Below are 112,506 nucleotides of genomic sequence, written 5' to 3'. Positions count from 1 at the left end.
CTGAGCACGAACGCGTACATCGTGCCGATGAACCCGATCAGGGCGCCCCGGCCGAGTGCGGGCCACAGCCGCACGCCGTGCAGCCGCAACTCCAGCACCACGTACAGCAGCGCGCCGGCCAGGAGGCCCGCGCCGACCCGCCAGCCGTGCGGATCGAGCCACCAGCGGGACGTGAAGCTCAGCAGGGCCAGCAGGCCCACGAGGGCCGCCGCGGGCATCCGTAGCAGGGCCAGGGAGTCCTTTCGGTCACCGAGGCCGACGATGGCGGCCAGCAACCCGGCGCCGACCATGCCGAGCGCCGACCATCGGGCCACGTCCGCGTCGACCTTTTGAGAGAACAGCAGCGCGCACAGGACGAGTGCCAGGCTCGGGAAGGCCAGCGGCAGCAACCGCCCGCGGACGGTGCCGAGCGCGAACCCGGTGGCGGCGCCGAACAGCGCCCCTCGGGGCAGCCAGTGGTTGTCGGCGAGGTCGGCGGCGATCCGCGCGTGATCCTTGCTGGCCTGCCTGGTGGCCTCCGCGGTGTCCGGTTCGGTCGGCGACAGGTGCAGCGCGGCGGGTGCGAAGGGCCACCGGCCCGCGCTGGGCCGGGCCGCGGTCGGCCACGTCATGCTCAGCCAGCACAGCTCCGTTTCGAAGTCGCCAGGCCGCGCGGTGTGCAGGTTGGCCAGCCACGGGTCGTCCTCCCACCCGTTGAGGTATCCCAGCCATTCCTCCCGTGCGGCGCGCCCCTGGTGAAGCCAGTGTTCCCCAACGGGTTCCATGCCGGGGCGTCCCGCCACCTTCACCTGGTCCGGCAACAGCTCGCAACTGTCCTTTTCGGGCAGGCGAAAGTACAAGCTCCACAGCAGGAACCGGAACCGGGCCGCCCTCGACCGGATGTCTTCGGGAATCGGCTCGCGGAGCCGGTACAGCCAGAGGGCGAAGCCGAGCAGGGCTGCCATCCGGCCGTCGACCGAGCGGGCCCTGTCATACGACCGCAGCCTGCTGGGATCGTCCAGGACGTATGCCAGGTCCCGATGGTCGATGAGGGTCGCGTTCTCGGTCAGGTCGATCAGCCGCCGGCCGGTCGCCGCATGCCCGGTCGTTGGCGGATCGGCCGGGAGTACGACGCGCAGATAGTGGTCGACGGCGCCCTCCGCCGTCAGGACCGTAGCCACAACGCCTCCGTCATGATCAGCCCGGACTGGCTGAGGGTGAGGCGTCCGCCCGTGTCCTCCTTCAGCAGCATGCCGGCGATGTCGCTGTACTCGTCCGCCGACAGTTCCGTGTCCCTGCCTTCCTGTTTGAGCTGGTTGACCAGGGCACGCGCCTTCGTCAGCGGCCGTCCGGTGAGGTATCGGACGGGCAGTTCGACGATGTGTTCCGGGCTGCCCGGCTTCGACCGGTGGGTCGCCGCCGCGGTCAGTTCGGGTTTCGGGCGCCGATCCTGCGGGTGCCGATGCTCGAACTCGGTCCGGATGCCCTCGGCCATCACCAGCAGGTAGGGCAGGACGGGCTTGTATCCGCCGGAGCAGTGCAGCACCACATGCCAGGTGCCGTGCGCGGCCTGCATGGCGGTTTCCGTGATCATCCCGCCGATGGCGCCCAGCGCACGCCAGGGGTGGTCCGTCCTGGGCCCTTCGCCCGTCTCGGTCAGGTCCAGGCCAGGCACCCGCAGCAGGTACACCCGGCCCGGTTCGATCGGCTGGGTGCGGGCGGCCAGCGGGTCGTTGACGTAGGTGATGGTGCCGTCCAGCGCATACCGGGTGGCTGCCAGGAACGCCGCACGCAGGCCCTCGGTGGTGTCGGTGGCGATCAGCACGTACGACTCTCCCGTGGGAGCGACATACTCCGGCTGGTTCTTGTACGCCTCCACCGAGGTCCACTCCGCGCACCACTCCGCGTCGGCGCGGCGCAGCCGGTCGCACACCTCCTCTCCCACCAGTGCCGCGACAGTCAGTGGACCGACGTTGCCTCCGGCACGATGCGCCAGTTCCACGTCCACGCGGCGGTCCTCGGTGTGGGAGGTCGCCGGATCGAGCGCCCGGCGTACCGTGCGCGGGGCTCCGTTCTCCTCGTTCAACAGCGACACGCCGACCGGGAGCACGTGCATCGTCAGCGTCACGGGTCGATTTCCTCCGCCTTGACGTGGCAGTAGCCGTAACCCGCCGAGGTCTTGCCGCCGATGCCGAGTTGGTCGGCGGCGTCCCGCAGCAGTTCCACCACGTCGTCCACATCGGACGGTGGACCGAGAAGCAGGGTGCGGAAGGCGCCGCCCTCCACGGCGAGGAACTGGACCGGCACCGGGTTGTGGTACTCGGCCGGCGGGGTGACCAGCGTCCGGTGGTCGTCGTTGGCCTCGTCGTAGTAGGGCTTCACGTGCGGGGTGAGGACGTCCACCACCACCCTTGGCCGGGGATCGGCGTCGGGGAGCGCGTCGAGGATGGTCACCGCTCCCCTGCCGTCCACGTCGGGTTCGCCGGGCCGCGGCGCGCCGAACAGCCGGCGCACCCGGTCCGCGTCGAGTACCGACCGGGCGTGTGCCGCGGCCAGGCCCTTCAGCCCGGAGGCCGGCCACATCGGGACGCCGTAGCTCGGGGAGAGGGTGAGGCTGGTGTCCTGCACCGAGTCCTCGCCGTGCCCGACCACCACCCTCCACTGCGGACGGATCAGCAGGGCGCGGGCGGCGTACCCCCTGCCCCTGCGGCGCAGCAGGCCGCGGGCGGCGGCGAGACGTCGCCTGTGGACGGCGGCGATCGCGGTGGCCGGCACGGCGTTCGCCGCGGCGGCCACCGCCCGCAGGTGCTTGGCCCGCAGGTCGGGGTCACGCGCCAGGGTCGAGCCGTCGCGGACCCCCAGCCAGACTCCCCGGAGCAGCAGGTGCGCGTTGATGTCCGGTGGCCACTCGGGCAGCCGGCTCAGTGGCCCGTAGCGGACCGCCGTCACGGCGCATCACCGCCGGCGTCGACCCGGCGCGGCGCGCTTTCCTCCTGGCGGGCCTTCTCTTCGGCCTGGAACCGTGCCTCGGCGAGTCGGGCAAGCCAGATCGCGAACTGCCGCGCCCTGGCCTCGGCGAGCCGGTACCGCTGGTCGCTGCCCGATGCGGTGAGCGCGTCGAGCAGGGCCAGGGCGTCTCCCCGACCGTCCCGGGTCCGAATGCCGGCGGACGCGGTGGCGTCGGCGAGGATGGCCCTGGCGGCCACCCGGTACCGGTTTCCCTCGTCGCCGTCAGCGCGGGACAACAGGTAGGCGCCGCTCGCGATCAGGCCGTGCGACCGGATCATCACCGGTAGCGAGCGCAGCACGGTGCGCAGGTCCTTGCCGATGCGGTCGGCGGGCAGGGCGTCCGCGGCCTTGGCGGCCAACTCCAGGTCGAGGCGTCGGGTCATTTCTGCCGTTTCTGTTGTGCCAGCAACCCGGGATTGGGTCGCGCGGCTCCGGTCGACGGTTGCGGATTCGGTGAGGTGTCGTCCCGCGACCGTGGCGCCGTGGCGGGGACCGGCTGCGGTGCGGCGGCGGTCGGCTGGTCGGCGGCGCTCACCGCGTGGTCCAGGTCGGCGCCGCGGTGCACCCGGCACCACAGCAACCCCTTACCGATCGTCTCGTTGCCGCCCAGTTGCAACGGCTTGCCGTCCAGCAGCTCGGACAGCCGGTCGAGCTGGCCCGCCGGCCCGGCCAGCAGGGCGGCCAACACGGTCTCGACCGGCAGATACTCCGAATAGAACGGACCGTTGGCGACGGCCTTGTCGTCGTCGAGCTGCACCCGGGCGACCACGTCGGTGCCGGTCTCGCCGAGATCCTTCAGCAGGTCGTCGCCGGCCAGGATGACGTCCTCGGCCAGCTTGGACCTGGTGTAGTCGAAGGCGGCGTCGGTGGGGCAGGCCAGCGACCCGAAAACCCGTCCGATACGGCCCATCGCGTCGTCGGCGGTCACGTTCTGCTGGAAGGCGCCAACCACCTGCGTCCCGGCCCAGTCGCCGGTGCCCAGCGCGGCGTCCCGGCGGGCCGGTGGCCGGAAGGCGTCGCCCCGCCGCGACCCGGCCAGGATCGCCTTGCGCCACAGGCGGTTCAGCGCCAGGTCGGAGGTCACCCAGGCGAAACCGCGCCGCAGCGCGGCCGCCGGGAACAGCAGCAGTTGCGCATCGCCGATCGACACCGTGCCCTTGACCAGCATCCGACTGCCGCTGCCGTCGTCGGCTTCACCGTCCGAGCCCGGGTATCCGGGTGGCGGCGAGCCGAACACCGCCTTCTGGTCGTCCACCGTCCATCCGTCGTCGCGGGCGGCCTGGCGGAGCGCGCCCTTGAGGCTCTGGCCCCAGATCACCGGAAGGTTCGTGCCCGCCTCCCGCTGGACGGGCAGGTCCACCGCGCCCAGTGCCTCACTTCCACCGGCGTGTACCGGGGTCTCCGCGAACAGCACCAACAATCGTCGTTCCACTACCATCTCCCGATCAGGCAGGTGCCGAAGCCCGCGCCGATGATGTCCTTGACCCGATCCCGTGTGGACTGTCCGGGCAGCAACCTGCCGTGGTGTTTCCGCGCCCAGGCGGCGGCATCGCCCGCGGGGTCGAACCTGAGGTAGAACACGCTGCCGGCGGGCACCGCCCACGCGAACAGGCGGGTCTTGCCGAAGTCCCGCCCGTGGCGCGGCGAAGCGTGCGCGATCGGCGCCGGGCCGCCCACGGCAAGGGCGCACAGCTCCGCGGTGGCGTCCGGCGGGGTCCAGAGCACGTCGTCGAGCAACGCCGGGGTGGCCAGGTAGACGGCGACCCGGCCGCCGGGGAAGTCACCCGGGTGCCTGGGCAGCGGATCGGCGGACTCGGCCACGGAGACGGTGGCCAGCCTGCCGCGTCCGCCGAGCGGGACGAGGGTGCGCTGGAGGGTGATCGGGTCGGGGTCCTCGCAGCCGACCAGGAACCGCATCTCGTCAAGCGGCCGCAGGTGGCTCATCGTGTAGAGCAGGCCGGAGTTGGCCGTGCCGACGAAATCGCCGTCCCAGTGCCGGGCCAGCCCGAGCCGGTGCTCCGGCCGCCACGGCGGCTCCGCGAACCGGCGCCGGTTGTTCGGCAACGGTTCGCCCGGTGCGAGCGAGTCGGCGGTGAGCCAGTCCGCCAGCCAACCGCCGGTGACCCACGCCTCCGCCCAGTCGCCGTCGCCGGTCAGCGCGTGGCTGAGGTGGTGGCTGTCGTCCAGATCGGACACCGCGTCGTCGCGGCGCTCTTCTACGCCGAGGCGGCGCCACGTGTCCCCGTCCCACACGATGTCTCGCGGGAGCGGAAACAGCGGCTCGCCGTCGACGTCCACGACGGGGCCGAGAATGCGGCCGGCGTTGCGACCGAGGACTGTGCGCACCACGCCGCCCAGGGTGGTCGGGGGTGGGGCGACGCTGCTGGCCCCGCTGGCGTCGCCGGCGAGGAACGAGCGCCCGTCGCGCACCATGACCGTGTCCAGCGGCTGCACGGCCAGCCAGGTGAGGTGTGTCGGTTTCTCGGCGGTCATCGGCACTCCCGGGCGAGGAAGCGGCCGACCAGGGCCGCGGGCACCGGGTTGAAGCCGTGGGTACCGCGCTCGTCCAGGCCCAGCGCGCAGAGGGCGTCGGCGACCTCGGCGGTGCCGCCCTGCCGGGCCACCAGCCGGTCCAGTTCGGCTCGCAGCAGCGACCACAGTTCCGGCGTCCGGCCGAGTTCGTCGAGATGCATCCGGTCCTGTTCCAGTCGGGCGGCCAGGCGGGCCGAGAAGGTGGCGGCCTGGCCGCGTGGCGCGACAACGTCCAGCAGGTCGGCGGCGGTCCGGCCCTTGCCGTCCTCGGGGGGCCACCAGGGCAGGATCGTGCGGGCACGTTCCCCGCCGCGGCGGCGGACCACCACGGTGAGCGCGTTCCGGTTGCGTCCGCCCCGGCCCTCGGCCTTCTTGGCGCGGTGCAGGGCGTCCTGCGCGGCCGCGATCGCCTCCTGCAGCGATCTGGTCATGTGGCTGAACAGGACCGCGGTGGACGCGGTGACGGTGCCGCCGCCGGGACCGGCCGCCGCCAGCGGACTGCCGGCGATCGCGTCGCGGGTGAGCAGGCGCAGCTCCTTGGCCAGCCGCAACGCCCGTGCGGCGGGTGCGAAGGCGACGAAGTCGTCGCCGCCGGCGTAGACGGACACGCCGAGATGGTCGGCGGAGTCGGCCAGCGCGCGCTGGGCGTGGCCGAGTTCCGCCAGCGCCTCCGCCGCACGCCGCTGGTCGGCCAGGCCGAGCCCGCTGATCGCGGTGCCCAGCCTGTCCAGGTCCTGGACCACGATCGCGTAGTAGGGCGTCAGCCGTGCATCGTCCACTGCGGACACGAGCTGCCGGGCCTGCTGGTGACCGCGGTCGATCAGCCCGCCGTCCAGGTCGTCGCCGTGCTCGGCGCGCAGCGCGTCCGGTTCCCAGGCGTCCGGGCTCACCGCTGTACCCAGCCGGTCGCTCAGCGCCCGCAGACCGTCGGGAATGGGTATACCGGGCGGGAGGCCCCGGTGCCGCCGACCGTCCCCGATCTGCCGGAGAATCTCGTCCAGCTCACCGACCGGCCGGGACAGTCGCGCGCGGAACTCCTCGTCGGCCGCGGCCCGGGTGAGCAGCGCCGCCCGGAACGCCGCACTGGCGACCACCGTGGTGGACGGGAAGTCGGCGTCGTCGTCGGCGCGACCGTGGTGACGCTTGGTCCACCCGGCCACGGACAGCTTCTCGGTGCGGTCCCGCCTGGCCGTCCTCCTCGGCACGCCCGCCGCGGCCGGCAGGGCGGGCGACTGGGTGCACAGCGCGGTCGGCCCCGGTGACACCGGGTCAAACACCCGGGCCCGCCGGCGCTCGCCCATCGCGGCACCGGCCCGCCGCCACAGCGCCCGGTACTCCGCGTCGTCACCGAACGATCCGGTGACGGACACCCAGGCGAGATCCGGAAACCCGGGCGTTGGGCGATCCGCGCCGAAGGCTCGTTCGACCAGGCCGCGCCAGGCCGACCGCGCGGCCTCCGCGGCCTGGCGTGCGAGGTCCGGTCCCGTGCCCGCCGGCGCCAGGAAGGCCAGCTTGTTCGTCACGTCCGCGGTCCCGCCAGCCGCCCGCGCGAGCGTGCCCGGCGTCGGGAACACCAGCCCGCACGGCCACGGGCGGTCGGCTAACGCGCTCTGCACGGCGTGCGCGGCCTGTGTCATCACATATCGCACCACCGAACTGGCGCCGGCGGCGTCCACCGTCTTCCTGGACTCGGCAACGAACCGCTGCACGCCGCCCACGGACACGAACACGAGATCAATCGGCAATGCGTCCCCCCGGACCGTAGCCGCGCCTATCCATGCCGTAGAGCCACCACTCACGGTGACCGATAACCTACGCTCAGCATTCCCTCGAACGGGCAGTATGTTACAACAGGTGGCCGATGCCTTCGATCGGCGCATCACGTCTCGTAGCGGACTGCGCGCCGAGGTTGGCGTCGGGTGGGCAGGCGGCGAGTACGGCGTCGCTGACGGCGCCCTGGTGATGGGCGCCCTCGTGGCCGTCGGTGAGTAGGTCGGTCAGGTAGACGAACACCAGCCGCCGGGTGGGATCGGTCCAGGCGAGGCAACAGTTGCTGCCGTTGTGGCCGAAGGTCAGCGGGCTGCTCAGGTTGCCCATCGGGCGGGGTTGTCCGAGCTCCTGCGCGGACCGGCAGTCGGCCATCGTGGGCGAGGATCCCGGGCGCACCTCCCCGTTCGCGCAGCCACGGTCCTGGAACTGCAGGTCGCTCAGCATGACGTCGGTGCCCGGGGCATCGTCCCGGTCACTCCACGGCAGGGTCACCGCCGAATCCGGCGGCGTGGGTGAGCTGGGTCTCCCCGCGTACCTGGGCGATGCCGAAATCCGCGAGCTTGGCCCCCTGGTCGTCGGGCAGCACCATGATGTTGCCCGGCTTGACGTCGCGGTGCACGATGCCCGCGTCGTGCGCCTGGCGCAGGGCGCCGAGAATCTCCAGGCCGAGCGCGGCCACCCGCCTCGGTGGCATGGGCCCGGTCCGCCTGACCAGTTCGCTCACCGACGGGGCCTCGACGAGCTCCATCACGATGTGCACGCGGCCGTCCTGCCACACGGCGTCGTACACCGTGACCACCGCGCGGTGGTTCAGCCGACCGCTGGCCCGCACCTCGCGGAGCATGCGCTGGGCGGCCTCCCCGCTCGCCTCCGGTGGCCCCGGCACCACCGGCAGTTCCTTCACCGCGACCGGCCGGCCGATCAGCCGGTCCTCGGCACGCCACACCACGCCCATGCCACCGCGGCCGATCTCCGCGAGGAGCACATAGCGGTCGGCGATCATCCGGTCTTCGGTTGGTGTTCCCGCAGCACTCACCATTCCGTTTTCCCCAGGGCACCGAACAGGCCCGGCCGGCACGCCGAATTTTCGTTCTCCTGAACAGGACGAACTCATATTCGGCGCCGAGCGGCGGGCAGGCGCACGCCGCCCGCCGCCGACGCCCGCCAAGATAGCCGAATTCACCCGCGGCAGCACGCCATCCTTTCCGGACGCGGCCAGCGCATTTCAGCGCGGCTGCACATTTCCGGATTTCAGGGGAAACGTCGGTTCTCGAATGACCCGGAGGGGCGGCTGGTGACGCGTCAGGCGGCCGACCAGGGGGATCCCGGCCGGCCGCGCCGAGCGCGCGGTGACGACCTCAGCCTGCGACCACCGCGACCCGGCCGACGGTGCTGCCGTCGGCGACCCGCTGGACGGCGTCGGCCGCGTCGACCAGCGGCAGCCGCTCGCTGATCAGCGGCTTGACCACGCCCTTCTCGGCCAGCGCGGTCAACTCGTCGTGCGCCTGGCGCACCGCCTTGGGGTCGTAGGTGTTGTACAGGCCCCAGTGCAGCCCGACGATCGAGTAGTTCTTGATCAGCGCGTGGTTCAGCCCCGGCGTGGGGATGCCGCCGCTGGCGAAGCCGACCACGAGCAGCCGGCCCTCGAACGCGATGCACTTGGTGGACCGGGTGTACGCGTCGCCGCCGACCGGGTCGTAGATCACGTCGGCGCCGCGCGCGCCGGTGACCTCCTTGACCACCGCGACGAAGTCCTGCTCGCGCCGGTCGACCACCACATCCGCGCCGAGCCGGCGGGCCACCTCGGCCTTGCCCGGGCCGCCGACCACGCCGATCACCCGGGCGCCGGCCGCCTTGCCCAACTGCACCGCGGCGCTGCCCACGCCCCCAGCGGCGGCGTGCACCAGCAGCGTCTCCCCCGGCCGCAGCGCGGCCCGGCGGTGCAGGCCGAACCAGCCGGTCTGGTAGCCGATGAACAGGGCGGCCGCCTCGGCGTCGTCCAGCGCGGGCGGCGCGGGGAAGGTGCGCGCCGCCTCCATCAGGGTCAGCTCGCCGAACGCGCCGGTCGGCAGCACAGGGGAGCCGATCACCCGCTCCCCCACGCTCAGACCGGACACGCCGTCGCCGAGCGCGACCACCTCACCGCACAACTCCACGCCCGGAGTGAACGGCAGCGGCGGCTTGATCTGGTACTGGCCCCGGCACAGCAACGCGTCCGGGAAGTTCACCGCGGCGGCCCGCAGCCGGACCAGCACCTCGCCCGGACCGGGCTGCGGGTCGGCCACCTCCTCCAGCCGCATCGCGTCCCGGGGCTCGCCGAGTTCGTGCACGCGCCACGCCTTCACGCCGCCTCCTGATCCATGATGCCGTACCGACTGGTCGGTCTGGCTACCGTACCGTGCCGCCCGCGCCCGGCGCGACCGCCGGTCAGGCCACCGGCCGCAGCGAGCTGAGCAGCAGCTCGGCGAAGTGGTCGCCGACCTGCTCGCCGGACATCGGCCCACCCCGGTGGTACCACGTGCCCAGGTGGTGCACCGAGCCGAAGAAGAAGTCGACCACCAGTTCGGCCGGCACGTCGTCGCGGAACAGCCCGGCGCGCTGGCCCTCCTGCACCATGGCCCGGAACTGCTCGTGGTAGCGGCGCCGCTCGGCGCGCACCGTCCGCTGCTTGTCCGCGCTGAGCTGGTGCATCGACCGAAAGAAGATCTTGGTGTCGTCCAGGTTGGCGATGCTGGTCACCACCACGTCCGCGGCCGCGGCGCGCAGCCGCTCGGGAAGCGTGCCCTCGCTGGCGGCGAACTTCTCCAGCCGCTCGGTCTGCATGCGCAGCACCCGGGCGTAGATCTCGTAGAGCAGGTCGTCCTTGGAGTCGAAGTAGTGGTACATCGCTCCCTTGGTGACCCCGGCGACGTCCACGATCTCCTGCACCGAGGTGTGCTCGAACCCCTTCTCGGCGAACAGCCGGGTGGCCACCGCGAGCAGCCGCTGCGGTACCGTCCCCTCGGCCGCGCGCCCACCGTTGGCCGCGTTGCCGGACGTCTCGCGCCCGCGCCGGGCCTTCGTGCGTACCGCCACCTCGACCTCCCCACATCCGCCCGCCGTCGGCGAGCACCTCCCTCCGAGCATACCGACCGGTAGGTCGCTTACCCGGCGCGAACACGGCGGCGTCCCCGGAATCCCGGCGGGTGAGACGTGCGGCGACTCTAGTAGCCGCCGCCGTGGGCGAGGATCCGGCGAGGATTGTCCACCAGCATCTGCCGGATCTGATCCTCCGTGACGCCCCGCTCCCGCAGCGCGGGCAGCACGTCCCGGGTGATGTGCAGGTAGTGCCAGTTCGGCAGGATGGCCGGCACGTCCTTCATCGGCAGCCAGTCGATGTAGCAGGAGGCGTCGTGGGAGAGCACCATCTTCTCCGCGTACCCGCGCTCGCACAGCGCGGCCACGGTCGCCACCCGCTCCTCGAAGGGCAGCAGGATGTCGATGCCGAAGCGGTCCATGCCGAGATAGGAGCCGCGGTCGGCGATCTTGGTGAGGTAGTCGAGGTCGGTGGTGTCCCCGGAGTGACCGATCACCACGCGGCTCAGGTCCACGCCCTCGGCGGCGAACACGTCCTGCTGCTCCAGGCCGCGCCCGCTGGGCGCGTGGGTGTGCGTCACGATCGGCACCCCGGTCTGCCGGTGCGCCTGGGCGACCGCGCGCAGCACCCGCTCCACGCCGGGGGTGATGCCCGGCTCGTCGGTGGCGCACTTGAGCACCCCGGCCCTGACCCCGGTGCCGGCGATGCCCTCGGTGATGTCGTTGACGAACATCTCCACCAGCGGCTCCGGGCCGTCCAGCAGCGTGCCGGGCCCGCGGAAGTGCAGGTAGTGCGGGACGTCGTGGTAGGTGTAGAGGCCGGTGGCCACGACGATGTTGAGGTCCACCTCGGCGGCGACCCGCTGGATGCGCGGGATGTAGCGGCCCAGGCCGATCACCGTCGGGTCGACGATGGTGCGGACGCCCTCGGCGGCCAGTTCCCGCAGCCGCCGCACCGCCTCCGGCACCTGCTCCTCCTCGCGGAACCCCTCGTGCTCGGGGTAGTTCGCCACGAACTCGGGGCTGAGCACGAACACGTGCTCGTGCATGAGCACCTGGCCGAGGTCGGCCTCGTCGATCGGGCCGCGGACGGTCTGCACCGTGGACACTGTCGATCCTCCTCATCAGCGCGCGACCGCGGCCGACGCCCCAGCGCGGTCAACACCGACCGGTCGGTATGTGGAGGTTAGGAGCGGGCGGTGCCGTGGTCAACCCTCGACGGACCGGTGAGCAAGCGCTTAGTCTGCCGAGGTGATCCAGAACCGGCGCGGGGTACACGGGCGGCCCCGGAACGCGCCAAGGCTTCGAAACAAGCACGACGGGCGCCGACCCTGCGGGAGGTTGACGTGACGCTGGGGACCGCGGTGGACCCGCTCGACGCGCTGGTCTCGCTGCTCGACCTGGAGCCGACCGGGCCGGACGGCTACCGCGGCCACAGCCCGCAGTACCCGATGCGCCGGGTATTCGGCGGCCAGGTCGCGGCGCAGGCCCTGGTCGCCGCCGGCCGCACGGTGGACGCGGAGCGGCCGGTGCACTCGCTGCACGCGTACTTCCTGGCGCCCGGCGACCCCTCGGTGCCGATCGACTACACCGTCCAGCGGCTGCGGGACGGTCGTTCGTTCAGCGCCCGGCAGGTGCTCGCCAGCCAGCGCGGCGAGACGATCTTCACGATGTCGGCGTCGTTCCAGCGTCCCGGTGAGGGGCCAGAGCACCGGCCGGAGATGCCGGACGCGCCCGACCCCGAGTCGCTGGCCCGGCTGTCCGATCGGGTGTCGCCCTACCCGGACCGCACGCCCGCGTGGTGGCGCCAGCCGAACGCCATCGACCTGCGGTTCACCGACAAGCCGCCGCTCCTCGGCGACACCGGCCCCCGCGAGCCCCGGCAGCGGGTGTGGCTGCGCGCCAACGGCACGCTGCCCGACGACCCGGCCCTGCACTCCTGCGTGCTGGCCTACGCGTCGGACATGTCACTGCTCGGGTCGATCCTGCTGCCGCACGGCGCGGAGTACCAGCCCGGTGAGATCGCCATGGCCAGCCTGGACCACGCCATGTGGTTCCACCGGCCGGTGCGCGCCGACCGGTGGCTGCTGTACGCCCAGGAGAGCCCGACCTCCTCCGGCGCCCGCGGGTTCACCCGGGCGGGGATCTTCACCCGGGACGGCGACCTGGCGGTATCCGTGGCTCAGGAGGGCATGGTCCGGGTCCGCCGGTCCGCACGACCCGCGAACCCGCCGCGCGACGGTCGCTGACGACCGCGGATCCACCGAGGTTCGCCGGCACGGAAGACCCGCCGCGCGGACCGGCAACGGTGCCCGGGGAGGCGGGGCCACCTCCCCGGGCGGGACGGCGCTCAGCTCAGCCGCTCGAACACCATGGCCATGCCCTGGCCGCCGCCGACGCACATCGTCTCCAGGCCGATCTGCTTGTCGTGGAACTGCAACGAGTTGATCAGCGTGGTGGTGATCCGGGCGCCGGTCATGCCGAACGGGTGGCCGACCGCGATGGCGCCGCCGTTGACGTTGAGCTTCTCCATGGGCACACCGAGGTCCTGCGCGGACGGCAGCACCTGCGCGGCGAACGCCTCGTTGATCTCCACGAGGTCGACGTCGTCGATGGTCATCCCGGCACGGGCCAGGGCCTGCTGGGAGGCTCCGACCGGGCCGAGGCCCATGATCTCCGGGGACAGACCGGTGACCCCGGTGGACACGATCCGGGCCAGCGGGGTGATGCCCAGCTCGCGCGCCTTGGTGTCGGACATGACCACCACCGCGGCGGCGCCGTCGTTGAGTGGGCAGCAGTTGCCCGCGGTGACCGTGCCGTCCGGCCGGAACACCGGCTGCAGCGCGGCCACCTTCTCCAGCGTGGTGCCCCGCCGGGGGCCGTCGTCCGCCTCGACCACGGTGCCGTCCGGCAGGGTGACCGGGGTGATCTCGCGCTTCCAGAACCCGCTGTCGATGGCCTGCTCGGCGAGGTTCTGCGAGCGCACGCCAAACTCGTCCTGCGCGGCCCTGCTGATGCCCTTGAGCTGGGCGACGTTCTCCGCGGTCTGCCCCATGGCGATGTAGACGTCCGGAAGGTTCCCGCTCTCCCGCGGGTCGGACCAGGTCTGCCCGCCCGCCGCGAACCGCTCGGTGCGCGCCCTGGCGTCGGCGAACACCGGGTTCTCGGTGTCCGGCAGCGAGTCGGAGTTGCCCCTGGCGTAGCGGCTGACCATCTCCACGCCGGCGCTGACGAACACGTCGCCCTCGCCAGCCTTGATGGCGTGGAAGGCCATCCGGGTGGTCTGCAGGCTGGACGAGCAGTACCGGGTGACGGTGGTGCCGGGCAGGTGGTCCATGCCCAGCAGCACCGCGACCACCCGCGCCATGTTGAAGCCCTGCTCTCCGCCGGGGAGACCGCAGCCCAGCATCAGGTCGTCGATCTGTGTCGGATCCAGTTCCGGCACCTTGTCCAGCGCCGCGCGCACGATGCGCGCGGTGAGGTCGTCCGGGCGCAGGTCCTTCAGGGATCCCTTGTTGGCCCGTCCGATCGGCGACCGGGCGGTGGCGACAATGACTGCCTCGGGCACTGGATCTCCTCCCCGTACGGCTGTGACTAAGCGCTTGCTAAGGCTGGTGACCGCGCGGTGTCATGTCAACACCGGGTAGCTGTGACGCTGGCGTCTCCTGCGGCACGGGCCGGGAGCCGATGAGGGAGGATGGTCGGCCATGACCACCACGCTGTCCGCCGACCTGTGGCCGGATGTGCAGCCCGAGGCGGCGCGCCGGCTGATGATGGCCGCGCTCGAGTCCTTCGCCGAGCGCGGCTACCACGCGACCACCACCCGGGACATCGCCACCGGCGCCGGCATGAGCCCGGCGGCGCTGTACGTCTACTTCCCGTCCAAGGTGGCGCTGCTGTTCACCATCAGCCGCAGCGGGCACGAGCAGACCCTCGCCATGATCCAGCAGGCGGTGGCCGGCGACGACGACCCGCCGAGCCGGATGCGCCGACTGGTCGAGGATTTCGTGGCCTGGCACGCCCGGCGGCACACGGTCGCCCGGGTGGTGCAGTACGAGCTGCACGCCCTGCCGGAGGAGGAGTACCGGGTCATCGCCGGGCTGCGCAGGAAGATCGAGCAGACCGTACGCAACGTGATCGTCGAGGGCGTGCAGGCCGGCGTGTTCACCGTGCCGGACGTGAAGACCGCGGCCCGCGCGGTGCTGTCCCTGGGCATCGACGTGGCCCGCTGGTACGACGAGCGGACGCGCAAGACGCCGAAGGCGCTGGGCGCCGAGTACGCCGAACTGACGCTGCGCATGCTGGGCGCCGCCGGCTGACCGGCCGGCGTCGTCACGCCGGCCCCGACGGGTGGCGGCGGGACTATCATGCCTGGTGAAGACGGTCGGATCGCACCGCAGCGGGAGCCGGCGAAAGGCGCGGGTCGGCGGCGCGGCGGCCGCGACGGAATGCGGGGCGTGACATGGTTGTCATCGACGCACTCATCGGCATTCTCGTTCTCGGCGTGGCCTGGCTGTCCCTCGGCGTCCGGGTCGTCAAGCAGTACGAGCGCGGCGTGGTGTTCCGCTTCGGCCGCGCCCTGGGCCACGTCCGCGGGCCGGGGCTGGCCTTCATCGCGCCGGTCGCCGACCGGCTGCAGAAGGTCAACATGCAGATCGTCACCATGCCGGTGCCCGCGCAGGAGGGCATCACCCGGGACAACGTGACCGTCCGGGTGGACGCGGTGGTCTACTTCAAGGTCATCGACCCGGTCCGGGCGGTGGTGGACGTGCAGGACTACCTGTTCGCCGTCGGGCAGGTCGCGCAGACCTCGCTGCGCTCGATCATCGGCAAGAGCGACCTGGACGACCTGCTGTCCAACCGGGAGCGGCTGAACCAGGGCCTCGAGGTGATGATCGACAGCCCGGCGCTGGGCTGGGGCATCCACATCGACCGGGTGGAGATCAAGGACGTGGCGCTGCCGGAGACGATGAAGCGGTCGATGTCCCGGCAGGCCGAGGCGGAGCGGGAGCGCCGCGCCCGGGTCATCACCGCCGACGGCGAGCTGCAGGCCTCGCAGAAGCTCGCCGACGCCGCCGCGGCCATGTCGAAGACACCCGCCGCGCTGCAACTCCGCCTGCTGCAGACCATGGTCGAGGTGGCCGCCGAGAAGAACTCGACCGTGGTGCTGCCCTTCCCGGTGGAGCTGCTGCGGTTCCTGGAGCAGTCGACGACGGTCACGGCCGGCCAGCGGCCGGCGGCCACCCCGGTGCCGGAACAGGCGGCGGCCGCTCCCGTCCCCGCGGAGCGGGCGCCGACCATGCCGCCGGCGCCCCGCGAGGCGCCGGCCGAGCAGCTCACCGCCGACCGGGCCACCGTGGACGACGAGCGTGCCGCCACCGGCCGGCCTCCCCAGGCGTCCTGAACCGACACCGCCCGGGAACGTCGAAAACTCCGTTGCCCGGCCGCTCGCCGAACCTCTAGCGTTCCCGGTACACGGGAAAGGAGGTGGTCCAGCGTTGAATATTCGTCGGACTCGTGAGGTGGCTGTCCGCTAGGACCGCCCTACGCTGCGTCGCGGCCGGCCCCGCGTGGGCGGGCGGGCCTTGCGAATACCAGGCAGCTACCCGGCCCCCGGAGTTCCGAGCCCAGTCCAGCTCGGACCCGCACGCCCCGGCGTCGCGGTGCACCGCTCCGGGGGTCGCTGCCTTTCCGGACAGATCAAGACACGACTGACACATGTCCCTCTCCTCACCTTTGTTTGGGTGGGGCCATCGTGATTCCGCCCTGAAGAGGTAGATCATCGCGGTGCGGAGTCTGCTCAGTGCACGGGCCCTGGGGCGGTGTGCCGCAGGATGGCGGGAACGACGAGGTCCCACGTCGAGCGAGGCGGCGGCTGCTGGTGGCCGGCACCGTCACAGGCGATCCGCCATCCCGGGAAGATCGTCGGCCGGGCCGGAGCTCGTCGACACCAGTGTCAGCGTGGCGACGTGGCCGGGATGCTCGATCGCGAGGGACAGCGCGATGCCGCCGCCCATCGACAGCCCGACCACGTGGGCGCGGCCGCCGGCCAGGACGTCGATCAGTCCAACGGCGTCATCGACCAGGTCGGGACCCGTATAGTCCGGCGCGTCGGGCGGGTAGGTGATCGACCGACCGGTGTCGCGGTGGTCGTAGCGGATGACGAACCGGCCGCCGTCTGCCAGGCGCCGGCAGAAGTCGGTATCCCACCAGTCCATCGACGCGGCGTGCCCCGGAGATGAGCAGCACCGCCGGCGCGTCCTCGTCGCCGAAGGTCTCCACGCACAGGTCAACCCCATTGGCCCGGACCAGCCGCTCATTACCCATGGTTCCCTCCGACGCCCGACGTGCATGCACCACCACAGACATACGGACCGATCCGGGCCGTGACACTCATCGGACCCGCACAACCTGATCACGATCGCGATCACCAACAACCCCCTTGGCCTGGCGGTTCGGCACCCACAGAACCCGAGGAGAGGGACATGTGTGCGGTACCGGGCCGACGACATGCGAATGGACCGCTCGGGTGGCCGGGCGCCGTCAACTTCCGCAATCGCGTGGCGAACCGCGAAGCAGGACCCGCGAGCGGATGACCTTTTCGGGTACAACCGGGCCCACGGCGGCACGCCGGAGGATGCCCCTGTGTAGCGTCCTGCACCGGGGGTGACAGGGGTGCCGCCGTATCAGCGTTTGGTCGTGTTTGTCGTCCTGGCACTGGTCGTGCCGGCCTCCGCATGTGGCTACGGCGTCAATCCATCCGTCAACTTCAAGCCGAGTTTCCTCCCTCTGGAGTTCAGCTTCGATTTCGAGGGAAACCTGACGGTCAGTTTCTCACCGAGCCTGGTGACACCGCTGGGTGTGATCTCCGCTTCGCAACCGACACCTCCTCCGGGCCCGAACGACAGCACTCTGGCGATACGCAAGCGCCACGGCAAACCTCAATCGCTGGCTCCCACCGAGGAGCCGCAGGAAACGGTCTACGGCTTCACTCTGCACGGCATTCAGACAAGCACCACGCCGCTCGCCGTCCAGGCTCAGGGCGGGGTCGTGCCAGAGGCCGCCGGCAACACGACAACGGTGCGGGTGGCCGAGGAGGTACGCGAACTGAAAGTGGTCGCGGCGCACCCGGAGCAGGTCCAACAACCCAGTGACGCGCCAACCACCCAGACGCGCGTGTCCGCGGTTCCGAACACGTCCTCGGCGAAGCCCTCCGCCAGCACATCCGGCGGCGCGGGCACCTCGCCCCTTCCCCCACCCAGCGGGACGACCGGACCGCGAACCACGGGGTCGGCACGCGTGCCACCCTCCGGCGCTGGCCACACCTAGCCCCAGCGACCGGCTCCGCACGGCTCGCGGCGCCGCGCGCCGCTCCGAGGGTCGCTGCATTTCCGTGGCGTTCACCGCCAGGTGATTACAGGTTCAACCAACCGGGTACGCGGTGGGTAGATCAGGTTCACGGCGCCCGGGAAGCGCCGCCGACCCGCCCGGCCCGGTGCCACCGAGCGCGCAGGAGCACCGGGCTGGGTGTCCAAGGTCACCGGCGCGGGTCGAACCCGTGCAGGCTCTCGACCACCCGATGCCGGCCCAGGTCCTGGAAGCGTTCCTCCGGCCGGCGCACACCGATCGTGTGCCAGCCGGCCTCGGCGGCGGCGTCCAACTCGGCCGGGATGTCGGAGAGGAACACCAGCCGCTCGCCGGGCAGCCCCACCGCCTCGGCGATCCGCCGGTACGAGGACGCCTCCCGTTTCCCGCCGGCGTTGGTCAGATCGAAGTGGCCGGAGAGCAGACCAGTCAGGTCGCCGTACGGGGTGTGCGCGAACCAGCCGCGCTGCGCCTCCACCGATCCGGACGAGTAGACGTAGACCGCGAGGCCACCGTCCACCCAGGACCGCAGCGCGCCGGGCACGTCCGGGTACAGGTGGGACACCAGTTCTCCGGACGCGTAGCCGGCCCGCCAGATCTCGCCCTGCGCGGTCTTCAGCGGCGCCGCCTTGACGTCCTCGTCGATCCAACGCCGCAGGATCTCGGCGACCTCGGTCTCGCCCGCGTCCGGCCGGCCCGCGAGGTCCCGGGTCTGCGCCAGTACCTCCGCGACCACCGCGGTGTCCCGGTGCTCGGCCAACCAGTCGCCGATCCGCTCGCGGGAGTACGGGAACAGCACCCGATGCACGTGGTCGGTGGCGGCGACGGTGCCCTCGATGTCGATGACGGCCGCGGAGATCACTGCCCGCCGGCCACCAACTCGTCCAGCGAGGGGAAGCGCGCGGAGATCCCGCTTCCGGTGAAGTTGCCGATCCAGCCGTCCTCCTCCTGGAAGAACCGGATCGCCGCGAACGCCGGCCGCTCCCCCATGTCGAACCAGTGCGTGGTGCCGGCGGGCACGGCCAGCAGGTCACCGGCCTCGCACACCACCGCGTAGACGCGGTCGCCCAAGTGCAGATAGAAGCAGCCGCTGCCCTCCACGAAGAAGCGCACCTCGTCCTCGTCGTGGGTGTGCTCGTCGAGGAACTTGGTGCGCGCCGCACGGGCCTTCTCCGGCCACCCCGGGTCCTCGTCGTCCGGGTGCAGGCGCACCACGTCCACCAGCCGGTAGTCGCCCTGCTTGCACAGCCGGTCCACGTCCTCCCGGTATGCCTCCAGGACCTCGTCCTCGCCGGCGTCGTCGGGCAGCGGGGCGTTGGCCTGCCAGCGCTCGAACCACATCCCGTGCGGGCCGAGTTCGTCGTTGATCTTCTCCGGGTCCGTGGTACGCAGCAGCACCCTGGCGTCGTCCTCGGCCATCACCTGCAGGATCGTCATGGCGGCGCTCCCCTTTCGGTTCAGCGGTGCACCAGCAGGTGTTGCTGGCACAGCAGTTCCAGGCATTCCAGCCGGTTGCGGGCGGTCTCCAGGTCCGGGCCCCAGGTGGTCGCCCCGTGGTGGGCGATCAGCAGCACCGGGACGTGCGGTTTGGTGGCGCCGGCGTAGAACCGCCGCACGTCGTCGCCGATCTTCGACACGTCCGCCCAGTTGGCGAACACCGGCACGGTGACCTGCTCCGGGTGCGGGCCGCCCAGGCCCTTGATGATCTCGTAGTGGGCGAACGACGCGCTGTCCAACCCGGCGATCGCCACCCGGCTGGACAGCGCGGTGCCGTGCGGGATGTGCGCGTGCACCACGGCGCCGCAGTCCGGGAAGGAGCGGTACAGCGCCAGGTGAATCGCGGTCTCGGCGGACGGCCGGGCGCCGCCCGCGTGCCGCACCTCGCCGGTGGCCACGTCGACGGCCACCATGTCCGCCGCGGACATCTCGCCCTTGCTACGGCCGCTCGGCGTCACCGCGGCCAGCCCGCCGGGCAGCCGCACGGACAGATTGCCCGAGGTGCCCTCCATCCACCCGCGCGCGTAGAGGGCGCGTGCGGTTCCGGCCAGCGCCTCGCCCGGCGCGGTCAGTTCCGGAGACAGGGCCAGGGACTCGGACACAGAACATCTCCCCTGCGGTCGCGTCGGCGGTGGGCGGCACACCGGCATCGCATCCTAGGGGCGCGGTCCTCGCGGCGGCCGCAACCATCAAGACCACCGCGGCGGCCCCAGCGCTGTCAACGCCGTCCAGCACATGGACCCGGGTCGGGTGGCGGGACGCCACCGGTCGCCGGATCGACCGCTGGTCGAGCCGCTGACCAGGTGGCGTAACACGCCGTTAACACATTCGGAATGGCAGCGAAATACGCCCCGGCGACGTTCGGCGTCGACCACCGGCGCCACGGGGGAGGTTGGATGACCGCCGTACGCATCCCGCACGACCGCCGGCCGCGTGCGGACCGCGCGCGGCAGGTGGCCGACGTGCTGCGTCAGCAGGTGGTGCGGGGCGCCTTCGGCACCGGCGCGCTGCCGGACGAGCGGCTGCTGGCCACCGAGTTCGCCGCGTCGCGTAACACCATCCGGGAGGCGCTGACCATCCTGCGCGCCGAGCGGCTGATCGAGCGGGTCCCCAGCGTCGGCACCCTGGTGGTCAACCAGAAGTACTGCCACGGCCTGGACCGGCTGATGGGCCTGGCCGAGATGCTGCACGAGCACGGCACGGTGACCAACGAGGTGCGGGTCGCGGGACTGCTCCGCCCGCCGCGGTCGGTGGCCAGTCGGCTGCGGGTGCCGGACGGCGGCTCGGTGATCTACGTGGAGCGGCTGCGCCGGCTGAACGGCAGCCCGCTCTCCCTCGACCTCACCTACCTGGTGCCCGACATCGGGCGGCCGCTGCTGGAGCAGGACCTCGAGCACCGGGACATCTTCGCGCTGATCGAGAACGTCTCCGGGCACCGGCTGGGCACCGCCGAGGTGACCGTGGAGGCGGTCAACGCCGACGCCCACTCGGCCGCCGTGCTGGACGTGCCCGAGGGCGCCGCGCTCCTGGTGGCCGAGCGGCTCAGCCGCCTGGACGACGGCCGGCCGGTCGACCTGGAGTTCATCCGCTTCCGGGGGGACCGGCTGACCATGCGCGCCCGGCTGTCCCGGGACGAGGAGGGCGCCCGGTGAGGTCGGCGCTCCTCGTCGCCCGCGTGCACGTGGACCTGCGGCGGCAGGCCAGCGCGCTGTGTAGGTAGCCGCGCTCGGCGGCGGCCCGCGCACCGCTGCTGAACGCTCCGCTCATCTCCTCGCCGAACCTCTTCCGTCTTCGGTGTCCCTGCCTGCCGTGCCCGGCCGGGCACGGCCCTCCCCGAGATCCCCGTCATGGAGGACCACCCATGCCTCTGGTGGACAACCGCGTCGACGTTCCGGTGACCGTCGACGAGTCCCGCTGCATCGAGGGCTGCCGGCTGTGCGTGGACATGTGCCCGCTCGACTCGCTGGCCATCCACCCCGAGACCAACAAGGCGTACATGCACGTGGACGAGTGCTGGTACTGCGGCCCGTGCGCCGCCCGCTGCCCCACCGGCGCGGTGACCGTCAACATGCCGTACCTGCTGCGGTGAGGCCCACCATGGAACACCGGAAAGCCTGGATCGTCGCCGTGGTCAGCGCGCTGGTCGCCGCGCTCGGCGGCTGCGGCGGCGGCGCGTCGGCCGGCGAGACCGTGCCGGTGGTGGTCGGCTACCAGTCCAGGACGATCAACACGGTGACCGCGGGGACCCTGCTCCGCTCGCTCGGCTACTTCGAGAAACGGCTGGCGGAGCTGGGCGCGCGCACCGGCAAGAAGTACACGGTGACCTGGCGGGACTACGACACCGGCGCGCCGATCACCGCGCAGATGATCGCCGGCAAGATCGACATCGGCTCGATGGGCGACTACCCGATGCTGATCAACGGGTCGCGCACGCAGAAGCTGTCCGACAACCGCACCGAGATGGTCTCGGTCACCGGCTACAACGCCCGCGGCGCGCTGAACATGGTGGTCGTCGCGCCGAACTCGACGGCGACCTCGCTGGTGGACCTCAAGGGTCAGAAGGTGTCCACCAGCGTCGGATCCGCCGCACACGGAACGTTGGTGCACGCGCTCAGCGACGCCGGGCTGAACCCGGTCACCGACGTGCGGACGGAGAACCAGCAGCCGTCCGTGGGCGCGTCCGCGCTGCAGGCGGGCGGCGTCGCCGCGCTGTCGCAGTTCGTCGCCTGGCCCGGCCAGCTCGTGTTCGCCGGGCAGGCGAAACCGCTCTACGACGGCGGCGCGCTGAACGTGCCCACGCTGCACGGCGTGGTGGTGCGCCGCGGCTTCGCCGCCGAGCAACCCGACGTGCTGGATGCGTTCCTGTCCGCCCAGCTCGACGCCACCCGCCATCTCTGGGCCCATCCCCTGGCCGCGGCCGAGTCGGTGGCCAGGGACACCGGGCTGCCGCCCGAGGTGGTCTACCTCTACAACGGCCGCAACGGGATGGTGACCTTCGACGCCACGGTCAAGTCAGAGCAGCGTGCCGCGCTTCGCGGGGACCTGCCGTTCCTGAAGTCGATCGGCAACCTGGACGACCTGGACGTCGGCTCGTTCGTCGACGACGGCGCGTTGCGGCGGGTGTACGGCGGCTCCTACGACGCCGACACGCGACGCACCGACAACCAGGCCCGGATCGGTGGGGCCGACCCGGTCTGCCAGCGCCCGGTCACCGATCCGGCCACCGCCGGGGAGACCTGGCTGGCCGGCGAGGAGGACACCCACCCCTCGGCCACGCCCACCTGCCTGCTGCGGTTCGTGAAGTCCGCGCAGGCCGGGGGGAAACGGATGCGTGCGGCGTACGTGCCGGACGCGCTGACCGGCACCCGGTGGTTCGCCGACCACGCCGTCCGGGTCACCGACCCGGCCGCCGGTCCGGACACGCACCTGCTGCCGTTCACCACCGAAGCCAACGCCCGGCGGTACCTCGCCGCGCATCCCGGCGCCACCGAACTCGACTACCCGACCGCGCTGGCCCAGGCCTGAGAGGTATCCGATGACACAGGTTTCCGTTGCCGAGCCGGCCGTGGCGGATCCACCCGCGCGGCCGGCGCCCCGGCCGCGACGGCGACCGAGCCGGCGGTGGCTGCTGCGGGCCGCGTCGCTGGTCGCGGCGCTGCTCACCTGGCAGGGGCTCACCGCCGCGCACGCCCGGCTGTGGGTGCGGTTCGACCAGTTGCCCACGGTGACCGACGTGGCCGAGGAGTTCGTCCACCAGCTCGGCACCGCGGTGTACTACCAGGACCTCGCCGACAGCCTGGGCCGCATCCTCGCCGGATTCGGCATCGCCGCGGTGCTCGGCGTCGGGTTGGGCGTGCTGCTGGCCCGCGCGCCGATCGCCGCCGACCTGCTGCAGCCGCTGTTCGAGGTGGTGCGGCCGATCCCGGCGATCGCCCTGGTGCCCATCGCGATCCTGCTGTTCCCCAGCAACGAGCAGGGCATCGTGTTCATCACCTTCGTCGCCGCGTTCTTCCCGATCCTGGTCAGCACCCGGCACGCGGTGCGCGCGCAGCCGACCATCTGGGAGGACGCGGTGCGCACCATGGGCGGCGGGCGGTGGCGGGTACTGCGCACCGTGGTGCTGCCCGGCGCCCTGCCCGGCGTGTTCGGCGGCCTGTCCGTCGGTATGGGCGTGGCGTGGATCTGCGTGATCTCCGCGGAGATGATCTCCGGGCAGTTTGGTGTCGGCTACCGCACCTGGCAGTCGTACACGGTGGTCAACTACCCGGGCGTAATCGTCGGCATGCTCACCATCGGCCTGCTCGGCTGGAGTACCTCGGCCGCGGTGGAGCTGCTCGGCCGGCGGATCACCCGCTGGTTGCCGAGGAGTGAGACGCGATGACGGTGACGAGCGAGCCGGTGGCCTCCGGGCTGCGGCTGGACGGCGTGCGCGCCGGCTACCACGACGCGGACGTGCTCAGCGGCCTGGACCTGGACGCCCGGCCGGGCGAGTTCCTGGTCCTCGCCGGCCCCTCCGGGTGCGGCAAGTCCACCCTGCTGCGCAGCGTCTCCGGACTGCATCCGGTGCGCTCCGGGCGGGTGCTGGTGGACGGGCAGCCGGTGCGGGGCACCTCGGCCGACCGGGCGCTGGTGTTCCAGGAGGACGGCCTGCTGCCGTGGCGGTCGGTGCTGCGCAACGTCGAGCTTCCGCTGGCCGTGCAGCGGATTCCCCGAGCCGAGCGGCGGGAACGGGCGGCGCACTGGATCGACCGGGTCGGGCTGGCCGGCTACGAGCGGTACCTGCCCCGGCAGCTGTCCGGGGGCATGCGGCAACGCGCCCAGCTGGCCAGGACGCTCGCCGCCAACCCGCGGATCATCCTGATGGACGAGCCGTTCGCCGCGCTGGACGTGCGGACCCGGGCGAGCATGCGTGCCCTGCTGGTCGACGTGTGGCGCGCCAACCCGACCACCGTGCTGTTCGTGACCCACGACGTGGACGAGGCACTCGCGCTGGCCGACCGAGTGGCGGTGCTCGACCGCGGCGGCCGGATCGCCGCCCTGGTCGACGTGCCGCACCCGCGGCCCGCCGATCCGTCCACTGCGGACAATGCCGCCGCGAAGGCGCGGCTGCTGGCCGCGCTGACCGAGGAAGGCGCCTGATGTTCGAGGCACCCGCGCCCGCCGAGCGGCTGGAGTTGGCCTGCGATGTGGTCGTGGTCGGCGGCGGCACCGCGGGCACCATGGCCGCGATCACCGCCGCCGAGCACGGATCGTCCGTGCTGCTGCTGGAGAAGGCACACGTCCGCCACTCCGGGGCGCTGGCCATGGGCATGGACGGGGTGAACAACGCGGTGATCCCCGGCAAGGCAACCCCGGAGGACTACGTCGCCGAGATCACCCGCGCCAACGACGGCGTGCTCAACCAGCGCACCGTCTACCAGACGGCCAGCCGGGGTTTCGACATGGTGCGTCGGCTGGAGCGCTACGGGGTGAAGTTCGAGAAGGACTCCTACGGCGAGTACGCCGTCCGCCGGGTGCACCGGTCGGGCAGCTACGTGCTGCCCATGCCGGAGGGCAAGGACGTCAAGAAGGTGCTGTACCGGGTGCTGCGGCAGCGCGCCATGCGGGAACGTATCCGAATCGAGAACCGGGTGATGCCGGTGCGGGTGCTCACCTCCGGCGGCCGCGCCTGCGGCGTGGCCGGGTTCAATACCCGCACCGGCGAGTTCGTCACCGTCTCCGCCGGAGCGGTGATCCTGGCCACCGGGGCCTGCGGCCGGCTCGGCCTGCCGGCCAGCGGCTACCTGTACGGCACCTACGAGAACCCGACCAACGCCGGCGACGGGCACGCCATGGCCTACCACGCCGGCGCCGAGCTGTCCGGCATCGAGTGCTACCAGATCAACCCGCTGATCAAGGACTACAACGGGCCGGCATGCGCGTACGTGGCCAACCCGTTCGGCGGGTACCAGGTGAACAGCCTCGGCGAGCGGTTCGTGGACTGTGACTACTGGTCCGGGCAGATGATGGCCGAGGTGGCCAGGGAGATCGCGTCCGCGCGCGGGCCGATCTATTTGAAGCTCACCCACCTGCCGGAGGAGACGATCAGCGCCCTGGAGGGCATCCTGCACACCACTGAGCGACCCACCCGGGGCACCTTCCACGCGAACCGCGGGCAGGACTACCGGAGCAGGGACGTGGAGATGCACCTCTCCGAGATCGGGCTGTGCGGCGGGCACTCGTCGTCCGGGGTGTGGGTGGACGAGCACGCGCGCACCACGGTGCCGGGCCTGTACGCGGCGGGCGACCTGGCCTGCGTGCCGCACAACTACATGATCGGCGCGTTCGTGTTCGGCGACCTGGCCGGCGCGCACGCCAGCGGCCACATCCGGGATCTGTCCACCGTGGACCTTCCCGAGGACCAGATCGAGGCCGCGCACGAGCTGATCTACCGGCCACTGTCCAACCCGGACGGTCCGCCGCAGCAGCAGGTGGAGTACAAGCTGCGCCGGTTCGTCAACGACTACATCGCCCCACCGAAGAGCGCCACCCGGCTGGCCATCGGCCTGGAGACCTTCACCCGGATGTCGGCGGAGATCGCCAAGATGGGCGGCCGCACCCCGCACGAGCTGATGCGCTGCGTGGAGGTGAGCTTCATCCGCGACTGCGCGGAGATGGCCGCGCGCGCGTCGCTGGCCCGCACGGAGAGCCGCTGGGGTCTCTACCACGAGCGGCTGGACCATCCGGACCGCGACAACGGCGCCTGGTTCGCGCACCTGAACCTGCGCCGCCGGGGTGACGGCGCGATGGAGTTCCTCACCCGGCCGGTCGCGCCCTACCTCGTGCCGGTGGACGGGTTTTCCCCCCGGGAGGGCGCCGGGGTGCGGGTGCTCGGCACCGTGTCCCCGCCCCCGGAACTGCGCCGTGCCACCGGGACGAACGCGCACGCCGCCGGCGACGGCGGCACCACCGGGGACAGCGGCCCGGCCCGCTCGCCGCGGATCGTGGAACTGCTCGCGCTCACCGAGGAGCAGCCGGCCCTGGAGCGGCTGCGGCCCTACCTGGCCGACCCCGACCCGGCGGTGCGACGCACCGCGGTGGCCACGCTCACCGAGACCACCCCGGCCGGGTTCGGGCCCGCGCTCGCCGACCTGCTCACCGACCGGGACGCGGGCGTGCGCGACGCCGCCGCGCGGGGCCTGCGCGAGCTGGCCGGAGTGCTGTCCGGGGACGACGACCTGCGCCGGCGCCTGACCGCCGCGGCGACCGGCGACGACCCGGGGGTGCGGGCCACGGTGGTGGACCTGCTGCGCGCGCTCGGGCTCGGCGACCGCGACGTGTTCACCACCGCACTGCGCGACGCCGCGGCCCCGGTCCGGCGCGAGGGGGTGCGCGGGCTGGTGTCACTGAACGCCGCCGAGGACATCGCAACGGCCGCCGGCGACGGCTCCCGCGAGGTGCTGGTCGCGGCGGCCGCCGGGCTGGGCACGGTCGGCGACCCGGCCGCCGCGCCGGTCCTGCTCGGCCTCGCCGGGGACGCCGACCCGCTGGTGCGCGCGGCGGCCCTGTCCGCGGCCGCCGGACTCGGGTGCCCGCCTGTGCTGGCCGAGCGGGCTCGCGCGGCGCTGGCCGAAACGCACTGGCAGGTCCGGGTGGGCGCGGCGGAGGCGCTGGCCGGCGCGGACCCGGACGTCGCGGTCGAGCCGCTGCTGCACGCCGCCCGCGACCCCCACCTGGACGTGCGCAGGGCGGCGGTGCGCTCGCTGGCCCGCTGGGCGGCCCGTCCCGAGGTGGCCACCGCGCTGCGGGCGGCGGTGGACGACTCCGACGCGGACGTGCGCGCCTACGCCCGGCAGGCGTTGCGCGACGCCAGCCCGGCGTCCTGAGCGGCGCTGACACGTCACTCCCAGGATGCGGAAGCGGCGCGCCCGCCGTTGACGGCGGGCCGGGGCACCAGGAACGCTCGCATGCCCTGAGCGCGCGGCGAAGTCCCGGCCGATCGTCTGTACCCGGATGGGGCGACCTTGTGGCACGATCCGGTTTCTGACCTGACGCCGGTCCCCCGGACCCCTGAGCTGGGCGAGAGGATCGCGCCAGAAGGGAGTCTGATGGTGGGTGGGCTCGTTGTTCCCGCGGCCGCGCGGCGCCGACCGAGGCGACCGGCCGCGTGCCGGATCACCGCGCGCGGCCTGAGCCGGGTCGAGGGCGCGGCGGTACCGCGCGCGGCGGGCGGCGTCCGCCCATGACAGCCAGGCGGCGACCGGCACTCGGATTACCGCCGGGCAAGCCCGACTGCCTAACCCGATCCGTCCTTTTCGGACGAGCCGGGACGGTGTCGCGCGGCCGGGTCACGCCTGCGGGCGAGAGTTTCCTCGGCACTCCGCTTCTCCCGCAGCCCCATTGCGGCACTCCCCCGCACCGGTGTGTTCCCGACAAGGAGGCACAATGGCACCCGCCCGAGGTCGCAGGCGCCGAGCGCTCCGCGCGCTGGCAACGTCGCTGCTGGCCGCGGCGACGATCGTCCCGCTGTCCGCACTCACCGCCCCCTCCGCCGCCGCATCCTCCCCTGCCGTCGCGACGACCCTGGCCGGGGTGCCGCTGCTGTCCGGCAGCTCAGCCAACCTGCCGTGCGGCACGTCCCGTGGCCCTGGCCAGGCGCACTGTCTCGGCAAGATGATGGTCTCCCCGCACGGGTCCGGTCCGCTGCTGGTCAGCACGCCCACCGGGTACGGCCCGGCGGAGATCCGCTCGGCATACAAGCTGTCCGGCGCCAGCTCCGGCGGCCGCACCGTGGCCATCGTGGACGCCTACGACGACCCGAACGCCGAGGCCGACCTCGCCGTGTACCGGAAGGCGCGCGGCCTGCCGCCGTGCACCACCGCCAACGGCTGCTTCCGCAAGGTCAACCAGAACGGCCAGGCGGCCCCGCTGCCGGCCGGCGACTACGGCTGGGCCATGGAGATCAGCCTCGACCTGGACGCGGTGTCCGCGACCTGCCCGGACTGCCACATCCTGCTGGTGGAGGCGAACTCGGCCGACTCCGATCCGCTGATGAAGGCGGTCGACACCGCGGCCGCCACCCCGGGCGTGGTGGCCATCTCCAACAGCTACGGCGGCAACGAGGACAACACGATCATCGGCCTGGACGCGCACCTCAACCACCCGGGGGTGGCGATCACCGCGTCGTCCGGTGACTCCGGCTACGGGGTGAGCTGGCCGGCGTCCTCGCGATACGTCACCGCGGTCGGCGGCACGTCGCTGTCCCAGTCGAGCGGCACCAGCCGGGGCTGGACGGAGACGGTGTGGTCCGGCACGGGAAGCGGATGCTCCGCGTACGAAGCGAAGCCATCCTGGCAGCACGACACCGGCTGCGCCAGGCGGACGGTCGCGGACGTGGCCGCGGTGGCCGACCCGAGGACGGGGCTCGGCGTGTACGACACCTACAACAACTGCGGCAGCAGCTCCTTCTGCGACCTGCTGATCCAGCTCGGCATCGCGCAGGGCGCCGACGGGTGGATCCAGGTCGGCGGGACCAGCCTGTCCAGCCCGGTGATCGCCAGCGTGTACGCGCTGGCCGGGAACACCGCCTCGATCACCGCGGCCTCCTACCCGTACCAGCACAGCACCGCGCTGTTCGACGTCACTTCCGGCGCCAACGGCCGGTGCTCGCCGGCGTACCTGTGCACCGCGGGTCCCGGCTACGACGGGCCGACCGGTCTCGGCACGCCGAACGGCACCGGGGCGTTCTAGCCCTGCCCCGTCGCCGGGGGATCTCCACTCCCCCGGCGACGGTCAGCCGGTGCGCAGCGTGCGCACCGCACGCTGCACCAGATGCTCCGCGTGCGGAAGGACGTGAGGACCGGCCGCGGCCACGGCCAGTGACGCGCCCACCCCGCTCCAGGCCACCGGGCCGAGCGGGGTGCAGCCGAAGAAATGGCTCACCCCGGGGGTCTGCACGATCGCGGCGAGCGCCGCCGCGGAACCCAGCGTGGTGAACACCACCAGCGGGCTGCGCTCCCGGCCCATCACGGTCTGCACCAGCTGGGCGCCGACCAGGCCGCACAGCGCCATGGTGCTGGTGCGCCGCTCGGTGCCCGGCGTGAACCGGCCGATCTGCCACGCGGTGGCCACGCCCAGCCCGGTGACGATGCCCCGGTCGCGGACCTTCCGCAGCAGCGGCGCCCCGAGTGCGGTGGCGCGCACCGCCTCGGCGCTGGGCCTCCGGTGACCGTCCGCGTCCACCGCCTCGTCGGACACCTCGCCGTCCCCGGGGGTGACCGCGACCGCCATCGCCGGGAACATGTCGGTGAGCAGGTTGACCAGCAGCAGCTGGCGGGCGGACAGCGGCGAGCTGCCCGCGATCAGCGTGCCCAGCAGGGTGAATCCCACCTCGCCGGCGTTGCCGCCGATCAGGATGCCCACCGCGTCGGAGACGCTGCGCCACAGCGCCCGCCCCTCGTCCAACGCCTCGACGAGGACGGACAGGTCGTCGCGGGTGAGCACGATGTCCGCGGCGTTGCGTGCCGCGACCGAGCCTCGGGCGGCGATCCCGACGCCCACGTCGGCGGCCCGGATCGCGGCGGCGTCGTTGGCGCCGTCGCCGACCATGGCCACGATCCGGCCGGCGTCCCGCAGCGCCTCGACCACCTGCAGCTTCTGCTCGGGCGCCACCCTGGCCACCACCGCGGCGTGCCGCAGCAGTTCGGCCCGGCCGGCGGCGTCGACCTCGGCCAGCTCGTCGCCGGTGACCACGACGGTGTCCGCGGGCCAACCGAGCGAGCGGGCGATGGCCAGCGCGGTGTGCGGGTGGTCGCCGGTGAGCATCACCGGCCGCACCCCGGTCCGCTGCAGGCCGTTGACCAGCGGTGCGGCCGTGTCCCGTGGGGTGTCGGCCAGGGCCACGAAGCCGAGCAGTTCCAGCCCGGCGGGGGTGCTGTGGTCCAGGTCGGTGGTCTCGCCTTCGGCCAGCGGGCGCTGGGCGACGGCGATCAGCCGCAGCCCCTCCCCGGCCATGGCGTCCGCGGTGCGCCGCACCCGGCTGGTGGCGCCCCGGCAGGCGGCGAGCACCACCTCGGGGGCGCCCTTGACCACCAGGATGCGGCCCTGGTCGGGGTCCGTACCGGTGGCGGCGGCGTAGCCGCGGGAGGCCTCGAAGGGTTGTCCGTTCAGCTGGGTCCAGCCGGGGTCGGGTGCGGCCGCGCGGAGGATCGCGTCGTCGGTGGCGTGCGCGTGCGTGGCGGCGTCCCCGGTGATCCGCGGGCAGGCCCGGGCGGCGGCGCGCAGCAGTCCGGCCGCGTCCGGGTCGTCGGCGCCGCGCCGCTCGCCGCCGGCGTCGACCACGCCGACCACGCGCAGCTCGTTCTCGGTGAGCGTCCCGGTCTTGTCGAAGCAGACGGTGTCCACCCGGCCGAGCGCCTCCAGGGCGCGGACCGCGCGGACCAGGATGCCGCGCCGGGCCAGCCGCCGCGCGGCCGCCATCTGCGCGGCCGTGGCCACCAGCGGCAGGCCCTCGGGCACCGCCGCGACCGCGACGGCGATGCCGCCCTGCAGCGCCTCCCGGATCGGCCGGCCGCGCAGCACGCTGAGCAGGGTGACCACGGCACCGCCGGCCAGGGTGAGCGGCAGCGCCTGCCGCGTCAGCTCCTGCAGCCGGGCCTGGATACCGGCGGGCGGCGGGGTGCGGGCCACCAGCGCGGCGGCCCGGCCGGCCTCGGTCTGCTCGCCGGTGCCGACCACCACCGCGCGGCCGTGGCCGGCGACCACCGTGGTGCCTTCGAACACCATGCACCGCCGGTCGGTCACCGCCGCGCCCGGCGCGGGCTCGATCTGCTTGAGCACCGGCAGCGACTCCCCGGTCAGCGACGACTCGTCGACCTCCAGCTCGGACACGCTGATCAGCCGGGCGTCCGCCGGGACGACGTCGCCCACCCGCAGGTCGATCACGTCACCGAGGGCCAGGCCGGCCGCGCCGACGATGCCGGTCGGGGCGCGCACCGCGGCGGCCATCCGGTGCTCCTCCTCCGGCGCCACGGCGACCCGGCGGGCCTTCTGCTGCTGGCCGGCGACCAGCCCGGCGAGGGCCTGCTCGGCGCGCAGCCGCTGGGCGCCGCCGACGAACGCGTTCACCATCATGGCGCCGGAGACGAGGATCGCGTCCATCACCGAGCCGAGCACGGCGGAGGCGGCCGCGCCCAGCGCGAGCACCGGGGTGAGCGGGTCGGCGAGTTCGGCCCGCACCGCGCGGCCCAGCTGCAGGCTGGTCCGGGCCGGCGCGAACACGGGCAGCTCGATCACCGCCTGCCGCGCCTCCCGCACGCGCCGGGACAGCCGGTCCCGCGGCGTCGGCGGCGGTTCCGGCTGAGGCGCGAGCCGCCGCACCGCCTCCTCGGCGGACAGCGCATGCCAGGCCACCCGCTGCCGAGGTCGCGGTGGCGCCGCGGCGGCCACCCGCCGGGCGGCGAGCGCGCCGACGCCGAACGAGCTGATCGTGGCGAGGTTGTGCGGGCTGACCAGGTCGCGCAGCCACGGCAGCCGCAACAGCCGACCGCGGGTGGGCCGGACGAGGAGGAACAGCCCCGCCATCGCGGCACCGGCCTCGGCGAGACCCTTGGCGTATGTCGCGGCGTGCCGGGCCTCCGGCACGGCGCTCAGCACCCGCCAGGCACCGCGCAGGCCACTGGCGGCCAGCAGGTCCGCGTCCCAGGCCACCGGGCAGCCTCGGTCGACGACGGCGAGCCCGAGATCGCTGGCAAGCAGGCCGTCCACCAGGTCGCCGCCGGCCGGGCCGGGGCGGCCGATGGTGAGCACCACCCGGCCGTCACCCTGCAGCCGGTGCACCGTGTCCCGCAGCCGTTCCGCCGAGTCGGCCACCTCGTCGACGAGCGCGGCCAGCTCCGGGCCGTTCCGGTCGCCGACCAGGACCACGCGCAGCTGCGCCCGGCGTGCCGCGTCCAGCACCGCATCGGCGAGCGGGTCAAGCTCCCAGCCGACGAGGACCCGGCCGATCGTGGTGCCGCCCATCCGGGCGGTGGCCCAGCGGACGCGCCCGGGGCCGGGCAGCCGGGTGAACCGCATCCGCGCGTCCTCCGGGCGTTGCCGGACGGAGAAGTCCTCCGGGGCCAGCGTGGCCATCGCCGCCTGCCACAGCCGTTCCCGGCTCCAGCCGTCGGCGTGCGGTTCGACGTCCAGCACGCTGCGGCGCTCGCTGCGCAGCGCGCTGGGATGCAGCACGACGGTGTCCGCCATCTCCAGCAGCCGCAACCGCTCGGCGTCGCGGACCAGGACGCGTCCCTCGGCGAGGCACCGGCCCAGCTCGGCGTGGAACGCCGCGGTGCCGTACCGGGCGGCTCGGGGTGAGCTGGCCAGCACCGCCTCAGCCGACTCCGTGAGATTGCGCCGGAAGAGCAGGGTGACCACCGCGGTGAGCAGTCCGCCGGTGGCGGCCTGGGTGCGGTAGGTGTCCGTGGCCGGGGCGCGGGGCGGCCGGGGCTGCCGCGGCCGCACGGGCACCACACCGCGCTCCGGCGCGCACAGTTCGTCGTGGGTGGCGTGGAAGGCGGCGACCCGGGTCACCGCCTCGGCCAACTGGTCCACGCGCAGCACGGTGTCCAGCAGCAGCGTGGTCGGCTGCTGGCCGAAGCCCTGCACGAAAGCGTTCGCCGTGGCCAGAATGACATCCGAGCCGCGCCGCCCCACGGCATGCCGCAGCGCGCCGCGCGCCACCGGGTGTTCCCGCAGCAGCATGTTCGCGGCCAGCGCCCACCGGGGCAGCAGCGGCACCGGCACCATCCGCGCCACCGTGGCCGCGGTGGTGCCCAGGGCGTCCAGCGCCAGGGCTGTCGCGGCGACCCGGACGTCGCCGAGGTCGCCGGGGTGGTCCGGGCGGTCGGTGTCCGGCGCCTCGAGGCGCAGCCCGTAGCGCTCCGCCGCCGCGGACAGTGCCGCCACGACCCGGTCGCCTGCCGCGTCTTCGACGGCCTGCACCACCAGCCGCTCCAGCCCGCCGTCCCAGTACGCGAGCACCACGTCGGGGTGTTCGGCGAGTTCCTCGGCGATCTTGAGAGCCTCGTGCTCCGCGACCACCCAGCCGTCCTTGCCCGGTTTGCTCAGCGGGGCGTGCACCTTGCGGCCGGAGCGCCACACGTCCGAACCCGGCCGCAGCGCCCCGCCCAGCACCTCGGTCACCCGCGCCGCGGACCTCACCCCGCCGGCGATCGCGGACCGCGCGGTGCGCACCGCGTCACCGGCCACCTCCGTGGCGAGCTCACGGGCGCCCCGCGCCGCGTTGCCGACATGGTCCGCGGCGCCTTCGGAGGCGCCGATGAGGAAACCGGCTCCGGCGATGGAAAGCTGTGCCAGGGAACGCAGGATCATCGATGCCACCTCGTCCGGGCCCGACGGTCAGGACGAAGTGGTCGTGGTGCCCCCGCTGGTCCGGCGTGTTCTGCCGCCCCGGCCGGACGTCCGTGCCGATGCGCGCGAGGTGGTGCCCCGGGAGGACCGTGCTGTGCCGCCCCGGGTGCTCCGGGCGGCCTCCCGGCGGGCGGGTTGCCGTGCCCGGCCAGCGCGGGCCGGCTGCCGCTCGCGGGAGTCGCCCTCCCGCCGCGGCTGGGTCAGCCAGGCCACCCCGGCCACCGCCGCGGCCACCGGCCACTCGATCAGCCCGATCACCCCGAGCGCGGCCGCACCCGCGTACACGGCGGCACGGCGCGCCTGCGGCGACACCGTGCCCACGGCGTCCAGCACGTTGCTGGTCGCGTTGCGCACCACCGCGGCGCCGGGCACCCGGCTGAGAGCCTCCGGCACCCGCTCGATCGCCTGGTTGACGGCCGCCACCGGACGTGGTGCCGCCTGGGACGAGGAACCCCTGTCAGCCACGCGTGCCTCCTGCCGTCGTAACCCTCCGCGCGCCGCGCCGCTCGGTCTTCTCGACCGCGGCGGACATGCGCGCCGGAGCAGGTGTGGCGACCTGCGAACAGGGGCGTACCCGGGAGGCGACGGTCTCACACCTGCCCGAGGAATCCCACGTTCCTCGGGCGGGGCGGTTTCAGTTCTGCTCGGCGACGTGCCGCAGAACCTGCTGGACCATCTTCACCGCGACCAGCACCGCGAGCATCTCAGGCGCCCCGGCGCCGGCGCGCTGCGCGGCACCGACCAGGACCGGTTCGGCAAGGTCCAGCGCGCGCCGAAGGCCGTGCGGGGTCAGTGCCGCACGGCAGCCGTCCGCGACGGCGACCGCGGTCGCGGTCACCGGGCCGGGCAGCATGCGGAACAGCCCGGCCACGGTGCCCGGCAGGTCGCGCACGTCCGGGCGCCATGCGCCGAATTGGCCACCGACCACCGAGAGACCTCCCTGTCGATACTCGCCGCCGGCACGGCCGTGCCCGGCGCACCGGCGTGCGGCATTCGGCTCGCTGATTTCGCGGTTACTTCGCATTCGCGCCGGGCCGTTCGGTGATCTTTCGTTATTCGGCCCGCGCGCCTGACTGACCACGACATCTCGATGGTCGGCGCCGACATCTGCGCAGGTCAACGAACGTCAGGTGAACTCGAGATGACACCGGCCGGTATCACCGTGCCATTCCGTACCAGCGTACACACCAGCCACATACGCCCGATCGCGGCGGACGAACGAAACCCGAACAGCCGCGCGGGCGGACCCGCACAGATGGCTCCCACGGTCACGAAGCTGACTGTCACCCCGGCGGCGTTCACGGTGCTGTCCCCCACGCTGGTCAACGCGCAGGCGCCGGCCGGGACGGCGGGCCCGGTGGCGGTCATGGTGACCACCCCAGGGGGACCAGCGCCGGCGCCACCTACACCTACGTACCGCCGCCCGGCGGCTGAGCGCGGACTCCGTACCCGGCGCCGATACCGTGCGCGGCCGCCAGCCCACTCGAAAAAGTCCACGCGATCGGGTGGTGAAAATAGCCCATCTGGTGGTAAAGGCCAATCGGCGGCCGTAGGCTAGGGCCGTAAGACCCTACCTCACAGGTCGGCGTGCCGTCCGGGGCATCGATTGGGGTGCGTCCAAGCCGGGGTGAGTTGGTGACCGGTCATGCGCACCCTGCGGCACAGATTGGGGGTGCGCGTGGCGGTCCGTTCCGGTGACGTGTCCTGCCACGGCGGTCCGCGAGACCACCCCGGCCGCACCGAACCGCGCGGGGGCGAGGGCCCACCCGACGCCGCCCTCACCGGCCACTCAAGGGCCCGGCTCAACGCCCTGGTCAGCGAGCTGGTTGACCGCGCGCGAGAGGTCATCGTCTCCGAGGAACGGCTTCAAGAGCTCCTTGACGCGGTGGTCAGCGTCACCGGCGACCTGAGCCTTCGGGAGGTCCTGCGGAGGATCGTCGACTCCTCGTGCGGCCTGGTCGGTGCCCGGTACGGAGCGCTGGGCGTGCTCGGCCCGGACCGTAGATTGGTCGACTTCGTCTTCACCGGCATCAACCCGGAGCAACGCAGGCGGATCGGGGAACTCCCCGCCGGCAGGGGAATTCTCGGGCTGCTGATCGACCATCCGCATCCGATTCGGCTGGCGAATCTGGCCGACCACCCGAGTTCCGCCGGCTTCCCGAAAAACCATCCTGCGATGGGATCTTTCCTCGGGGTACCGATCCGGGTCCGCGGCGAGGTGTTCGGCAATCTGTACCTCACCGAGAAAATCGGGGCCAGTGAGTTCACCGAGGAGGACGAGGAAATCGTGGTGGCGCTGGCCGCGGCGGCCGGCGCGGCGATCGAGAACGCCCGGCTGTACGAGCGGAGCCGGCAGCGCGAGCTGTGGCTGCGGGCGTCCAACGAGATCACCACGGCGCTGCTGGCCGGGCGGAGTGCCGCAGACGCGCTGCGGCTGATCGCCAGCCGCGCCCGCGCCATCGCCGGCGCTCCGGCGGCGTCCATCGCGCTGCCCAGCGCGGACGGCAGCCGGCTGGTGCTGGAGGTGGTGGACGGGCCGGGCGGCGAGGCGTTGGCGGGCCTCCAGGTCCCGATGGAGGGCACGGCCGGCGGCGCCACGTTCCGGTCCGGATCGCCGCGGATCGTCGACGACCTCGCGGCCACCCGCGGGCAGTGGCTGGGGCGGGAGGACGCGCCGTGGCCCACCGAGGCGGCCGCGCTCGGGCCGGCGGTGCTGGTGCCGCTGTCCGCCCGGGACAGCGCCCTCGGCGTGCTGCTGGTCGCCAGGCGGCGGGGCGACCCGCCGTTCGACACCTCGGTGGTGCAGATGATCTGCGCCTTCGCCGCGCATGCCGCGTTGGCCGTCCAGTTCACCCGCGCCGTCGAGGACCGACAACGGCTCGCGGTGTTCGAGGAGCGTGACCGGATCGCCCGCGACCTGCACAACCAGGTGATCCAGCAGCTGTTCGCGGTGGGGCTGGGCCTGCAGGGGCTGGCCAGGCTGGCTGCCGAGCCCGACGCGGCGGAGCGGCTGCAGGGATTCGTCAACGACGTGGACCGCACCATCCGGGAGATCCGCCGCAGCATCTTCTCGCTGCAGGCACCGGTGGACGAGCGCCGCAGCCTGCGGGTCGACGTGCTCACCGTGGTGGCCGAAGCGGTCGGCGCGCTCGGTTTCGAGCCCCGGCTGGGCATGGCGGGGCCGCTGGACTCCGCGGTGCCGGACGGCATCCGGGCCGACCTGCTCGCCGCGCTCCGCGAGGCCCTGTCCAACACCGCCCGGCACGCCGCGGCCCGCCAGGTGTCGGTGGAGGTCACCGCGGACGACGGCAAACTGCGCATGGTGGTCGCCGACGACGGCAAGGGCATCGCACCGACCCATCCGCGCGGCGGCGGGCTGACCAACCTCGCCGAGCGCGCCGCGCGATGGGACGGCGAACTGACCGTCGACTCGACACCCGGCCGCGGCACCACGGTGCACTGGCGCGTCCCGCTCCGCTGGCGCTAGGGCGCCCGCCGGGATCACCACGCCGGCTGCATCGCCGCGGTCAGGTGGTCCACGAACCAGTCCCTGGCGAGATCGGCCACGGCCTCCAGCGCACCCGGTTCCTCGAACAGGTGCGTGGCCCCCGGCACCACGGCGAGCCGGTTCTCGCAGTCCAGCCTGGCCTGGGCGTGCCGGTTGAGGTCCAGCACCAGCTCGTCGCGCCCGCCCACGATGAGCAGCGTCGGGGTGCGCACCGACGCCAGTCGGGGCCAGGCCAGGTCCGGCCGGCCGCCGCGGGAGACCACCGCGGCGACGTCCAGGTCCGGCTCGGCGCTCGCCCACAGCGCGGCCGCGGCGCCGGTGCTCGCGCCGAAGTAGCCGACCGGCATGTCCGGGCCGATCATCTCGCGCAGCCAGCGGGTCGCCGCGGCCAGCCGATCGCCGAGCAGGTCGATGTCGAAGACGTTCTCCCTGTCGGCCTCCTCCTCGGTGGTGAGCAGGTCGAACAGCAGTGTGCCCAAGCCGGCGTCGGTGAGCGCGTCGGCGACGAACCGGTTGCGGGGGCTGTACCGGCTGCTGCCGCTGCCGTGCGCGAACACCACCATCCCGGGCGAGCCGTAGGGCACGGTGAGGTGACCGCCGAGCCGGACCGGGCCGGCGCGCACCTCGACCTCCTGGTCGCTCACGGCGGCGTCGGCGGCGGCCGCGCGGCCCGCGTCCCCGGCTGGGCGGCCGAAGTCGGCCGCTTTGGTCAGCAGGTCGACCACCTGCTCGTCGGGGGTCTGGGTGAAGTCGCGGTACCACTCGCCGATCGCGAAGAACGGCTCCGGGGTGGCCAGGCACACCACGTCGTCGACGTCGCCGCGCAGCCGCTGCAGCGCGCTGCCCGGGGCCACCGGCACGGCGAGCACCACGCGGTGCGCGCCCTGCGCGCGAAGCACCCGGCAGGCCGCCCTGGCGGTCGAGCCGGTGGCGAGCCCGTCGTCGACCACCACCACGGTCCGGCCGGAGACCGCCACCCGGGGCCGGCCGTCGCGGAACCGCCGGGCACGCCGCTCCAGTTCGGCGCGCTCGCGCTCCTCCACCGCGGCGATGTCCGCCTCGCCGACCCCCGCCATCGTCACGACCTCGTCGTTGATGATGCGGACCCCACCCTCGCCGATGGCGCCGAGGCCGAGCTCCGGTTGGGTGGGCACGCCGAGCTTGCGCACCACGATCACATCCAGCGGCGCGTTCAGCGCCCTGGCCACCTCGAACGCCACGGCGACCCCGCCACGCGGCAGCCCGACCACCACCACGTTGGCGTCGCGCAGATGGCGCAGCCGGTCGGCGAGACGCCGCCCGGCATCCGCCCGGTCGGTGAACAACATGACTCGCCTCCGTTCCCGCCACTGGGATCGGCTGCAGCGTCGACCTCCGCGTACCCGCCAGCCGGGAGCCGGGCGACGTCGCCGCACCCGGTCCGCACCCCGGCGGTCAGCCCTGCGCCCCCGCCCCGACGATGGCGACCGGGCAGGGCATCCGGTGCAGCACCGCCTGCTCGACGGAGCCCAGCAGCGTTCCGGACACGCCACGCCGGCGGCTGCCGAGCACCAGCAGCCCGGCGCCCGCGGACCGCTCCACCAGCGAGCGGATCAGCCGACCCCGGGTCACCACGCGGCGCACCGCCACCCCGGGGTAGCGCCGCTCCCACACCGCGAGCTGCCGATCCAGCAGCCACTCCTCGTCCGCCTCGACGCCCTGCCGCATCGGCAGCGCGGCCAGCGGCCCGTCCGCGAGCAACCGGTGCCAGGAATGCACCGCGATCAGCGGGACACCGTGCGCGGCGGCGGCGTCGAAGGCGAACCCGACCGCGGCGCCGCTCGCCAGCGACCCGTCCACGCCCACCGCCACCGGCCCGTCCCGGTGGACGGCGCGGCCCGGCTGCCCCCGCACCACGACCACGGGGCAGTGACCCTGCGCGGTGAGCTTGGCGGCGGTGGCGTGCTCCCACAGCGCGGCCGGGCCGCCCCGGTCCGCCGCGCCGATCACCACCAGCCGGGCCGACCGGGACTCCTCGCGCAGCAACTCCACGACGGAGCCGACCCGAACGTCGCCCTCCACCCGCACCGCCGGCGCGGTGCCGCGGGCCAGCGCCACACCCTCGTCCACCCATCGTCTGGCCCGGCTGAGCAATGCGCGCCGGTAGCCGTACTCGGCCGCGTACCGCGCCCGGGACCGGCGGGTGGGCCAGGTGTGCGCGTGCACCACGCGCAGCGGGCAGTCCCGCCGCGCCGCCTCTCCCGCCGACCAGCGAACCGCGTGCCGCGCCGCCGCCGACCCGTCCACGCCAACCACGATCGGTGCCACCACCGATCTCAGTGTCATCCCGTCCTCCTTCTCGGCCGCAAGTCCGTGTGCCCACGATCCCGCCGGCAGGTTCCGGCCCCGAGACGGCGTCCCGCCGGGCGGCCCGGGTGGCGCCATGGTCACGGCGAGTGTCGTGACTCGCCTCGCTCAGCGGGTGCCCGCCGCCCGGGCGCCCCGCCCCGGTCCGGCCGCACCACGACCCCGGCCACCCCGGCCACGGTCTCCGTCAATGCCACCACGATCCGCTGCTCCGTGTCGTCGGCGAAGTGGCCGGAAACGGTGACCACGCCGTCGTCGACCTCGACCAACCACCGCCGCCGCCACCCGGCGTACTCGCAGAGCAGCCGGCGCACCCGCGCGCCGATCACGTCGTCGTCCCGCACCAGCGAACCGAGCACGTCGCCACGGCAGACCACGCCGAGCAGCAGGTCCCCGTCCACGATCGGTACCCACCGCGCGTCGCCGGCCAGCATGGCTTCCGCGATCGACACCACGTCGGCGTCGGCACCGAGCACCACGGTCGGCGCCGACATCACCTCCGCGACGGAGAGCGCGGCATCCGCCCGCACCCGGGTGGCCTCCGCGAGCAGGTCCGCCTCGGTGACCACGCCGACCAGCCGGTCCCGCTCGTCGACCACGGGTAGCGCCGCGCACCCGTTCTCGGTGAGCACCACGATGGCTTCACGCACCGCCGTACCGGGGTGCACGGTGGCCACGGGCCGGCTCATCACGTCGGTCGCTCGCATGCGGCACCCCCACCACTCGACGGCCGACGCTAAGCACACTCGTCGCCGAGTTACCAGGGCCGGAGTGCCCTAATCGGATGTTCCGGAGCGGGTGGTCACCGGTGCGCGTTCCGGAACGCGCTTCGGCCGGGGCTCGATCCGGCGCGGTCAGCTACTGTGCGCCAGCCCAGGGCGCAGATCGCCGCCGGATGACTGGTCCACGCCGCGCCGCCGGCCGCCCAGCCACGGCGGCAGCAGGGCGCGCAGGGCGCAGGCCACCACCACCGCGTCGGTCAGGCACTGCGTGCCGACCGCGGCCGCCGGGCCCAGCCGCCCGAGCGCCGCGCCGGCCATGGCGGCGGCGGTGAGTACCAGGCCGACGACCACGCTCTGCACGGCGACGCGCCGCGCCCGCCGCGCGGCCGCCGCCACCGTGGGCAGCGCGACCTGCCGGGCGTCCGCGACCAGCACGCCGCCCGGAAGTGGCACGTGCTCGGCCGCCCGCGCGTCCGCCTCGCCCGCCCCTGAGCGGACCAGCACCGGGCGGCTCGCGCGGAACCGGGACAGCCGCTCGAAGTCGGAGCCGTCCGGCACCAGCGCACCGAGCCGCGCCGCCCGGGAGGTCCCCGCGGTCAGCGCGATCCGCGCGGCTACCGTCAGCGGGGCGAGGGCCGCCGCGGCGACCACCGCCAGGGCGCGGTCCGGTTGGCCGGACGCCAGCCAGGTCGCGCCGGCGAGCATCGCCACCGCGAGCAGGAACCCGGGTGCCAGCCGGCCTGTCAGCCGTACCAGCGGGGCGGCGTCCACGGTGAGCCGTTCGGCCGCGCGGATCAGCCGCTGCTGCGCGCTGTCCGCGGCCCTGCGGGTGGCCCACATCTCGGTGGCCGGCCCGACGTTGACCGCGCCGCTGCCCACGGGTTCTCCGGCGCCGCGAAGCACCGGGGTGAGCCGGCCGCCCAGCGCGGACTCGTCGAAGTAGCCGGACTCCGCCAGCCGGCAATCCACCGCCACCGTCGCCCCGCACGGCACCACCAGCAGGTCGCCCGGCTCCACCACGTCCGAGGGCACGGTGCGCACACCGCCGAAAACGCTGCCCAGTTCCCTGCGGTGCGCCCACCTGGCCGCCCCGGACACCAGCCGCCGCAGGTCCTGCCTGGCCTGGTACATGCCGAGCCCGCGCACCAGCCTGGCGGCCGCGGCCAGCGCCCCGATCACCGCGGCGACCAGGTACTCGCCGAGATACAGCGCGGTTGCCGCGGCGAGCAGTGCCGGCAGGTCCGCCCCGAGCCTGCGGCAGCGCAGTTCGCCAACGCTGCGCCAGCCGGACGCGAGCACCGCCAGCACCCCGCCCGCGATCCACAGGTCGGTCGCGGCGACATGGTCGCGCCGCCACACCAAGCCGCCCACCACGACGATCAGCACGGCCATCACCGGTTGCGCCAGCCGACCGACGGGCACCCTCCGGCCGGCCCAGGGTCGGAGTGCCCAGCGGTTGCCGATCATCGTGCACCCCGCATCGATGTTGACTCGTCGTGCCGAGCGGCCACGCTCTACGACCATGACAGCGCGACCCCCGCCACCCGTGAAGTGACTTCCTTCCTTTGGCGCAGGCCCGAAGGTCTCATCGGGCGATCGATCCGCCGCGCGAGCGGCAGCGCCGAGCGCCCTCCGGGCCTGCCGTGGTTGGTCACGGGTACGTCATCGGGTGTCGCGACGGTTCAACTTCAATCAAGCCTGAAGCGATCGTCAATATCGACGGGTCGATGCGACGGTCGGCCGTGGCCTGTCCGGGGCGGGCGCGGCAAGATCGGATGCGCCCGGGGCGTGCCGGGGGCCGATCCGGTGACGTCCTAGGATGCTGTCCCGGCAGCGGAATGGGGCCGTCAGCGGGAGCCAGCGGAGGTGCGTACGTGGCCAGGCAGGTCAGCGTCCAACTCGTCGACGACATCGACGGCAGCCCGGCCGCGGAGACGGTGGACTTCGGCCTGGACGGCGTGCGATACACGATCGACCTGTCCCGGGAGAACGCCGCCCAGCTTCGCTCGGTGCTGGCGCCCTACCTGCGCAGGGCCCGCGCGCTGCAGGCATCCGCCGGCGGGGGGAAGCGCCGGCGCCGCAGGGCGGCCGCGGACAGCACGGCGCTGATCCGCGACCTGGCCGAGCGTGCCCGCAGCCAGCGGCGCACCGAGGACGCCACCGAGCCGCAACGCGACGGGCAGGCGGCGGGCGCGACCGGAGCGGCCGAGGAGATCACCGGCCCGGTGCTGCCCGAACCGGTCACCCCGGCGGAGCCGGACGCCAGGCCGGTCACGCCGCCGCTGGCCCCGGTGTTCCAGCCCCCGCAGCGCTGAACCCAGTGCCCCGGCCGGCTCAGGCGCCGTCCGCGCGCACGTGCACGGCCAGCGCGCACGCGTCGTCCGCCGGGTTGGCCCGCCGCAGGCGCGCCAGCAGGCCGGTCAGGTCGTCGGCGGTCTCCGCGCGCAGCCGCCGCAGGCTGCCACCCAGCCGGCTGATTCCGGTCAGCACGTCATCCCTGCGGTCCTCGACCATGCCGTCCGTGTAGAGCAGCAGCAGGTCGTCGGGCCGCAGCCGGACGCTGGTGCTGACGTACTGGGCCCGGTCGACCACGCCGAGCATCACGCCGGGCGGTCGGGGCAGCGACTCGGCCTTCTCCCCCCGGCTGAGCAGCGGAGCGAGGTGGCCGGCCTGCGCCCAGGTCAGGGTGCGGGACGCGGGCTCGTACCGGCAGACCACCGCGGTCGCCAGGCTGCCGTCGGACTTGGCGACCAGCAACTCGTTGAGCGCGGCCAGCACCAGTTCCGGCCGACCGGTGACCACCGCCGCGCCGGCGAGCGCGTTGCGCAGCTCGGCCATGGTCGCGGCGGCCGGCACACCGTGGCCGACCACGTCCCCGACGGCCAGCAGTACGCTGCCGTCCGGCAACTCCCGCGCGTGGTACCAGTCGCCGCCCACGTTGGCCACCTGCTCGGCGGTCAGGTAGCGCACCGCCACTCGCAGCCCGGGCAACGCGAAGGCGCCGCGCGGCAGCGGCAGCAGCGCGTGCTGCAGCGTGGTGGCCAGCCGGTGCCCCTCGGCGAGATCCCGGCTCTGCGCGGTGAGCTTGCGTTGCAGCGCGCTGAGCTGCTCCTGCGCCCGGTGCTCGGTGGTGACATCCTGCAGGATGCCGTGCACCGCCACCGGCCGGGAGGTCCCGTCCAGCACCGGCTCGACCACCACCCGCAGGTGCCGCACCCCGGTGCGGACCCGGATGCGGAACCGGGTCTCCACCCGGCGGCCGCGCTCCAGCAGCGCGTCCAGCACGTTGCTGAGTACCGGCAGGTCGTCCGGCAGCACCAGCGAGGTGAGCTCCTCCAGGGAGATGGGCCCGGACTCCACGTCCCGGTCGAAGATCCGGTACACCTGCTCGGACCAGGAGATCCGGTTGCCGATCAGGTCCCACTCCCCCCAGCCCAGGTTGGCCAGGCGCTGCACCAGGCTCAGCCGGCGCTCGTGCTGGCGCTGCTCCTCCTGCCGCGACCAGGCCACCAGCAGCCCGTCGCAGAACTTGCTGAGGCGCACGGTGAGCGCGGCGGAGCGGGGCTCGTCGGCGGCCGTGCCCGAGTACTCCACCGGGCCGATGTCGCGGCCCACCCCGGAGGCGAAGGTCGCCAGGCAGGCCCGCCACAGCCCGGCGGGCACCGTGCCCGGATACCGCTCCAGCATCCGCCGGCCGATCATGCCCTCGGCGGGCCGGCCGGCGAAGTCCACCGCGTCCCGGCTCACGGCGCGGACCTCGAAGTCGACCACGCTGCCCGCGGCGTCGCGCACCGGCGTGGCGAACGCGACCGACCCCGGCAGCCCGTCGAGCAGCAGTTGCACCCAGTCCAGCCAGCCGGGCAGGGGCGGCGCGGCGTCCGCGCCGACCACCGCGGGCAACCGCCGGCCGCAGGCTTGCCCCAGCTGGCTCAGGTATCGCCGCTCGCGCTCGTCGAAAGAGCGTTCCCGTTCCCACAGCAGCCCGGCGACACCGATCACCACGCCACGCAGCACGATCGGGATGGCGGCCCGGGACATCCAGTGATGCTCCGGCTCACCGATCAGCACGAACCGATCCTTGGCCTCGGCGTAGCGGGGCAGCCACAACGGCTGCCCGGTGCGGGCCGCCCACGACATCGCCGTGTTGACGTGCGCGGGGACCCGCTGCCATTCCATGGCGATCCGCGGCGGCATGCCCGCGGAGCCGACCAGCCGCAGGCTGCCGTCCGGTTCCAGGAGCGCGAGCAGCGCGGCGTCCGCGCCGGCGGCCAGCCGTGCCGCGTCCCGCAGCGCACCGGCCAGCTCGTCCGCGGTGGTCGCCGAGTCCAGCGCGGCCACCGCGACGTGGTAACCCGCCGCCTCCGGCGGCGCCGCGCCGGCGGTCGGGTCGCCGACCCCGGCGGCGAGTTCCGGCGGCGGCTCGCCCCGGGCGTCCCGGACATAGCGGTCCGGGTCGAACGCGAGGATGCTGTGCGGCGCGGCGGCGTCCCCCCACTCGGGCAGCTCCGGCGGTGCCGACGCGCCCAGCAGGGCCGCACTGACCTCCAGCAGGGACGCGGAGTTGTGCGCGGCGAGCTCCGCGAGGTGGGCCAGCGCCTCATCGGGTGTGCAGTCGAACTCCGCGGCGAGCATGCCCTTGGCCTGCTCGACCACCGCCTGGGTGCGCAGCGCGTGCCGCAGCTCCTCCACCTCGGTGCGCAACCGGCTCACCGTCGCGGCGAGGGCCATGACCTCCTGCTGCGCGGACCCCGTTTCGCCCGGTGAATGGGCACCGGTTGCGGTCACACGTCGACCCTCTCACGTCCCAGCGACTCCGAACAGAGCAACGGAAAGGTCCTTTCGGCTTATCGCCCACGGCGTGGCGGCCACCGTCCCCACCGGCCACCAACAGGGTTTGCCACGGCGCGTGCGGGCAACCCCGATCAGGGAAGCCGCTGCACCGCGGCCCGGGAGCCGGAAAGGTCTCTCGGTGGCGAGAGCAGGTGAGGAGAAGGTGAGTGCCGAGGAGCGCGATCCGCACCGCCACTGGGTGGAGCGCAAGATCACCCAGGCCGCGGGCGGAATCCGCGAAGGATGCTACGAGGACACCATCACCGTCCTCGCGCAGCTCGCGGTCGCACCGGACACCGCGGCCGGTTCGGCGGCCCGGTCCGCGACCGAGCTGCTGGTGCGCGCCGCCGCCGACATGCTCCGCGCGCTGGCCGAGCGGGACGGGCGGGAACGCTCCTTCGCCGTCCGGCTGACCGACGACGAGGCGGACGTCTCCATCGACGAGGTGGATCCGCCGGTGCGGGCCACGATCAGGGCCCTGCTGGCCGAGGCCAACGGCGACCGCGAGTCCGCCGACATCCAGCTCGACCTGGCGTTTCTCGAACCCGACGACGCGGTGGCGACCACCGTCGCGCTGCAGGCACTGGTCTGGGCGGTGGGTCTGGCCAACACCTGCGAGGAGCAGGGCGTCGGCTTCCCGGCCTGGTTGCGCGGGTCCACGGCGCAACCCTGACAGGCTGCTGCGGACCGCGGTCGCGGCGCGCGGCCACGCAACAGGCGCTGGCGCGAGGAGATTCGGCGTGGCGCGGGCGATCGAAGCCGCCCGCCGCGGGTACCCGGGAGAGCGGACGTGCGTTGTTCACAGGTTCGGTGGAGCAGGCGATGACAGACACGGCGCAGACGACCACAGCGGAGACGACGGCGACGGAGGCCACGGCGGAACGCGACGCCACCCAGCGGAGCACCGGTGAGCTGGTGGGCCAGCTCTCCGAGCAGGTCAGCCGGCTGGTTCGGGACGAGGCGCGGCTGGCGTGGCGGGAGGTGCAGCGCAAGGGTGCCCGCGCGGGCCGGGGGGCCAGCCTGTTCGGCGCCGCCGGCGTGCTCGCGCTGTACGGCGGTGGCGCGTTGGTGGCCGGCCTGATCCTGGTGCTGGCCCTGGTGCTGCCGGCGTGGGTGGCGGCCCTCGTGCTGGGCGGCGCGATCCTGCTGGTCGCGGGGATCACCGCGCTGGCGGGCCGGGCACAGATGCGCCGGGCGGCGCCGCCCGTGCCGCGTCAGGCCGTGGCCAGCGTCCGGGAGGACATGGAAGTGATCCGGCAGCACGTGCGGCACGAGCGCGCCGCCGGGGAGGGGGCACGGCGATGACGACGCACGACACCCGTTCCGGCCAGTGGACGCTGCCCGGCGGCGCCGAGCCGACCGACGACGACCTGCGCAGGGACATCGAACTCACCAGGGAGGAGCTCGGCGCCACCGTGGAGGAGTTGGCGCATCGGGCCAACGTCAAGGACCGGGCCCAGCAGGCGGCCCGCGCCCGGGTCGTCGCGGTGCGCCAGACGGTCGCCACGCCGATGGTCCGCCGGGCGGTGTTCCTGCTGGCGGCGGCGCGCCGGCACCCCGTCGCGACCGTGACCACGGGCACCGTGTGCGCCGGCCTCGCCCTGCTCCTGGTGCGCCAGATGCTCCGCATCCGGCAGTCCTGACCGCCGTCCCTGCCACCGGCGTCCCCGGCGTGTGGAGATCGCGGGCCGTTGTGCTCTGGCCGGTGACCCGGCAGGCGCGGCACCGTGGGGGTGGTGCCGCGCGGCTCCGTCGCAGTCGGTTGCGGAGCACGAGGCAGGGACGGGGCGCGATGAAGACAACGATCCCGCTGGGCCGGTTCGCCGGCGTCGCGGTCGGGGCGCACTGGTCGGTGCTGGTCACCGCGGCGCTGCTGGTGCAGCTGCTGGCCGTGGTGGTGCTGCCGCGCAGCGTGGCCGGTCACAGCGGCGCGGCGTACTGGGCGACGGCGGCGGGCGGCTCGGTGCTGTTCCTGCTCTCGCTGCTGCTGCACGAGTTGGCGCACGCGCTGGTGGCCCGGCACTACGGGGTCGAGGTGCCCCGGGTGACGCTGTGGCTGCTCGGCGGGGTCGCGCAGCTGGACGGTGATCCGCCGACGCCGCGTGCGGAGGGGTTCATCGCCGGGGTCGGCCCGGTGGTCAGCCTCGCCGCCGGCGGGGTATTCGCGCTGGCCGCGGTGGTCGGCGGGGTGGCGGGGTGGTCCGCGCTGGTGGTCACCATGGCGAGCTGGCTGGCCGCGGTGAACGTGCTGCTGGGCGCGTTCAACCTGCTGCCAGGCGCGCCGCTGGACGGCGGCCGGGTGCTCCGTGCCGCGCTGTGGAAGCGGTACGGCGACCGGGACCGGGCCGGGGTCGCCGCGACCACCGTGGGCCAGATGCTGGGCACCGCGCTGCTCGGTCTGGGCCTGCTGCAGACGGTGGTCACCGGGCAGCTCACCGGGCTGTGGTTGGCGCTGGTCGGCTGGTTCCTCAGCGGCGCGGCGGCGGCGGAGCGGTCCGCGATCACCACCCGGTCCCGGCTGCACCGGGTGCGGGTGCGGGACGTGATGGACCCGGAGCCGGCCACCGCGGCCGGGTGGTGGACGGTGGACGCCTTCCTCGACCGGGTCGCGGTGCGCACCCGGCGACAGGTCTTCCCGGTGCTGGACTTCGAAGGGCGGCCGGTGGGCGTGGTCAGCCTCGCCGAGCTGGCCAGGGTGCCGGTCGAGGCGCGGGCGTCGACCCGGGTACTGGACGCGGCCCGGCCGCTGGTCCGGGCCAAGGTCGCCGCGCCAGGCGACGAGTTGGAGGAGCTGATCCGGCGGTCGCTGCCGCGGGCCGGGCACGACCTGGTGCTGGTCGTAGCGGACGAGCGGCTGGCCGGCGTGGTGGACGCCGCGGACGTGGCGCGGGCCGTGGAGCTGGGCGCGCTCGGCCGCTCCCCCGCGCGCCACACCGAGGAGGACACGATCCCCGGCTAGGGTCACGCCGCGCGGCCGTGCTGTTGAGTACTGGCGCGGGGCTGTCGCGACCGTCCTCAGCTCACCGCGGCGGTCGCCGGTAGGTGGGCCAGGAACCATTCGGCGGCCAGCTCGGCGACCCGGTCCAGCGCGCCCTGCTCGGCGAACAACGCGCCCGAACCGGGCACGACCACCAGCTCGTTCGGGCAGCGCAGCAACCTCTGGCCGGCCCGGTTGCGGCGCAGTCCCGGCTCGTCGTGGCCGCCCACCACGAGCAGGGTGGGCGCGGCGACCCGGTCGAGGTGCTCGTCGGCGAGATCGAGCCGGCCGCCGCGGCACACCACCGCCCGCACCCGGGGATCCGGGCGGCCGGCCGCCCACAGCGCCGCGGCCGCGCCGGTGCCGAAACCGAAGTAGCCGATCGGTGGATCGTCCAGCCGGCCGTCAGCGCTGACCAGGTCGGTGGCCGCGGCCAACCGCGCGGCCAGCAGCGGCACGTCGAACACCGGCTGGCCCGCGGCCTCCTCGCTGGCGTGCAACAGGTCCAGCAGCAGGGTGCCCAGGCCGGCGGCGTGCAGTTCCGCGGCCAGCCGGCGGTGCCTCGGGCTGTGCCGGCTGCTGCCGCTGCCGTGCGCGAAGATCACCAGGCCGGTCGCGCCGGCCGGCACCGCCAGGTGCCCGGGCAACCGGAGGTGGCCGCCCGCCGGCACCTCGACCCGCTCGTCCACCGCCGGGCGGCGGGAGGTTTCCGCACCGCCGCCAGGGGGCGGGGGCTGCTGGGCCAGCAGCTCCACCACCCGCTGGTCGCCGACCGCGCCGAACTCCCGGTACCACGCGGCGACCGAGCCGACCTGGCGCGGCGCCCGCAGGCACACCACCTCGTCGGCCTCCTCGGCGAGCAGTTCCAGCACGCCGGTGGCGGCCACCGGAACCGCGAGCACCACGCGGTGCGCTCCCATCGCGCGGACCACCCGCAGCGCGGTACTCACCGAGGCGCCGGTCACGATCCCGTCGTCCACCACGATCACCGTCCGGCCGCGCAGGTCCAGCCCGGGCCGGCCCGATCGGAACAGCGCCGCCCGACGGTCCACTTCGGAGCGTTCGCGCAGCGCGGCGCGGGCCACCTCGGCGGTGCTCACCCGTAGCTGCCGCAGCAGGTCGTGGTTCAGGACGTACACGCCGCCCTCACCGACCGCCCCCACCGGCGCATCGGGGTCGCGTGCCGCCGCCACCCTGCGCACCACCACCACGTCCAGCGGCGCACCCAGCCCGGCCGCCACCTGCCGCGCCACCACCACCCCACCCCGTGGCAGCCCCACCACGACCGGACGCTGGTACCGGAGGTGGACCAGCCGCTCGGCCAGCTCCCTGCCGGCATCCCGGCGATCGCGGAACCGCACTGTGCACCTCCCGCGCCCGCGGTATTGCACGGCGAGCGTCAGCACCTCCGCATCGGCCCGGCAAGGGTCCGCCGACCCGCGCCGCCCGGGTCGTTGGTCCCCGGGCTGCCGGGCTACCCGGCAGCCCACCGCGGGCCGGTGGCCTGCGCCGGGGCGAACCCGGGCCAACCGTTCCCGGTGCCGGCCACCGCACCGGATCGGGTGAGTGCGTTGCGCCTGACGAGGCGAGCCGCAGGTGGTAGCCAGAGATCCATGTCGGAACCCTCCGCCCTGCGGCCCGGCCCAGCCCCCGACCCACCGCGGGGCCACGGCCCCCGGCCGGCCGCCGGCCGCGCCCGCAACTGGTCCCTGCGGGTGGTCACCGCCGCACTGCTGGCGGCGGCCGGGCTGAGCATGGTCAGCCTCGGCGGCACCCTCACCGGCGTGCAGGACGTGCCGGTGCGCAAGGTGTTGCTGCTCGGCGGCACCGCCCTGTTCGCGGTGGGCTGCGTGATCACCACCAGGATGCTGGCCAGCGACGTGGAGCGGCGGCTCGCCCAGCACGGGCTGCGGTCCTCCGGGGTGGCGGTGCGCATCGCGCTGAACGCCACCGGCTACCTGATCGTGGTGGTCGTCGCGGCCAGCCTGCTGGCCAGCCTGCTGTCCATCTCGCTGCAGCAGTTCGTGCTGGGCGCCTCGCTGACCGGTGTGGTACTCGGTATCGCCGCCCAGCAGACCCTCGGCAACGTCTTCGCCGGCGCGGTGATCCTGCTGGTGCAGCCGTTCCGGGTGGGCTCCGAGATCGTGGTCCGGTCGGCGGCGATCAACGGGCCGTTCTTCGGCCGGGTCCGCTCACTCGGCCTCACCTACACCACGCTGGTCACCGACGACGGCGTGATGATGGTGCCCAACTCCGCGATGCTCGCCGCGGCCATCACCGTGGAACGCATCGACGACAGTGCGGACGGCGAGGAGACGGTGCGGTAGCGGCGCCGGGCGTCTGCCATGCTGGGCACATGCTGACAACCGGCGCCGCCACCAACGCCGTCCTGCTGGTGCAGGAGTTTCAGGCTCGCGGATTCCTCAGCGCCATCGGCCACGCGATCGGCGTCGTGGTCATCATCATCCTGCTGATCGGAATCCTCATCGGCTTCTTCATCGGCCGGCTGACCGGCCGCCGCTGACCCCGAGCGGCGCGGGCCTCAGTGCTTGTTCCGGAGCGCGCGCCGCGATCGCGTCGCCGGGCCGCGACCGGGCCATGACACTCCGGTTATGCCTGATACGGTGCCCCGCCCCCGCGATCGCGGGGCTTCGCCCCAGTTCCCGGGCTCGCCATCGCAGGTCCGTCCCGTTCCGAAACAGGCTGTCAGGTCCGGGTACCGGTGAACCTCGACCGCTGCCGGGGCACGCTCACCTCGCGGAACTCCTCCACGCGCGGCCGGTTGGCCCGGCCGCGCGGGCGCACACCGCGCACCACGGTCACCGGGCAGACCGCGTAGCGGGTGACGTAGCGGGCGGTGGCGCCGAGCGGCACCCGCCCGAAGCCCGGGTCCTGGCCGGTGCCGGCGGCGCCCACCACCAGAAGGTCGGCGTCCGCGCTGAGCTCGACGAGTGCGGCGCCGGGGGCGCCCTCGGTCACCACGCCCCGCACCGCCGGGCCGGTCACCCCCGCCGCCCGCAGCGCGTCCACCACGATCTGCGCGGCGTCCGCCTCGGAGCGGGCCCGGTCCAGCGCGAGTTGGTCCCTGCGCAGGTCGGTGAGCTCGTCGTACCAGGGCACGTCCGTCCACGCGTGTACCACGCGCACCGTGTCGCCCCGCTCCTCGGCGTACTTCAGCGCCCAGCGCAACGCCGACACGGAATCCGCCGAGCCGTCCACCCCGACAACGACTACGTCGGCCACCACGATCACCACCATCACTCGAATGGGCTACGCGGCCCACCGTCAGGGGTGTCGGCCGGTCATGGTTAGGGTCAAAAGGCCCGCACCGGCCGGGACGAACTCAGTCCGTGCGCGTCGCCGGACCGGTGTCCGACCGCGTCACCGGGTTCCCTGCGGTGCGCCGGCCACGCACCCGGTGCAGCCGCAGCGCGAGCTGGATCTCCAGCGACCGGTCCAGGTCCTGCCAGCCCGCGCCAAGCAGGTGACCCACCCGGTCCAGCCGCTGGCCCACCGTGTTGACGTGCACGTGCAACATCTCGTGGGCGCGGACCCGGCTGCGTCCGGCGGCGAAGTACGCCTCCAGCGTGCCGACCAGATCGGTGCCCCGCCGCTCGTCGTAGTCGACCAGCGGCCCGATGGTGTGCCGGACGAACGCGTCCACGTCCGCCCGCTCGCCCAGCACCAGGCCCAGGAAGCCCAGCTCGGCCAGGCCGGCGCCGTCGGAGTGCCGGCCCAGCGCGAGCATCGCGTCCAGGCAGCGGGCCGCGTCCCGGTACCCGCCGGCCACCGCCTCGGCCGAGGTCACCGGGCCGCCGGCGCCGGCGGTGGCCACGCCGCCCAGTTCCCGCACCACCGTGCGGGCCGCCGCACCAGGGTCGTCGCCGGGCAGCAGCAGCACCTCGTTGCCCTCATGCCGGCTGGCCAGACCGGAGCGGGCCACGGCGAACCGGGCCAGCGTGACCGCCGCCGGCTGGCGCTCTCCGCTGGCCGGCCGCACCGCCACCACGACGTGCGGCCGGCGCAGGTCGACGCCCAACCGGCGGGCCCGCTCGTGCAGCCCCGCCGGGTCCCGTTCGCCGCCGGCCAGCAGATCGGCCAGTAGGTCCCCGCGCACCCGGGTTTCGGCGTCGGCCAGGGTGCGGCGGAACAGCAGCAGCAGCGCGGTGACCACCGCGGCGCGCTCCAGGACCCGCTGGTCGGCGTCGTCCAGGTCGCCGTCCGGGCGGAGCACCAGGGTGCCCAGTTGCTCCGAGCCGGCGGCCACCACGGTGACCCAGTGGGCACCCGCGCGGGCGGCCCGCCCGGTCCGCCGCGCCGTGGCCTGGGCGTCGGCCAGCACGTCGTCCTCGGGCGGTTCCAGCCGGCCGGCGGTGGCCAGCACGCGGTCGTCGGCGTCGCGGACCTGGAGCGCCCCGCCGAGCACCTCGGTGACCGCCTCGGCGACCTGGGCCAGCCCGGCGCCGCGCAGCACCAGGTCGGTCAGCCGGTCGTGCGCGGCCACCGCCCGCTCCATCGCCGCGGTGCGGCTGCGCAGCAGCCGGCTGGCGTCGTCCAGTTCGGCCAACGCGGTCCGCGTCTCCTGCAGCATGCGCGCACCGTCGATGGCCACGGCCGCGTGGTCGGCCAGCGAGCCGAGCAGCGCCACCTCCTCGGCGGCGAACGGGCGCACCCTGCGGTCGGCGGCGAACAGCACCCCGATCACCTGGGCGCCCAGCCGCAGCGGCACGCCGAGGATCGCCACCAACCCCTCGTCGGCCACCGCGTGGTCGATCTCCGCGGTGTGCCGGAACCGCGCGTCGCTCGGGTAGTCGGCGGTGGCGTACGGGGAGGCGGTCTGCGCCACCAGGCCACCGAGCCCGGCGCCCATCGGCAGCCGCACCCGCTGGAACGCCGCGGACACCGATCCCTCGGTGACCCGCATGTAGGTGTCGCCGCGCTCGGCGTCCTCCAGGGTCAGGTAGGCCACGTCGGTGCCGAGCAGCCGCCGGGCGCGGCGCACGATGGCGAGCAGCACCGAGTCCAGCTCGCGCAGGCCGGCGAGGTCGCTGGCGGTCTGGAACAGCGCGGCCAACTCCTCCTCCCGCCGGCGCCGCCGGGCCAGCACCGACCGCACGGCCAGGGCCAGGCCCTTGGTGCGCTCCAGCGCGGCGATCGCCTCCGGTCCGGCGCCGCGGGCCCGTGCCTCGGCCACCGGCCGCTCGTAGTCCGCGGCCGGCGCGTCGCGCAGCAGCATCTCGAGGTAGGCGTCGTCCTCGCCGTCGGGCATGCGGCGATTGTGCCCGGCGGTCCTCGCCGTGAGCGGCGCACCGCCGGCACCCGCCGAACACATAGCGGGTCCGTGGATTATGTTCGGCTGGCCCATGGGTCGCCAGCGTGGCCCTGCCTACCGTCATGCGCCATGGTCACCGCGATTCCGCGCCCCTCCCCAGGCACCGTGGCAGCCGATCTCGCCGGCCGGACCGCCCTGGTCACCGGCGGGGCGGGCGGCATCGGCCGGGCCTGCGCCGAGCGGCTTTCCGCGGCCGGCGCGCACGTCGTCGTGGTGGACGTGGACGGCGCGGCCGCCGCCGAGGTGGCCGAGCGGCTGGGCGGCACCGCGCGCCGCGTCGACCTCGCCGACCCGGGCGCCATCGACGCGCTCGACCTGGCCGTCGACGTGGTGGTGAACAACGCCGGCATGCAGCACGTCGCGCCGGTCGAGGAGTTCCCGCCGGAACGGTTCGCGCTGATGCTGCGGGTGATGCTGGAGGCGCCGTTCCGGATCGTCCGCGGCGCGCTGCCGCACATGTACCGGCAGGGTTGGGGCCGGATCGTGAACATCTCCTCGGTGCACGGGCTGCGCGCCTCCGCCTACAAATCGGCCTACGTCGCCGCGAAGCACGGCCTCGAGGGATTCTCCAAGGTCGTCGCGCTGGAGGGCGGCCCGCACGGAGTCACCTCGAACTGCGTCAACCCCGGCTACGTGCGCACCCCGCTGGTCGAGCGGCAGATCGCCAGCCAGGCCGAGTATCACGGGCTCGCCGAGGACGAGGTGGTGGAGCGGGTGATGCTGGCCCACCCGGCGATCAAGCGGCTGGTGGAGCCGGCCGAGGTGGCCGAACTGGTCGCCTACCTGTGCTCCGCGGCGGCGTCCTTCGTCACCGGCGCCTCGCTGACCCTCGACGGCGGCTGGACCGCCCAGTAGTCCCGCTCGACGACGTGCGGAGGATTCCCATGACCACCGAAGGCACACTCCCGGCGGCCACCACCCGACCCGGCCGCGGCGCCCTGGCCAGAGTGCTCGGCGCCAGCATGATCGGTACCACGGTGGAGTGGTACGACTTCTTCCTCTACGGCTCCGCCGCGGCGCTGGTGTTCAACAAGCTGTTCTTCCCGGGCAGCGACCCGCTGGTGGGCACCATGCTCGCGTTCCTCACCTACGCGCTGGGCTTCGTGGCCCGCCCGCTCGGCGGGGTGGTGTTCGGGCACTTCGGTGACCGGCTGGGCCGCAAGAGGCTGCTCATGCTCAGCCTGATGCTGATGGGCGCGGCGACGCTTGCGATCGGGCTGCTCCCGACCTACGCCAGCATCGGCGTGTGGGCAGCCGTGGCGCTCACCGCGCTGCGGCTGGTGCAGGGCTTCGCCATCGGCGGCGAGTGGGGCGGCGCGGTACTGCTGGTGGCCGAGCACGGTTCGGCGGCACGCCGCGGGTTCTGGGCGAGTTGGCCGCAGGCCGGCGTGCCCGCGGGCAACCTGCTGGCCACCGCGGTGCTCGCGGTCCTCGCCGCGGTCCAGGACGACAAGGCGTTCCTGGCCTGGGGCTGGCGCATCCCGTTCCTGCTGTCCGCGGTGCTGATCGGCATCGGCTACTGGCTGCGCTCCTCGGTGGAGGACGCTCCGGTGTTCGCCGAGGCGCGGGCGCGGCAACGGGTGGAGCGGGCGCCCGTGCTCGAGGTGCTCCGCCGCTACCCGAGGCAGATCGCGGTGTGCGTGGCGGCCAGGATGGCGGAGAACATCGTCTACTACGTGATCACCGCGTTCGTGCTCACCTACGCGACCACGCACCTGAAGCTGGGCAAGAGCGTCGTGCTGGACGCCCTGCTGGTGGCGAACGCGGTGCACCTGGTGGTGATCCCGGCCTTCGGCGCGCTGTCCGACCGGATCGGCCGGCGGCCGGTGTACCTGCTGGGCACGATCGGCACCGGCATCTGGGCGTTCGCCTTCTTCGGCCTGCTGGACACCCGCAGCCCGGTGCTGGTCACCCTGGCGGTACTGGTCGGCCTGGTGCTGCACGCGGCGATGTACGGGCCGCAGGCGGCGTTCTTCGCCGAGATGTTCGGCACCACGGTCCGCTACACCGGCACGTCCATCGGCTACCAGGTCACCTCGATCGTCGCCGGCTCGGTGGCCCCGCTGATCGCCACGGCGCTGCTGGTCCGGTTCGGCAGCGGCACCGCGGTCGCCGGCTACGTGCTGGCCGCGGCGGTCATCTCCACCGTCGGCGTGCTGCTCGCCGCGGAGACCCGGCACCGCGACCTGGCCGAGGTGCCCGCGTCGCGGGAGTCGCTCGCGCCCCAGCCACGCTGACGCGGTGACCCGCTCGGCCGGCCCCGTCCTCGCCCGGGATCGGCCGAGCGTGGCCTGTCAGGCCGACTCCGGCCCGCCCACCGGCTCCCCGCCGCCGAACGGCCGCGCCAGCGCGCCGCCGTCGACGACCACGGTCTGGCCGGTCATCCACGACGAGCAGTCGCCGGCGAGGAAGACCGCGGCGTTGGCGATGTCCTCGGGCTCGCCGATCCGGCCCAGCGGCAGCGCGGCGTTCAGCCGCTGCTCGTGGTCCTCCCACAGCGCCCTGGCTAGGTGGGTGCGCACCACTCCGGGGGCGATCGCGTTGACCCGCACCCGCGGCGCCAACTCGGCCGCGAGCTGCCGGGTGAGGTGGATCACGGCGGCCTTGGTGGCGTTGTAGTAGCCGATCCCCGGCTCGGTGGCCATGCCGCCGACCGAGGCGATGTTCACCACGGCGCCGCCGTGCTCGGCCTGCCACGCCCGCCAGGCCAGCCGGGTCCACAGCACCACGCCGAACTGGTTGACCTGCACGGTCTTCTCCGCCCTCGGCCGGTCGATGTCCACCAGGGGGCCGTAGTACGGGTTGGTGCCCGCGTTGTTCACCAGCACGTCCAGCGAACCGAACCGCCGCACCGCCTCGGCGACGCAGGCCTCGGCCTGCTCCTCGTCACCGACGTGCGCCGCGCGGGCGAGCACCTGGGAGTCCGGGTACGTGGCCCGGATCTCGGCGGCCACCTCGTCCAGCGCCTCCTGCTTGCGGGAGCTGAGCACCACCGCGCAGCCCTCCGCGGCCAGCGCGAACGCGATCGCCCGACCGATCCCCCGAGACGCCCCGGTGATCAGTGCCGTCCTGCCCGCAAGTCCCGTCTGCATGCGTCGCCTCCAACCGGCCAGCCTGCTCCACTTCGGTGCCCGCCCGCGGCATTCGGCGGCATTGACGATGCCCACGGGCGGCCCTACGGTAGCACTGTACCGACCAGTCGGTATGTACCCCGCGACGGCAGAGGAGGCATCGTGCGGCTACGGGACGCGGTGATCGTGGTGACCGGTGGAGGGCGCGGCATCGGCGCCGCGATGGCCCGCCGGTTCGCGGACGAGGGCGCCGCCGGGGTCGTGGTATCCGATGTGGACGGTTCGGCCGCGGAGCTGGTGGCCAAGTCCATCAGCGACGCGGGCGGCAGGGCGCTCGCGGTACGCACCGACGTCACGGACGAGGCGGAGGTCGGCCGGCTGGTCGAGCGCGCCGAGCAGGAGTTCGGGCCGATCGACCTGTTCTGCTCCAACGCGGGCGTAGCCACCGGGCAGGGACTGGAGGCCGATCCCACCGAGTGGGCCCGGGCGTGGTCGGTCAACGTGCTGGCGCATGTGTACGCGGCGCGCGCCGTGGTGCCCCGCATGGTCGAGCGCGGCCGCGGCTACCTGCTCAACACCTGCTCGGCGGCCGGGCTGCTCAGCGCCCCCGGCGACGCCCCGTACACCGCGACCAAGCACGCCGCGGTCGCGTTCGCGGAGTGGCTGGCCATCACCTACGGCGACGCCGGGATCAGGGTGAGCGCACTGTGCCCGCTCGGCGTACGTACCGACATGCTGATGCCGGGCATCGAGTCCGGGCAGGCCGCGGCGCTCGCGGTGGCCGCGTCGGGCGCGGTGCTGGAGCCGGAACAGGTCGCGGACGCCATCGTCGCCGGGCTGGCCGACGAGCGGTTCCTCATCCTGCCGCACCCCGAGGTCGCCGAGTTCGTCCGGCGCAAGGGCGAGGACCGGGACCGCTGGCTGGCCGGCATGCGCCGACTGGTGGCCGGACACGGCATCTGACAGCCTGTTTCGGAACGGGACGGACCCGCGATGACGAGCCCGGGAACGCGCCGGGGCGAAGCCCCGCGATCGCGGGGGCGGGGCGCCGTATCAGGCATAACCGGAGTGTCATGTCCCGGTCGCGGCCCGGCGACGCGACCGCGGCGCGCGTTGCGGAACAGGCACTGAGCACCCTCCCGGCCACGCTCGACGGCGCGGCGTGGCCGGTCCGGCACCCCTGGTGGCCCCACCCCCGGCGTGACTGTGCCGACACGGCAGCGGGTGTAGGCATACCCCGGATCGGGTATCTCCGCAGCTAGAAACCCGACCACGCGGGTTGCCACGCCGCATTGCCGGCGGGCTCGCGGGCAAGCGACGAGAGCCGGTCGGGGGCGGCTTGGCCGGCGCACAACGTGCCCGAGGTGCCAGATGAGCGTGCCGACGATTCCACCGGACCGGATCTCCGTGCCGGGCACCACCGGTGAGCGCGCCGCACACGTGGAACTGCGTCTCGCCGCGGATCTCACCTGGGTGCCGGTGGCCCGTGCGGTCGCCGCCGAACTGGCCATGCGGGCCGACTTCGACCTCGACGCCATCGCCGACTTCCGGCTCGCCGTGGACGAGGCGTGCGCGAGCATGATGCAGCTTGCCGCGCCGGGCAGCCACGTTACCTGCCGGTTCCAGGTGGACGCGGACGAACTTCAGGTCCAGGTTTCCACCCTTTCCGCGCGCGCGGACGCGCTGGGCAGGCAGAGCTTCGGCTGGCAACTGCTGACCGCGCTCACCGACGCCGCGGACGCCTCGGTGGCGCCGCCCTCGGTCGGTCACGCCGGTCGAGAGCTGCGGATCGACCTGGTCAAGCGGCGGGCACCGACGGTGGGGGCGCGATGACGTCCACACGCCGTCACACGACCGGCGACTACGACCACCTCGAACCGCTCTTCGCCGAGTTCGCCAGCCTGCCCGAGGACGACGAGCGGCGGCACGAGCTGCGGGAGCGTCTGGTCACCGAGCACCTACCGGTGGCCCAGCACATCGCCAGGCGGTTCGCGCACCGCGGGGAACCGCCCGAGGACCTCACCCAGGTCGCGACCGTCGGGCTGATCAACGCGGTGGACCGGTTCGACCCGGAGCGCGGCACCGACTTCCTGTCCTTCGCGGTGCCCACGATCACCGGCGAGGTGCGCAAGTACTTCCGGGACTGCAGCTGGGCGGTGCGCGTGCCGCGCCGCCTGAAGGAGCTGCACCTGTCCATCAGCGGGGCCACCGCCGAGCTGTCCCAGCAGTTCGGCCGGGCGCCGACGCCGAGCGAGCTGGCCGGGCACCTGGGCATGACCAACGAGGACGTCTACGAGGGTCTGCAGGCCAGCAACGCGTACAACAGCTCGTCCCTGGACGAGATGCTGCTCGATGACGCCGAGTCGTCGATGACGCTGGGCGACGCGCTCGGCGAGGAGGACGTGGACCTCGCCGGCGTGGAGAACCGGGAGGCGCTGCGCCCGCTGCTGGCCCGGCTGCCGGAACGCGAGCGGCACATCGTCGCGCTGCGCTTCTTCGGCAACCTCACGCAGACGCAGATCGCCAAGCGGGTCGGCATCTCGCAGATGCACGTGTCCCGGCTGCTCGCCAAGACCCTGGCGCACCTGCGCGAGGGCCTGCTCGGCTCACCCCGCTGAACCTGTCCCGCCGCCCGCCGGCCGCCCACGGCGCAGCCGGTCCGCCGCGCGGTGCATGGCCAGCACCATGAGGTAGCCGCGGTGCCGGGCGGTCGACGCGACCTCCTCGTACGACGCGCGCAGCAGTTCCCGGATCGTGGACTCGTCGAACCGGTCCCCGAACCTGCCGACGAGTTCACCAACCGCCTCCTCCAACTCGTCGGCCACGCTGCGCCAGGGATCGCGTGGCTCACCGGACCGCGGTGACGCTCGGTAACTCATGGCACCCCCCGACATGCCGCCTACCAGGGCAAACGTCGCCCGCCGGTCAAGACTAGGCAGAGCCGCTGGCTCGCCACCGTCACCCGAGGCGCACCCGGCCGGCGGGCCGGGCAGAATGCACCCGGAAGTCGATCGAGAAGGCGGACCAGGTCGTGACGACGTCAACCACGGGGTCCGGGGTCACCCCCGGAAGGGCTCTGCACCAGCGGATCGCCGACGAACTCGGCGTCCGCGAGCGACAGGTCCAGGCGGCCGTCGAGCTGCTGGACGGCGGGGCCACCGTTCCGTTCATCGCCCGCTACCGCAAGGAAGCCACCGGCGCGCTGGACGACACCCAGCTCCGCGCGCTGGAGGACCGGCTGCGATACCTGCGCGAGCTGGAGGAGCGGCGGGCCGCGATCCTGGAGTCCATCCGCAACCAGGGCAAGCTGGACGACGCCCTGGAGGCGCGGATCCTCGCCGCCGACTCCAAGGCCCGCCTGGAAGACATCTACCTGCCCTACAAACCCAAGCGGCGCACCAAGGCGCAGGTCGCCCGCGAGGCCGGGCTGGAACCGCTGGCCGACGCGCTGCTCGACGACCCGGCGCAGGACCCCGAGCAGGCGGCCGCCGCGTTCGTCCACGCGGACCGGGGCGTGGCCGATGTCGCGGCCGCGCTGGACGGTGCCCGCGCCATCCTGGTCGAGCGGTTCGCCGAGGACGCCGACCTGATCGGCGAGCTGCGCGAGCGGATGTGGTCGCGCGGCCGCCTGGTGTCCCGGGTGCGCGAGGGCAAGGAGGAGGCCGGCGCGAAGTTCGCCGACTACTTCGACTTCTCCGAGCCGTTCACCAAGTTGCCCTCGCACCGCATCCTGGCGATGTTCCGCGGTGAGAAGGACGAGATCCTCGACCTCACCCTGGAACCGGAGGAGCCGACCGGGGAACCGGCGGACGGGCCCGGCGACTACGAGATGCGCATCGCGGCCCGGTTCGGCGTCGCCGACCGCGGCCGCCCGGCCGACCGCTGGCTGGCCGACACGGTGCGCTGGGCCTGGCGCACCCGCATCCTCGTCCACCTCGGCATCGACCTGCGCACGCGGCTGCGGCAGAACGCCGAGGACGAAGCGGTGCGGGTGTTCGCGGCGAACCTGCGCGACCTGCTGCTCGCCGCGCCCGCCGGGTCGCGCACGACGATGGGCCTCGACCCCGGTTACCGCACCGGCGTGAAGGTCGCCGTGGTGGACGCCACCGGCAAGGTGGTGGCCACCGAGACGATCCACCCGCACAAGCCGGCGCGACGCTGGGACGAGTCCATCGCCGCGCTGGCCCGGCTGGCCCGCGAGCACCGGGTGGAGCTGATCGCCATCGGCAACGGCACCGCCTCCCGGGAGACCGACAAGCTGGCCGGCGATCTGATCAGGCAGCACCCCGAGCTGAAGCTGACCAAGGTGGTGGTGTCCGAGGCCGGAGCGTCGGTGTACTCGGCGTCCGAGTACGCCTCGCGGGAACTCCCCGAACTGGACGTGTCGCTGCGCGGCGCGGTGTCCATCGCGCGCCGGCTCCAGGATCCGCTTGCCGAACTGGTGAAGATCGACCCGAAGTCCATCGGCGTCGGCCAGTACCAGCACGACGTGTCCGAGGCGAAGCTGTCCCGCTCGCTGGACGCGGTGGTGGAGGACTGCGTGAACGCCGTCGGCGTGGACGTCAACACCGCGTCCGCGCCGCTGCTCACCCGGGTGTCCGGGATCGGCGCCGGGCTGGCTGAGAACATCGTGCAGCACCGTGACACGAACGGGCCGTTCCGGTCCCGGCAGGCGTTGAAGGACGTGCCGCGGCTCGGCCCGAAGGCGTTCGAGCAGTGCGCCGGGTTCCTCCGCATCCGCGGTGGCGACGACCCGCTGGACGCGTCCAGCGTGCACCCCGAGGCCTATCCGGTGGTGCGGCGGATCCTGCAAGCCACGGAAGCGGATCTCACCACCCTGATCGGCGACACCAAGGTGCTGCGGTCGATCAGGCCGGAGCGGTTCGTCGACGACACCTTCGGCCTGCCCACGGTGACGGACATCCTGCGCGAGTTGGAGAAGCCGGGACGTGACCCGCGGCCCGCCTTCCAGACCGCGACGTTCGCCGAGGGCGTGGACACGCTCGCCGACCTCGAGCAGGGCATGGTTCTGGAAGGCGTGGTCACCAACGTCGCCGCGTTCGGCGCGTTCGTCGACGTCGGCGTCCACCAGGACGGGCTGGTGCACGTGTCGGCGATGTCGAAGAACTTCGTCAGGGACCCGCGCGAGGTGGTCAAGCCGGGCGACATCGTCCGGGTGAAGGTGCTCGACGTCGACATCCCGCGGAAGCGGATCTCGCTGACGCTGCGGCTGGACGACGAGCCGGAGCGCCGCGCCGAGCGACGCCCGTCCGGTGGCGGCGAGCGGCGCGGCTCCGGCGGCAACCGGCGCGGCGGCCAGCGCCGCCAGGGCGCCGCACCCACCGGAGCCATGGCGGAGGCGCTGCGGCGCGCCGGCTACGACAACGGCCACCGCCGGTGATCCCGGCTCACCGGCCGGCACCGGTGCTCGCCGGGCGGAGCTAGCGGTCGCGTTCTTCCCGGAGCGGGAGCGCGGACAGGCGGACGGGGCCCGGCCGCGCAGCGGTTTCGGACCGTGCCCGGAGGGGTCGCGCCGGCGGGGCTCCCGCTAGCCACGGAGGCCGTCGAGCAGCACGGACAGCAGCCGGTCGGCGTCGTCCGGAGCGTGCTCGGTGGCCACCGCCACGCCATGGCAGAGGCGGAGCACGTCCGTGGGCGTCACGTCCGGCCGGATCGCGCCCGCCTCCTGGGCGCGGGTCACCACCGCGGCCGCCGCGTCTCGCAACGTGGTGTGGCACCAGGCGAACGTCTCCGAGTCGCGGTCGACCACGGCCTTCAGCGTGGCCGCGAGGCCGCGCTTGAGCGTGGCGAACCGGACCTGCTCGGCCAGCCACGCCACCAGCGCGTCCGCCGGCGAGAAGTCCTCGAGTAGTTGGTACGCGCGCGCACTCAGGTCGGCGATCTCTCCCCGGTACACCGCCTCCACCAGCGCCTCACGGGTCGGGAAGTGCCGGTACAGCGTGCCGGGACCGACCCCGGCTCGCCGGGCGATGTCGTCCAGCGGCGCGTCCGGCCCCTGCTCGGTGAACACGTCGCGGGCGGTGGCCACCAGGCGCTCGTAGTTGCGCCGGGCGTCCGCGCGCATCGGGCGGGGCGCGCCGCTCGGAGGGTTGGTCGCGGGGTCCGTCGCCACCGAGGACCTCCTCACACCAGTGGAATCGGAGACTCTCTCCGAATAGGCTTGCGCAACCGGAGGCGGCCTCCATATGCTACCCCCGACCGATCCGGAGACGTTCTCCGGTTTTCTCTCCCCACCGCTGGAGCACCTCCTTGAGCCAACAGACCCTGACCGTGGGCGACGCCGCGGATGCCAGAGAGCGGGTGACGCCGCGCCCGCACCGCCTCGCCCTGCCGGTCCTGGTGACCTGCCAACTCATGCTGATCCTGGATGCCACGGTGATGAACGTGGCGCTGCCGCGCATCCAGGCCGACCTGCACTTCTCCCCCACCGGGCTGTCCTGGGTGCTCAACGCCTACACGCTGGTCTTCGGCGGCCTGCTGCTGCTCGGCGGCCGGGCCGGCGACATCGTCGGCCGCCGCCGCATGTTCATCGCCGGCACGGCCGTGTTCACCCTCGCCTCGCTCGCCGGCGGGCTGGCGACCTCGGCCACCTGGCTGCTGCTGTCCCGTGTCGCCCAGGGGCTCGGCGCGGCCGCGGCGGGACCCAGCACGCTGGCCCTGATCAGCACCACGTTCACCGACCCGCGGGAACGGGTCCGCGCACTCGCGATCTTCTCCGGCGTCGCCAGCGGCGGCTTCGCCATCGGGCTCGTCGTCGGCGGCCTGCTCACCGAGTTGCTGTCCTGGCGGTGGGTGATGTTCATCAACGTGCCGTTCGGCGCGGCGGTCACCCTGCTCGCCGGCCGATTCGTGGCCCGCCCGGAGCGCAACCCCGCCCGGCTGGACCTGCCCGGCGCGGTCACGGCCACGGCTGGAGTGGCGGCACTGGTGTACGCGTTCATCCACGCCGCCACGTTCGGGTGGGGTGACCGGGCGACCCTGCTCGCCCTGGCCGGCGGCGTGGTCCTGCTCGTGGCCTTCCTGCTGATCGAGGCGCGCAGCCCGGAACCGCTGATGCCGCTGCGGTTGTTCGCCGACCGCAACCGCGCGTCCGCCTACCTCAACTTCTTCCTCGGCCCGATGGCCATGATGTCGATGTTCTTCTTCCTGACCCAGTTCCTCCAGGAGATCAGCGGATTCGGGCCGCTGACCACCGGCTTCGCCTTCCTGCCCATGGCGGCGGCGCTGTTCACGATGACCCGACTGATCCCTACCCTGCTCCCCCGGTTCGGGCCCAAGCCGCTGGCGGTGACCGGCACCCTGCTGATCATCGCGGGCCTGGGCTGGCTGACCCGGCTCAGCCCGGCCACCAGCTACCTGCCCGGCCTGCTCGGCCCGATGCTGATGATGGGCGTCGGCATTGGCCTGGCGTTCTCCCCGCTGAACGTGCTGGTCATGTCGTCGGTGCGGGCGCAGGACGCCGGCGCGGCCGGCGGGGTGCTGCAGACCATGCAGCAGGTGGGCGCGACGCTCGGCCTCGCCGTGCTGGTGACGATCTTCGGCACGGCCACCCGGCACGCCGCCCGGGGCGCCGGGGTCACCGCGCAGCACGTGCTGGTCACCGGCATGACGGAGGCGTTCACGGGGGCCGTGGTGTTCGCCTGCTGCAGCCTGGCGGTCGCACTCACCTTCCGCCGGCCGGCCAGCATCTGACAGCCTGTTCCGGAGCTGGACCGACCATCGAGTCGATCTTGCACACGTACACGACGTCCACCCCGTCCAGCACCGCGACGTGCGCGGTCTCCCCGCACTCGGCGGCGACCTGGCGGGCCACCAGCTCACCCTCGGCGGCCAAGTCCAGGTCCTGCTGGTAGTGGTAACCGAACAGGCCCCGGGGTTACCGGCCGCTCGGCGCGTTGTGGAGGTAGGCCAGTTCCTGCTCGCGGTGCCGGATGCGCCAACCGGCCTCGGTGCGCACGAAGCGGTCGACGTACCACAGCCCGACGAACATCACCTGGCCGTCGAGCACCATCGGGTTGTGGCACATGGTGCGGCCGGTCGCGGTGTCCCCCGCCAGTTCGATCTTGCTGGCCGCCACCAGGTGCTGCGAGGCGGTGAAGTGGGACAGCGCGTCGGCGAGGAACGCCTTGATGGTGGGCAGGTCGCCGTGGGCGCCGCCGGTGGCCCGAAAGTCGATCACGGCGTCCGGGGTGAACACGTGGTCGAGCGCGTCCCAGTCGCGACGGTCGACGGCGTCGCTGTAGTCGACGAGCAGGTCCTGGATCTCCAGCCGGTCCGACAGTTCCCGCAGTGACTTGGTCATGCCTCACCCTCCGCCGCACCCGCGCCCGGTCCTCCGGCGCGCCTGCCGCCACAGTGGCAGCGGTTCCCCGACGGCGTCGAGAGCCGGGTGCGGGCGCGACGCCCGGGTGAGCCCGGGTCACCAGTGGTGAACCGGCGACGGGTGGCGCTCGGGCGTGGGATAGAGCCGTCGGGTGCGCGCGGGCGACGAAGACGTCCAGCGCGGAACGGGAGCGCCGGGCGAGGTCGCCACGCGGCGCCCGGCCACCGGCCCCGCGGCGCGCTGGTGCGGTGCCGGTCCGCCGGGCAGGCTAGGCCCATGGCACCGCCGCAGTTGCCGCCCCGCTCGTCGGCCGGTCGGCCACCCCCGCCGGAGCGGCTTCGTGCGGCGCTCCGGGAGGCCTGGCGTGGCCTGGAGCGTGCCGAATGGTCGCCGAGCGCGGCCGACCGGCGCGCCGCCGGGGGCGTGTGGGCGGCGTTGCGCCCGCCGCTGACCGAGGTGCTGCCGACCGTGGACGCGCGAGTACAGCGGGTGCTCGCGGCGCCCGCGGTGTTTCGCGCCGCCGCCGGCCATCCGGGGCTGTCCGCGCCGCTGGCGGCGGTGTTGCGGGTGGCCGCCGACGACGTCGAACTCACCCATCCTCGGCTGGACCCGCTGGATGCGGCGGTCCTGGACCGGCGGCTGGACCAGGAGTCGCTGCTCGCCGAGCTGGGCGAGGCCGGGTGGGCGCTGGTCGTCGCGGAATCGTGGCTGGACGACGCGCTCGGGCTGCTCTACCCGATCGGCGCAGGCGATTCGGGACCGTAGCGGGTGCCGCGCCCGTTGGGCATGCGCACCCCCGCATCGGCGCCGCCGTCCTCACCGGGCGGCTCGGGCCCGACGAGGGTCGCGGTCGGCGCCGCCGGCCACGCCACGCCCTCGCCGCGCGAGGGCACCAGCGGCACCCCCTTGCCGTCATGGGAGATCAGCCACGCGACGACCGCCTCCCGCCGGTCGGGGCCGCAGACCCACCATCCCGGCTGGCAGGACACCACGCTGGTGACCCGTTCACATGGGCGCAACTCCAGGAAACCCGGCTGGCGGCAGGCCGGCACCAGACGACCCAGCCGCGAGTCGACGACGAGGGCCTCGCGCGCTCCGGAGAATGCCTCGACCTCCCGCTCGTCCCACCCGTGCGGCTGTTCGGCACTCTCGAATACCGCGTACCACCCGGTTTTCGAATACCTCACATCGCCAGTGTGCCGCAATAGTCGGGTTGGCCGGCAATAATCCGAACGGATACACGATAAGCCCAGGTAGCATCCCCCTTGTCGCGGCACCCCAAGCACGTGCGGTGACCATGGCGCGGGTGTGGCCTCGCCCGAATTCCGCAATGCCCGGCGGCTGTGGTGGGCGCGGGGCGAACCCGGCACCCTCCCGATGCGTCTGGGAAGTGGGAATGCCGTACACCACATCGACGCGGAACCGGTCGCGAGCGAGATCGGCACGCCCTAGCGTGGCGGCGTCGAATCGGAGGTTGTTCATGAGCAAGCAGAAGAGCGAAGACGAGTCCGCGGCGGACCCATCCGCTCACGGGGGCCCGCGCCACGCGGCGCCGGAGGGCGCGGGAGTGCACCCGCTGATCGATCTGTCCCGCGACCCCACGCCCGGGGTGGCCGACCACTCCGCGCCGGACGAGGAGGACTGACTGGCCCGGAGCGCGTAACCGGCCCCGCGGTACCACACCGCGGGGCCGGTTACGCAATCGTGACATGCGCACCCCGGACCTGCCCGGCGTCGCCCAGGCTCCAGTTGGCAAGATGCGGCTTTCGGGTGAGGCTTGCAGCCTGCACATGGCGCGACGAAGGAAGGGATCCCGGTGAACACCCACACCACCCAGGTCGACGACCTTCAGCTGATCGCGCAGCCCAGCGCCGTGAAGTGCGCCGACATGTTCGTCCGGTTCACGCTCAGCGAGTGGTCCCTGCGGCCGCTGGCGGACGAGGCGGCGGAGGTGGCCTGCCGGTTGGTGCAGGCCACCGTGGACGGCACCGGCTCCGGGACACCCGGATTCGTCACCGTGCGGCTGCGGCTGCGCGGCGACAGCCTGGTGGTCGAGGTGGAGGACGACCAGCCCGCCTCGGCGGCTGGCCAGCCGCCCGCCCTGAACGGCCGGCGGGTGGACATCGTGCACAAGGACCACCGCGGCAAGGTCATGTGGTGCGAGCTGCCGTTGCCGGGCGGGGTGAACGCCTCGTCGGTGCCGCTGCCACACCGGGAGCCGCGGCGCTCGCCGGCCGCGGAACGCCTTGCGGACGAGCCACCCGGGGTGGACCCGCACGTCATGGAGCGCATCCTGGCCGGGCTGAGCCGCTCCGGCGAATCCCCGGTGGACTAGGCGGCCCCTCGCAGGTCAGGCCTCCACGGCCCGCTGCGGGTCGGCGAAGCCGACACGGACCACCGCACGCGCGGCTAGCTGGTCCGCGTCGAACCTCCGACGTCCATGCCGCCGTCACCGCCTCGGCCGGACACCGACTCGTCCGGCCGCTCGACGCCGGCTACGACGAGGTCTACGTCCAGCAGATCGGGCCCGAGCAGGACGCGTTCTTCCGGTTCTGGGAGGAACGGGTGCGGCCGGCGCTGCCGGAGGCGGTACGCGCGGGACGGTAGGCCGCCCCGCCGCCGCGGCGGCGGGTTCGCTGAATCGGTGGAGCGCCCGTCCGGATATCGCGGGCGCGGGCGGAAAGGAGGACTCCTTCATTGACCCGGAACAATCCGAGTGCGACGGTGATCCATATCCGCGCGCCAACGCCGTCGACGTGGAGCCACACGATGTGGCACCGCAGAGCAGCTACGCCTGGCTGGGGGGTGCGGTGACCGCGAACGTCAACCTCACCGAAGAGACGATCTTCACCTGGGGCGCGCCGCCACTGAAGTTCGGCGCCGGAGCCGCCGACGAGATCGGCTTCGAGCTGTCCCAGTACGGGGTCAGCCGCGTCCTGGTCATCACCGATCCCGGGGTGTCGGCCGCGGGCGCGCCGCACCGGATCGTGGACACGATCAAGCGCTACGGCATCACCGCCGAGGTGTTCGACGGGGTGCACGTCGAGCCGACCGACGACAGCCTGAACAAGGCCGCCGGCTACGCGATCGAGCAGGGCCCGTGGGACGGCTTCGTGGCGGTCGGCGGCGGCTCGTCGATCGACACCGCCAAGGCGGTCAACCTGCTCACCAGCCATCCCGGTGCGCTCATGGACTACGTGAACAAGCCGATCGGGCAGGCCAAGGCGCCGCCCGGGCCGCTGAAGCCGCTGATCGCGGTGCCGACCACGGCGGGCACCGGCTCGGAGAGCACCGCCATGTGCGTCATGGACATCCTGTCCATGCGGGTGAAGACGGGGATCAGCCACTGGCGGCTGCGGCCGACCATGGCCATCGTCGATCCGCTGCTCACCATGACGCTGCCGCCGGAGGTCACCGCGTCGGCCGGGATGGACATCGTCTGCCACGCCGTGGAGTCCTACACCGCCAAGGACTACCGCGCGTTCGACCGCAAGCGGCCCGAGCAGCGGGTCACCTACTGCGGCTCGAACCCGGTGTCCGACCTGTGGTGCGAGAAGGCGATGACGCTGCTGGCCAGGTCGTTCCGCACCGCGGTCCGCGAGGGCGAGACCAATGTGGACGCCCGGATGGACATGATGATGGCGGCGACCTTCGCCGGCATGGGCTTCGGCAACGCCGGCGTGCATATTCCGCATGCCAACGGTTACCCGATCGCCGGCATGGTGCGGGACTACGTTCCCGCCGGGTATCCACCGGACGAGCCGCTGGTGCCGCACGGCCAGTCGGTGTCGCTGACCGCGCCGGCGGCGTTCCGGTTCACCTTCTCGTCCGCGCCGCAGCGGCACCTGCGGGCGGCCCGGCTGCTCGGCCCGGACACCGAGGAGCAGCGCGATCCGGCCGAGCAGCTACCCCGGGTGCTGATCGACCTGATGCGGGACGTCGGCATCCCCAACGGCATCGGTGCGGTGGGCTACGGCGAGTCGGACGTGCCCGATCTGGTGCCGGGCACCATGAAGCAGCAGCGGCTGCTGTCGACCTGCCCGCGCCCGGTGGGCGAGGAGGACATCGCCGGCATCCTGCGCGAGTCCGTGCGGAACTGGTGAGCGGATACCGGTGGCATCACACGGCCACCGGCACGGGCAGGCCCGGCGGCGGACTGAACCGTGGGCCCGGCCCCGGTCGGCAGCCCGTTGACCGGGCGAGCAGATCAGCGGCGGGCCCGGGCGCGGTCCTGGCGGATGATCCGTTCCCGCCCGATCCGGTCGGTGACCAGGCCGATCAGCCTGCCCGGCGCCACCGGGCCGTAGATGCGGTAGGTCACCCCGCGACCGTCGACGGTGCGCACGGTGAGGGTGGCGCGCAGGAAGCGCTGGTCCACCCAGATCCGGCTGATCGACGCGCAGTTGACCACGTACCGCGGCGTCTCCGGCGGCATCTGCCGCATCTGCCGGGTGCGGTTGACCGGCCGGCGCAGCCGGCGCCGGATGCCGAAGAAGTCGTCCAGCAGCCCCGCGGCCTCGCCCAGCGCCCGGATGCACAGCCAACCGGCCAGCATGCCGACGGACACGATCGCCGGCAGGTACCACAGCCACGGCCAGCCGCTGAACACCTGGTAGAGCAGGAAACCGAGCACGGTGACGCCGAGCGAGATCCACCACGCCCTGATCAGCCAGCCGCGGAAAACCTCCCTGGTCACCGGCGAAGGCACCGACGACCAACTGGTGGACAGGAAGCGCAGGCTGACTCGCCCGCCGTCTTCCTCCCACACGCCGTCGATCGTGGTGACCGGCTCCGTCCGGATCCCCCCACCACGCGTCATTCGCCCCAGCAACCTATCCCCCACCACGGTGCCGATCGTACCGTGCCTCGGACTGGTCACTTCCCCGAGCCGGAGCGCCCGCGGGTTCGACCCGCTGGGGCGGAGAGCGCGTCGTAGGCGCCGGGTGCCACCACGGCATACCCGACCCCGGGTCGGGTGAAGTGTTGCGCCCGCCTCGGTGAGGTGTCGGGCCACGCCGGGGCGGGTATGCCCAAGCTCGACCCGCCGGCACCCAGGCTGTGCCGTACCACCTGCGCCGGAGCGGTCCGAGTCGTCGCCGGACCGCCGGCCGCGGAGCGCGGGTGCACCGTTCGTGCTTGGGGAAGAAGGGGTGGCGCATGCCGCACGGGAGTCTGCCGGCGTGGTTTCGTGCGGCGGCGGACGGTGGGGCGCTCGCCACCCGCCCGCCGTCGGCGGTGGCGGCGCGGCACCCGGCGCCCACCGCGGAACGCCCCGTCGCGGTGTCCAGGGCGCCGGTGTCCTGGTCGGCGGTGCTACCCGCGGCGGTGGGCGTGTTGGCCGTGCTCGTCGCGCTCAGCCCGTGGTACGGCTACTACCGGGACGAGCTGTACTTCCGGATCCTCGCCGCCCACCCGGGCTGGGGATACGTGGACACTCCCCCGCTCACGCCGCTGCTGGCCCGGGCGGGGATCTGGCTGTTCGGTGACACCGTGACGGCGGTGCGGATCCCGGCCGCGCTGTGCACCGCGGTCACCGTGGTGCTGGCCGCGCTGATCGCCGCCGAGTTCGGCGGCCGGCGCAGGGCGCAGGTGTTCGCCGCGCTGGGCACCGCGACCGGGATGTACCCGCTGCTGGTCGGGCACACCCTGCTGACCAACAGCGCGGACCTGGTGGCCTGGTGCGCGGTGTGGTTGTTCGCGACCAGGGCGCTGCTGCGCGGGGACGGCCGCTGGTGGCTGGCCGCCGGCGTGGCGGTGGGCCTGGCCGTCTACGACAAGCACCTGGTGCTGCTGCCGGCGATCGGAATCCTGGCGGGGCTGGCGGCCGCCGGCCCCCGCCGGCTGCTGCTCGACCGCCGGCTGCTCGTGGGCGTGGCGCTGGCCCTGCTGATCGGGCTGCCCAACCTGCTCTACCAGGCGGCGCACGACTGGCCGCAACTGCGCATGGCCGGCGCGATGGCCGCGCAGAGCGGTGGGCGCAACCGGCTGCTGGCGTTGCCGGGACAGCTCGCACTGATCGGCGTCCCGCTGGTACCGGTGTGGCTGGCCGGCCTGATCGGCCTGCTCCGCGACCCGCGCTGGCGTGCCGTGCGGGCGCTGGGCGTGGCACATCCGGTCGTGGTGGCGGTCGTCATGCTCACCGACGGGCGGATCGACTATGCGGCGGGCACCCTGGTGCCGCTGCTGGCCGTGGGCTGCGTCCGGCTGGAGGCATGGTTCGCCCGCCCCGCCGGGAGGCGCCGGATGGTCGTCGCGGTCACCGCCAACGCGGCGCTGTCCACACTGTTCGTGCTGCCGGTGCTGCCGGTGGACCTGCTCGGTCGAACGCCGGTGCCGCTGGTGAACCCGGAGGCGCGGGACGGGGTGGGCTGGCCCCAACTGGTCGCCCAGGTCGCCGCGGTGTACCAGGGTCTCCCGCCCGACGAGCGGTCCGGCGCGGCGGTGCTGACCAACGACTACGGCGAGGCGGGCGCCGTGGACCGGTACGGCGGCGAGCACCACCTGCCGCCGGCCTACAGCGGGCACAACGAGCTGGCCCGCTGGCTGCCACCCGAGTCCGCGAACGCCGTGGTCGCCGTCGGGATCGCGCCGGAACGGCTGGCGGCGGCGTTCGACCGGTGCACCGTGGCCGGCAGGGTCGACCTCGGCGCCGCCGTGCGCAGCGACGAGCAGGGCGTGCCGATCACGGTGTGCGACGGGCGGCACCTGCCCTGGGCGGCCGTGTGGCCGCGGTTGGCCAACCTCCACTGACGGCCGCGCCCGTGCCGCCGTGGCGCCCCCGGCGACGCACCCGCGGTGCGCGTCGCGGAACGGGCGCCGAGCGGCCCGCCGCGCAGGGTTAGGGCGCCGCGCGGACCGGGAAACGCAGGCATAGGGCAAGCAGATGGAAGGCGACAACATCCAGCGCCGGGCCCGCGCCCGCGAGGCCCGGAAACGGGAGGGCGTCGAGCCCAGCCGGGCACAGGTGCCCCTGGGCGCGTCCAAGGAGCGTGGGCACCGGCCGCACGGCGCCAGCCACGGCGAGCGTGAGCGCGCGGCCGAGTGTGGCAAGCAGCGTTCCGACGTCGACAGGGGCCCCTCCCGCCGGTAGCCGGCCCGCCGGCGACCGCGTCCCAGCCGGCGCATCCGGCGCCGCACGGCATCCCGAACACCCCGGCAAGCCCAAGGGCGACCGGACGAGCGACGGAACGTCGTAACGCGAACATGCCCGGCGAACAATGTCCGGCATGCGACTACTGCTGATCGCCGACACGCACGTGCCCACGCGGGCGAAGGATCTGCCCGACGAAGTGTGGCGCGCGGTGGACGACGCAGACGTGGTGGTCCATGCCGGCGACTGGGTCGAGGCCGACCTGCTGGACCGGCTCGAGGCGCGCTCGCGCCGGTTGATCGGGGTGGTCGGGAACAACGACGGACCGGAGCTGCGCGCCCGGCTGCCCGAGGTGGCCCGGGCCGAGCTGGGCGGTGTCCGGCTCGCCGTGGTGCACGAGACCGGCCCGTCCGCCGGCCGCGGGCTGCGCTGCGATCGGTTGTTCCCGGACACCGACGTGCTGGTGTTCGGGCACAGCCACATTCCGTGGGACAGCGTGACGCCGCGGGGCCTGCGGCTGCTCAACCCGGGCTCGCCCACCGACCGGCGCCGCCAACCCCGATGCACCTACCTCACCGCGGAGATCCGCGACGGCGCCATCAACGACGTGGTGCTGCACCCGCTGCCGCTGCGACCGCCCCGCCGGTGATCCGCGGGGTCAGGCGGCCTGCGGGCGGTGGCTGTGCAGCCACTCGCGCACCAGCCGCTCGCCCTCGTCGATCAGGGCGCGCGTGTTGCGGAAGTCGAACGGGTTGGCACGGCCGAGGCTGGGCGCCGGCAGCACGTACACCCGGTGGCGCGCCACGGCGACCTCGTTCGCCGACGCGCGGCCCAGCAACTGGCTGAGCGCGCGCAGCGCCACCGGCCCGGCGCCGCGCGGCACGGACTCCGGGTCACTGGGGCCGATGGACGGCAGCACGTAGCTGGTTTCCGCGCCCAGCGCCTCGGCCTCGAGCACCGGGGTGACCGAGGCGATCCCCCCGTCGACGAAACGCCGCCCGTCGATGTCGACCGGCGGGAACACCCCGGGCAGCGCGGTGGTGGCCAGCAGCGCCCGGACCGCGGGCCCCCGGGACAGCGTCACCGGATCCCCGCTGGCCAGGTCGGTCGCCACCACGTACGCGGGCAGCGTGAGCTCGCTCAGGTCGGTCCCGCCGAGTTCGCGTTCCAGCAGGCGGCGCAGCGCCCGGTTGGACGCCACCCCGCCACCGAGGCCGACCAGCGCGGGCAGCAGGTCCTGCGCGGTGACCGGGAAGACGTCCCTGCGCTTGACCCGGGACCACAGCGTCTCGAGGTGGTCGATGCCTGCCGCGGTCGGTTCCAGCGCGAAGCGCACCGCGTTGATGGCGCCGGCGGAGGAGCCCACCACCAGGTCGGCCGCGACGCCCGCCTCGGTCAGGGCGCGCAGCATTCCCACCTGGGTGGCGGCGATGCTGCCGCCACCCTGGAACACGAACGCCGTCTTCATGTCTATTTCAACGTTCGACGCCCGCAAACCTATCCCGGCCGGGGCTGTCACCGTGGTCGCTGGCGCCCCACGACCCCCACCGGCCCCGCCCGTCGCGCTAGTACTCCTCCTCGTCGTAGGGCACGGCGCGGCGTTGCTCGGCCACGTCCGCCTCGGCGGCCTCGGGCTCCTCGGCGGGTGGTTCCGGTTCCTCCTCCGGCACCGCGGGCCGCCGCTGCTCGGCCACGTCCGCCTCCGGGGCCTCCGGCTCCGGAAGCGCCTCGTCGGCCTCGGTCAGCTCGTCCGGCGGTTCATCGGAGATGTCGTGGTTCATCACGGTCACCCCTCGCGCTTCTCCGGGTGGGACAAGTCTTCAGCGCGCGAACAGGCCGACCAGGGTGCCGGTGGCCAGCTCGTGCCCGCTGACCGCGGCCCGCAGGTCGTCGGCGCTGGGCGCCGGGCCCAGATCGAGCGGCCGGTCGCTGGCGTAGAGCCGGAAGAAGTAGCGGTGCGGCTGGTCGCCGACCGGTGGCCGGGGACCGCCCCAGCCCCGCCGGCCGAAACCGTTGCGGCCGACCACGGCGCCCTCGGGCGGCCGGCCCTCGGCGATCCCGCCGGTCTCCGGGGAGATGCCGGCGAGCACCCAGTGCACGAACGTCCCTCCGGGCGCGTCCGGGTCCTCGCAGACCAGCGCCAGCTCCCGGGTGCCCGGCGGCAGGTCGGCCCACTCCAGCGGCGGCGAGGTGTTCCCGCCCTCGAAGGAGTACCGGTCCGGGATCACGGCGTGGTCGCTGAACGCCGAGCTGCGCAGCACCAGCCCGCCGGCGTGGGGCTGGGCGAACTCGTCGGCGGAGGGGTCGTCGCGGCTGGTTCCACGGGTGCCGCGCGGCCTGCCGGCCCGGTCGCCGGGACCGACCGGCTGGGGCGGGTTGTCCCGCTGCAGCTCCGCGTTGGCCGCGTCGTCGGCCTGCTCGTCGGGTACGCCGCGGTGCTCGAAATCCTTGCGCAGGTGGGTGCGGCGGACGTCGTAGTGGTGGCTACCTGGGCGCGGCATGATGGATCCCCTCCTTCCGCGGCTCCCAGTGGTCGCCCACCTTCTCGAAGGAGTGCTTCAGCGCGGCGAAGGCTGTCTGGGGGCACGGCGCCCCTCGCCGTAGTTCTGCACCGCGGAGTCGTGTGCCTTGATCCACGTGCGCTGCGCCTTCGCCGGCGAGCGACGAATCGTGCTGGGTAGCTCCTGCCGGCCAGGCATGGCATCCGCCTCCCTCGCCTTGCCGTCGTTGCAGGTCCGACTCTTGTGTTACCCGCGAGAGCCAGCGGGACAAACCGTGCGGCCCGGGGCGTGCCCGCCCGCGGTGGCGGGTATGCCCGGGGCAGGTCGGCGCGCCGCCCAACCATGGCGGCCGGCCACCGTCCTACCAGGAGGCCGCAGCGACCACGATCGAGGCGACGATCGACGTCGACGTGCCCCAGGCGGTCGCATACGACCGAGCACCGGCGGCCGGAGGGTCGGGCGGCCGAGCCGGAGGGCGAGCGGCGGCCGGACGACGCGGGCTGAACCAACCCCACACACGCGTAGTCGAGGGGCAACGCCCCCGACTACCCGGTGCCCTGCTCAACCGCTGTGCGCGATCTCCTTGCTGATCGCGTTGGGCCCGTTGTACCGGCGCTCCGGAATGGACCGCAGCGCGTCGAGCACCTGGCGGTCCGCGCCGTGCTGCTCGGCGTGCCGCACCAGGTCCTCCTTGCTCGCCGGGTAGTCCACACCGGACAGGAACTTCTGCACCTGGATCGGCGTCGGTTGGTTTGCCATCTCGTCACCTCCACGTCCGCCGGCGGCGACAGCGCCGTCGGGCGAGTCGCCCGCTGTCGCCTGTGGCCTACCCGATGCGCGGCGGGGTTGAACCCGGCGCGCCCCCTGGCACAGTGGAGGCGTGGGACCGCGTGCGGTGCGGCTGTTCCTGTGCGGCGACGTGATGCCCGGCCGGGGCGTCGACCAGATCCTGCCGCACCCCACCGATCCGGCCCTGCGGGAGATCGCCGTCGACGACGCGCGGATCTACGTCGGCCTGGCAGAGGCGCGCAACGGACCGATTCCCCGGCCGGTGGACTTCGGCTGGCCGTGGGGTGAGGCGGCGGGTGTGGTGGACCGGATGGCGCCCGACGTGCGGGTGGTGAACCTGGAGTCCAGCGTCACCGACGACGGCGTTTTCGCCCCGGGCAAGGCCGTGCACTATCGGATGAGCCCGGCCAACCTGCCCTGCCTGGCCGCCATCCGGCCGGACGCGTGCGCGCTGGCCAACAACCACGTGCTGGACTTCGGCGTCGCGGGGCTCACCGACACCCTGGACGCGCTGGCCGCGGCCGGGCTGGCCGGCGTGGGCGCGGGGCGGGACGCGGGCGAGGCGTGCCGGCCGGTGGCCGTCGCGGTGCCGGGCGGTGGGCGCGTGCTGGTGTTCTCCTGCGGCATGCCGTCCAGCGGGATCCCGGCGAGCTGGGCCGCCACCGCGGACCGGCCCGGCGTGCACCTGGTCCCGGACACCTCCGAGGCAAGCGCCGACGACCTCGCCCGGCGGGTCGGGGCGACCCGGCGACCCGGCGACGTCGTGGTCGTCTCACTGCACTGGGGGTCCAACTGGGGCTACGAGGTGCCCGCCGACCACGTGGCGTTCGCGCACCGGCTGGTCGACGCCGGCGTGGACGTGGTGCACGGCCACTCCTCGCACCACCCGCGCCCGATCGAGGTGTACCGGGGCCGGCTGGTGCTCTACGGGTGCGGCGACACGATCGACGACTACGAGGGCATCGACGGTTACCGCGAGTACCGGGACGACCTGCGGCTGCTGTATTTCGCCACGCTGTACCCGGACACCGGAGCGCTGGCCGAGCTGCGCATGGTGCCGATGCGGGCGTGGCGCATGCGGCTGGTGCCGGCACCACCCGAGGACGCGGCGTGGCTGCGCCGCACGGTGCAGGAGGCCAGCCGGGAGTTCGGCACCCGGATCGGGGTCGACCACGATGGAACGTACACGGTACGTCCGGCGTGAACGCCACCGCCGCGCTGCCCTACAGTCGCCTGGCATGGCATCGATCAGCGATCCCGACGTCCGCGCCTTCCTGGAGCACGGCAGCAGGACCGGGAAGCTCGGCTACACCGCCCGCGACGGGCGGCCGCTGGTGACGCCGATCTGGTTCGTCGTGGAGGGCGACGAGATCGTGTTCAACACCGGCGGGAACACCGCCAAGGGAGCGGCGATCGCCCGCGATCCCCGGCTGACGCTGTGCGTCGACCTCGAGGAGCCGCCGTACGGGTTCGTCCAGGTCCAGGGCACCGCGGTGACCTCGGAGGACCCGGACGAGCTGCTGCGCACGGCCACCCGGATCGCCGCCCGGTACGTGGGCGAGGAGCGGGCCGAGGAGTTCGGCCGGCGCAACGGCGTGCCCGGCGAGCTGGTGGTGCGGCTGCGGCCCACCCGGGTGCTCGCCAACCTGGACGTCACGGCATGAGACGTCGCCGCGCCACCGGCGCTACCGGCGGCGGGCGATGCCGCGGACGAACGCCGCCTGCCCCCGCGGACCACCCCGCGGACCACACCGCGCACCGCCTCGCGAATCCGGCCGAGCCCGTCGATCAGGACATCCGCGCTGGTCGTCACGGCGACACCCCCACGTTCTCGTTCGCGGCCGAAGGCCTCCTCCCGCACGCTACGCGACACCACCGACCGAGCATGACCGGCCGCGTGCACGGGTAGCGCGTCGGGAGATGACAGCCTGTTCCGCAGCCGGACGGGCCGCGCTGACGAGCCCGGCGAAGCCCCGCGCGCGTTCAGCAACACGCACGGCGCGCGGCGTGCGCGGTCCGCGCCGAGAGTCGGACGATGGAGCGTATGGCGAACGTCGACGCGATCGTGGTGGGCGCCGGTCCGAACGGGCTCACCGCGGCGGTCACCCTGGCCAGGGCGGGACTTGCCGTGCGGGTGTACGAGGGCGCCGACGGCGTCGGCGGCGGGGCGCGCACCGAGGAACTGACCCTGCCGGGATTCCGGCACGACCCGTGCTCCGCGGTGCACCCGCTCGGCGCCGGCTCCCCCGCGTTCCGGGCGCTGCCGCTGACCGACCACGGCCTGGAGTGGGTGCATCCGGACCTGCCGCTGGCGCACCCGTTCCCGGACGGCTCCGCCGCCGTGCTGGACCGGTCGGCCGCCGCGACCGCCGAATCGCTCGGCGTGGACCGGGACACCTATCTGTGGCTGGTCCGGCCGTTCGCGGACCGGTGGGACGAGTTGGCCGAGGACGTGCTGCGCGCACCGCTGGCCGGGCTGCCCCGGCACCCGCTGCTGCTGGGCCGGTTCGGGCCGCGCGCCGCCGCCCCGGCCGCCGTGCTCGCCCGGTGCTTCCGCGGCGAGCGGGCCCGCGGGCTGCTCGCCGGGTTGGCCGCGCACGTGATCGCGCCGCTCACCGCGCCCGCGACGGGCGGGGTGGCGCTGCTGTTCTCGCTGGCGGCGCACGCGGGCGGCTGGCCGTTCCCGCGCGGCGGATCGCAGGCGATCGCGGACGCGCTGACCTCGCTTTTGACCTCGCTGGGCGGCAAGATCGAGACCGGGCGCCCGGTGCGCACGCTGCGCGAGCTGCCCCCGGCCCGCGCGTACCTGTTCGACACCAACCCGGAGCAGGTGGCCACGATCGCCGGCGACGCGCTGCCGCGCCGGTTCGCCGAGCGGTTCCGCCGCTACCGGCACGGCCCCGGAGTGTTCAAAGTGGACTACGCGCTGTCCGAGCCGGTTCCGTGGACCGCGCAGCCGTGCCGGCGCGCCGGCACCGTCCACCTGGGACCGTCACTGGCCGAGATCGGCGCGGCGCTGCGGGCCGTGCACAACGGTGCGCCGCCGCAACCGCCGTTCCTCATCGCCGCCCAGCCCAGCCTGTTCGACCCGACCCGCGCGCCGGAGGGCCGGCACGTGCTCTGGGTGTACGCGCACGTGCCGAACGGCTGGCGTGGCGACCTGACCGAGGCGGTGGAGCGCCAGATCGAGCGGTTCGCACCCGGCTTCCGGGACACCGTGCTGGCCCGTACCATCAGCGGCCCAGCCGAGGTGGCGGCGCGCAACCCGAACAACGTGGGTGGGGACATCGCCGTGGGACGCTGCGACCAGTTGCGGCTGATGTTCCGGCCCATGCTGGCGCGGGTGCCGTACGCCACCGGGAACCCGGCGATCTACCTGTGCTCCTCGGCCACCCCGCCGGGTCCCGGGGTGCACGGCATGTGCGGCTACCACGCGGCCGGCGCCGCCTTGCGGCGCGCCTTCTCGCGGAAAGGGAGTGGCTCGTGATGGGGTGGTTCGTCGACCCGGACTACGAGTTCGCCCGGTTGGTGTTCCAGCGCGGCCTCGGCGCCGTCTACCTGGTGGCCTTCCTGGTCGCGGTGAACCAGTTCCGCCCGCTGCTCGGCGAGCGCGGGCTGCTGCCGGTGCCGCGGTTCCTGGAACGGGTGCCGTTCCGCCGCTCGCCCAGCCTGTTCCACCTGCACTACTCGGACGGGTTCTTCGCCGCCGTCGGCTGGACCGGGGTGGTGCTCGCCGCGGCCGCGGTCGCTGGAGTGCCGGACGTGCTGCCGCTGTGGGCGGCGATGCTGCTGTGGGCCGTGCTCTGGGCGCTGTACCTGTCGATCGTCAACGTCGGCCAGGTGTGGTACGGCTTCGGCTGGGAGTCGCTGCTGCTGGAGACCGGGTTCCTGGCCATCTTCCTGGGCAACGCGCAGACCGCCCCGCCCACCCTGGTGCTGTGGCTGCTGCGCTGGCTGCTGTTCCGGGTGGAGTTCGGCGCCGGCCTGATCAAGCTGCGCGGCGATCCGTGCTGGCGGAACCTGACCTGCCTGCGCTACCACCACGAGACCCAGCCCATGCCGGGGCCGCTGAGCTGGTTGTTCCACCGCCTGCCCGACCGGCTGCACCGGGTCGAGGTGGCCGCCAACCACGTCGCGCAGCTCGTGGCACCGGTGGCGCTGTTCGCGCCGCAGCCGGTGGCCACCGTGGCCGCCGGGGTGGTCGTGGTCACCCAGCTCTGGCTGGTCGCCTCCGGCAACTTCGCCTGGCTCAACTGGTTGACCATCGTGCTCGCACTGTCCCTTGTGGACTACCGGTGGGTCTTCGGGGTGACGGCCCCGGCCGGCGGTGCCGCGCCGAGCTGGTACCAGGGGCTGGTGCTGGCGGTGACCGTGCTGGTGGTGGTGCTCAGCTACGCGCCGGCGCGCAACCTGGTCTCCCGTCGCCAGCTGATGAACTACAGCTTCGACCCGCTGCACCTGGTGAACACCTACGGCGCGTTCGGCAGCATCAGCCGGGACCGCTACGAGGTGGTCATCGAGGGCACCCGGGCCACCGAGATCACCGGGGACATCGCGTGGTCGGAGTACGAGTTCAAGGGCAAGCCCGGTGACCCTCGGCGGCTGCCGCCCCAGGTGGCGCCGTACCACCTGCGGCTGGACTGGATGATGTGGTTCGCCGGGCTGTCCCCCCGGTACGCCGACCCGTGGCTGCTCCCGCTGCTGCGCAAGCTGCTCGGCGGGGACCGCGCGGTGCTGCGGTTGCTGCGCCGCAACCCGTTCCCGGACGCCCCGCCGTCCCACGTGCGCGCCCTGCTGTACCGGTACCGGTTCACCGACCTCCGGCAGCGCCGGGAGACCGGTGCGTGGTGGCAGCGCTCGCTGGTCGGCGAGTACGTGCGGCCGGTGAGCCTGCGCCCGGCGCACGGCCGCACCCGCTGACCCCTCGCCGACCTCCGCACGCTGCGCCATGGCGTGCTCGGCGGCTGGGACGCCGAGCGGTCAGGTCCGCGCGTCGGCCGGCTCGGCGGGGGCCGGCCCGACATGCTTCGGCCGGCCGGCGCCCAGCCCGGCGGTGGCTCCCGCCAGGCACACCGCGAGCAGCAGCACCAGCGCGGCCAGCCAGCCCCCGGTGGCCTGGTGCAGCAGGCCCACCAGCAGCGGTCCCATGGCGGCCAGCAGGTATCCCACCGCCTGCGCCTGGCCGGACAGCCGGGCGGCGGTGGCCGCGTCGCCCGCGCGCAGCCCGATCAGGCTCAGCGCCAGCGCGAACAGGGCGCCCATGCCGAACCCGAGCACCACGGAACACCCCCAGATCCACGAGACCGGCGCCAGGAAGAACCCGACCAGCCCGGCCGCGGCCAGCGCGAACAGGGCGACCGCCAGCCCGCGCTGGCCGGCTCGCCGGCCGGCCAGCAACGGCAGGCACATCGCACCGCCCGCCTGCAGCAGGGTGGACAGCGAGAGCACCAGGCCGGCCGCGGTGTCGGCCAGGCCACGCGCCTGCGCGATGGTGGGCATCCAACCGAACACCACGTACGCCAGCAGCGACTGCAAGCCCATGAAAGCGGTCACCTGCCACGCCAGCGGGCTGCCCAGCAGGCTGGTGATGGCGCCGGCGGCGGGTGCGCTGCCGGCGGTCCGGCCACGGAACAGCGGCAGCCACACCAGTGCGGTGAGCACGCCCAGCGCGGCGAGCAGCAGCAGCGGCACCCGCCAACTGCCGCCGGCGGCGTGCATCAGCGGCACCGCGCCGGCGGCGGCGACGCTGCTGCCCAGGGTGAGGAACACGGTGTAGAGGGAGGTCACCTGGGTGACCCGGGCCGGGAACTCCCGCTTGATCAGCGCGGGCAGCGCCACGTTGGCGATGCCCACGGCCGCACCGACCACCACGGTGCCGGCGAACAGCGCGGCAGCGCCGCCCGCGGCGCGCAACAGGCTCCCGCCGACGAGCAGCGGCAGGCACACCGCGATCACACCCTCGTCCCCCCACCGGCGGCGCAGCGGCGGCGCGGCCACCGCGAACACCCCCAGGCAGACCACCGGGAGGGTGGGCAGCAGCCCGGCCACCGCGGGGGGCAGGTGCAGGTCGGCGGTGATGGCCGGGAGCAGCGCGCCGGCGGCGGTGAACGGCGGGCGCAGGTCCAGCGCCAGCACGACGATCGCGACCAGCAGCCACGCGGTGCGCACCGGCGGTCCCCTCTCCAAGGTCCGGTTTCGGGTCGTCGTGACCGGCGACGCCGCCGAGGATCTCGAGTTCTTTTTACCCGTACCAGCGGTTGCTGGAGGAGGGCTACGAGGTGCACGTCGCCGCGCCGACCACGAAGACCTTGCATTCGTGGTACACGACTTCGTGGCGGGTTTCGACACCTACACCGAGAAGCCCGGGCATAGCTGGCCGGCGGACGTGGCGTTCGCCGACGTCGACCCGGCCGAGTACGTGGCGGCGGTGATCCCCGGCGGCCGGGCGCCCGAGCACATCCGCAACAACCCGGACTGCCAGCGCATCGTCCGGCACTTCGTCGAGGAGCGGAGGCCGCTGGCGCACCTGTGCCACGCCGCCCAGCCGGCCGCACCCCGCCGGCCCCTCGCTGAGCCGTCACCGGCCTCGGGCGGCGGCGCCGACCGGGCCTGATGGCCGTGGCCGGCCTGGCATGCCTGCCGGGACTCGCGCTGTACCTGGCGTTGCGGCGGCACATCGTGAATGCTTTGGTCCGGTGCGGGTTGACGTGAGGAGCGGCGCGCGCGATGGCCGACGGTGGCTGGGTGGTGTGGTGCGACTTCGGTGGGGTGCTGACCGACCCCATCGACGGCGTGATGCGGCGCTTCGTGCGCACCGTCGGCGTCCCGCTGGACGCCGTCCTGGCAGCGTTCGACACGGTCGCCGCCCGGTACGGGCTGACAACGCTGGGTCCGCTGGAGCGGGGCCTGGTTAGCGTCGCCGAGTGGGGCGAGCAGGTCGCCGACGCGCTGGGACCCGACCACACGCCGCGGGCGGACCTGCGCGAGTTCGGCGAACTCTGGTACGCCGACCGCGAGTTCAACACCGCGCTGTACGACCAACTCGTCGCACGGTCCTCCGCCTCGGTGCGGCTCGGCCTGCTCACCAACAGCGTCCGCGAGTGGGAACCGCACCGCGCTCGCCTCATGCCCGACTCGGCCGTCTTCGCCGCCGCCGTCCGCTCCCACGAGATCGGCCTGTGCAAGCCGGAGGAGGCCATCTACCGGCACGCCGAGCAAACCCTCGGCGTCGACCCGTCGCGCTGCGTGCTGATCGACGACACCCCGGTCAACTGCACCGCCGCCCGCGCCCTCGGCTGGCACGCCGTCCACCATCAGTCCAACGAAGCCACCCTCGCCGAACTCGACCAGATCCTCGGCCGCCACCCTGACTCAGGGGTCGTTGCGGCGACCGAGCACCATGGCGACGTCGCCGGAGGTGTTCCAGACGGTGCTTGACCGCAGTCCGGCGGTATCGACACTGGTGCCGATCCGTCGGCACAGCCGGGGCCTGCTCGGCGTGGGCGCGTGCTACGCCGTCGCCCGCACGACCTTCTCGGTGGGCGGCGGATCGCTCTCGGAACGCAATGGGTTCACCAGGCCGAAGGTGATCTCCACGCCGGCGGTCGCCAGCGCGTTCCGCGGCACGCCGACCAGCACCAGGTCGACGGTGCGCTCCTGCCGGGGCCCGGGCCAGAAACCGTAGATCGTGTCGGTCAGCGGCTCGCAGGAGGGCGAGGCCAGGTAGACGATCGCCGACGGGGCGAGGCTGCGGATCTTGGTCTGCGGGACCGTGTCGAGGTTGCCGGTGGTGTTGCGGTTCACCGTGGTCAACGTGAACGGGACGGTGGTCGTCCCGGGCGGCGGCGCGAAGTTGCACGACGTGGTGTCCGAGCCGGGCTGGCCGAACTGGATCGTCACGTCGAAATGGGTTTCCATGGGGTCACCCAGCGACGGGGTGTAGCGGAGATCGACCGACTCGTGGGTGGCCCTGCCGGCGTCGGAGCCGGAGCCCTGCGGGCTGCTCCCGTCGGGCGCCACGCCGGCGGCCGCGTGCTCCGCCGGTTCCGCACCGGCCGGTGTGCCGCCGCTTCCGCCGGTGAACACGTTGACCACGCCGTAGGCGCCCCAGCCGAGCAGAAGCACCACAACCACCCCGACCACCGCCAACGAGATCCGCGCCTGGCGGTTGTTGGTGATGGTCATCGGCCCGATGGAAATCTGGTTGCGCCCGCGTACCCCGCTGACCGTGTTGACGCTGAGGTTGCGCTGGTCCCCGGTGATGGTTCCGGCGCCGCCCTGGGTCGCGTGGTACCGCGCCGTCATCCGCTCCAGCCGCTGCGACAGGTCGGGGTCGTTGCGGACCAGTCCGGCGACGGTGTCCCGCAGCGCGTCGTGCAGCAGTGGTTCCCCGGGATGCTGCTCGAACTGCTCCAGTACCTGCCGGCCGCGTGCCGACCCGGCGATGTTGTTCCGGACGAACTCGTACAGCTCTCTCGCGACACTCCCGGCCGCGTCGTCGCCGGGTGGCCGGGTCGCGATCGCGGTGATGATCCGGACGACCGTGGTCGCCAGAGTGGATGCGTCCACGCCAAACCCCCTCGCCTTGCTGGCCCCGGCGCCACCGTCGATGCGGTCCCTTCCGATCGACCGGTGATGCCGCCGAACGGTCGGCGTGGCCCGCGCTGTCCTGCCGCACCGACGCCTCCCGAGCATGGCGGTTGATCCACGGCGGTGCTATACGGAAAGGTACGCAGGCCCCGAGCGCATAGGGCGGTTCGTTCGCACCTTTCCATGCGGGACTAACAACGCCATGCGGATGGGCGGTCAGGCGCAGCAGCCGGCGGGGGATGTGGTGGCTTCGTTGGCGCAGCACTCGGGCGAGTCGGACTTGACGGCGTAGACCTCCCACGGTTCCTGGCCGGGGCCGGTGACCCAAACCTTGTCCTGCACGGCGTAGCAGCAGGTGACGTCCTCCTGCACGGTGGTCTCCATGCCCAGGGCCGCCAGCCGATCGGTGGCGTGCCCGACCTCGGCGGCGGATTCCACCTCGATGCCGAGGTGGTCCAGCGCCGTGGCCCGACCCGGGTCACCCTGCAGCAGGACCAGCTTCAGCGGCGGCCGCTGGACGGCGAAGTTGGCGTAGCCGGGACGTCGCTTGGTGGGCTCGACGCCGAGCAGCTTGGCGTAGAAGTCGATCGAGGCGTCCAGGTCGCCGACCCGGAGCGCCAGTTGCACGCGAGACACGTCGATTCCTCCTCGTGGCGAGCACGGCCCGGAGATGGCCTCTTCGCCTCTGGATAGACCGTCATCGAAACAGTGGGGAGACCCACGTTGCACCTTTATGAGAAGACTGTCAAGATAGAAGGGTGTCGAAGCAGCTTCCCGTTGCCGACGCGGCGCCGTACTGCCCGCCGCTGTTGCGCGAGCCGTTGTCCGAGGTGCGGTCGGTGGAGTTGGCGCGGGTGCTCAAGGCGATCGCCGACCCGGTCCGGCTGCGACTGCTGTCGCTGATCGCCTCACACGCCGGCGGGGAGGCCTGCGTGTGCGAGCTGACCGGCGCGTTCGACCTGACCGGACCGACCATCTCGCACCACCTCAAGGTGCTGCGCGAGGCCGGGGTCATCGCGGGCGAGCGGCGCGGCACATGGATCTACTACCGGGTGCGGCCGGAGGCTCTGGCGGAACTGTCGGCGCTCCTGCTCGCTCCGGCGGAACCCGCCACGGCGGAGGCGGTGGGCGCATGACGGCCGGGCGTCCGGAGGTGCTGTTCGTGTGCGTGCACAATGCCGGCCGCTCGCAGATGGCCGCCGCCCTGCTGCACCACCACGCCAAGGGGGCCGTGACAGTCCGCTCCGCCGGGTCCGCACCCGCCGAGACGATCAACCCCGCGGTCGTGCAGGCCATGGCCGAGATCGGCCTGGACATATCCCGGGAGTTCCCCAAGCCGCTGACCGACGAGGGCGTGCGGGCCGCCGACGTGGTGATCACCATGGGATGCGGCGACACCTGCCCCGTCTATCCCGGTAAGCGGTACCTGGACTGGGATCTGGAGGACCCGGCCGGCAGGACCGTCGAGCAGATCCGGCCGATCCGCGACGAGATCGACCGCCGGGTCACCGCGCTGCTCGCGGAACTGGTGCCTGCGCACTGAGTGGCGCGTGGCCGGTGACGACCCCCGCACCCCCGCGGGATGCGGACATCGTCGCTGTCCCGGACGAACAACCGCTGAACCGGCGGCCCGGACGCACCGCCCGCGGGGCCGGATGACCCCGCGGGCGACCCGTCCCGGCTACAGCCCGGCGGGGACGCGGCCGGCGGCGCGCTCCAGGGCCCGGCCGGTGAGCACCCTGGCCAGGTGCTGGCGGTACGCCGCGCTGGCGTGTGGCTCGTCCGGCGGGCTGGTGCCCTCGGCGGCCAACTCGGCGGCCTCGGCCGGGTTGGCGCCACCGGCAAGGGCTTCCTCCACCCGGGTGGCGCGGATCGGCGTACCGGCCATGTTGATCAATCCGACGGACTGGCCGAGCACCGCGACGCCGACGATGGCCCAGTCGATGGAGCGGCGGGTGAACTTCTCGAACGCCCAGCCGACGCCGTCCTGCCCGGGCACCCGGATCTCGACGAGCAGTTCGTCCGGTTGCAGCGCGGTGGTGAACGGGTCGAGGAAGAACTCCCCGGCCGGGATCTCCCTGCGGCCGCCTGGTCCCTGGGCGACCAGCACGCCGTCGCTGGCCAGCAGCGCGGCGGGCAGATCCGCGGCGGCGTCGGCGTGCGCCAGCGACCCGCCGATGGTGCCGCGGTGGCGGACCTGCGGGTCGCCGATGGCGCCGGCTACGTGCGCCAGCAGCGGCGCATGCTGCCGCAGCACCTCGTCGTGGTGTAGGTCGTGGTAGCGGCTCAGCGCGCCGATCGCCACGGTGTCGCCGTCGGTGCGCACATAGCGCAGGTCGGCCAGCGGCGCGATGTCCACCAGCACCTCGGGCGCTGCCAGGCGTAGCTTCATCAACGGCAGCAGCGAGTGCCCACCGGCGAGCAGTTTGCCCTCGTCGCCGTACTCGCCGAGCAGGCCGACCGCTTCGTCCACAGTGGACGCGCGCCGGTAGCTGAACCCGACCGGGATCATCCGTCCACCTCCTGCCCGGAGGCCTCCATCACCGCGCTGACGATGTTGTGGTAGCCGGTGCACCGGCAGAGGTTGCCCTCCAGCGCCTCCCGCACCTCCTGCCGGGTGGGCTTGGGGTTCTCCGCGAGGATGGACACCGACGCCATGATCATGCCGGGGGTGCAGAAGCCGCACTGCAGCCCGTGCTGGTTGGAGAACGCCCGCTGCACCGGGTGCAGTTCGCCGCCCTCGCCGGTCAGGCCCTCCACCGTGGTCACCCGGTGGCCGTCCGCCTGCGCGGCGAGCACGGTGCACGACTTGACCGACTCGCCGTCCAGCAGCACGGTGCAGGCGCCGCACGACGTGGTGTCGCAGCCGACGTTGGTGGCGGTCAGGCCGAGCGTGTCGCGGAGATAGTGGACCAGCAGGGTGCGGTCCTCCACCTCCTCGACCGTGGACCGGCCGTTGACCTCGATGGTGACTTTCACTTGAGAACCGCCTTCCTCTCCGCCAGTTCGCGCGCTGCCGCGATCGTGTCGCCGGCGCGCCGGGCACGCATCAGCGGCCCTCCCTGGCGTCGTTGATGGCCTGCCACACCCGCTGCGGGGTCGCCGGCATCTCGATGTGCCGCACGCCGAGGTGCGCCAGCGCGTCCACCACCGCGTTCTGCACGGCCGGCGTGGAGCCGATCGTCGCGGCCTCGCCGATGCCCTTGACGCCCAACGGGTTCCGGGTGGTCGGCGTCGCCATGTCCACGAGTTCGAAGTCGGGTAGTTCGGTGGCGGTGATGAACGGGTAGTCGGCCAGCGTCGCGGTGGTCGGGTTGCCGTCCGCGTCGTAGCTCATCTCCTCCAGCAGCGCCTGGGCGACGCCCTGTGCCAACCCGCCGTGCCGCTGCCCCTGGAAGGTCACCGGGTTGACCACCGGGCCGGCGTCGTCCACGGCGATGATCCGGCGGAGCACCGCCTTGCCGGTCAGCGTGTCCACCTCCACCACCGCGAGGTGCGCGCCGAACGGGAAGGTCGGCTGCACGTCGCCGTACCAGACGTCCGCGGACAGCCCGTCCTCGCCGGCCGCCGCCGCGACCTGCGCCCAGGTGACCGTGCCGCCGGACGGCGCGCCGCGCACCTGCCAGGCACCCTGGTCAACGTTCAGCTCGACATCGTCCGGGCTGGCCTCGAGCAGGTTCGCGGCGATCTCCTTCGCCCGCTCGATGACCTGGTCGCCGGCCTGCTTGAGCACCGAACCGCCGAGCTGCAGCGACCGGGACGCGAACGTGCCCACCGCCTTGGGCACCTCGTCGGTGTCCCCGTGCCGGATCGTGATCTTGTCCATCGGCACGCCGAACTGGTCGGAGAGCAGCATGGCCAGCGAGGTGTGCAGGCCCTGGCCGTGCGGCGAGCTGCCGGTGTAGGCGGTCACCGTGCCGTCCGGGTTGACGTCCACCCGGCCACTCTCCCCCATCCCGTCGCCCGCGGTGATCTCCACGTACGCGGCGATGCCCAGGCCGAGCACGACCACGTCGCCGGCCTCCCGCCGGCGCGCCTGCTCAGCGCGCAGCTCCGCGTATCCGCCGGCCGAGAGCACCGCGTCCAGCGCCTTGGCGTACTCGCCGGTGTCGTAGGAGGCGCCGCTCGGCGTGGTGTACGGGAACTCCTCCGGCCGGATGAAGTTGATCCGCCGCACCTCGGCCGGGTCCATGCCGATCTCCGCGGCGAACAGGTCCATGGCCCGCTCGATCGCCGCGGTCGCCTCGGGCCGCCCGGCGCCCCGGTAGGCGGCGATCGGGGTGGTGTTGGTCAGCACGCTGCGGGTGGCCACCTCGACCCTGGGGATCCGGTACACGCCGGGCGCCATCAGCCGGGTGAAGCCGGGCAGCATCCCCGCCCCGGCGCGCGGGTAGGCGCCGGCGTCCTGCACCACTTCCAGCCGGTAGGCGAGCACCGTGCCGTCCCGCCGGCCGCCGATGGTGACGGTGTGCCGCTGGCCGCGGCCGTGGGTCATCGCGGTGAGGTTCTCGCTGCGCGTCTCGAACCACCGCACCGGCCGGCCCACCCGGCGGGACGCCCAGCCCAGCACCACGGCCTCCGGGTCGGCGCCGATCTTCGCGCCGAAGCCGCCGCCCACGTCCGGAGCGATCACCCGCACCGTGCCGGGGTCCACGCCCAGCCCGCCGGCCAGGATGTCCCTGGCGATCTGCGCGTTCTGGGTGGACAGCCACATCGTCAGCCGGCCGTCCTCGCCCCATGCGCACGCCGCGCCGCGCACCTCCAGCGGTGCCGGGGCCACCCGCTGGTTGGTGATCGTCCGGGTGACGACGACCTCGCAGTCGTCGAACAGCTTCTCGTCGAACGGCTTGGCCTTGCCGCCGGCCACGTTGCTGTCCGTGCCGTCGAACAGCAGCGTGCGCCCGGACAGCGCATCGTCCAGGTCGATCACCGCGTCCAGCGGGTCGTAGTCGATGTCGACCAGTTCGGCCACGTCGGCAAGCTGATACGGGTGCTCGGTCAGGACCAGGGCCACCGGCTCGCCGACGTAGCGAACCCTGTCCCTGGCCAACCAGGGCTCACCGGTCGGCCCCGGCGCGAAGGCGATGTCCAGGTCGTCGGCGGTGAACACGCCGACCACGCCGGGCGCCTCCCGGGCGGCGGAGACGTCGATCGAACCGATCCGGGCGTGCGCGATGGGGCTGCGCACGAACATGGCGTGGACCGCGCCGGTCAGTTCGGGCTCGCGGAGGTCGTCGACATAGCTGCCGCCCGACGTGATCAGCTTGTGGTCCTCGATCCGGACCACCCGGGTGCCCATGACACTCATCTGGAGCCCTCCACTCTCGTCCTTGATCACGCGGGCCTGTCCCCGATCCTATGAACGGGAACACGTTCCCCACCAGGCCGGTGGACCTGCCCGTGGCCGATACCGTGCCAACTGTCCGGTTTCCCGACCGCGCCAGAGGGGATGGTTCCATGCGTGTCGCCGATCAGATCGTCGTGGTTACCGGCGGTGGCCGCGGCCTGGGTAGCGCGATCGTGCGCGCGTTCGCCCGGGAGGGGGCCAAGGTGGTGGTCAACTACCACCGCAGCCGGCCGCAGGCCGAGGCGCTGGTCGCCGAGATCGGCGAGCGGGACGCGGTCGCGCTCCGGGCTGACGTCACCGACCAGGACGCGGTGGACGAGATGTTCGCGACCGCGCGCACCCACTTCGGCGACGACGTCACCACGGTGGTCAACAACGCGCTGATCGACTACACGTTCAACGCCGAACTTCGGGCGCACGCCGACGAGCTGCGCTGGGAGGACCTCGCCACCCAGTTCGAGGGCACGGTGCGCGGCGCGCTGCACACCGTCCACGCCGCGCTGCCGGGCATGCGCGCCCGCGAGTTCGGCCGGATCATCAACGTGGGCACCAACCTGCTCCAGAACCCGGTGGTGCCCTACCACGACTACACCGCGGCCAAGGCGGCGCTGCTGTCGCTGACCCGCACCCTCGCCGCCGACCTCGGCCCGGACGGGATCACCGTGAACATGGTCTCCGGGGGCCTGCTGCGCACCACCGACGCCAGCGCGGCGACCCCCGAGGCGGTGTTCACCGCGATCGCGGAGAGCACCCCGCTGCGCCGGGTGGTCACGCCGGACGAGTTCGCCGACGCGGTGCTGTTCTTCGCCTCGCCATGGGCGCGCGCGGTGACCGGGCAGAACCTCGTGGTCGACGGCGGGCTGGTGAAGGACTGAGCGCGCCTGGCGAGCGGCGGGGCCCGAGGCGCGCGCCCGCCGACGCATGTCGAGTGCGGACCGCCGGTGCGGGTGCGCCCGCACCGGCGGCGGGCGGCGTTACTCCCCCAGGTCGGCCAGGGCGCGCTTGACCCTCTCCAGCTCGGCCTCGAGTTCCTGCATCCGGCTGCGGTGCTGCTCGCGGGCCTCGCTGAGCACGGCCTCGATGCCCGACTCGATGTCCGGGTGCAGTTCCTTGGCGGCGCGGGCGACCGCCGCGGCCGGGATGGGCATGCCGCGCACCAGCCGGTTGGTGCCGTGCACCAGGTCGGCCTGCCAGTCCCCCTCCGCGGTGCCGGTGACGGTCAGGGTCAGCGCCACGGTGCGGGTCTTGCGCGCGCTGCTCTGCTTGCGGCCGCGCCCCCTGGCCGGGGCCTCCTTCTCGCCGGACGGCGTCGCCCGCCGGCCGCTGTCGCCGCTCTCGGCGCCGTTCTCGGCGGCGCCTGCCTGGTCGGTGCTGTCCGCCGCTGCTGCGGGGTCCGCGCTCACGTGGTGATCCTCTCTGCGTCGGTTCCGATCCTCGACGAGTGTGCCGCCCGCACCGCTCGGCGCGGGCGCCGGGAGCAGATGCTAGAACACCCGTTCGATTCACCGCGGCGGGATGGTCCCGTCGCGTTCCGCAGTCGCGCGGCGGCGTCTGCGCAGGCCAGACTGACGGTTACGCTGCCGGCGTCAGGGGACGGGGCCCGGCAGGTCGAGGCGGCGCAGCCGGGCCGGGTCGGCCAGGATATCGATCTCCACGATCTTTCCGCCGGTGACGGTGAACGCCATCACCGCCAACGGTCGATCCTGGTGGGCCACCAGGATTCCAGCCGCCCCGTTCACCAGCGCCGGCCGCGCGAACTCGGCGCGCCACGCGAAGGCGAGCGCCTGCTCGGCCACCGACTCGGCGCCGGAGACCACCCTCGACCCGGCCGCGGGTTCGGCACCGACGTCGGCGCGCAGGGTCACGTGCGGGTCGAGCACGGCGAGCAGTGCGTCGAAGTCGCCGTCGCGGGACGCGGTGAGGAAGGCGTCCACCACCCCGCGCTGGCGGCTGATGTCGGGGTCGGGTACCGCGGCCGCACGGACCCGGCGGCGCGCGCGGCTGGCGAGTTGCCGTGCCGCGGTCGGGGAGCGCCCGACGATGCCGGCGATCTCGTCGAAGGGCAGGGCGAACATGTCGTGCAGCACGAAGGCGAGCCGCTCCGCCGGACTCAGCGCGTCCAGCACCACCAGCAGCGCGAGGCCCACCGAATCGGCCAGCAGCGCCTCGTGCTCTGGGTCGGCCTCGTCCGCGACCGTCACGACCGGGTCGGGAACGTGCGCGCCCCGCGGCTCCTCGCGCCGCGCCCGCCGCGCCCGGAGCATGTTCAAGGCCACCCGCGCCACGACGGTGGTGAACCACCCGCCGGGGTTCGCCACGCCGGTGGTGCCGGCGCGGCTGACCCGCAGCCAGGCCTCCTGGACCGCGTCCTCGGCCTCGCCGACCGAGCCCAGCACCCGGTAGGCCACCGCCCGGAGCCGGGGGCGCTGCGCCTCGAACCGGGCGGCCAGCCCGTCGTTGTCGTCCATCGGTCACATTCCCTCGTCGCCGCCTGTCATACCAGTGACAGCGCGGGCGCGGCCGATGTGACCGGTGGACCGACCGTCACCGGCCACCGGCCGCGCACGGCGCCACCGATCCACCGCGGACGCCCAACGATCCTGACACCGGGAGCCGCCCCATGGGTCCGACCTCGAAAACCGTTCCTCGCCGCGGGACGCCGGGGCGCCCGGCCCGCGCCCTCGAGACCCTCGCGGTCGCCGCCACCTCAGCCTTCGCCGGCGCCGCCCTGCTCACCCAGACCGTGATCGTCCCGGCCTGGCGGGCCATGGACCCCGCCGCGTTCCTGCCGCATTTCGCGGTCTACGGACCCGCAACGGGCGCGACGGTGTTCCCGTTCGAGGCCGCCTCGGTGCTGCTGCTGGGGGTCACCACGGCCAGGGGTCGCGGGCCGGGCCGGGCGCTGTGGGCCCTGGCAGCGGCGGGCATGGTGGCGACCCTGGTGCTGCTGCCGATCTACTTCGTTCCCGCGAACCTCGCCATGCTCGACCCCGCCTTCCCGGCGCGGGCCGTGCCCGCCGAACTGACCGCCTGGTACCGGTGGAACTGGGTGCGCGCCGGGCTGGGTCTGGCTTCTGCCGCCCTCGCCTGCGGTGCGCTCGCCGCCGGACGCGGCGGGACAACCACACCCGCGGTCGCGGCGGGCCACCGGAACCTCCGGCGCCGAACCCGCCCTCGCCGGCCGGTTACCGGCAGCCGCTTGACGCCCTCACCGGCGCCCCGGCGGTGTGGTTGATCGCCGGCGAGGGAAGCGGCCGGGCGGCGTACCCCGCGGCGGGTCGATGATGATTCAATATCACCGACCCTGCAGCGGAAGGAGTGGGTGTGGCCGCCCAGGACCGGGCGCCGTCCGCGCCGTCCATTGTGGACGTGACGCGGCCGAGCGCGGCGCGGATCTACGACTGGTACCTCGACGGCGTGCACAACTACGCCATCGACCGCGAGTTCGGCGAGCGGGTGGTCCGGCTGTGGCCGCACGTCAAGGGCGTCGCCCGGCAGAACCGCGACTTCCTGCGCCGCCTGGTGGTCAACGCCCTGGACGCCGGGGTGCGCCAGTTCCTGGACCTGGGCTCGGGCGTGCCCACGGTGGGCAACGTGCACGAGATCGTGCGCGACCACCTTCCGGCCGGTGAGCGCGCGGCCGTGGTGTACGTCGACTACGAGCACGTGGCCGCCGCGCACGCGCGGGTGCTGCTGGAGGAGGACGGCGCCACCGGATGGGCCGGGGTGGTCCAGGCCGACCTGCGCGACCCGATGGCGGTGTTCGGGCACGAGACGAGCAGGGCGCTGCTCGACCGCGGCCAGCCGATCTGCGTCATGCTGATCGCCGTGCTGCACTTCGTCGGCGGCGCCGACAACGTGCCGAACCTGCTCGCCGACTACGCCCGGCGGCTGGCGCCCGGCTCCTGGCTGGGGTTGAGCCACATCGCCTCCGACGAGGCCGACCCGGCCGACCAGGCGGCGGTGGAGGCGTTCCGGAAGGCATACGACAACACCAGCAACCCGCTGTGGGTGCGGGACCGCGCCGAGATTTCCGGCTGGTTCGCCGGCCTGGACGGCTGGCGGCTGGTCGACCCGGGCGTGGCGCACCTCATCGACTGGCGCCCGGACCGGCCGGTCACCCCCGCCGACCGCGCCCTGCGCCCGTTCGCCTGGTGCGGGGCGGCGGAGAAGCTCGGCTGATCCCGGCGACGGCCCGGCGGCGCCCGTGCCGCCATGCGGCGGACGGCGGCCCGTCACGCCGCGGCCAGCCGGCCGCCGTCGAGTCGCAGGGTGCGGTCGGCGACGGCGTGCACCCGCGGGTCGTGCGTGGCCACCAGAACCGCGGCGCCGCCGTCCGCGCAGCCGCGAACCAGGCGCAGCACGGTGGTGACGGCGTCCGCATCGAGGTGGGCGGTGGGCTCGTCGGCCACCAGCACCCGCGGGCCGGCCACCAGCGCCCTGGCCAGCGCCGCGCGTTGCCGCTGGCCGAAGGAGACCTCGTGCGGGAAGCGGTCGGCCAGGTGGTCCACGGCCAGTTCGGCGAGCAGCGGCGCCACCCGGCCGGCGAGGACGGTGCGCTGCCCGGTCAGGCGGATCGGCAGCGCCACGTTCTCCGCGAGGGTCAGCTCGTCGAGCAGGCCGATCGACTGCGGCAGGATCGCGCACCGCTCCCAGCGCGGCGGCTTGGTCAGCGGCTCACCGAGCAGCAGCACGGTGCCGGAGTCGGGGCGGTCGAACCCACACAGGATGGCCAGCAGCGCGCTCTTGCCGGACCCGGACGGGCCGCCGATGGTCACCAGTTCCCCGGCGCGGACGTCGAGGTCCACCGCGTCCAGCACCCGCCGGGCGCCGGTGGGCGCGCCGAACCACCGGACCACCTCCCGCGCGGCCAGCGCCGCCGTACCGTGATCCGCGCTCATCCCACCTCCTTCGTGGCCGCGAGTCCGCGCCCGCATCAGGACCCCTCCCGGAGGCGCCCGTCGTGCAGCCGGACCACCCGGTCGGCCGCAGCGACCAGCCTCGGGTCGTGCGAGGCGACCACCACGGTCATCGCGCCGGCCAGATCGGCGAGCGCGTCGACGACCAGCCCGGCCGACTTCGCGTCCAGTTGCGAGGTGGGCTCGTCGGCGAGCACCACGCCGGCGCCCCGGACCAGCGCGCAGCCCAGCGCGAGCCGCTGCTGCTGGCCACCGGAGAGGGCGGTGATCCGCCATCCCGCGGTGCCCGCCAGACCGAGGCGGTCGAGCAGCGACGGCTCCGGCGCCGGCCGGTGCGCGCTCTGCGCCGCCGCCCGCAGGTTGTCCCGCACGGTGAGCTGGGGCAGCAGGTTCTCCACCGGGTTCTGCGCCACCAGCGCGACCCGGTGCCGGCGCAACCGGCGCAGCGCCCGGTGCGGCAGCCCGCTGACCACCGTGCCATCCAGTTCCACCGTGCCGCGGGTGGGCCGTTCCACCAGCCCGAGCACCCGCAGCAGGGTGGACTTGCCGGACCCGGACGGGCCGGTCAGCACGGTCATCCCGGTGTGAGCCACGGCCAGGTCAGCACCGGCCACCGCGGTGACCGGGCCGCCCGCGGTGGGGTACTCGACGGCGACCTCGTGCAGCGCCATCACCGGCGCCCGCTCAGCCACGGATCAGCTCCGCCACGCGGGCGGTCCGCACCGAGCGGACCGCGATCCAGGCGGCCGCGCCCACCACCAGCGCGGCACCCCCGGCCGTGGCCAGCAGCAGCGGCGCGAGCTGCGGGATCGCCGGCCGGGGCAGCAGCCACGGGGCCGGGTCCAGGCGGGGCGCGGACACGCCCGCGCCGACCGTGCCGACGCCGCCGCCGGCGACGAGCACCAGCAGCGCGATCGCGCCGAGTTCCGCGCAGTGGCTGACGACCAGGGTGGCCGGGCGCAGCCCCATCCGGCCGGCCAGCGCCCCGGACAGCGCGTTCTGCCGGCGCCGGGTCTCCACCGCGAGCAGCAGCGCCGCGGCCGCCACCACGGCCAGCACCGCACCCAGCGCCCGGATGAACCCGAAGGTCCAGACCACCGTGTAGAACGGCAACGCGTCCAGCGCCCGGTCGATGGACGCCGCGTCGGTGAAGGAGATCCCCGCCCGGTCCAGCGCGCCGGTCACCGTCGCCAGGTCGGTGGTGGACCACAGGTACCAGGAGTTGACCAGTCTCGGTTGTGCGACCGCCGAGGCCGCCACCACATAACCGACGTTTCCCCGCATGCCCGGAAAGTCGTCGACCGTGGCCACCGGGGCGAACGGCGCGACGTCCGGGACGCGGACCACCCCGTCCCGCGCGGGGCCGACCCGGACGGCCGGTGCCGTTCCGCCGGTGCCCGGCGCGGCGAGCAGGCCGAGCAGGTGCCGGACGCGGTCGGCCTGGCCGGGATCGATCCATGCCGCCCTGGCGAAGGTCGCCGGGTCGACGATCATGATCTGGTCACGGCTCGGCCCGATGTCGAAGCCGACCACGGTGCTGTTGCCGTGCACCGCGTCCGGCAACGGGGTGCGGGCCTGCACGGCGGTGGTGGCGATCTGCACCGAACTGTTCGCGCCGACCAGGGTCCCGGACTTGGCCACCAGCGCGGCGCGCTCGCTGGCGGCGATGCCGTGGCCCACGGTGAGCGTGCCGATGGCCAGCACCCCGACCAGCACGATGCCGCCGATCGCGCCGGCCGCGGCTGCCAGGCGGCGCATCGCCAACTGGATCGCGGGCACCCACCACCAGGCCCGCCGCCGGGAACCGGCGAGCGCCGTCCGGAACAGCCGCACCACGACACCGGCCACGGTGAGCACCACGAACAGCGGGAACGCCAGCGCCACCGGATCGATCACGGCGGAGGCGGCGGCGCCGCCGCTGGTGTGCACCAGCCCCCGGGCCAGCCGGGTCCACGCGACGACCGCCAGCCCCGCGGTGCCCAGCTCCCACGGCACCAGCCGCAGCCAGCGCCACCGGGCCCGCCCGGCGCGCCGCACGGCCTGGAACGCGCGGTGCACCCGCCAGGACACGGTGCCGGCCAGGGTGACCAGACCGGCCGCGAACACCGCGGCGGCCACCAGCACGGCGAGGGTGCCGGTGCCCGGGTCGAGCGCCGTGTCGGGCGCATACCAGCCGACGGTGAGCCGGGCGAGCAGCAGCCCGGCCGCCTCGCCCAGGGCGAGCGGCGCGGCGAGTTCCAGCACCGCCTTGCCGCCCAGCGCGCCCGGTGAGCTGCCGCGCGTCCACAGCAGCCACAGTTCGGCACGGCGGCGCTGGGCGTACTGCGCACCGAGCGCGGCCACCCCGGCCAGCCCGACCAGCAGGCTCACCGCGGTGAGCGGCAGCACCAGGGAGAGCACGTGCCGCCGGGCGGTCGTCGCGGCCCGCAGCGGCTGGGCGAACCGCTCGATGCCGCCCGTGGTGCGGATGCCCTGATCGGCGAGCGTGCCGCGCAGCGCGGCCAGCATCGCGTCGCCCCGGCGCTGCAGGTCCTGCGCCTCGGAGACGGTCCCGGGCAGCCGGGTCACCGGAAACCGCACCGAGACGTCCAGCACCGGACCGTAACCGGCCAGCCAGGACAGGTCCGGCAGGAAGACCACCGGCGGCTTCACCCCGTCGCCGGCCATGCTCGGGGTGATCACGTCGCCCTGCTCCGAGCACCACCAGTCCGGCAGCGGGTTGTGCAGTTGCCGGTAGATCGCGGACACCGGCGGAAGCGGCGGGCGCTGCGGTAGCTGGCCGATGCGGGTGTGCGTCGCCGCGGCCACGTTGTCCGGTACCCACAGCCCGTTCCGGCCGCCGCCCTCGACGACCTGCAGATGGTCGAGGGCGCCCTCCCGGTAGCCGTAGCGGACCGGCGGTGGGAAGCCGTTGATGTCCAGCTCGCCGCCGGTGGTGTAGGCGGCGAACACCACCTGGTCGAAGCCGTACCGCGGGCCGATCCGGTGGGCCGCTTCGCGGATGGCGGCGGCCTGGCCGCCGCTGACGAACGCCGGTTCCAGCGACGGCGGCACGAGTTGCGCGCAGTACTGGCCCTTCTCGTAGCCGAGGGCCGCGCTGCCGGCGGCGTCGACGTAGAGCACGCCCGCCGCGGCGACGAACGTCAGGAGCGCCCCGGTGACCGCCGCGACAAGCGCGGTCCACCGGCTGGTCAGCGCCGCCAGCGGCGCGGTCAGCCAGGGTAACTGCACCCCCGAAGGGTATGACCGGCCGCGGCGGGCCCGGACGGTTTCCGGCCAACTCGCCCCGGTACATCGCGGGATCGGGCGCGGGCCGATCGGCCTACCCCGGTACGGCGGAAGGCGTGCCGCGCCTTTGGCCAACTCACCCGAAATTCCACCGGCTACGGCATCCCGCGTTGTTTGTCCGAAACGGTCCGAAACCAGTCGAGTGGCCTTCCGGGACGGTGAACCGATGCACAACGCGTGACGTACTCAGAGGCATGGGATGGCCCACGACCAGGCGCACCACGCGGCCGCATGCCGCCGATTCACCGGATCGGCGCGTCACGCCGTCGGGCACCCCGCCGCGGCACCGCGGAAAACGACGGAGGAATTCGACACAAAAGAACAGCCGGAAGGATTCGAACGCATTCGGCACGAGGGCCTTTCTTCACCACAGGCGGTCCGGGAGGTAGGGATGGCTGTCACGAACAGCGGCGTCGCCGAGTCGGTGCGCGTCGCGGTGCTCCGCTCCGGCGGCGAGTACACGCTGGTCACGCGGGCGGGGCTGGCCGAGGGTAGCTGGCTGTTCACCCTCGACGGCGAGCTGACCGACGCGCCCACCCGCTACTCCGTGCAGCTCGGCCCAGCCCTCCACCTCGACCTTCCGGACACCTACGGGCTCGAGGAGATCATGGACCGTTTCTACTGGCGGTTCATGAACCACAGCTGCGAACCGAACGCGATGATCCGTGGGCGGGACGTTTTCGCGCTGCGGACTGCCGAGCCTGGCGAGGAGATCACCTTCGACTACCACACCACCGAATACGAGTTGGCCGAGCCGTTCGACTGCCGCTGCGGCAGCGCCCGCTGCGTGGGACGGGTGCGCGGATTCCGGTTCCTGTCCACCGCGCAGCGCGAGCGGATCCGGCCGTGGCTGGCCGACCATCTGCGCGCCCTGCTGGACCACGAGCCCGCGGCGACCGCGCTCGGCGAGGGGCGGCATGTCGCTGACCGCTGAGTCCCCGCAGGTCGGCACCGCCACGCCGGCGGTGCTGTACGAGTTCTTCGAGCGGACCGTGCGCAGTTCGCCGGATGCCGTGGCGGTGGACGTGCCGCCGGGCCCCGGCCGCCCGCAGCGCCGGACGATCTCCTATGCCGAGCTGAAGCAGGCCGCCGAGCGGCTGGCCAGGGCGGTGCACCTGGCGGTGGGCCGCGGCGGGGTGGCCGCGGTGCTGCTGCGCCGCACCTCCGAGCGGCTGTACGCGGCGCAACTCGCGGTGCTCCGCTCGGCGTGCGCGTACGTGTGCGTCGACCCGGCCTTCCCGGACGACCAGGTGGCGCACATCCTGTCCGACTCGTCGGCCGGGGCGCTGCTCACCGACGCGGAGGGCGCCGAGCGGGCGAGCAAGGTCGGCTACGCCGGGCCGATCATCCGGGTGGACCGCCCGCTGGACTCCTCGGCCGCCGACCTGCCCGCACCACCCAACCCGGAGGACGTCGCCTACCTCATCTACACCTCCGGCAGCACCGGCAGGCCGAAGGGCGTGCTGGTCCCGCACCAGGGCATCGTCAACCTGATCAGCGGCGATCTCATCGAGTTCGGGCTGGGTCCCGGGGACCGGGTCGCCCAGGGTTCGTCCGCGGCGTACGACTCCTCGGTGGAGGAGGTGTGGATGGCGCTGGCCTCCGGCGCCACCGTGGTGGTGCTCGACGACGACACCGCCCGGCTCGGCCCGGATCTGGTGCGGTGGCTGCGCGAGGAACGGATCACCGTGCTGTGCCCGCCGCCCACCCTGCTGCGCGCCACCGGCTGCCCGGACCCGGAACGTGAGCTGCCGGAGCTGCGGCTGCTGTACGTGGGCGGGGAGGCGCTGCCCGAGGACGTGGCCGAGCGGTGGTCCCGGGGCCGGCGCATGGTCAACGGCTACGGCCCCACCGAGTGCACGGTCACCTGCCTGCGCCAGGACATCGTCGCGGGCGAGAAGGTGGCGATCGGCCGCCCGGTGCCGGGCATGCGGGCCTGGGTACTGGACGAGAACCTCGACCCGGTGCCCAGTGGGGAGAAGGGCGAGCTGTGCCTGGGCGGCGCCGGCGTCGCACTGGGCTACCTGGGCCGCCCGGAGCTGACCGCGGAGAAGTTCCCCACCCATCCCCGGCTGGGCCGCATCTACCGCACCGGCGACCTGGTGCACGTGGAGCCGGACGGCACGTTCTTCTACCACGGCCGGATCGACTCGCAGGTGAAGCTGCGCGGGTACCGGATCGAGTTGGAGGCGATCGAGGCGTGCCTGGCCCGCTGCCCCGGTGTCCGCGAGGCGGCCTGCCGGGTGCAAGGCGAGGGCGCCACGCAGACGCTGGCCGCGCACGTCATCCCGGAGGACCCGAGCCGGCTGCCGCACGTGGAGGACCTGAAGCGGCGGCTGCGCGAGCAACTGCCCGGCTACATGGTGCCCTCGGTGTTCGGCGCGATCGACGAGTTCCCCCGCACCGCGGGCGGCAAGCTGCGGCGCAGCGAGTTACCGATCCTCTCCGCCGGTGGCGGCCAGCCCGGCCCGGCGGCGGCGCCGCGCAACCCCGTCGAGCAGAGCATCGCCGAGGCGGTGCGCCGCGCGCTGGAGTTACCGGCGGAACCCTCGGTGGACGCCGACTTCTTCACCGACCTCGGCGGCAGCTCGCTGACCGCCGCCATGGTCATCACCGAGCTGCGCGCCGACCCGGCGACCGCGTCGATCACCGTGCGCGACCTGTACCAGGCGCGCACCATCGGCGAGCTGGCCCGGCGGGCCGCGCCACCGACCGACGCGCCGGAGACCCCGCAGCGGGAGCGGGCCACCGGCAACCCCGCCCGCGCGACCGCGGCGCAGGCGCTGTGGCTGCTGCTCGAGCTGATCGCCGGCTCCGCCGTGGCCTACTTCGCGTTCTTCTGGGTGTTCGCCTGGATCTCCGACAGCATCGGCCTGGTCACCCTCATCCTGGTCGCGCCGGTGGCGCTCACCGCGTTGCAGGTCCTCGCCTCCCCGCTGTCCGTGTCCGTCGCGGTGCGCGCCAAGAAACTGCTCATCGGCCGGTACACACCGGCCCGCGCGCCCGCGTGGAGCGGGTTCCACGTGCGCATGTGGATCGTCCGCCAGTTCACCCGGCTGATTCCGTGGGCCACCATCGCGGGCACCGAGTTCCAGTGCATGGCGCTGCGCGCGCTGGGCGCCCGGATCGGCAAGCGGGTGCACATCCACCGCGGGGTGAACCTCACCCAGGGCGGCTGGGACATGCTCTACATCGGCGACGACGTGACGATCAGCCAGGACGCCTCGGTCGGCCTGGTGCACCTGGAGCGCGGCGAGGTGGTGCTCGGCCCGGTGACCCTCGCCGACGGCGCCACCCTGGACATCCGCGCCGGGGTCGGGCCGAACACCCGGGTCGGCCAGGGTTCCTGGCTGACGGCGCTGTCCTCGCTGCCGTCCGGCAGCGCCATCCCGGACGGGGAACGCTGGGACGGCATCCCCGCGCAACCCGCTGGAGCGGCCCCCACCCCGCCCGCGCCGCCGGAGCGCGGCCGGCGGCTGTCCCCGCTGGCGCACGGCGTCGCCATGATCCTCGCGCAGAACCTGCTGCGCTGGGCGCTGTCGCTGCCCTACACCGTGGTGTTCGCGCTGATCGCCTACCGGTACGACCTCAGCTACGAGACGTTCTTCGCCGCGCTCGCCGATCCGGCCGCGAACCTGCCGCTGCTGGCCGCGATCGGCGCCGCCACCTGCCTTTCGGTGCTTCTCATGGTCGCCCTGGAGGCGGTGGCCTGCCGGCTACTCGGCCAGATCAGGCCGGGGGTGATCAGCCGGTGGAGCCCCGGCTACATCCGGGTGTGGCTGAAGACCGGGCTGGTGGCCTCGGCCGGGCGGTGGCTCTCCGGCGGGCTGTTCTGGCCGACCTGGCTGCGCGCGGCCGGCATGCGGATCGGCCGCGGCTGTGAGATCAGCACGATCATCGACGTGGTGCCGGAGATGGTGCGGATCGACCGGGACACCTTCTTCGCCGACGGCATCTACCTGGGCGGGCCACGTGTCCAGCGCGGCACGGTGACGGTGGCCCCGGTCGAGTTGGGCACGAACACCTTTCTCGGCAACCACGCGGTGATCGCCGCCGGTCAGCGCCTGCCGGAGAACATCCTGATCGGCATCTCCACCGTGGCCGACGACCGGCTGGTGCGGCCGGGTACGTCCTGGTTCGGCCACCCGCCGTTCGAACTGCCGCAGCGGGAGGTGGTCACCGTGGACCGGCGGCTCACCCACGACCCGCCGCTCATCCGGGTCGTCACCCGGGTGTTCTGGGAGTGGCTGCGGTTCGCCCTGCCGCTGGGACCCGCGCTGGCCGCGGGCCTGTGGACCTTCGGCGTGGTGCACGTGTCCCTGGCGCTGCCGCTACTGCCGCTGGTGCTGCTCGGCCTGCCCGCCGTCAGCCTGGCCACCGGGGCGTGGCTGTGCCTGGTGGTGCTCGCCCTCAAGTGGGGGCTGCTGGGCAAGGTGCGCGAGGGCATCCACCCGCTGTGGTCCTGCTGGTGCAGCCGGTGGGACTTCCTGTACGTCGCCTGGGGAGTCATCGCCAGCCGGGTGCTGGCCGCCCTGGAGGGCACCCTGCTACTGCCCGTCTACCTGCGCCTGATGGGCATGAAGATCGGCAGGCGGGTGCTGCTCGGCGACGGCTTCGCCCAGGTCGTCGACCCGGACATGCTGCACCTGGAGGACGGGTCCACGGTCAGCGCGATGTTCCAGGCGCACACCTTCGAGGACCGGGTGCTCAAGATCGCGCCGGTGCGGGTGGGCGCCCACGCCACCCTGGGCGCCGCGACCGTGCCGCTGTACGGCGCGGACATCGGCGAGCGCGCCGTGGTCACCCCGCACAGCGTGGTGATGAAGCAGGAGCGGCTGCTGCCCGGGCTGCGCTACGCGGGCGCGCCCACCCGCCGGCTGGACTCCGACGGCACCGAGACCCTCGGCGGCGTGCGGCACGCCCGGCGGCACGAACTTGGCTTCCCGCACTGGGCTGTGCAGCCGGTGATCACCGGCGCGGGTAAGCACCGCGCGCCCCGCTCCGGCCGGGTGCGCCGGTAGCGCACCGCCGGCGCACCCCACGCCCGACGGGCGCCGCGCAGCGGATCAACCCCTATGATCCCTCCGCGGGCAGGTCTTCCCGGGGCTCGCCGGGGACGGCCGAGCGCGGTCGGCGTCTCCGGCAGGCAGGGGGTGGCGCGTGGACCTCGACGTCGTCCTGCGGCCCCTGCGCGTCGGCGCCCGCATGCGGGTTCCCTACCTGAAAAGTTGGGGCGGGCGCAGCGGTGCGCTGATCGCCGCGTTCGTCGCCTTCGTCATCTGGGTGTGCAAGCTGCTCGTGCTCGCGTTCGCGCTGGCGGTCATCCTGCTCGCCTACGCCTGCCTGGGCGTGGCCTGGCTGCTGGCGCCGCCGGTGGCGGCCGTGGCGCGGCGGGTGTACCGGGGCACGCTCGTGCCCAGCACCGAGACGTACCAGGGCGCGGTGCTCCGCGGCGTGTACCGGCTGAACGCCGCGCTGGCACCCTACCTCCGGCGGTAGCGGTGTTGTCCCGCCGTTCACCCCCGGCCCCCGGCCCGTTCACGTGCCCCGCCGAGGATGTGGACACATGCGCGCTTCCTCATCCGACGAGATCAGCAGACGAGGCTTGTTCACCGTGGGCGCCGGGGTGGGCGGGGCGGTACTCCTCGGCGCACCGGGCAGCGCCTCGGCCGCGCCGGAGCTGTGGAGCCGGCCGGGTACGGTCGGCGCGCCCGGTGTGGCCGGGCTCCACCTGCAGTTCGGCGCGGACGCCTCGCGGGAGGTCGTGGTGTCCTGGCACACCACGGCGCCGGTGTCCCGCCCGCGCGTCCTGCTCGGCAGCCCGGCCGGCGGCCTCGGGCTCACCGTGCCCGCGGACACCACCACCTACCGGGACGCCAGGTCCGGCACCGAGGTGCGCGTGCACCACGCGCGGCTGGGCAGCCTGCGCCCGGACACCGAGTACGTGTACGCGGCGGTGCACGACGGCGCGCCGCCGGAACTGGGCACCGTGCGTACCGCGCCGCGCGGCCGGGCGCCGTTCCGCTTCACCAGCTTCGGCGACCAGGGCACGCCGACGCTGGGCAAGCAGGTGAACGGCACCTGGGTCAACGACAACCTCGGCTCGCCGGCCGCCGGTGACGTCACCGCCGCGGTGGAGGCGGCCGCGCCGCTGTTCCACCTGGTCAACGGCGACCTCTGCTACGCCAACCTGGCCACCGACCGGGTGCGCACCTGGTCGGACTGGTTCAACAACAACACCCGCTCGGCGCGGTACCGGCCGTGGATGCCGGCCGCCGGCAACCACGAGAACGAGTTGGGCAACGGCCCGATCGGATACGGCGCCTACCAGACCTACTTCAGCGTGCCCGACTCCGGCGCCGATCCGGAGCTGCGCGGCCTGTGGTACGCGTTCACCGCCGGCTCGGTGCGGGTGATCAGCCTCAACAACGACGACGTCGCCTACCAGGACGGCGGCAACTCCTACGTGCACGGATACTCGGGTGGCGCGCAGCGTCGCTGGCTGGAGGCCGAACTGGCCGCGTCCCGGTCCAATCCGGACATCGACTGGATCGTGGTGTGCATGCACCAGGTCGTCGTGTCCACTGTGGACAAGGCCAATGGCGCGGACCTCGGCATCCGGGAGAACTGGGTGCCGCTGTTCGACCGCTACGGGGTGGACCTGGTGGTGTGCGGGCACGAGCACCACTACGAGCGCTCGCACCCGATCCGCGGCCAGCAACCGAACGACACCCGCACCCCGATGCCGGTGGACACCCGCACCGACGTGGTGGACACCAGCAGGGGCACGGTGCACATGGTGATCGGCGGTGGCGGCACCTCCGTGCCGTCCAACCATCTATTCTTCTCCCCCGCGCGCTGCCGCGTGATCACCGGCGTCGGCGCACCGGACCCGAACACCGGCAAGCGGGCACCGATCTACGTGCTGGAGGACGCGCCGTGGTCGGCCGTGCGCGACCCGGACCACTCCTACGGCTTCGCCGCGTTCGACGTCGACCCGGGCAAGCCGGGCGGCACCACGAGCATCTCGGTCACCTACTACGCCGTCAGCGACCCGTACGGCACCGCGACCCCGGTGGACCACTTCACGCTGACCCGGCCCCGCGGCGCCCGGTAGGCCTGCGAGTGGGCCGCCCGGCGCACCCCGGCCGGGCGGCCCGCTCGTATCGATGGCCTTGTCGATGAGCCCCAACGGATGCGGCCACTCGGAGCACCATCACTGCGCCGCGCGGCCGGCGCCGAACGCTGTGACCCTTGACACACCCGGTGGCCTGCGCCAAGGTCAAGTTCGGCCGGATCGCCGGCCGGCCCGGACCGCAGCCGGTTGATGCGTGATCAGGCCCCGAGCCGACGTTCTCCCATCAGCCGGAGGGACTGTGCGCCCTGCGAAACCGTGGCGCGGCATCGTCGCCCTGGCCGCGGCCCTGCTCACCAGCTCCGCGTGCGGCACGACGGGCACGGCGTCGACCAACCTCGCCACCGGCCTCAGCGGCAGCGGCATCGTCATCGCGCTCAACGTGACCACCCTGAACAACCCGTACTTCGTGCAGCTTCGCCAGGGCGCCGAGGCGGAGGCCAGGACGCTCGGCGTCACGTTGGTGGTGCAGGACGCGCAGAACGACGTCACCACCCAGATCAACCAGATCCGCACGGTGATCACCCAGGGCGTGCAGGCCGTGCTCATCAACCCGGTGGACTCCGACCTCTCGGTGCCCGCCGCCAACGCCGCGGCGAACGCGTCGATCCCGGTGATCGCCGTGGACCGCTCCCTGAACAGCCCGCGGGTGACCACCGAGGTGTCCTCGGACAACGTGCAGGGCGGGCAGATGGCCGCGGAGGCGCTGGCCAAGGCGGTCGGCCCGGGCGACGTGGTGCTGATCCGCACCCAGGAGGGCGCGTCCACCACCCGCGACCGGGACCGCGGCTTCGACGAGGGCATCGCCCTGCGCAGCGCCACCCACCTGGTGGGCAGCGGCGTCGCGGACTCCAGCCGCAGCAAGGCGGTCGGCGTGATGGCCAACCTGCTCCAGCAGCACCCGGAGATCAAGGGCGTGTTCGCGGAGAACGACGAGATGGCCATCGGCGCGATCACCGCGCTCGGCAACCGCGCCGGCCGGGACATCGCGGTGGTCGGCTTCGACGGCACCCCGGACGGGTTGAACGCCATCGCCAGCGGCAAGCTGTCCGCGACCATCGCCCAGCAGCCCCGCGAGATCGGCGCCCAGGCCGTGGAAACCGCGGTACGCGCCGCGAAGCGCGAGCACGTCCGCGAACTCATCGAGGTCCCCGTCAAGGAGGTCACCCGGGACAACCTCGCCGACTTCCGCAAGAACTGACCATCCCACGCGACGGGAGCCCGCCGAGGAGGCGGTCGGGCAACGCGCGTGGCCGAGCGGTACCGCGACGCACGGCGAGGGGCCGGCCCCGCGCGGACCGGCCCCTCGGTTCGGATGGTACGGCGGGGACTACTCGGGCGCGGCGGTCACCGTCGCGGTCTGCTCCCGTTCCAGCTTGGCCAGCCGGGAGTTCCGGTAGCCGTAGGCGAAGTAGAGCACCACGCCGGCCACCATCCAGCCGATGAACCGCAGCCACGTGACCGTGGTCAGGTTGAGCATCACCCACACACAGGCGAGCACCGCGAGGATCGGCACCAGCGGAACCGCCGGCGTGCGGAAGGAGCGCGGCAGGTCGGGCCGGGTCCGGCGAAGGATCAGCACGCCCACCGAGACGAGGATGAACGCGGCCAGCGTGCCGACGTTGACCATCTCCTCCAGCTTGTCCGCGGAGAAGAAGCCGGCGGCGATCACCAGCGCGACGCCGACCAGCAGCGTCGCCCGCACCGGCGTTCCGGTCGCGCCGGAGGTGTGCGCCAGGGGCCGGGGCAGCAGCCCGTCCCGGGACATGGCGAACAGCACCCGCACCTGCCCGAGCATCAGCACCATCACCACGGTGGTGAGGCCGGCCAGCGCGCCCACCGAGATGACCGCCGCCGCCCAGGTCACTCCGTGCGCGGAGAACGCCGTCGCCAGCGTCGCCTTGGTGCCGTCCGGCTTGGTGGCCAGCGCCTTGTACGGCACCATCCCGGTGACCACCAGGGCCACCGCCACGTACAGCACGGTGACGATCGCCAGCGAGCCCATGATGCCCCGCGGCATGTCCCGCTGCGGGTTCCGGGTCTCCTCGGCGGTGGTGGCCACCACGTCGAAGCCGATGAACGCGAAGAACACGATCGCCGCGCCGGCCAGCACGCCGAACACCCCGAAGTTGCTGGTGCTGCCGCCGGCGATCAGCGAGAGCAGCGACTGGTTCAGGCCGCTGGAACCGCCGCCACCGGTCTCCGGCGCGGGGATGAACGGGTGGTAGTTGGCGCCGCTGATGTAGCCGATACCGGCCACGATCACCAGCAGGATCACCGCGATCTTGATTCCGGTGATGACCTGGCTGACCCGGGCGGACAGCTTGACGCCGGCGGCGAGCACGATGGTCAGCACCACGGCGAGCAGCACCGCGCCCCAGTCGAACTCCAGCCCGCCCAGCGGCACGCTGGTCTTCACGTTCAGGCCGACGATCTCCAGCACGCTCTGCAGGTACTCGGACCACCCCTTGCCCACCACCGCGGCGCCCAGCGCGAACTCCAGCAGCAGATCCCACCCGATGATCCACGCGACGAACTCACCGAAAGTCGCGTAGGAATAGGTGTAGGCGCTGCCGGCCACCGGCACGGTCGAGGCGAATTCGGCGTAGCAGAGGGCGGCGAGCCCGCAGGCCACCGCCGCGATCACGAACGAGAGCGAGACCCCGGGACCGGCGATGTTCCCGGCGGTCCGCGCGGTCATGGTGAAGATACCGGCACCGATGGTAACGGCGACCCCGAACACCACGAGGTCGAAAACGGTGAGGTTCTTTCGTAGCCGAGTATCCGGTTCATCGGTATCGGCCCGTGACTGCTCGACGGATTTTGTCCGCAGTAGCCCCGTACCAGGCACCGCTTCTCCTCCTTTCCTCCATCTGTGACGAGCAATGGCCCGGGACTCTAATCCGGACGGTCTCGGGGTGTCGAGGCGGACCACCTGCGGTAGCACGGCGTTCTCCGCACCGGGCGCACGTCAGCCCGGCCGGCGGCAGGGCGGGGTGGTCGCGATCACGCCCGGTGCGCGGACCGGCCGTTCCGTCGTTGCCGGTGGGCGCCGGCCGCGCGGCCGGGTCAATCCGGGTGGAGAGCGCCCACCACCCCCTACGCTGCCGGTGACGGGCCGCACCACCTCGGGTGACGGGAGAAGCCGTGCTGGACCTGCTGCTGCGCGACGCGCGCGTGCTGACCATGGCGGACGACCGGCCCACCGCGCACGCGGTCGGCGTGCTGCACGGCCGGATCGTCGGCGTGGACGAGGAGATCGACGGGCTGCCCGCCCGCGCCGTCGTGGACTGCGACGGGGCGACGCTCACTCCCGGGTTCGCCGACGCGCACAACCACATGGCCTGGTTCGGGCTGTCCCTGGCCGAGCTGGACCTGACCCGGCTGTCGGCCATGTCCGAGCTGTATGACGCGGTCGCCGAGCGCGCCGCGGGCCTGCCGGCCGACGCCTGGGTGGTCGGTGCCGGCTACGACGACTTCGTGCTCGGCGGTCACCCGCGGCGCGCCGAGCTGGACCGGGCCGGCGGCGGCCGGCCGGTGTGGCTGAAGCACCGTTCGGCGCACATGGGCGTGGCGAACAGCGTGGTGCTGGACCGGGCCGGGGTGCTGGACGGTACCGCCACCGTGCCACCGGGCGGCGAGATCGACACCGACGCGGACGGCGCGCCGACCGGGCTGCTCAAGGAGGGCGCGCAGAACCTGGTCAAGGCTCTGCTGGTGCCCTACCCGGTCGACGAACTGGCGGAGGCCGTCGCCCGCGCCGCCCAGGTCTACACCGCCGAGGGGCTCACCCACGTCACCGAGGCCGGCATCGGCGGCGGCTGGATCGGGCACAGCGGCATCGAGGCCGCCGCCTACCAGCTGGCCCGCCAGCGCGGCGACCTGCCGGTCCGGGTGGAGCTGATGACCGCGGCCGAGGTACTGCACCCGGTGCCCAGCAACCCGGCCGACGGGGTGCCTGTCGGGCTCGATCTGGGGTTGCGCACCGGGTTCGGCGACAACCGGCTGCGGCTCGGCCCGATGAAGATCTTCACCGACGGGGCGCTGTCCAGCCGCACCGCCGCGGTCACCGAACCGTTCTGCGACCACGGCGGCACCGGCCTGCTCGGCGACGACCCACAGGTGCTGCGCGAGCGGATCGTGGCCGCGCACCGCGCCGGCTGGCGGGTCGCCGCGCACGCGATCGGCGACCGCGCCATCGACGTCGCCCTGGACGCGTTCGCCGAGGCGCAGCGCGTGTTGCCCCGGCCGGACGTGCGGCACCGCATCGAGCATGCCGCGATGGTGCGCCCGGACCAGTTGCCCCGGTTCGCCGAACTCGGCGTGATCCCGGTACCGCAGGCCCGGTTCCTGTACGAGATCGGCGACTCCATGGCCGACGCGGTCGGCGAGCACCGGCTGCCCTGGCTGTACCGACATCGGTCCTTTGTGGACAGCGGCGTCGTGGTGCCGGCCAGCTCGGACCGGCCGTGCGTGGCGGTCGGCGCGCCGCTGGCCGGGATGCGCTCGATGGTCGAGCGCACCAGCAGGGACGGCCGGGTGCTCAGCGGCGACGAGCGGGTGGATGCGGTGGAGGCGCTGCGCGCCTACACCACCCGCTCCGCCCACGCCGGGCACGCGGGGGGTGAGCGGGGCCGCGTCGCCGCCGGTCTGCTCGCCGACCTGGTGTTGCTCGGCGACGACCCGACCACGGTGCCCAGCGCCCGGATCAGCGACATCGAGGTGCTGGCCACCTTCGTCGGCGGCGAGTGCGTGCACGGCGCCGAGGTGGTGGCCTCCCGCTGCGACGGACCCGTGCCCGCGCGGCGGTGAGCCCGGCTGATCTCCTCGTCGCCGTGGCGGACGGCCACGCGCGGGCCGAAGCGGCGGGCGGAGCCGGCGAGGATCGCACCCACGGCTACCGGGCGGAGCGCAGCGCGGCCAGCAGCGGGATCGCGGCGATCTTCTCCTCGGTCAGCTCGGACCAGTGGATCTCACCGGGGGCGCGCGGGCGGCGGTGCGGCCGGCAGTCGACCACCCGGTCCGGGGTGACGATGAGGTCCACCGGGACGTCGTGCGCGGTGGTGGGGATCGCGCCGGCCGGTCGCACCTGCGACTCGTGCACGGTGCTGACCACCACGGTGTCCTCGCCGATCAGCCCCGCCGCGCCGGCCAGCGCGTACTCCAGGTCGGCGAACCCGCCGCCCTTGCCGAGCCTGGTCCCGTCCTCGCCGACCGCGACGCTGCCGAGCACCACCAGGTCGACCGGGTCGAGGTCGCGTACCGCGACCCGGCGGGCGGAACGCTTCGCGCCGCTGATCGACGCCGCCTTCCGCGGGGTGCCCGCCAGGTGGTCCGGGTCGAGCAGGAAGAACGGGTCTGCCTCGGCGAGCCGCGGAACGGCCATGTAGACCGTCTTGCCGTCCTCCAGGGCACGCTGCCGCACCGGTAGCTGGGCGGCGTCCGGGTTGGCCTTGACCGTGCGGGCACGCCGCCATTCCGGGCGTTCCCGCAGCCGCTCGGCCGCGGCCTCGGCGCCCACGAAGTTGGGAATCCGCCCGGCCGCACCGGGAAACCGGGCGGCGCGGCTCTCGGTCAGCGCGGACCACACCTCCTCGCGCAGCGCGGACTTGGCGGCCAGCAGTTCCGCTGAGCCGCCCGCGTCGTGGTCATGCCGGGAGGCACGTCGTGGCACGTCCCCATCCTGGCAGGGGCGCCGCCGGACCGCCTTCCCGGCGCCTGCCGAGGCCACCGACCCGCCCGGCCGACCCCGTCAGCCGTCCCGGCCGAGCACCAGGCCGCTGGTCGGTACCCCGGTACCGGCGGTGACCAGCACGTGTTCCACCCCGTCGACCTGGTTGACCGCGCTGCCGCGGACCTGGCGTACCGCCTCGGCGATGCCGTTCATGCCGTGGATGTAGGCCTCGCCGAGTTGGCCGCCGTGCGGGTTGAGCGGCAGCCTGCCGCCGAGTTCGATCGCGCCGTCGGCGAGGAAGTGCCGGGCCTCGCCGCGCGGGCAGAACCCCAACTCCTCCAGCTGTACCAGGACGAACGGGGTGAAATGGTCGTAGAGCAGGCCGACCTGCACGTCGTCCGGCCCGATACCGGCCTGCGCCCACAACTGCCTGGCCACCACGCCCATCTCCGGCAGACCGGTCAGGTCGTCGCGGTAGTAGCTGGTCATGACGAACTGGTCCGCGCCGCTGCCCTGGGCGGCGGCGCGGACCAGCGCCGGGGGATGCGGCAGGTCGCGGGCGCGCTCGGCGCTGGTGACCACGAGCGCGACGCCGCCGTCGCTTTCCTGGCAGCAGTCCAGCAGCCGCAGCGGTTCGGCGATCCACCGGGACGCCTGGTGGTCGGCCAGGGTGATCGGCCGGCCGTAGAACCAGGCGTGCGGGTTGGTGGCGGCGTGCCGGCGGTCGGCCACCGCGACCCGGCCGAAGTCCTCGCTGGTGGCCCCGTAGGTGTGCATGTAGCGACGGGCGAACATGGCCACCATGGCGGCCGGGGTGCCCAGGCCCATCGGGTAGTGCCAGCCGTTGTCCACTCCGGACGACGTGGGCTGCTGCGCCACCGCCGTCTGCACCCGGCCGAACCGCTGACCGGAGCGCTCGTTGAACGCGCGGTAGCAGACCACCACCTCGGCCATGCCGGTGGCGACGGCCATCGCCGCCTGCTGCACGGTCGCGCACGCCGCGCCACCGCCGTAGTGGATGCGGCTGAAGAAGCTCAGCTCCGGGATGCCCAGCTCGCGGGCCACCGCCACCTCGGTGTTGGTGTCCATGGTGAACGTGACCAGGCCGTCCACATCGGACGGTGTGAGGCCGGCGTCGGCGAGCGCGGCGCGCACGCACTCGGCGGCCAGCCGCAGCTCGCTGCGGCCGGAGTCCTTGGAGAATTCGGTGGCGCCGATCCCGGCGATCGCGGCCGCCCCGTTGATTCCGGTCATGAGGTGCCTTCCGGGAGCGCGATCCGCACGGTGGCGCTGACGTGGTCGCCGAGGCTGTTGCGGCCCACCACGTCGACGAGGAACCGGGGCTCGCCGTCCTCCACCACCCGCTGGACCACCCGACCGGTGAAGGTGACCGTGTCGTAGGCGTACCAGGGCGCGCCGAGCCGCAGCGCGATGCCGCGCACCAGCGCGTCCGGCCCGGCCCAGTCGGTGACGTAGCGCTGCACCAGCCCGGTGGTGGTGAGGATGTTGACGAAGATGTCCTGGGAGCCGTGGGCCACCGCGGCGTCCCGGTCGTGGTGCACGTCCTGGAAGTCGCGGGTGGCGATGGCGGTGGCGATGACGAACGTGGGTGGGGCGTCGATGCGCAGCTCGGGCAGTTCGGTGCCGTCCTCGCGGCCGGCCCGCAGCTCGGCCGCCGAAAGCGTCGCCTGCGTCATGAGCCCTCCCTGACCGGCCGCCACGCGGGCAGCGTGATGTCGTCGTCCACCGGCAGGAACGTCACCTCGACCGGCATGCCGACGCGCACGTCGTCCGGCGGCACGTCGAGCAGTTCGCCGAGCACCCGCACCCCCTCGGGCAGCTCCACCAGCGCGACCACGAACGGCGTCTCCCGTCCGGGCATCGGCGGGTGGTGGTGCACCACGTAGCTGTAGACCTCGCCGCGGCCGGCGGCCACCAGGTACTCCGGGCTGGTGGAGCCGCACGCCGGGCACATCGGCCCGGGCGGGTGGCGCAGCCGGCCGCACGCCCCGCAGCGCTGGATCCGCAACTCGCCCGCGGCGGTCCCGTCCCAGAAGAACGCGGTGTCCCTGCTGCGTACCGGCTTGATCACGGCAGCCCGCGGCGGCGCGGGATTGTCCAGAGTGGATGCCTCCGACGTGCTTCCTCCCGCGGAGGCGGAAGTCGACACCGCCGACGCACTCTCTCCCGCGGAGGCGGAAGTCGACACGGTGGACGCCGTGGACGGGCGGAACTTCAGCACCCGGAACAGCATCTCGGTGACCGCCTCGTCGCCGACGTACCAGGTGCTGCGGGTGGTGACGAACCAGCCCTCGCCGAGCCTGGTGCGTTTCGGCCCGACCACGCTCTCCAGCCTGGTGGTGACGCTGACGTGCTCGCCGGGGCGCAGGTAGCGGTGGTAGGTCTGCTCCGAGTTGGTGGCCACC

105 protein-coding genes and 2 pseudogenes (2 of these 107 cut by a window edge) are annotated in these 112,506 nt (G+C 73.6%); 50 read left to right on the top strand and 57 right to left on the bottom strand.

Going from position 1 to position 112,506, the window contains the following annotated elements; genetic code table 11:
- The 12 genes from FFT21_RS29065 to FFT21_RS03500 all read right to left on the bottom strand — a co-directional run.
- A protein-coding gene (locus FFT21_RS29065; RefSeq protein ID WP_192909366.1) for a hypothetical protein crosses the window boundary here: on the bottom strand, window positions 1-1,160 show its 5' portion. 268 nt of this gene lie to the left of the window's left edge; only the first 1,160 of its 1,428 coding nucleotides appear in the window; it begins with the start codon at window positions 1,158-1,160; the stop codon falls past the left edge of the window.
- The gene (locus FFT21_RS03550) at window positions 1,145-2,107 is read right to left on the bottom strand and encodes a hypothetical protein (protein ID WP_137812252.1); all 963 of its coding nucleotides are present in this window, start codon (window positions 2,105-2,107) and stop codon (window positions 1,145-1,147) included. The genes FFT21_RS29065 and FFT21_RS03550 overlap by 16 nt, the downstream gene beginning before the upstream one ends.
- Complete coding sequence (gene cmr6 / locus FFT21_RS03545; RefSeq protein WP_137812251.1) at window positions 2,104-2,928, bottom strand: type III-B CRISPR module RAMP protein Cmr6; 825 nt, start codon at window positions 2,926-2,928, stop codon at window positions 2,104-2,106. The genes FFT21_RS03550 and cmr6 overlap by 4 nt, the downstream gene beginning before the upstream one ends.
- The gene (locus FFT21_RS03540) at window positions 2,925-3,371 is read right to left on the bottom strand and encodes a type III-B CRISPR module-associated protein Cmr5 (RefSeq protein WP_137812250.1); all 447 of its coding nucleotides are present in this window, start codon (window positions 3,369-3,371) and stop codon (window positions 2,925-2,927) included. The genes cmr6 and FFT21_RS03540 overlap by 4 nt, the downstream gene beginning before the upstream one ends.
- A complete protein-coding gene (gene cmr4 / locus FFT21_RS03535; RefSeq protein WP_192909365.1) occupies window positions 3,368-4,420 on the bottom strand; it encodes a type III-B CRISPR module RAMP protein Cmr4 in 1,053 nt (350 codons plus the stop codon). Before cmr4 ends, FFT21_RS03540 begins: the two co-directional genes overlap by 4 nt.
- Window positions 4,420-5,481 carry a type III-B CRISPR module-associated Cmr3 family protein gene (locus FFT21_RS03530; RefSeq protein ID WP_137812248.1) on the bottom strand — a complete coding sequence of 354 codons (1,062 nt, stop codon included), beginning with the start codon at window positions 5,479-5,481 and terminating at the stop codon, window positions 4,420-4,422. Before FFT21_RS03530 ends, cmr4 begins: the two co-directional genes overlap by 1 nt.
- A complete protein-coding gene (locus tag FFT21_RS03525) occupies window positions 5,478-7,265 on the bottom strand; it encodes a Cas10/Cmr2 second palm domain-containing protein (protein ID WP_192909364.1) in 1,788 nt (595 codons plus the stop codon). The genes FFT21_RS03530 and FFT21_RS03525 overlap by 4 nt, the downstream gene beginning before the upstream one ends.
- Window positions 7,266-7,365: 100 nt before the next feature.
- Complete coding sequence (locus FFT21_RS03520) at window positions 7,366-7,782, bottom strand: hypothetical protein (protein ID WP_137812246.1); 417 nt, start codon at window positions 7,780-7,782, stop codon at window positions 7,366-7,368.
- Entirely contained in the window at window positions 7,763-8,329 is a 567-nt protein-coding gene (locus tag FFT21_RS03515; protein WP_137812245.1) for a serine/threonine-protein kinase, read from the bottom strand. The genes FFT21_RS03520 and FFT21_RS03515 overlap by 20 nt, the downstream gene beginning before the upstream one ends.
- Window positions 8,330-8,648: 319 nt before the next feature.
- The gene (locus FFT21_RS03510; protein WP_192909363.1) at window positions 8,649-9,635 is read right to left on the bottom strand and encodes an NADPH:quinone oxidoreductase family protein; all 987 of its coding nucleotides are present in this window, start codon (window positions 9,633-9,635) and stop codon (window positions 8,649-8,651) included.
- An 82-nt stretch (window positions 9,636-9,717) separates the two neighbouring features.
- On the bottom strand, window positions 9,718-10,365 hold the full coding sequence (locus tag FFT21_RS03505) for a TetR/AcrR family transcriptional regulator (protein WP_371856703.1): 648 nt from the start codon (window positions 10,363-10,365) through the stop codon (window positions 9,718-9,720).
- 128 nt (window positions 10,366-10,493) lie between these two features.
- Window positions 10,494-11,474, bottom strand: a complete 981-nt coding sequence (locus tag FFT21_RS03500; RefSeq protein ID WP_137812243.1) for a phosphotriesterase family protein — start codon at window positions 11,472-11,474, stop codon at window positions 10,494-10,496.
- A gap of 237 nt (window positions 11,475-11,711) precedes the next feature.
- Between FFT21_RS03500 and FFT21_RS03495 the strand changes: the two genes are divergently transcribed.
- Entirely contained in the window at window positions 11,712-12,614 is a 903-nt protein-coding gene (locus tag FFT21_RS03495; protein ID WP_225978064.1) for an acyl-CoA thioesterase, read from the top strand.
- A gap of 101 nt (window positions 12,615-12,715) precedes the next feature.
- On the opposite strand, the gene FFT21_RS03490 is transcribed toward FFT21_RS03495, so the two are convergent.
- Window positions 12,716-13,933, bottom strand: coding sequence for an acetyl-CoA C-acetyltransferase (locus FFT21_RS03490; protein WP_137812242.1), 1,218 nt, complete (start codon window positions 13,931-13,933; stop codon window positions 12,716-12,718).
- Window positions 13,934-14,072: 139 nt separating this feature from the next.
- Here FFT21_RS03490 and FFT21_RS03485 point away from each other — a divergent pair, with 139 nt between their 5' ends.
- Window positions 14,073-14,684, top strand: coding sequence for a TetR/AcrR family transcriptional regulator (locus FFT21_RS03485; protein WP_137812241.1), 612 nt, complete (start codon window positions 14,073-14,075; stop codon window positions 14,682-14,684).
- Window positions 14,685-14,827: 143 nt separating this feature from the next.
- The gene (locus FFT21_RS03480; RefSeq protein WP_137812240.1) at window positions 14,828-15,769 is read left to right on the top strand and encodes a slipin family protein; all 942 of its coding nucleotides are present in this window, start codon (window positions 14,828-14,830) and stop codon (window positions 15,767-15,769) included.
- 490 nt (window positions 15,770-16,259) lie between these two features.
- Here the strand turns inward: FFT21_RS03480 and FFT21_RS03475 are convergent, their stop codons facing one another.
- Window positions 16,260-16,583 (bottom strand): alpha/beta fold hydrolase, encoded by a 324-nt coding sequence (locus FFT21_RS03475; protein WP_264081619.1) that lies wholly within the window; start codon window positions 16,581-16,583, stop codon window positions 16,260-16,262.
- 481 nt (window positions 16,584-17,064) lie between these two features.
- Here FFT21_RS03475 and FFT21_RS03470 point away from each other — a divergent pair, with 481 nt between their 5' ends.
- The gene (locus FFT21_RS03470; RefSeq protein ID WP_137812239.1) at window positions 17,065-17,694 is read left to right on the top strand and encodes a hypothetical protein; all 630 of its coding nucleotides are present in this window, start codon (window positions 17,065-17,067) and stop codon (window positions 17,692-17,694) included.
- A 208-nt stretch (window positions 17,695-17,902) separates the two neighbouring features.
- On the opposite strand, the gene mtnC is transcribed toward FFT21_RS03470, so the two are convergent.
- From mtnC to mtnB, 3 genes are read right to left on the bottom strand one after another with little or no spacing between them, the layout of a single operon-like run.
- Entirely contained in the window at window positions 17,903-18,592 is a 690-nt protein-coding gene (gene mtnC, locus FFT21_RS03465) for an acireductone synthase (protein WP_137812238.1), read from the bottom strand.
- A complete protein-coding gene (locus FFT21_RS03460; RefSeq protein ID WP_137812237.1) occupies window positions 18,589-19,167 on the bottom strand; it encodes a 1,2-dihydroxy-3-keto-5-methylthiopentene dioxygenase in 579 nt (192 codons plus the stop codon). The genes mtnC and FFT21_RS03460 overlap by 4 nt, the downstream gene beginning before the upstream one ends.
- Window positions 19,168-19,187: 20 nt before the next feature.
- Entirely contained in the window at window positions 19,188-19,829 is a 642-nt protein-coding gene (gene mtnB / locus FFT21_RS03455) for a methylthioribulose 1-phosphate dehydratase (RefSeq protein ID WP_225978063.1), read from the bottom strand.
- Between the two features lie 294 nt (window positions 19,830-20,123).
- Here mtnB and FFT21_RS03450 point away from each other — a divergent pair, with 294 nt between their 5' ends.
- The 7 genes from FFT21_RS03450 (at window position 20,124) to FFT21_RS03420 (ending at window position 28,956) form a co-directional block, all read left to right on the top strand.
- Complete coding sequence (locus FFT21_RS03450) at window positions 20,124-20,879, top strand: GntR family transcriptional regulator (protein WP_137812235.1); 756 nt, start codon at window positions 20,124-20,126, stop codon at window positions 20,877-20,879.
- Window positions 20,880-21,088: 209 nt separating this feature from the next.
- On the top strand, window positions 21,089-21,316 hold the full coding sequence (locus tag FFT21_RS03445; RefSeq protein WP_137812234.1) for a 4Fe-4S dicluster domain-containing protein: 228 nt from the start codon (window positions 21,089-21,091) through the stop codon (window positions 21,314-21,316).
- An 8-nt stretch (window positions 21,317-21,324) separates the two neighbouring features.
- Window positions 21,325-22,752, top strand: a complete 1,428-nt coding sequence (locus FFT21_RS03440; RefSeq protein ID WP_137812233.1) for an ABC transporter substrate-binding protein — start codon at window positions 21,325-21,327, stop codon at window positions 22,750-22,752.
- A gap of 10 nt (window positions 22,753-22,762) precedes the next feature.
- Window positions 22,763-23,608 carry an ABC transporter permease gene (locus FFT21_RS03435; RefSeq protein ID WP_137812232.1) on the top strand — a complete coding sequence of 282 codons (846 nt, stop codon included), beginning with the start codon at window positions 22,763-22,765 and terminating at the stop codon, window positions 23,606-23,608.
- Window positions 23,605-24,366 (top strand): ABC transporter ATP-binding protein, encoded by a 762-nt coding sequence (locus FFT21_RS03430; protein ID WP_137812231.1) that lies wholly within the window; start codon window positions 23,605-23,607, stop codon window positions 24,364-24,366. The genes FFT21_RS03435 and FFT21_RS03430 overlap by 4 nt, the downstream gene beginning before the upstream one ends.
- A complete protein-coding gene (locus FFT21_RS03425) occupies window positions 24,366-27,092 on the top strand; it encodes a fumarate reductase/succinate dehydrogenase flavoprotein subunit (RefSeq protein ID WP_137812230.1) in 2,727 nt (908 codons plus the stop codon). Before FFT21_RS03430 ends, FFT21_RS03425 begins: the two co-directional genes overlap by 1 nt.
- A 559-nt stretch (window positions 27,093-27,651) precedes the next feature.
- Window positions 27,652-28,956, top strand: coding sequence for a S53 family peptidase (locus FFT21_RS03420; protein WP_225978062.1), 1,305 nt, complete (start codon window positions 27,652-27,654; stop codon window positions 28,954-28,956).
- Between the two features lie 42 nt (window positions 28,957-28,998).
- Here FFT21_RS03420 and FFT21_RS03415 read toward each other — a convergent pair whose 3' ends face one another.
- The 4 genes from FFT21_RS03415 to FFT21_RS03400 form a co-directional block, all read right to left on the bottom strand.
- A complete protein-coding gene (locus FFT21_RS03415) occupies window positions 28,999-33,579 on the bottom strand; it encodes a cation-translocating P-type ATPase (RefSeq protein ID WP_225978061.1) in 4,581 nt (1,526 codons plus the stop codon).
- 27 nt (window positions 33,580-33,606) lie between these two features.
- The gene (locus FFT21_RS03410; RefSeq protein ID WP_137812229.1) at window positions 33,607-34,083 is read right to left on the bottom strand and encodes a hypothetical protein; all 477 of its coding nucleotides are present in this window, start codon (window positions 34,081-34,083) and stop codon (window positions 33,607-33,609) included.
- Window positions 34,084-34,252: 169 nt separating this feature from the next.
- On the bottom strand, window positions 34,253-34,546 hold the full coding sequence (locus FFT21_RS03405) for a hypothetical protein (RefSeq protein ID WP_137812228.1): 294 nt from the start codon (window positions 34,544-34,546) through the stop codon (window positions 34,253-34,255).
- Between the two features lie 188 nt (window positions 34,547-34,734).
- A complete protein-coding gene (locus FFT21_RS03400; RefSeq protein ID WP_137812227.1) occupies window positions 34,735-34,986 on the bottom strand; it encodes a hypothetical protein in 252 nt (83 codons plus the stop codon).
- A 310-nt stretch (window positions 34,987-35,296) separates the two neighbouring features.
- Between FFT21_RS03400 and FFT21_RS03395 the strand changes: the two genes are divergently transcribed.
- Window positions 35,297-37,105, top strand: coding sequence for a GAF domain-containing sensor histidine kinase (locus tag FFT21_RS03395; protein WP_225978060.1), 1,809 nt, complete (start codon window positions 35,297-35,299; stop codon window positions 37,103-37,105).
- A gap of 14 nt (window positions 37,106-37,119) precedes the next feature.
- Here FFT21_RS03395 and FFT21_RS03390 read toward each other — a convergent pair whose 3' ends face one another.
- From FFT21_RS03390 to FFT21_RS03375, 4 genes are all read right to left on the bottom strand, one after another.
- Window positions 37,120-38,454 (bottom strand): phosphoribosyltransferase, encoded by a 1,335-nt coding sequence (locus FFT21_RS03390; protein ID WP_137812225.1) that lies wholly within the window; start codon window positions 38,452-38,454, stop codon window positions 37,120-37,122.
- Window positions 38,455-38,560: 106 nt separating this feature from the next.
- Entirely contained in the window at window positions 38,561-39,451 is an 891-nt protein-coding gene (locus tag FFT21_RS03385) for a universal stress protein (RefSeq protein ID WP_192909362.1), read from the bottom strand.
- 101 nt (window positions 39,452-39,552) lie between these two features.
- Window positions 39,553-40,179 (bottom strand): CBS domain-containing protein, encoded by a 627-nt coding sequence (locus FFT21_RS03380; RefSeq protein ID WP_137812223.1) that lies wholly within the window; start codon window positions 40,177-40,179, stop codon window positions 39,553-39,555.
- 147 nt (window positions 40,180-40,326) lie between these two features.
- Window positions 40,327-41,661, bottom strand: coding sequence for a P-type ATPase actuator domain-containing protein (locus FFT21_RS03375; RefSeq protein ID WP_192909361.1), 1,335 nt, complete (start codon window positions 41,659-41,661; stop codon window positions 40,327-40,329).
- A 407-nt stretch (window positions 41,662-42,068) separates the two neighbouring features.
- Between FFT21_RS03375 and FFT21_RS30220 the strand changes: the two genes are divergently transcribed.
- Window positions 42,069-42,509: a histone-like nucleoid-structuring protein Lsr2 gene (locus FFT21_RS30220; protein ID WP_264081618.1), complete on the top strand. Its 441-nt coding sequence runs from the start codon at window positions 42,069-42,071 to the stop codon at window positions 42,507-42,509.
- A 19-nt stretch (window positions 42,510-42,528) separates the two neighbouring features.
- Here the strand turns inward: FFT21_RS30220 and FFT21_RS03365 are convergent, their stop codons facing one another.
- Window positions 42,529-44,922 (bottom strand): SpoIIE family protein phosphatase, encoded by a 2,394-nt coding sequence (locus tag FFT21_RS03365; protein ID WP_137812221.1) that lies wholly within the window; start codon window positions 44,920-44,922, stop codon window positions 42,529-42,531.
- A 241-nt stretch (window positions 44,923-45,163) separates the two neighbouring features.
- Here FFT21_RS03365 and FFT21_RS03360 point away from each other — a divergent pair, with 241 nt between their 5' ends.
- The 4 genes from FFT21_RS03360 (at window position 45,164) to FFT21_RS03345 (ending at window position 47,983) form a co-directional block, all read left to right on the top strand.
- On the top strand, window positions 45,164-45,697 hold the full coding sequence (locus tag FFT21_RS03360) for a hypothetical protein (RefSeq protein ID WP_137812220.1): 534 nt from the start codon (window positions 45,164-45,166) through the stop codon (window positions 45,695-45,697).
- Window positions 45,698-45,846: 149 nt separating this feature from the next.
- Complete coding sequence (locus FFT21_RS03355) at window positions 45,847-46,329, top strand: phage holin family protein (RefSeq protein WP_137812219.1); 483 nt, start codon at window positions 45,847-45,849, stop codon at window positions 46,327-46,329.
- Window positions 46,326-46,667, top strand: a complete 342-nt coding sequence (locus tag FFT21_RS03350) for a DUF3618 domain-containing protein (RefSeq protein WP_137812218.1) — start codon at window positions 46,326-46,328, stop codon at window positions 46,665-46,667. Before FFT21_RS03355 ends, FFT21_RS03350 begins: the two co-directional genes overlap by 4 nt.
- A gap of 149 nt (window positions 46,668-46,816) precedes the next feature.
- A complete protein-coding gene (locus tag FFT21_RS03345) occupies window positions 46,817-47,983 on the top strand; it encodes a site-2 protease family protein (RefSeq protein WP_137812217.1) in 1,167 nt (388 codons plus the stop codon).
- 56 nt (window positions 47,984-48,039) lie between these two features.
- On the opposite strand, the gene FFT21_RS03340 is transcribed toward FFT21_RS03345, so the two are convergent.
- The gene (locus tag FFT21_RS03340) at window positions 48,040-49,362 is read right to left on the bottom strand and encodes a phosphoribosyltransferase family protein (protein WP_137812216.1); all 1,323 of its coding nucleotides are present in this window, start codon (window positions 49,360-49,362) and stop codon (window positions 48,040-48,042) included.
- 252 nt (window positions 49,363-49,614) lie between these two features.
- Between FFT21_RS03340 and FFT21_RS03335 the strand changes: the two genes are divergently transcribed.
- The gene (locus tag FFT21_RS03335; protein WP_137812215.1) at window positions 49,615-50,328 is read left to right on the top strand and encodes a mechanosensitive ion channel family protein; all 714 of its coding nucleotides are present in this window, start codon (window positions 49,615-49,617) and stop codon (window positions 50,326-50,328) included.
- Between the two features lie 29 nt (window positions 50,329-50,357).
- Window positions 50,358-50,525, top strand: a complete 168-nt coding sequence (locus tag FFT21_RS28740) for a hypothetical protein (RefSeq protein WP_153816531.1) — start codon at window positions 50,358-50,360, stop codon at window positions 50,523-50,525.
- 182 nt (window positions 50,526-50,707) lie between these two features.
- Here the strand turns inward: FFT21_RS28740 and FFT21_RS03330 are convergent, their stop codons facing one another.
- Together FFT21_RS03330 and FFT21_RS03325 are read right to left on the bottom strand one after the other, a co-directional pair.
- The gene (locus FFT21_RS03330; protein ID WP_192909360.1) at window positions 50,708-51,247 is read right to left on the bottom strand and encodes a universal stress protein; all 540 of its coding nucleotides are present in this window, start codon (window positions 51,245-51,247) and stop codon (window positions 50,708-50,710) included.
- Window positions 51,248-51,344: 97 nt separating this feature from the next.
- Window positions 51,345-53,270: a helix-turn-helix domain-containing protein gene (locus FFT21_RS03325; RefSeq protein WP_137812213.1), complete on the bottom strand. Its 1,926-nt coding sequence runs from the start codon at window positions 53,268-53,270 to the stop codon at window positions 51,345-51,347.
- Between the two features lie 132 nt (window positions 53,271-53,402).
- Between FFT21_RS03325 and FFT21_RS03320 the strand changes: the two genes are divergently transcribed.
- On the top strand, window positions 53,403-54,188 hold the full coding sequence (locus FFT21_RS03320) for a 3-hydroxybutyrate dehydrogenase (protein WP_137812212.1): 786 nt from the start codon (window positions 53,403-53,405) through the stop codon (window positions 54,186-54,188).
- Between the two features lie 29 nt (window positions 54,189-54,217).
- Window positions 54,218-55,570 carry an MFS transporter gene (locus FFT21_RS03315; RefSeq protein ID WP_137812211.1) on the top strand — a complete coding sequence of 451 codons (1,353 nt, stop codon included), beginning with the start codon at window positions 54,218-54,220 and terminating at the stop codon, window positions 55,568-55,570.
- A gap of 57 nt (window positions 55,571-55,627) precedes the next feature.
- Here FFT21_RS03315 and FFT21_RS03310 read toward each other — a convergent pair whose 3' ends face one another.
- Window positions 55,628-56,425 carry an SDR family oxidoreductase gene (locus tag FFT21_RS03310; RefSeq protein WP_137812210.1) on the bottom strand — a complete coding sequence of 266 codons (798 nt, stop codon included), beginning with the start codon at window positions 56,423-56,425 and terminating at the stop codon, window positions 55,628-55,630.
- A 141-nt stretch (window positions 56,426-56,566) separates the two neighbouring features.
- On the opposite strand from FFT21_RS03310, the gene FFT21_RS03305 reads away from it, so the two are divergent.
- From FFT21_RS03305 to FFT21_RS03295, 3 genes are all read left to right on the top strand, one after another.
- Entirely contained in the window at window positions 56,567-57,367 is an 801-nt protein-coding gene (locus tag FFT21_RS03305) for an SDR family oxidoreductase (protein ID WP_137812209.1), read from the top strand.
- Window positions 57,368-57,775: 408 nt separating this feature from the next.
- Window positions 57,776-58,237 carry an ATP-binding protein gene (locus tag FFT21_RS03300; protein WP_137812208.1) on the top strand — a complete coding sequence of 154 codons (462 nt, stop codon included), beginning with the start codon at window positions 57,776-57,778 and terminating at the stop codon, window positions 58,235-58,237.
- The gene (locus FFT21_RS03295) at window positions 58,234-59,022 is read left to right on the top strand and encodes a SigB/SigF/SigG family RNA polymerase sigma factor (protein ID WP_137812207.1); all 789 of its coding nucleotides are present in this window, start codon (window positions 58,234-58,236) and stop codon (window positions 59,020-59,022) included. The genes FFT21_RS03300 and FFT21_RS03295 overlap by 4 nt, the downstream gene beginning before the upstream one ends.
- Here the strand turns inward: FFT21_RS03295 and FFT21_RS03290 are convergent.
- Window positions 59,011-59,283, bottom strand: a complete 273-nt coding sequence (locus FFT21_RS03290) for a three-helix bundle dimerization domain-containing protein (RefSeq protein WP_137812206.1) — start codon at window positions 59,281-59,283, stop codon at window positions 59,011-59,013. The two genes, FFT21_RS03295 and FFT21_RS03290, sit on opposite strands and share 12 nt — an antisense overlap.
- A 152-nt stretch (window positions 59,284-59,435) precedes the next feature.
- On the opposite strand from FFT21_RS03290, the gene FFT21_RS03285 reads away from it, so the two are divergent.
- Complete coding sequence (locus FFT21_RS03285) at window positions 59,436-61,805, top strand: Tex family protein (protein ID WP_137812205.1); 2,370 nt, start codon at window positions 59,436-59,438, stop codon at window positions 61,803-61,805.
- Window positions 61,806-61,952: 147 nt separating this feature from the next.
- Here the strand turns inward: FFT21_RS03285 and FFT21_RS03280 are convergent, their stop codons facing one another.
- Window positions 61,953-62,489, bottom strand: coding sequence for a TetR/AcrR family transcriptional regulator (locus tag FFT21_RS03280; protein WP_137812344.1), 537 nt, complete (start codon window positions 62,487-62,489; stop codon window positions 61,953-61,955).
- A gap of 185 nt (window positions 62,490-62,674) precedes the next feature.
- On the opposite strand from FFT21_RS03280, the gene FFT21_RS03275 reads away from it, so the two are divergent.
- Window positions 62,675-64,117 carry an MFS transporter gene (locus FFT21_RS03275; protein WP_371856702.1) on the top strand — a complete coding sequence of 481 codons (1,443 nt, stop codon included), beginning with the start codon at window positions 62,675-62,677 and terminating at the stop codon, window positions 64,115-64,117.
- On the opposite strand, the gene FFT21_RS03270 is transcribed toward FFT21_RS03275, so the two are convergent.
- Together FFT21_RS03270 and FFT21_RS03265 are read right to left on the bottom strand one after the other, a co-directional pair.
- Complete coding sequence (locus FFT21_RS03270) at window positions 64,089-64,259, bottom strand: hypothetical protein (RefSeq protein ID WP_225978059.1); 171 nt, start codon at window positions 64,257-64,259, stop codon at window positions 64,089-64,091. The genes FFT21_RS03275 and FFT21_RS03270 overlap by 29 nt on opposite strands.
- A gap of 42 nt (window positions 64,260-64,301) precedes the next feature.
- Window positions 64,302-64,727: a nuclear transport factor 2 family protein gene (locus FFT21_RS03265; RefSeq protein WP_137812204.1), complete on the bottom strand. Its 426-nt coding sequence runs from the start codon at window positions 64,725-64,727 to the stop codon at window positions 64,302-64,304.
- Between the two features lie 297 nt (window positions 64,728-65,024).
- Here FFT21_RS03265 and FFT21_RS03260 point away from each other — a divergent pair, with 297 nt between their 5' ends.
- A complete protein-coding gene (locus FFT21_RS03260) occupies window positions 65,025-65,513 on the top strand; it encodes a hypothetical protein (protein WP_137812203.1) in 489 nt (162 codons plus the stop codon).
- Here FFT21_RS03260 and FFT21_RS03255 read toward each other — a convergent pair.
- Window positions 65,480-65,935: a hypothetical protein gene (locus FFT21_RS03255; protein WP_137812202.1), complete on the bottom strand. Its 456-nt coding sequence runs from the start codon at window positions 65,933-65,935 to the stop codon at window positions 65,480-65,482. The two genes, FFT21_RS03260 and FFT21_RS03255, sit on opposite strands and share 34 nt — an antisense overlap.
- A gap of 293 nt (window positions 65,936-66,228) precedes the next feature.
- On the opposite strand from FFT21_RS03255, the gene FFT21_RS28735 reads away from it, so the two are divergent.
- From FFT21_RS28735 to FFT21_RS03245, 3 genes are all read left to right on the top strand, one after another.
- Window positions 66,229-66,393, top strand: a complete 165-nt coding sequence (locus FFT21_RS28735) for a hypothetical protein (RefSeq protein ID WP_153816530.1) — start codon at window positions 66,229-66,231, stop codon at window positions 66,391-66,393.
- Between the two features lie 171 nt (window positions 66,394-66,564).
- Window positions 66,565-67,083, top strand: a complete 519-nt coding sequence (locus FFT21_RS03250) for an ATP-binding protein (RefSeq protein WP_137812201.1) — start codon at window positions 66,565-66,567, stop codon at window positions 67,081-67,083.
- Between the two features lie 475 nt (window positions 67,084-67,558).
- Entirely contained in the window at window positions 67,559-68,851 is a 1,293-nt protein-coding gene (locus FFT21_RS03245; protein ID WP_137812342.1) for a hydroxyacid-oxoacid transhydrogenase, read from the top strand.
- Window positions 68,852-68,955: 104 nt separating this feature from the next.
- Here the strand turns inward: FFT21_RS03245 and FFT21_RS03240 are convergent, their stop codons facing one another.
- A complete protein-coding gene (locus FFT21_RS03240) occupies window positions 68,956-69,516 on the bottom strand; it encodes a hypothetical protein (protein ID WP_137812200.1) in 561 nt (186 codons plus the stop codon).
- A 389-nt stretch (window positions 69,517-69,905) separates the two neighbouring features.
- On the opposite strand from FFT21_RS03240, the gene FFT21_RS03235 reads away from it, so the two are divergent.
- The 3 genes from FFT21_RS03235 (at window position 69,906) to FFT21_RS03225 (ending at window position 72,487) form a co-directional block, all read left to right on the top strand.
- Complete coding sequence (locus tag FFT21_RS03235; RefSeq protein WP_137812199.1) at window positions 69,906-71,498, top strand: ArnT family glycosyltransferase; 1,593 nt, start codon at window positions 69,906-69,908, stop codon at window positions 71,496-71,498.
- A gap of 133 nt (window positions 71,499-71,631) precedes the next feature.
- Entirely contained in the window at window positions 71,632-71,838 is a 207-nt protein-coding gene (locus FFT21_RS03230; protein WP_137812198.1) for a hypothetical protein, read from the top strand.
- A 136-nt stretch (window positions 71,839-71,974) separates the two neighbouring features.
- Entirely contained in the window at window positions 71,975-72,487 is a 513-nt protein-coding gene (locus FFT21_RS03225) for a metallophosphoesterase family protein (protein ID WP_137812197.1), read from the top strand.
- 9 nt (window positions 72,488-72,496) lie between these two features.
- Here FFT21_RS03225 and FFT21_RS03220 read toward each other — a convergent pair whose 3' ends face one another.
- From FFT21_RS03220 to FFT21_RS03200, 5 genes and pseudogenes are all read right to left on the bottom strand, one after another.
- Window positions 72,497-73,306: a patatin-like phospholipase family protein gene (locus FFT21_RS03220; protein WP_137812196.1), complete on the bottom strand. Its 810-nt coding sequence runs from the start codon at window positions 73,304-73,306 to the stop codon at window positions 72,497-72,499.
- Between the two features lie 97 nt (window positions 73,307-73,403).
- Window positions 73,404-73,619, bottom strand: a complete 216-nt coding sequence (locus FFT21_RS03215) for an Rv3202a family protein (RefSeq protein ID WP_137812341.1) — start codon at window positions 73,617-73,619, stop codon at window positions 73,404-73,406.
- 39 nt (window positions 73,620-73,658) lie between these two features.
- Window positions 73,659-74,228, bottom strand: coding sequence for a YbhB/YbcL family Raf kinase inhibitor-like protein (locus FFT21_RS03210; protein ID WP_137812340.1), 570 nt, complete (start codon window positions 74,226-74,228; stop codon window positions 73,659-73,661).
- Window positions 74,229-74,352: 124 nt separating this feature from the next.
- Window positions 74,353-74,537: pseudogene (locus tag FFT21_RS03205) on the bottom strand (ChaB family protein); the annotation flags it as partial.
- A gap of 363 nt (window positions 74,538-74,900) precedes the next feature.
- Window positions 74,901-75,098, bottom strand: coding sequence for a DUF2795 domain-containing protein (locus FFT21_RS03200; protein ID WP_137812195.1), 198 nt, complete (start codon window positions 75,096-75,098; stop codon window positions 74,901-74,903).
- A gap of 121 nt (window positions 75,099-75,219) precedes the next feature.
- Between FFT21_RS03200 and FFT21_RS03195 the strand changes: the two genes are divergently transcribed.
- The 4 genes and pseudogenes from FFT21_RS03195 (at window position 75,220) to FFT21_RS03180 (ending at window position 80,048) form a co-directional block, all read left to right on the top strand.
- Window positions 75,220-76,332, top strand: a complete 1,113-nt coding sequence (locus tag FFT21_RS03195) for a CapA family protein (RefSeq protein ID WP_137812194.1) — start codon at window positions 75,220-75,222, stop codon at window positions 76,330-76,332.
- Between the two features lie 34 nt (window positions 76,333-76,366).
- Window positions 76,367-76,792, top strand: a complete 426-nt coding sequence (locus FFT21_RS03190) for a PPOX class F420-dependent oxidoreductase (RefSeq protein ID WP_137812193.1) — start codon at window positions 76,367-76,369, stop codon at window positions 76,790-76,792.
- A 362-nt stretch (window positions 76,793-77,154) separates the two neighbouring features.
- Window positions 77,155-78,615: pseudogene (locus tag FFT21_RS03185) on the top strand (phytoene desaturase family protein); the annotation flags it as partial.
- On the top strand, window positions 78,615-80,048 hold the full coding sequence (locus FFT21_RS03180) for a lipase maturation factor family protein (protein ID WP_137812339.1): 1,434 nt from the start codon (window positions 78,615-78,617) through the stop codon (window positions 80,046-80,048). The pseudogene FFT21_RS03185 and the gene FFT21_RS03180, both read left to right, overlap by 1 nt.
- Window positions 80,049-80,108: 60 nt before the next feature.
- On the opposite strand, the gene FFT21_RS03175 is transcribed toward FFT21_RS03180, so the two are convergent.
- Entirely contained in the window at window positions 80,109-81,296 is a 1,188-nt protein-coding gene (locus tag FFT21_RS03175; protein WP_225978058.1) for an MFS transporter, read from the bottom strand.
- Here FFT21_RS03175 and FFT21_RS03170 point away from each other — a divergent pair.
- A complete protein-coding gene (locus FFT21_RS03170; protein WP_137812191.1) occupies window positions 81,205-81,741 on the top strand; it encodes a DJ-1/PfpI family protein in 537 nt (178 codons plus the stop codon). The two genes, FFT21_RS03175 and FFT21_RS03170, sit on opposite strands and share 92 nt — an antisense overlap.
- 113 nt (window positions 81,742-81,854) lie before the next feature.
- On the top strand, window positions 81,855-82,565 hold the full coding sequence (locus FFT21_RS03160) for an HAD family hydrolase (protein WP_137812190.1): 711 nt from the start codon (window positions 81,855-81,857) through the stop codon (window positions 82,563-82,565).
- A 72-nt stretch (window positions 82,566-82,637) separates the two neighbouring features.
- Here FFT21_RS03160 and FFT21_RS03155 read toward each other — a convergent pair whose 3' ends face one another.
- Window positions 82,638-83,696 carry a hypothetical protein gene (locus tag FFT21_RS03155; RefSeq protein WP_137812189.1) on the bottom strand — a complete coding sequence of 353 codons (1,059 nt, stop codon included), beginning with the start codon at window positions 83,694-83,696 and terminating at the stop codon, window positions 82,638-82,640.
- Between the two features lie 237 nt (window positions 83,697-83,933).
- Window positions 83,934-84,353, bottom strand: coding sequence for an ArsI/CadI family heavy metal resistance metalloenzyme (locus FFT21_RS03150; protein ID WP_137812188.1), 420 nt, complete (start codon window positions 84,351-84,353; stop codon window positions 83,934-83,936).
- 122 nt (window positions 84,354-84,475) lie between these two features.
- Here FFT21_RS03150 and FFT21_RS03145 point away from each other — a divergent pair, with 122 nt between their 5' ends.
- Window positions 84,476-84,853, top strand: a complete 378-nt coding sequence (locus tag FFT21_RS03145; protein WP_137812187.1) for an ArsR/SmtB family transcription factor — start codon at window positions 84,476-84,478, stop codon at window positions 84,851-84,853.
- Window positions 84,850-85,260, top strand: coding sequence for an arsenate reductase ArsC (locus tag FFT21_RS03140; RefSeq protein ID WP_137812186.1), 411 nt, complete (start codon window positions 84,850-84,852; stop codon window positions 85,258-85,260). Before FFT21_RS03145 ends, FFT21_RS03140 begins: the two co-directional genes overlap by 4 nt.
- Window positions 85,261-85,398: 138 nt before the next feature.
- Here FFT21_RS03140 and FFT21_RS03135 read toward each other — a convergent pair whose 3' ends face one another.
- The 3 genes from FFT21_RS03135 to FFT21_RS03125 form a co-directional block, all read right to left on the bottom strand.
- Window positions 85,399-86,229 (bottom strand): FAD binding domain-containing protein, encoded by an 831-nt coding sequence (locus FFT21_RS03135; RefSeq protein ID WP_137812185.1) that lies wholly within the window; start codon window positions 86,227-86,229, stop codon window positions 85,399-85,401.
- Window positions 86,226-86,696, bottom strand: a complete 471-nt coding sequence (locus tag FFT21_RS03130) for a (2Fe-2S)-binding protein (RefSeq protein ID WP_137812184.1) — start codon at window positions 86,694-86,696, stop codon at window positions 86,226-86,228. The genes FFT21_RS03135 and FFT21_RS03130 overlap by 4 nt, the downstream gene beginning before the upstream one ends.
- Before the next feature lie 70 nt (window positions 86,697-86,766).
- The gene (locus FFT21_RS03125; RefSeq protein WP_137812183.1) at window positions 86,767-89,025 is read right to left on the bottom strand and encodes a xanthine dehydrogenase family protein molybdopterin-binding subunit; all 2,259 of its coding nucleotides are present in this window, start codon (window positions 89,023-89,025) and stop codon (window positions 86,767-86,769) included.
- Window positions 89,026-89,174: 149 nt separating this feature from the next.
- Here FFT21_RS03125 and FFT21_RS03120 point away from each other — a divergent pair, with 149 nt between their 5' ends.
- A complete protein-coding gene (locus FFT21_RS03120) occupies window positions 89,175-89,939 on the top strand; it encodes a 3-oxoacyl-ACP reductase (protein WP_137812182.1) in 765 nt (254 codons plus the stop codon).
- Window positions 89,940-90,038: 99 nt separating this feature from the next.
- Here FFT21_RS03120 and FFT21_RS03115 read toward each other — a convergent pair whose 3' ends face one another.
- The gene (locus FFT21_RS03115; protein ID WP_137812181.1) at window positions 90,039-90,467 is read right to left on the bottom strand and encodes a DUF6319 family protein; all 429 of its coding nucleotides are present in this window, start codon (window positions 90,465-90,467) and stop codon (window positions 90,039-90,041) included.
- Between the two features lie 183 nt (window positions 90,468-90,650).
- Window positions 90,651-91,532, bottom strand: coding sequence for a sigma-70 family RNA polymerase sigma factor (locus FFT21_RS03110; RefSeq protein WP_137812180.1), 882 nt, complete (start codon window positions 91,530-91,532; stop codon window positions 90,651-90,653).
- A 152-nt stretch (window positions 91,533-91,684) separates the two neighbouring features.
- Between FFT21_RS03110 and FFT21_RS03105 the strand changes: the two genes are divergently transcribed.
- Both FFT21_RS03105 and FFT21_RS03100 read left to right on the top strand, forming a co-directional pair.
- Complete coding sequence (locus tag FFT21_RS03105) at window positions 91,685-92,299, top strand: DUF1772 domain-containing protein (protein ID WP_137812179.1); 615 nt, start codon at window positions 91,685-91,687, stop codon at window positions 92,297-92,299.
- Between the two features lie 83 nt (window positions 92,300-92,382).
- Entirely contained in the window at window positions 92,383-93,246 is an 864-nt protein-coding gene (locus tag FFT21_RS03100; protein ID WP_443093353.1) for an SAM-dependent methyltransferase, read from the top strand.
- 53 nt (window positions 93,247-93,299) lie between these two features.
- Here the strand turns inward: FFT21_RS03100 and FFT21_RS03095 are convergent, their stop codons facing one another.
- From FFT21_RS03095 to FFT21_RS03085, 3 genes are read right to left on the bottom strand one after another with little or no spacing between them, the layout of a single operon-like run.
- Window positions 93,300-93,965 (bottom strand): ABC transporter ATP-binding protein, encoded by a 666-nt coding sequence (locus FFT21_RS03095; protein WP_137812177.1) that lies wholly within the window; start codon window positions 93,963-93,965, stop codon window positions 93,300-93,302.
- Window positions 93,966-94,000: 35 nt separating this feature from the next.
- A complete protein-coding gene (locus FFT21_RS03090; protein WP_137812337.1) occupies window positions 94,001-94,654 on the bottom strand; it encodes an ABC transporter ATP-binding protein in 654 nt (217 codons plus the stop codon).
- Between the two features lie 13 nt (window positions 94,655-94,667).
- Window positions 94,668-97,214, bottom strand: coding sequence for an ABC transporter permease (locus FFT21_RS03085; RefSeq protein ID WP_137812176.1), 2,547 nt, complete (start codon window positions 97,212-97,214; stop codon window positions 94,668-94,670).
- Window positions 97,215-97,662: 448 nt separating this feature from the next.
- Here FFT21_RS03085 and FFT21_RS03080 point away from each other — a divergent pair, with 448 nt between their 5' ends.
- The 5 genes from FFT21_RS03080 to FFT21_RS03060 all read left to right on the top strand — a co-directional run bounded on the left by FFT21_RS03080 (window position 97,663) and on the right by FFT21_RS03060 (window position 105,607).
- On the top strand, window positions 97,663-98,205 hold the full coding sequence (locus FFT21_RS03080; RefSeq protein ID WP_137812175.1) for an SET domain-containing protein-lysine N-methyltransferase: 543 nt from the start codon (window positions 97,663-97,665) through the stop codon (window positions 98,203-98,205).
- Entirely contained in the window at window positions 98,189-102,292 is a 4,104-nt protein-coding gene (locus FFT21_RS03075) for a non-ribosomal peptide synthetase (RefSeq protein ID WP_137812174.1), read from the top strand. The genes FFT21_RS03080 and FFT21_RS03075 overlap by 17 nt, the downstream gene beginning before the upstream one ends.
- Window positions 102,293-102,431: 139 nt before the next feature.
- Complete coding sequence (locus FFT21_RS03070) at window positions 102,432-102,770, top strand: hypothetical protein (protein ID WP_137812173.1); 339 nt, start codon at window positions 102,432-102,434, stop codon at window positions 102,768-102,770.
- A 67-nt stretch (window positions 102,771-102,837) separates the two neighbouring features.
- Window positions 102,838-104,388, top strand: a complete 1,551-nt coding sequence (locus tag FFT21_RS03065) for a purple acid phosphatase family protein (protein WP_137812172.1) — start codon at window positions 102,838-102,840, stop codon at window positions 104,386-104,388.
- Between the two features lie 259 nt (window positions 104,389-104,647).
- Window positions 104,648-105,607, top strand: a complete 960-nt coding sequence (locus FFT21_RS03060; RefSeq protein ID WP_137812171.1) for a substrate-binding domain-containing protein — start codon at window positions 104,648-104,650, stop codon at window positions 105,605-105,607.
- 129 nt (window positions 105,608-105,736) lie between these two features.
- On the opposite strand, the gene FFT21_RS03055 is transcribed toward FFT21_RS03060, so the two are convergent.
- Window positions 105,737-107,257, bottom strand: coding sequence for an amino acid permease (locus tag FFT21_RS03055; RefSeq protein WP_137812170.1), 1,521 nt, complete (start codon window positions 107,255-107,257; stop codon window positions 105,737-105,739).
- A gap of 296 nt (window positions 107,258-107,553) precedes the next feature.
- Here FFT21_RS03055 and FFT21_RS03050 point away from each other — a divergent pair, with 296 nt between their 5' ends.
- Window positions 107,554-109,218, top strand: coding sequence for an amidohydrolase (locus FFT21_RS03050; protein WP_137812169.1), 1,665 nt, complete (start codon window positions 107,554-107,556; stop codon window positions 109,216-109,218).
- 85 nt (window positions 109,219-109,303) lie between these two features.
- On the opposite strand, the gene FFT21_RS03045 is transcribed toward FFT21_RS03050, so the two are convergent.
- The 4 genes from FFT21_RS03045 to FFT21_RS03030 form a co-directional block, all read right to left on the bottom strand.
- Window positions 109,304-110,080 carry a 5-formyltetrahydrofolate cyclo-ligase gene (locus tag FFT21_RS03045; RefSeq protein ID WP_137812168.1) on the bottom strand — a complete coding sequence of 259 codons (777 nt, stop codon included), beginning with the start codon at window positions 110,078-110,080 and terminating at the stop codon, window positions 109,304-109,306.
- 78 nt (window positions 110,081-110,158) lie between these two features.
- Window positions 110,159-111,334, bottom strand: a complete 1,176-nt coding sequence (locus tag FFT21_RS03040) for a lipid-transfer protein (RefSeq protein ID WP_137812167.1) — start codon at window positions 111,332-111,334, stop codon at window positions 110,159-110,161.
- Window positions 111,331-111,777 (bottom strand): MaoC family dehydratase, encoded by a 447-nt coding sequence (locus FFT21_RS03035; RefSeq protein WP_137812166.1) that lies wholly within the window; start codon window positions 111,775-111,777, stop codon window positions 111,331-111,333. Before FFT21_RS03035 ends, FFT21_RS03040 begins: the two co-directional genes overlap by 4 nt.
- Window positions 111,774-112,506, bottom strand: the 3' portion of a protein-coding gene (locus FFT21_RS03030; RefSeq protein ID WP_192909358.1) for a bifunctional MaoC family dehydratase N-terminal/OB-fold nucleic acid binding domain-containing protein. Its footprint extends 320 nt past the window's final position; 733 of the gene's 1,053 nt are visible here — the last part of the coding sequence; its start codon lies beyond the right edge, outside the window — the gene reads right to left on this strand; it ends in the stop codon at window positions 111,774-111,776. Before FFT21_RS03030 ends, FFT21_RS03035 begins: the two co-directional genes overlap by 4 nt.

The organism is Gandjariella thermophila (assembly GCF_005405885.1).
In the GTDB taxonomy this organism is placed as follows: Bacteria; Actinomycetota; Actinomycetes; order Mycobacteriales; family Pseudonocardiaceae; genus Gandjariella; species Gandjariella thermophila.
This window is presented reverse-complemented; position numbering and strand designations above follow the sequence as displayed.

Excerpts from the sequence above, each read along its gene's own strand:
- FFT21_RS03135 (WP_137812185.1), bottom strand. The coding sequence starts at position 86,229 with ATGATCCCGGTCGGGTTCAGCTACCGGCGCGCGTCCACTGTGGACGAA.
- FFT21_RS03110 (WP_137812180.1), bottom strand. The coding sequence starts at position 91,532 with ATGGACGACAACGACGGGCTGGCCGCCCGGTTCGAGGCGCAGCGCCCC.
- FFT21_RS03315 (WP_137812211.1), top strand. The coding sequence starts at position 54,218 with ATGACCACCGAAGGCACACTCCCGGCGGCCACCACCCGACCCGGCCGC.
- FFT21_RS03065 (WP_137812172.1), top strand. The coding sequence starts at position 102,838 with ATGCGCGCTTCCTCATCCGACGAGATCAGCAGACGAGGCTTGTTCACC.
- FFT21_RS03040 (WP_137812167.1), bottom strand. The coding sequence starts at position 111,334 with ATGACCGGAATCAACGGGGCGGCCGCGATCGCCGGGATCGGCGCCACC.
- FFT21_RS03400 (WP_137812227.1), bottom strand. The coding sequence starts at position 34,986 with ATGACCGCCACCGGGCCCGCCGTCCCGGCCGGCGCCTGCGCGTTGACC.
- FFT21_RS03075 (WP_137812174.1), top strand. The coding sequence starts at position 98,189 with ATGTCGCTGACCGCTGAGTCCCCGCAGGTCGGCACCGCCACGCCGGCG.
- FFT21_RS03235 (WP_137812199.1), top strand. The coding sequence starts at position 69,906 with ATGCCGCACGGGAGTCTGCCGGCGTGGTTTCGTGCGGCGGCGGACGGT.
- FFT21_RS03295 (WP_137812207.1), top strand. The coding sequence starts at position 58,234 with ATGACGTCCACACGCCGTCACACGACCGGCGACTACGACCACCTCGAA.
- FFT21_RS03480 (WP_137812240.1), top strand. The coding sequence starts at position 14,828 with ATGGTTGTCATCGACGCACTCATCGGCATTCTCGTTCTCGGCGTGGCC.
- FFT21_RS03390 (WP_137812225.1), bottom strand. The coding sequence starts at position 38,454 with ATGTTGTTCACCGACCGGGCGGATGCCGGGCGGCGTCTCGCCGACCGG.
- FFT21_RS03385 (WP_192909362.1), bottom strand. The coding sequence starts at position 39,451 with ATGACACTGAGATCGGTGGTGGCACCGATCGTGGTTGGCGTGGACGGG.
- FFT21_RS03230 (WP_137812198.1), top strand. The coding sequence starts at position 71,632 with ATGGAAGGCGACAACATCCAGCGCCGGGCCCGCGCCCGCGAGGCCCGG.
- FFT21_RS03310 (WP_137812210.1), bottom strand. The coding sequence starts at position 56,425 with ATGCAGACGGGACTTGCGGGCAGGACGGCACTGATCACCGGGGCGTCT.
- FFT21_RS03365 (WP_137812221.1), bottom strand. The coding sequence starts at position 44,922 with ATGGCCCTCGCCGCGACGGTGAGCCGGTTGCGCACCGAGGTGGAGGAG.
- FFT21_RS03080 (WP_137812175.1), top strand. The coding sequence starts at position 97,663 with ATGGCTGTCACGAACAGCGGCGTCGCCGAGTCGGTGCGCGTCGCGGTG.
- FFT21_RS03530 (WP_137812248.1), bottom strand. The coding sequence starts at position 5,481 with ATGACCGCCGAGAAACCGACACACCTCACCTGGCTGGCCGTGCAGCCG.
- FFT21_RS03320 (WP_137812212.1), top strand. The coding sequence starts at position 53,403 with ATGGTCACCGCGATTCCGCGCCCCTCCCCAGGCACCGTGGCAGCCGAT.
- FFT21_RS03120 (WP_137812182.1), top strand. The coding sequence starts at position 89,175 with ATGCGTGTCGCCGATCAGATCGTCGTGGTTACCGGCGGTGGCCGCGGC.
- FFT21_RS03485 (WP_137812241.1), top strand. The coding sequence starts at position 14,073 with ATGACCACCACGCTGTCCGCCGACCTGTGGCCGGATGTGCAGCCCGAG.
- FFT21_RS03225 (WP_137812197.1), top strand. The coding sequence starts at position 71,975 with ATGCGACTACTGCTGATCGCCGACACGCACGTGCCCACGCGGGCGAAG.
- FFT21_RS03260 (WP_137812203.1), top strand. The coding sequence starts at position 65,025 with ATGGCACCGCCGCAGTTGCCGCCCCGCTCGTCGGCCGGTCGGCCACCC.
- FFT21_RS03265 (WP_137812204.1), bottom strand. The coding sequence starts at position 64,727 with ATGACCAAGTCACTGCGGGAACTGTCGGACCGGCTGGAGATCCAGGAC.
- FFT21_RS03540 (WP_137812250.1), bottom strand. The coding sequence starts at position 3,371 with ATGACCCGACGCCTCGACCTGGAGTTGGCCGCCAAGGCCGCGGACGCC.
- FFT21_RS03350 (WP_137812218.1), top strand. The coding sequence starts at position 46,326 with ATGACGACGCACGACACCCGTTCCGGCCAGTGGACGCTGCCCGGCGGC.
- FFT21_RS03160 (WP_137812190.1), top strand. The coding sequence starts at position 81,855 with ATGGCCGACGGTGGCTGGGTGGTGTGGTGCGACTTCGGTGGGGTGCTG.
- FFT21_RS03325 (WP_137812213.1), bottom strand. The coding sequence starts at position 53,270 with ATGCCCGACGGCGAGGACGACGCCTACCTCGAGATGCTGCTGCGCGAC.
- FFT21_RS03425 (WP_137812230.1), top strand. The coding sequence starts at position 24,366 with ATGTTCGAGGCACCCGCGCCCGCCGAGCGGCTGGAGTTGGCCTGCGAT.
- FFT21_RS03450 (WP_137812235.1), top strand. The coding sequence starts at position 20,124 with ATGACCGCCGTACGCATCCCGCACGACCGCCGGCCGCGTGCGGACCGC.
- FFT21_RS03090 (WP_137812337.1), bottom strand. The coding sequence starts at position 94,654 with ATGGCGCTGCACGAGGTCGCCGTCGAGTACCCCACCGCGGGCGGCCCG.
- FFT21_RS03220 (WP_137812196.1), bottom strand. The coding sequence starts at position 73,306 with ATGAAGACGGCGTTCGTGTTCCAGGGTGGCGGCAGCATCGCCGCCACC.
- FFT21_RS03140 (WP_137812186.1), top strand. The coding sequence starts at position 84,850 with ATGACGGCCGGGCGTCCGGAGGTGCTGTTCGTGTGCGTGCACAATGCC.
- FFT21_RS28735 (WP_153816530.1), top strand. The coding sequence starts at position 66,229 with ATGAGCAAGCAGAAGAGCGAAGACGAGTCCGCGGCGGACCCATCCGCT.
- FFT21_RS03335 (WP_137812215.1), top strand. The coding sequence starts at position 49,615 with ATGTCGGAACCCTCCGCCCTGCGGCCCGGCCCAGCCCCCGACCCACCG.
- FFT21_RS03345 (WP_137812217.1), top strand. The coding sequence starts at position 46,817 with ATGAAGACAACGATCCCGCTGGGCCGGTTCGCCGGCGTCGCGGTCGGG.
- FFT21_RS03420 (WP_225978062.1), top strand. The coding sequence starts at position 27,652 with ATGGCACCCGCCCGAGGTCGCAGGCGCCGAGCGCTCCGCGCGCTGGCA.
- FFT21_RS03440 (WP_137812233.1), top strand. The coding sequence starts at position 21,325 with ATGGAACACCGGAAAGCCTGGATCGTCGCCGTGGTCAGCGCGCTGGTC.
- FFT21_RS03375 (WP_192909361.1), bottom strand. The coding sequence starts at position 41,661 with ATGATCGGCAACCGCTGGGCACTCCGACCCTGGGCCGGCCGGAGGGTG.
- FFT21_RS03355 (WP_137812219.1), top strand. The coding sequence starts at position 45,847 with ATGACAGACACGGCGCAGACGACCACAGCGGAGACGACGGCGACGGAG.
- FFT21_RS03475 (WP_264081619.1), bottom strand. The coding sequence starts at position 16,583 with ATGGACTGGTGGGATACCGACTTCTGCCGGCGCCTGGCAGACGGCGGC.
- FFT21_RS03095 (WP_137812177.1), bottom strand. The coding sequence starts at position 93,965 with ATGAGCGCGGATCACGGTACGGCGGCGCTGGCCGCGCGGGAGGTGGTC.
- FFT21_RS03380 (WP_137812223.1), bottom strand. The coding sequence starts at position 40,179 with ATGCGAGCGACCGACGTGATGAGCCGGCCCGTGGCCACCGTGCACCCC.
- FFT21_RS03280 (WP_137812344.1), bottom strand. The coding sequence starts at position 62,489 with ATGCGCGCGGACGCCCGGCGCAACTACGAGCGCCTGGTGGCCACCGCC.
- FFT21_RS03300 (WP_137812208.1), top strand. The coding sequence starts at position 57,776 with ATGAGCGTGCCGACGATTCCACCGGACCGGATCTCCGTGCCGGGCACC.
- FFT21_RS03435 (WP_137812232.1), top strand. The coding sequence starts at position 22,763 with ATGACACAGGTTTCCGTTGCCGAGCCGGCCGTGGCGGATCCACCCGCG.
- FFT21_RS03105 (WP_137812179.1), top strand. The coding sequence starts at position 91,685 with ATGGGTCCGACCTCGAAAACCGTTCCTCGCCGCGGGACGCCGGGGCGC.
- FFT21_RS03170 (WP_137812191.1), top strand. The coding sequence starts at position 81,205 with ATGGCCGGGAGCAGCGCGCCGGCGGCGGTGAACGGCGGGCGCAGGTCC.
- FFT21_RS03190 (WP_137812193.1), top strand. The coding sequence starts at position 76,367 with ATGGCATCGATCAGCGATCCCGACGTCCGCGCCTTCCTGGAGCACGGC.
- FFT21_RS03215 (WP_137812341.1), bottom strand. The coding sequence starts at position 73,619 with ATGAACCACGACATCTCCGATGAACCGCCGGACGAGCTGACCGAGGCC.
- FFT21_RS03445 (WP_137812234.1), top strand. The coding sequence starts at position 21,089 with ATGCCTCTGGTGGACAACCGCGTCGACGTTCCGGTGACCGTCGACGAG.
- FFT21_RS03430 (WP_137812231.1), top strand. The coding sequence starts at position 23,605 with ATGACGGTGACGAGCGAGCCGGTGGCCTCCGGGCTGCGGCTGGACGGC.
- FFT21_RS03035 (WP_137812166.1), bottom strand. The coding sequence starts at position 111,777 with ATGACGCAGGCGACGCTTTCGGCGGCCGAGCTGCGGGCCGGCCGCGAG.
- FFT21_RS03415 (WP_225978061.1), bottom strand. The coding sequence starts at position 33,579 with ATGATCCTGCGTTCCCTGGCACAGCTTTCCATCGCCGGAGCCGGTTTC.
- FFT21_RS28740 (WP_153816531.1), top strand. The coding sequence starts at position 50,358 with ATGCTGACAACCGGCGCCGCCACCAACGCCGTCCTGCTGGTGCAGGAG.
- FFT21_RS03290 (WP_137812206.1), bottom strand. The coding sequence starts at position 59,283 with ATGAGTTACCGAGCGTCACCGCGGTCCGGTGAGCCACGCGATCCCTGG.
- FFT21_RS03515 (WP_137812245.1), bottom strand. The coding sequence starts at position 8,329 with ATGGTGAGTGCTGCGGGAACACCAACCGAAGACCGGATGATCGCCGAC.
- FFT21_RS03460 (WP_137812237.1), bottom strand. The coding sequence starts at position 19,167 with ATGACGATCCTGCAGGTGATGGCCGAGGACGACGCCAGGGTGCTGCTG.
- FFT21_RS03125 (WP_137812183.1), bottom strand. The coding sequence starts at position 89,025 with ATGAGTGTCATGGGCACCCGGGTGGTCCGGATCGAGGACCACAAGCTG.
- FFT21_RS03180 (WP_137812339.1), top strand. The coding sequence starts at position 78,615 with ATGGGGTGGTTCGTCGACCCGGACTACGAGTTCGCCCGGTTGGTGTTC.
- FFT21_RS03200 (WP_137812195.1), bottom strand. The coding sequence starts at position 75,098 with ATGGCAAACCAACCGACGCCGATCCAGGTGCAGAAGTTCCTGTCCGGT.